The sequence below is a fragment of the Solimonas fluminis genome (assembly GCF_002930645.1).
In the GTDB taxonomy this organism is placed as follows: domain Bacteria; phylum Pseudomonadota; class Gammaproteobacteria; order Nevskiales; family Nevskiaceae; genus Solimonas_A; species Solimonas_A fluminis.
This window is the reverse complement of sequence record NZ_PSNW01000001.1, coordinates 675,714-788,466: the sequence shown is the minus strand read 5'-3', so window position 1 is coordinate 788,466 and position 112,753 is coordinate 675,714. Positions and strand designations below refer to the sequence as shown.

The 112,753-nt window shown below is 68.6% G+C and carries 107 protein-coding genes and 1 tRNA gene (2 of these 108 only partly in view); 61 read left to right on the top strand and 47 right to left on the bottom strand.

What is annotated here, in order from left to right; translation table 11 throughout:
- Positions 1-209, bottom strand: the 5' portion of a protein-coding gene (locus C3942_RS03665; RefSeq protein WP_104228955.1) for a DUF4339 domain-containing protein. The gene continues 652 nt to the left of window position 1, outside the view; 209 of the gene's 861 nt are visible here — the first part of the coding sequence; its start codon is at positions 207-209; its stop codon lies off the left edge, out of view.
- A gap of 12 nt (positions 210-221) precedes the next feature.
- On the bottom strand, positions 222-821 hold the full coding sequence (locus C3942_RS03660; protein WP_104228954.1) for a 2-hydroxychromene-2-carboxylate isomerase: 600 nt from the start codon (positions 819-821) through the stop codon (positions 222-224).
- A gap of 151 nt (positions 822-972) precedes the next feature.
- On the opposite strand from C3942_RS03660, the gene C3942_RS03655 reads away from it, so the two are divergent.
- Positions 973-1,749, top strand: coding sequence for a proteasome-type protease (locus C3942_RS03655; protein WP_104228953.1), 777 nt, complete (start codon positions 973-975; stop codon positions 1,747-1,749).
- 66 nt (positions 1,750-1,815) lie between these two features.
- Complete coding sequence (locus tag C3942_RS03650; RefSeq protein ID WP_104228952.1) at positions 1,816-3,138, top strand: adenylate/guanylate cyclase domain-containing protein; 1,323 nt, start codon at positions 1,816-1,818, stop codon at positions 3,136-3,138.
- Between the two features lie 6 nt (positions 3,139-3,144).
- Here C3942_RS03650 and C3942_RS03645 read toward each other — a convergent pair whose 3' ends face one another.
- Together C3942_RS03645 and C3942_RS03640 are read right to left on the bottom strand one after the other, a co-directional pair.
- Positions 3,145-4,080, bottom strand: coding sequence for an alpha-E domain-containing protein (locus tag C3942_RS03645; RefSeq protein ID WP_104228951.1), 936 nt, complete (start codon positions 4,078-4,080; stop codon positions 3,145-3,147).
- Positions 4,080-5,582 carry a circularly permuted type 2 ATP-grasp protein gene (locus tag C3942_RS03640; protein WP_104229021.1) on the bottom strand — a complete coding sequence of 501 codons (1,503 nt, stop codon included), beginning with the start codon at positions 5,580-5,582 and terminating at the stop codon, positions 4,080-4,082. The genes C3942_RS03645 and C3942_RS03640 overlap by 1 nt, the downstream gene beginning before the upstream one ends.
- 159 nt (positions 5,583-5,741) lie before the next feature.
- On the opposite strand from C3942_RS03640, the gene minC reads away from it, so the two are divergent.
- From minC to minE, 3 genes are all read left to right on the top strand, one after another.
- Complete coding sequence (gene minC / locus C3942_RS03635) at positions 5,742-6,497, top strand: septum site-determining protein MinC (protein WP_104228950.1); 756 nt, start codon at positions 5,742-5,744, stop codon at positions 6,495-6,497.
- A 91-nt stretch (positions 6,498-6,588) separates the two neighbouring features.
- The gene (gene minD, locus C3942_RS03630) at positions 6,589-7,398 is read left to right on the top strand and encodes a septum site-determining protein MinD (protein ID WP_104228949.1); all 810 of its coding nucleotides are present in this window, start codon (positions 6,589-6,591) and stop codon (positions 7,396-7,398) included.
- 3 nt (positions 7,399-7,401) lie between these two features.
- A complete protein-coding gene (minE, locus tag C3942_RS03625) occupies positions 7,402-7,665 on the top strand; it encodes a cell division topological specificity factor MinE (RefSeq protein ID WP_104228948.1) in 264 nt (87 codons plus the stop codon).
- A gap of 85 nt (positions 7,666-7,750) precedes the next feature.
- Here the strand turns inward: minE and C3942_RS03620 are convergent, their stop codons facing one another.
- Genes C3942_RS03620 through C3942_RS03610 form a run of 3 tightly spaced genes read right to left on the bottom strand, consistent with a single transcriptional unit; the run spans position 7,751 to position 11,632 of the window.
- Positions 7,751-8,578: an SDR family oxidoreductase gene (locus C3942_RS03620; protein ID WP_104228947.1), complete on the bottom strand. Its 828-nt coding sequence runs from the start codon at positions 8,576-8,578 to the stop codon at positions 7,751-7,753.
- Positions 8,575-10,263: an AMP-binding protein gene (locus C3942_RS03615; protein WP_104228946.1), complete on the bottom strand. Its 1,689-nt coding sequence runs from the start codon at positions 10,261-10,263 to the stop codon at positions 8,575-8,577. The genes C3942_RS03620 and C3942_RS03615 overlap by 4 nt, the downstream gene beginning before the upstream one ends.
- Before the next feature lie 58 nt (positions 10,264-10,321).
- Positions 10,322-11,632: a YihY/virulence factor BrkB family protein gene (locus tag C3942_RS03610; RefSeq protein ID WP_104228945.1), complete on the bottom strand. Its 1,311-nt coding sequence runs from the start codon at positions 11,630-11,632 to the stop codon at positions 10,322-10,324.
- Between the two features lie 225 nt (positions 11,633-11,857).
- Between C3942_RS03610 and C3942_RS03605 the strand changes: the two genes are divergently transcribed.
- Positions 11,858-12,325, top strand: a complete 468-nt coding sequence (locus tag C3942_RS03605) for a phasin family protein (protein WP_104228944.1) — start codon at positions 11,858-11,860, stop codon at positions 12,323-12,325.
- A 95-nt stretch (positions 12,326-12,420) separates the two neighbouring features.
- Positions 12,421-12,717, top strand: coding sequence for a hypothetical protein (locus C3942_RS03600; protein ID WP_133164224.1), 297 nt, complete (start codon positions 12,421-12,423; stop codon positions 12,715-12,717).
- Positions 12,718-12,932: 215 nt separating this feature from the next.
- On the opposite strand, the gene C3942_RS03595 is transcribed toward C3942_RS03600, so the two are convergent.
- From C3942_RS03595 to C3942_RS03585, 3 genes are read right to left on the bottom strand one after another with little or no spacing between them, the layout of a single operon-like run.
- Entirely contained in the window at positions 12,933-13,289 is a 357-nt protein-coding gene (locus C3942_RS03595) for a hypothetical protein (protein WP_104228942.1), read from the bottom strand.
- Positions 13,290-13,297: 8 nt separating this feature from the next.
- Positions 13,298-13,669 carry an MAPEG family protein gene (locus C3942_RS03590; protein WP_104228941.1) on the bottom strand — a complete coding sequence of 124 codons (372 nt, stop codon included), beginning with the start codon at positions 13,667-13,669 and terminating at the stop codon, positions 13,298-13,300.
- Between the two features lie 48 nt (positions 13,670-13,717).
- Complete coding sequence (locus C3942_RS03585) at positions 13,718-14,602, bottom strand: phosphoribosylaminoimidazolesuccinocarboxamide synthase (protein ID WP_104228940.1); 885 nt, start codon at positions 14,600-14,602, stop codon at positions 13,718-13,720.
- Between the two features lie 63 nt (positions 14,603-14,665).
- On the opposite strand from C3942_RS03585, the gene rpe reads away from it, so the two are divergent.
- Together rpe and trpE are read left to right on the top strand one after the other, a co-directional pair.
- Positions 14,666-15,358 carry a ribulose-phosphate 3-epimerase gene (gene rpe / locus C3942_RS03580; RefSeq protein WP_104228939.1) on the top strand — a complete coding sequence of 231 codons (693 nt, stop codon included), beginning with the start codon at positions 14,666-14,668 and terminating at the stop codon, positions 15,356-15,358.
- 160 nt (positions 15,359-15,518) lie between these two features.
- Positions 15,519-16,949, top strand: a complete 1,431-nt coding sequence (trpE, locus tag C3942_RS03575; RefSeq protein ID WP_104228938.1) for an anthranilate synthase component I — start codon at positions 15,519-15,521, stop codon at positions 16,947-16,949.
- An 84-nt stretch (positions 16,950-17,033) separates the two neighbouring features.
- Here trpE and C3942_RS03570 read toward each other — a convergent pair whose 3' ends face one another.
- Positions 17,034-17,813 (bottom strand): alpha/beta hydrolase, encoded by a 780-nt coding sequence (locus tag C3942_RS03570; protein ID WP_165797300.1) that lies wholly within the window; start codon positions 17,811-17,813, stop codon positions 17,034-17,036.
- Positions 17,814-17,820: 7 nt separating this feature from the next.
- Entirely contained in the window at positions 17,821-19,320 is a 1,500-nt protein-coding gene (locus tag C3942_RS03565; protein ID WP_104228936.1) for a flavin-containing monooxygenase, read from the bottom strand.
- Between the two features lie 102 nt (positions 19,321-19,422).
- On the opposite strand from C3942_RS03565, the gene C3942_RS03560 reads away from it, so the two are divergent.
- From C3942_RS03560 to trpC, 4 genes are all read left to right on the top strand, one after another.
- The gene (locus C3942_RS03560) at positions 19,423-20,442 is read left to right on the top strand and encodes an AraC family transcriptional regulator (RefSeq protein ID WP_104228935.1); all 1,020 of its coding nucleotides are present in this window, start codon (positions 19,423-19,425) and stop codon (positions 20,440-20,442) included.
- 208 nt (positions 20,443-20,650) lie between these two features.
- The gene (locus C3942_RS03555) at positions 20,651-21,238 is read left to right on the top strand and encodes an anthranilate synthase component II (protein ID WP_104228934.1); all 588 of its coding nucleotides are present in this window, start codon (positions 20,651-20,653) and stop codon (positions 21,236-21,238) included.
- Entirely contained in the window at positions 21,235-22,269 is a 1,035-nt protein-coding gene (gene trpD / locus C3942_RS03550) for an anthranilate phosphoribosyltransferase (protein ID WP_104228933.1), read from the top strand. Before C3942_RS03555 ends, trpD begins: the two co-directional genes overlap by 4 nt.
- Positions 22,270-22,340: 71 nt before the next feature.
- On the top strand, positions 22,341-23,138 hold the full coding sequence (gene trpC / locus C3942_RS03545; protein ID WP_104228932.1) for an indole-3-glycerol phosphate synthase TrpC: 798 nt from the start codon (positions 22,341-22,343) through the stop codon (positions 23,136-23,138).
- Between the two features lie 50 nt (positions 23,139-23,188).
- Here the strand turns inward: trpC and crp are convergent, their stop codons facing one another.
- A complete protein-coding gene (crp, locus tag C3942_RS03540) occupies positions 23,189-23,818 on the bottom strand; it encodes a cAMP-activated global transcriptional regulator CRP (RefSeq protein WP_104228931.1) in 630 nt (209 codons plus the stop codon).
- A gap of 98 nt (positions 23,819-23,916) precedes the next feature.
- Between crp and C3942_RS03535 the strand changes: the two genes are divergently transcribed.
- Positions 23,917-24,339 (top strand): OsmC family protein, encoded by a 423-nt coding sequence (locus tag C3942_RS03535; RefSeq protein ID WP_104228930.1) that lies wholly within the window; start codon positions 23,917-23,919, stop codon positions 24,337-24,339.
- A 113-nt stretch (positions 24,340-24,452) separates the two neighbouring features.
- The gene (speD, locus tag C3942_RS03530) at positions 24,453-25,271 is read left to right on the top strand and encodes an adenosylmethionine decarboxylase (protein WP_104228929.1); all 819 of its coding nucleotides are present in this window, start codon (positions 24,453-24,455) and stop codon (positions 25,269-25,271) included.
- 119 nt (positions 25,272-25,390) lie between these two features.
- Here the strand turns inward: speD and coq7 are convergent, their stop codons facing one another.
- Positions 25,391-26,026 carry a 2-polyprenyl-3-methyl-6-methoxy-1,4-benzoquinone monooxygenase gene (gene coq7 / locus C3942_RS03525; RefSeq protein WP_104228928.1) on the bottom strand — a complete coding sequence of 212 codons (636 nt, stop codon included), beginning with the start codon at positions 26,024-26,026 and terminating at the stop codon, positions 25,391-25,393.
- 100 nt (positions 26,027-26,126) lie between these two features.
- On the opposite strand from coq7, the gene holA reads away from it, so the two are divergent.
- The 14 genes from holA to ggt all read left to right on the top strand — a co-directional run bounded on the left by holA (position 26,127) and on the right by ggt (position 42,311).
- Positions 26,127-27,149, top strand: a complete 1,023-nt coding sequence (gene holA, locus C3942_RS03520) for a DNA polymerase III subunit delta (protein WP_104229020.1) — start codon at positions 26,127-26,129, stop codon at positions 27,147-27,149.
- Entirely contained in the window at positions 27,146-28,441 is a 1,296-nt protein-coding gene (locus tag C3942_RS03515) for a glutamate-5-semialdehyde dehydrogenase (RefSeq protein ID WP_104228927.1), read from the top strand. Before holA ends, C3942_RS03515 begins: the two co-directional genes overlap by 4 nt.
- A 15-nt stretch (positions 28,442-28,456) precedes the next feature.
- Positions 28,457-29,122: a nicotinate-nucleotide adenylyltransferase gene (gene nadD / locus C3942_RS03510; RefSeq protein ID WP_104228926.1), complete on the top strand. Its 666-nt coding sequence runs from the start codon at positions 28,457-28,459 to the stop codon at positions 29,120-29,122.
- A gap of 273 nt (positions 29,123-29,395) precedes the next feature.
- Positions 29,396-29,881 (top strand): ribosome silencing factor, encoded by a 486-nt coding sequence (gene rsfS, locus C3942_RS22910; RefSeq protein WP_366516579.1) that lies wholly within the window; start codon positions 29,396-29,398, stop codon positions 29,879-29,881.
- A gap of 6 nt (positions 29,882-29,887) precedes the next feature.
- A complete protein-coding gene (rlmH, locus tag C3942_RS03500; RefSeq protein WP_104228925.1) occupies positions 29,888-30,358 on the top strand; it encodes a 23S rRNA (pseudouridine(1915)-N(3))-methyltransferase RlmH in 471 nt (156 codons plus the stop codon).
- Positions 30,359-30,416: 58 nt separating this feature from the next.
- The gene (locus tag C3942_RS03495) at positions 30,417-30,998 is read left to right on the top strand and encodes a Maf family protein (protein WP_104228924.1); all 582 of its coding nucleotides are present in this window, start codon (positions 30,417-30,419) and stop codon (positions 30,996-30,998) included.
- 172 nt (positions 30,999-31,170) lie between these two features.
- Complete coding sequence (rng, locus tag C3942_RS03490; RefSeq protein WP_104228923.1) at positions 31,171-32,637, top strand: ribonuclease G; 1,467 nt, start codon at positions 31,171-31,173, stop codon at positions 32,635-32,637.
- 226 nt (positions 32,638-32,863) lie between these two features.
- Entirely contained in the window at positions 32,864-36,643 is a 3,780-nt protein-coding gene (locus C3942_RS03485) for a YhdP family protein (protein WP_104228922.1), read from the top strand.
- A gap of 22 nt (positions 36,644-36,665) precedes the next feature.
- Positions 36,666-37,484: a carbon-nitrogen hydrolase family protein gene (locus C3942_RS03480; RefSeq protein ID WP_104228921.1), complete on the top strand. Its 819-nt coding sequence runs from the start codon at positions 36,666-36,668 to the stop codon at positions 37,482-37,484.
- Positions 37,485-37,497: 13 nt separating this feature from the next.
- Positions 37,498-38,946, top strand: a complete 1,449-nt coding sequence (tldD, locus tag C3942_RS03475; RefSeq protein ID WP_104229018.1) for a metalloprotease TldD — start codon at positions 37,498-37,500, stop codon at positions 38,944-38,946.
- A gap of 94 nt (positions 38,947-39,040) precedes the next feature.
- The gene (rsmD, locus tag C3942_RS03470) at positions 39,041-39,592 is read left to right on the top strand and encodes a 16S rRNA (guanine(966)-N(2))-methyltransferase RsmD (protein ID WP_243393502.1); all 552 of its coding nucleotides are present in this window, start codon (positions 39,041-39,043) and stop codon (positions 39,590-39,592) included.
- A 49-nt stretch (positions 39,593-39,641) separates the two neighbouring features.
- Positions 39,642-40,136, top strand: a complete 495-nt coding sequence (gene coaD / locus C3942_RS03465; protein WP_104228919.1) for a pantetheine-phosphate adenylyltransferase — start codon at positions 39,642-39,644, stop codon at positions 40,134-40,136.
- Between the two features lie 250 nt (positions 40,137-40,386).
- On the top strand, positions 40,387-40,641 hold the full coding sequence (locus tag C3942_RS03460) for a YfhL family 4Fe-4S dicluster ferredoxin (RefSeq protein WP_104228918.1): 255 nt from the start codon (positions 40,387-40,389) through the stop codon (positions 40,639-40,641).
- Entirely contained in the window at positions 40,638-42,311 is a 1,674-nt protein-coding gene (gene ggt / locus C3942_RS03455; RefSeq protein ID WP_104228917.1) for a gamma-glutamyltransferase, read from the top strand. The genes C3942_RS03460 and ggt overlap by 4 nt, the downstream gene beginning before the upstream one ends.
- A 12-nt stretch (positions 42,312-42,323) precedes the next feature.
- Here ggt and C3942_RS03450 read toward each other — a convergent pair whose 3' ends face one another.
- The 6 genes from C3942_RS03450 to C3942_RS03425 all read right to left on the bottom strand — a co-directional run bounded on the left by C3942_RS03450 (position 42,324) and on the right by C3942_RS03425 (position 49,279).
- Positions 42,324-43,346 (bottom strand): hypothetical protein, encoded by a 1,023-nt coding sequence (locus tag C3942_RS03450; RefSeq protein ID WP_133164223.1) that lies wholly within the window; start codon positions 43,344-43,346, stop codon positions 42,324-42,326.
- An 82-nt stretch (positions 43,347-43,428) separates the two neighbouring features.
- Entirely contained in the window at positions 43,429-44,196 is a 768-nt protein-coding gene (gene xth / locus C3942_RS03445; RefSeq protein WP_104228915.1) for an exodeoxyribonuclease III, read from the bottom strand.
- A gap of 159 nt (positions 44,197-44,355) precedes the next feature.
- Entirely contained in the window at positions 44,356-46,407 is a 2,052-nt protein-coding gene (locus C3942_RS03440; protein WP_104228914.1) for a M3 family metallopeptidase, read from the bottom strand.
- 200 nt (positions 46,408-46,607) lie between these two features.
- Positions 46,608-47,555 carry a GIDE domain-containing protein gene (locus C3942_RS03435; protein ID WP_104228913.1) on the bottom strand — a complete coding sequence of 316 codons (948 nt, stop codon included), beginning with the start codon at positions 47,553-47,555 and terminating at the stop codon, positions 46,608-46,610.
- Positions 47,552-48,559 carry a hypothetical protein gene (locus C3942_RS03430; protein ID WP_104228912.1) on the bottom strand — a complete coding sequence of 336 codons (1,008 nt, stop codon included), beginning with the start codon at positions 48,557-48,559 and terminating at the stop codon, positions 47,552-47,554. The genes C3942_RS03435 and C3942_RS03430 overlap by 4 nt, the downstream gene beginning before the upstream one ends.
- A 144-nt stretch (positions 48,560-48,703) precedes the next feature.
- The gene (locus tag C3942_RS03425) at positions 48,704-49,279 is read right to left on the bottom strand and encodes a LemA family protein (protein WP_165797306.1); all 576 of its coding nucleotides are present in this window, start codon (positions 49,277-49,279) and stop codon (positions 48,704-48,706) included.
- 135 nt (positions 49,280-49,414) lie between these two features.
- On the opposite strand from C3942_RS03425, the gene C3942_RS03420 reads away from it, so the two are divergent.
- Genes C3942_RS03420 through C3942_RS03400 form a run of 5 tightly spaced genes read left to right on the top strand, consistent with a single transcriptional unit; the run spans position 49,415 to position 54,161 of the window.
- A complete protein-coding gene (locus C3942_RS03420) occupies positions 49,415-50,338 on the top strand; it encodes an alpha/beta hydrolase (protein WP_104228910.1) in 924 nt (307 codons plus the stop codon).
- The gene (locus C3942_RS03415; RefSeq protein WP_104228909.1) at positions 50,335-50,859 is read left to right on the top strand and encodes a gamma carbonic anhydrase family protein; all 525 of its coding nucleotides are present in this window, start codon (positions 50,335-50,337) and stop codon (positions 50,857-50,859) included. Before C3942_RS03420 ends, C3942_RS03415 begins: the two co-directional genes overlap by 4 nt.
- 43 nt (positions 50,860-50,902) lie before the next feature.
- The gene (locus tag C3942_RS03410) at positions 50,903-52,855 is read left to right on the top strand and encodes an acetoacetate--CoA ligase (RefSeq protein ID WP_104228908.1); all 1,953 of its coding nucleotides are present in this window, start codon (positions 50,903-50,905) and stop codon (positions 52,853-52,855) included.
- Positions 52,852-53,604 (top strand): 2,3-diphosphoglycerate-dependent phosphoglycerate mutase, encoded by a 753-nt coding sequence (gene gpmA, locus C3942_RS03405; RefSeq protein WP_104228907.1) that lies wholly within the window; start codon positions 52,852-52,854, stop codon positions 53,602-53,604. The genes C3942_RS03410 and gpmA overlap by 4 nt, the downstream gene beginning before the upstream one ends.
- Positions 53,601-54,161 carry an REP-associated tyrosine transposase gene (locus C3942_RS03400; protein ID WP_207765966.1) on the top strand — a complete coding sequence of 187 codons (561 nt, stop codon included), beginning with the start codon at positions 53,601-53,603 and terminating at the stop codon, positions 54,159-54,161. The genes gpmA and C3942_RS03400 overlap by 4 nt, the downstream gene beginning before the upstream one ends.
- Positions 54,162-54,216: 55 nt before the next feature.
- On the opposite strand, the gene C3942_RS03395 is transcribed toward C3942_RS03400, so the two are convergent.
- The 4 genes from C3942_RS03395 to C3942_RS03380 all read right to left on the bottom strand — a co-directional run bounded on the left by C3942_RS03395 (position 54,217) and on the right by C3942_RS03380 (position 57,662).
- Complete coding sequence (locus C3942_RS03395) at positions 54,217-56,283, bottom strand: TonB-dependent receptor (protein ID WP_104228905.1); 2,067 nt, start codon at positions 56,281-56,283, stop codon at positions 54,217-54,219.
- Between the two features lie 66 nt (positions 56,284-56,349).
- Positions 56,350-56,634 carry a hypothetical protein gene (locus tag C3942_RS03390; protein ID WP_104228904.1) on the bottom strand — a complete coding sequence of 95 codons (285 nt, stop codon included), beginning with the start codon at positions 56,632-56,634 and terminating at the stop codon, positions 56,350-56,352.
- Between the two features lie 47 nt (positions 56,635-56,681).
- On the bottom strand, positions 56,682-57,176 hold the full coding sequence (locus C3942_RS03385; RefSeq protein ID WP_207765952.1) for a hypothetical protein: 495 nt from the start codon (positions 57,174-57,176) through the stop codon (positions 56,682-56,684).
- Positions 57,177-57,287: 111 nt separating this feature from the next.
- Complete coding sequence (locus C3942_RS03380; protein ID WP_104228902.1) at positions 57,288-57,662, bottom strand: four-helix bundle copper-binding protein; 375 nt, start codon at positions 57,660-57,662, stop codon at positions 57,288-57,290.
- Between the two features lie 134 nt (positions 57,663-57,796).
- Here C3942_RS03380 and glk point away from each other — a divergent pair, with 134 nt between their 5' ends.
- Positions 57,797-58,777, top strand: a complete 981-nt coding sequence (gene glk, locus C3942_RS03375; protein ID WP_104228901.1) for a glucokinase — start codon at positions 57,797-57,799, stop codon at positions 58,775-58,777.
- Between the two features lie 51 nt (positions 58,778-58,828).
- Here glk and C3942_RS03370 read toward each other — a convergent pair whose 3' ends face one another.
- The 3 genes from C3942_RS03370 to C3942_RS03360 form a co-directional block, all read right to left on the bottom strand.
- On the bottom strand, positions 58,829-61,000 hold the full coding sequence (locus tag C3942_RS03370) for a DUF1302 domain-containing protein (RefSeq protein WP_104228900.1): 2,172 nt from the start codon (positions 60,998-61,000) through the stop codon (positions 58,829-58,831).
- A gap of 66 nt (positions 61,001-61,066) precedes the next feature.
- Positions 61,067-61,687 carry a carboxymuconolactone decarboxylase family protein gene (locus C3942_RS03365; RefSeq protein ID WP_104228899.1) on the bottom strand — a complete coding sequence of 207 codons (621 nt, stop codon included), beginning with the start codon at positions 61,685-61,687 and terminating at the stop codon, positions 61,067-61,069.
- Positions 61,684-62,733 carry an AraC family transcriptional regulator gene (locus C3942_RS03360; RefSeq protein WP_165797298.1) on the bottom strand — a complete coding sequence of 350 codons (1,050 nt, stop codon included), beginning with the start codon at positions 62,731-62,733 and terminating at the stop codon, positions 61,684-61,686. Before C3942_RS03360 ends, C3942_RS03365 begins: the two co-directional genes overlap by 4 nt.
- Before the next feature lie 176 nt (positions 62,734-62,909).
- Between C3942_RS03360 and C3942_RS03355 the strand changes: the two genes are divergently transcribed.
- Genes C3942_RS03355 through C3942_RS03345 form a run of 3 tightly spaced genes read left to right on the top strand, consistent with a single transcriptional unit; the run spans position 62,910 to position 66,552 of the window.
- A complete protein-coding gene (locus C3942_RS03355) occupies positions 62,910-63,794 on the top strand; it encodes an SDR family oxidoreductase (protein WP_104228897.1) in 885 nt (294 codons plus the stop codon).
- Complete coding sequence (locus C3942_RS03350; RefSeq protein ID WP_104228896.1) at positions 63,791-65,575, top strand: CocE/NonD family hydrolase; 1,785 nt, start codon at positions 63,791-63,793, stop codon at positions 65,573-65,575. Before C3942_RS03355 ends, C3942_RS03350 begins: the two co-directional genes overlap by 4 nt.
- A gap of 38 nt (positions 65,576-65,613) precedes the next feature.
- Positions 65,614-66,552, top strand: a complete 939-nt coding sequence (locus C3942_RS03345) for an ROK family protein (RefSeq protein ID WP_104228895.1) — start codon at positions 65,614-65,616, stop codon at positions 66,550-66,552.
- A gap of 124 nt (positions 66,553-66,676) precedes the next feature.
- On the opposite strand, the gene C3942_RS03340 is transcribed toward C3942_RS03345, so the two are convergent.
- From C3942_RS03340 to ppa, 3 genes are all read right to left on the bottom strand, one after another.
- Complete coding sequence (locus C3942_RS03340; RefSeq protein WP_104228894.1) at positions 66,677-67,030, bottom strand: DUF4870 family protein; 354 nt, start codon at positions 67,028-67,030, stop codon at positions 66,677-66,679.
- Positions 67,031-67,139: 109 nt separating this feature from the next.
- On the bottom strand, positions 67,140-68,036 hold the full coding sequence (locus tag C3942_RS03335) for an SPOR domain-containing protein (protein ID WP_104228893.1): 897 nt from the start codon (positions 68,034-68,036) through the stop codon (positions 67,140-67,142).
- Between the two features lie 115 nt (positions 68,037-68,151).
- The gene (gene ppa / locus C3942_RS03330; RefSeq protein WP_104228892.1) at positions 68,152-68,682 is read right to left on the bottom strand and encodes an inorganic diphosphatase; all 531 of its coding nucleotides are present in this window, start codon (positions 68,680-68,682) and stop codon (positions 68,152-68,154) included.
- Between the two features lie 230 nt (positions 68,683-68,912).
- On the opposite strand from ppa, the gene C3942_RS03325 reads away from it, so the two are divergent.
- The gene (locus C3942_RS03325) at positions 68,913-69,476 is read left to right on the top strand and encodes an adenylate kinase (RefSeq protein WP_104228891.1); all 564 of its coding nucleotides are present in this window, start codon (positions 68,913-68,915) and stop codon (positions 69,474-69,476) included.
- A gap of 174 nt (positions 69,477-69,650) precedes the next feature.
- Here C3942_RS03325 and rnd read toward each other — a convergent pair whose 3' ends face one another.
- Complete coding sequence (gene rnd / locus C3942_RS03320) at positions 69,651-70,739, bottom strand: ribonuclease D (RefSeq protein WP_104228890.1); 1,089 nt, start codon at positions 70,737-70,739, stop codon at positions 69,651-69,653.
- Between the two features lie 57 nt (positions 70,740-70,796).
- Here rnd and C3942_RS03315 point away from each other — a divergent pair, with 57 nt between their 5' ends.
- From C3942_RS03315 to C3942_RS03305, 3 genes are all read left to right on the top strand, one after another.
- Positions 70,797-71,354 carry a hypothetical protein gene (locus C3942_RS03315; RefSeq protein WP_104228889.1) on the top strand — a complete coding sequence of 186 codons (558 nt, stop codon included), beginning with the start codon at positions 70,797-70,799 and terminating at the stop codon, positions 71,352-71,354.
- Positions 71,355-71,362: 8 nt separating this feature from the next.
- Positions 71,363-72,706, top strand: a complete 1,344-nt coding sequence (gene mpl, locus C3942_RS03310; RefSeq protein ID WP_104228888.1) for a UDP-N-acetylmuramate:L-alanyl-gamma-D-glutamyl-meso-diaminopimelate ligase — start codon at positions 71,363-71,365, stop codon at positions 72,704-72,706.
- Between the two features lie 109 nt (positions 72,707-72,815).
- Positions 72,816-75,359, top strand: coding sequence for a DUF4394 domain-containing protein (locus tag C3942_RS03305; RefSeq protein ID WP_104228887.1), 2,544 nt, complete (start codon positions 72,816-72,818; stop codon positions 75,357-75,359).
- 73 nt (positions 75,360-75,432) lie between these two features.
- On the opposite strand, the gene C3942_RS03300 is transcribed toward C3942_RS03305, so the two are convergent.
- The 7 genes from C3942_RS03300 to rnt form a co-directional block, all read right to left on the bottom strand.
- On the bottom strand, positions 75,433-75,825 hold the full coding sequence (locus C3942_RS03300) for a hypothetical protein (protein ID WP_104228886.1): 393 nt from the start codon (positions 75,823-75,825) through the stop codon (positions 75,433-75,435).
- A gap of 11 nt (positions 75,826-75,836) precedes the next feature.
- A complete protein-coding gene (gene lipA / locus C3942_RS03295; protein ID WP_104228885.1) occupies positions 75,837-76,802 on the bottom strand; it encodes a lipoyl synthase in 966 nt (321 codons plus the stop codon).
- A gap of 80 nt (positions 76,803-76,882) precedes the next feature.
- The gene (locus tag C3942_RS03290; RefSeq protein ID WP_104228884.1) at positions 76,883-77,656 is read right to left on the bottom strand and encodes a lysophospholipid acyltransferase family protein; all 774 of its coding nucleotides are present in this window, start codon (positions 77,654-77,656) and stop codon (positions 76,883-76,885) included.
- A gap of 11 nt (positions 77,657-77,667) precedes the next feature.
- Positions 77,668-78,456 (bottom strand): GNAT family N-acetyltransferase, encoded by a 789-nt coding sequence (locus C3942_RS03285; protein WP_104228883.1) that lies wholly within the window; start codon positions 78,454-78,456, stop codon positions 77,668-77,670.
- A 69-nt stretch (positions 78,457-78,525) separates the two neighbouring features.
- Positions 78,526-81,045: a glucans biosynthesis glucosyltransferase MdoH gene (gene mdoH, locus C3942_RS03280; RefSeq protein WP_104228882.1), complete on the bottom strand. Its 2,520-nt coding sequence runs from the start codon at positions 81,043-81,045 to the stop codon at positions 78,526-78,528.
- Between the two features lie 15 nt (positions 81,046-81,060).
- Positions 81,061-82,578: a glucan biosynthesis protein G gene (locus C3942_RS03275; RefSeq protein ID WP_104228881.1), complete on the bottom strand. Its 1,518-nt coding sequence runs from the start codon at positions 82,576-82,578 to the stop codon at positions 81,061-81,063.
- A 113-nt stretch (positions 82,579-82,691) separates the two neighbouring features.
- Entirely contained in the window at positions 82,692-83,372 is a 681-nt protein-coding gene (gene rnt, locus C3942_RS03270) for a ribonuclease T (protein ID WP_104228880.1), read from the bottom strand.
- Between the two features lie 154 nt (positions 83,373-83,526).
- Here rnt and C3942_RS03265 point away from each other — a divergent pair, with 154 nt between their 5' ends.
- Complete coding sequence (locus tag C3942_RS03265) at positions 83,527-84,741, top strand: argininosuccinate synthase (RefSeq protein ID WP_104228879.1); 1,215 nt, start codon at positions 83,527-83,529, stop codon at positions 84,739-84,741.
- 1,006 nt (positions 84,742-85,747) lie between these two features.
- Here the strand turns inward: C3942_RS03265 and fdxA are convergent.
- From fdxA to C3942_RS03245, 4 genes are all read right to left on the bottom strand, one after another.
- Positions 85,748-86,071, bottom strand: a complete 324-nt coding sequence (gene fdxA / locus C3942_RS03260) for a ferredoxin FdxA (protein WP_104228878.1) — start codon at positions 86,069-86,071, stop codon at positions 85,748-85,750.
- 160 nt (positions 86,072-86,231) lie between these two features.
- A complete protein-coding gene (locus C3942_RS03255; RefSeq protein ID WP_104228877.1) occupies positions 86,232-87,359 on the bottom strand; it encodes a hypothetical protein in 1,128 nt (375 codons plus the stop codon).
- A gap of 137 nt (positions 87,360-87,496) precedes the next feature.
- Positions 87,497-88,087 carry an NUDIX hydrolase gene (locus tag C3942_RS03250; protein ID WP_243393501.1) on the bottom strand — a complete coding sequence of 197 codons (591 nt, stop codon included), beginning with the start codon at positions 88,085-88,087 and terminating at the stop codon, positions 87,497-87,499.
- Positions 88,087-88,992: a L,D-transpeptidase gene (locus C3942_RS03245; protein ID WP_104228876.1), complete on the bottom strand. Its 906-nt coding sequence runs from the start codon at positions 88,990-88,992 to the stop codon at positions 88,087-88,089. The genes C3942_RS03250 and C3942_RS03245 overlap by 1 nt, the downstream gene beginning before the upstream one ends.
- 190 nt (positions 88,993-89,182) lie before the next feature.
- Here C3942_RS03245 and C3942_RS03235 point away from each other — a divergent pair, with 190 nt between their 5' ends.
- Positions 89,183-90,073 carry a hypothetical protein gene (locus tag C3942_RS03235; protein WP_133164222.1) on the top strand — a complete coding sequence of 297 codons (891 nt, stop codon included), beginning with the start codon at positions 89,183-89,185 and terminating at the stop codon, positions 90,071-90,073.
- Between the two features lie 63 nt (positions 90,074-90,136).
- Here the strand turns inward: C3942_RS03235 and C3942_RS03230 are convergent, their stop codons facing one another.
- Complete coding sequence (locus C3942_RS03230) at positions 90,137-90,541, bottom strand: DUF4399 domain-containing protein (RefSeq protein ID WP_104229016.1); 405 nt, start codon at positions 90,539-90,541, stop codon at positions 90,137-90,139.
- Positions 90,542-90,853: 312 nt separating this feature from the next.
- Between C3942_RS03230 and C3942_RS03225 the strand changes: the two genes are divergently transcribed.
- Together C3942_RS03225 and C3942_RS03220 are read left to right on the top strand one after the other, a co-directional pair.
- Positions 90,854-92,191, top strand: a complete 1,338-nt coding sequence (locus C3942_RS03225; RefSeq protein WP_104228874.1) for a DEAD/DEAH box helicase — start codon at positions 90,854-90,856, stop codon at positions 92,189-92,191.
- Between the two features lie 143 nt (positions 92,192-92,334).
- Complete coding sequence (locus C3942_RS03220) at positions 92,335-92,601, top strand: RNA recognition motif domain-containing protein (RefSeq protein WP_104228873.1); 267 nt, start codon at positions 92,335-92,337, stop codon at positions 92,599-92,601.
- Between the two features lie 50 nt (positions 92,602-92,651).
- Here the strand turns inward: C3942_RS03220 and rpiA are convergent, their stop codons facing one another.
- Together rpiA and C3942_RS03210 are read right to left on the bottom strand one after the other, a co-directional pair.
- On the bottom strand, positions 92,652-93,314 hold the full coding sequence (rpiA, locus tag C3942_RS03215; RefSeq protein WP_104228872.1) for a ribose-5-phosphate isomerase RpiA: 663 nt from the start codon (positions 93,312-93,314) through the stop codon (positions 92,652-92,654).
- 23 nt (positions 93,315-93,337) lie between these two features.
- The gene (locus C3942_RS03210; protein WP_104228871.1) at positions 93,338-94,030 is read right to left on the bottom strand and encodes a YggS family pyridoxal phosphate-dependent enzyme; all 693 of its coding nucleotides are present in this window, start codon (positions 94,028-94,030) and stop codon (positions 93,338-93,340) included.
- Between the two features lie 71 nt (positions 94,031-94,101).
- Between C3942_RS03210 and C3942_RS03205 the strand changes: the two genes are divergently transcribed.
- Genes C3942_RS03205 through C3942_RS03195 form a run of 3 tightly spaced genes read left to right on the top strand, consistent with a single transcriptional unit; the run spans position 94,102 to position 97,442 of the window.
- Complete coding sequence (locus C3942_RS03205; protein WP_104228870.1) at positions 94,102-95,145, top strand: type IV pilus twitching motility protein PilT; 1,044 nt, start codon at positions 94,102-94,104, stop codon at positions 95,143-95,145.
- 31 nt (positions 95,146-95,176) lie between these two features.
- A complete protein-coding gene (locus C3942_RS03200) occupies positions 95,177-96,343 on the top strand; it encodes a PilT/PilU family type 4a pilus ATPase (RefSeq protein ID WP_104228869.1) in 1,167 nt (388 codons plus the stop codon).
- A gap of 37 nt (positions 96,344-96,380) precedes the next feature.
- Positions 96,381-97,442 (top strand): PilT/PilU family type 4a pilus ATPase, encoded by a 1,062-nt coding sequence (locus tag C3942_RS03195; protein ID WP_104228868.1) that lies wholly within the window; start codon positions 96,381-96,383, stop codon positions 97,440-97,442.
- Between the two features lie 480 nt (positions 97,443-97,922).
- Here the strand turns inward: C3942_RS03195 and C3942_RS03190 are convergent, their stop codons facing one another.
- Complete coding sequence (locus C3942_RS03190) at positions 97,923-98,441, bottom strand: hypothetical protein (protein ID WP_104228867.1); 519 nt, start codon at positions 98,439-98,441, stop codon at positions 97,923-97,925.
- A gap of 185 nt (positions 98,442-98,626) precedes the next feature.
- Here C3942_RS03190 and rplM point away from each other — a divergent pair, with 185 nt between their 5' ends.
- The 10 genes from rplM (at position 98,627) to C3942_RS03140 (ending at position 108,655) form a co-directional block, all read left to right on the top strand.
- Positions 98,627-99,055, top strand: a complete 429-nt coding sequence (gene rplM, locus C3942_RS03185) for a 50S ribosomal protein L13 (RefSeq protein WP_104228866.1) — start codon at positions 98,627-98,629, stop codon at positions 99,053-99,055.
- A gap of 11 nt (positions 99,056-99,066) precedes the next feature.
- Complete coding sequence (gene rpsI, locus C3942_RS03180; protein ID WP_104228865.1) at positions 99,067-99,465, top strand: 30S ribosomal protein S9; 399 nt, start codon at positions 99,067-99,069, stop codon at positions 99,463-99,465.
- A 63-nt stretch (positions 99,466-99,528) separates the two neighbouring features.
- Positions 99,529-99,602, top strand: a tRNA-Gln gene (locus C3942_RS03175).
- 60 nt (positions 99,603-99,662) lie between these two features.
- Positions 99,663-100,223: a DUF3228 family protein gene (locus tag C3942_RS03170; protein WP_104228864.1), complete on the top strand. Its 561-nt coding sequence runs from the start codon at positions 99,663-99,665 to the stop codon at positions 100,221-100,223.
- Positions 100,224-100,456: 233 nt separating this feature from the next.
- On the top strand, positions 100,457-101,143 hold the full coding sequence (locus tag C3942_RS03165) for a carbonic anhydrase (RefSeq protein ID WP_104228863.1): 687 nt from the start codon (positions 100,457-100,459) through the stop codon (positions 101,141-101,143).
- The gene (gene phbB, locus C3942_RS03160) at positions 101,143-101,889 is read left to right on the top strand and encodes an acetoacetyl-CoA reductase (protein WP_104228862.1); all 747 of its coding nucleotides are present in this window, start codon (positions 101,143-101,145) and stop codon (positions 101,887-101,889) included. Before C3942_RS03165 ends, phbB begins: the two co-directional genes overlap by 1 nt.
- Positions 101,890-102,100: 211 nt before the next feature.
- Positions 102,101-102,826, top strand: a complete 726-nt coding sequence (locus tag C3942_RS03155; RefSeq protein ID WP_104228861.1) for a TetR/AcrR family transcriptional regulator — start codon at positions 102,101-102,103, stop codon at positions 102,824-102,826.
- Positions 102,807-104,147 (top strand): TolC family outer membrane protein, encoded by a 1,341-nt coding sequence (locus tag C3942_RS03150; RefSeq protein ID WP_104228860.1) that lies wholly within the window; start codon positions 102,807-102,809, stop codon positions 104,145-104,147. The genes C3942_RS03155 and C3942_RS03150 overlap by 20 nt, the downstream gene beginning before the upstream one ends.
- A gap of 27 nt (positions 104,148-104,174) precedes the next feature.
- A complete protein-coding gene (locus C3942_RS03145; RefSeq protein ID WP_104228859.1) occupies positions 104,175-105,344 on the top strand; it encodes an efflux RND transporter periplasmic adaptor subunit in 1,170 nt (389 codons plus the stop codon).
- A gap of 203 nt (positions 105,345-105,547) precedes the next feature.
- The gene (locus C3942_RS03140) at positions 105,548-108,655 is read left to right on the top strand and encodes an efflux RND transporter permease subunit (protein ID WP_104228858.1); all 3,108 of its coding nucleotides are present in this window, start codon (positions 105,548-105,550) and stop codon (positions 108,653-108,655) included.
- A 64-nt stretch (positions 108,656-108,719) separates the two neighbouring features.
- Here C3942_RS03140 and C3942_RS03135 read toward each other — a convergent pair whose 3' ends face one another.
- Positions 108,720-109,379 carry a TetR/AcrR family transcriptional regulator gene (locus tag C3942_RS03135; protein WP_104228857.1) on the bottom strand — a complete coding sequence of 220 codons (660 nt, stop codon included), beginning with the start codon at positions 109,377-109,379 and terminating at the stop codon, positions 108,720-108,722.
- Positions 109,380-109,485: 106 nt separating this feature from the next.
- Here C3942_RS03135 and C3942_RS03130 point away from each other — a divergent pair, with 106 nt between their 5' ends.
- Positions 109,486-111,867 carry a c-type cytochrome gene (locus C3942_RS03130; protein ID WP_104228856.1) on the top strand — a complete coding sequence of 794 codons (2,382 nt, stop codon included), beginning with the start codon at positions 109,486-109,488 and terminating at the stop codon, positions 111,865-111,867.
- A 19-nt stretch (positions 111,868-111,886) separates the two neighbouring features.
- A protein-coding gene (gene roxB / locus C3942_RS03125) for a rubber dioxygenase RoxB (RefSeq protein ID WP_133164221.1) crosses the window boundary here: on the top strand, positions 111,887-112,753 show its 5' end (the start). 1,179 nt of this gene lie beyond the right edge of the window; the window shows 867 of its 2,046 coding nt (coding positions 1-867); its start codon is at positions 111,887-111,889; the stop codon falls past the right edge of the window.

Sequence of the window (112,753 nt, the reverse complement as noted above, 5' to 3'; positions counted from 1 at the left end):
GGAGCAGGGGGTGGCGTCTCCGGCATCAGGCCGCGCACCGAGGACGCCGCGATCCACTCGGCCATGCCCTCGCGCCAGACCAGGGCATCGGGCTGCAGGCCGCCCTCGGCGGCGATGCGCTTCAACTCATGGGCGCTGATCGGCCCATGCTGCTGCGTGCCGTTGGCATACCACCAGACCCGGGCGCCGCTGTCCTGGTTTTCCTGCATGGGCCGCTTGCCTCAGGCTGCCAGCTTGCCGTTGAGATAGTCCTCCAGCAGCACCAGGCGATCGTTGCCCCAGAACATCTGCTCGCCCACGAAGAAGGTCGGCGCGCCGAACACGCCGCGCTCCACCGCCTCCTCGGTATTGGCGCGCAGCAGGTCCTTGGCCGGCTGCTCCTGCGCCGCCGCCAGCAGGGCGGCGCCGTCGAAGCCGGCGGCGTCGGCCACGCCCTTGAGCACCTCGGCCTGGCTGATGTCGGCGTCGCGGGTCCAGTAGGCCGTCATCACCGCCTGGGCCCAGCGGCCCACCTGCTCCGGCGGCAGCGCGCAGCCGATGCGTCCGGCGGTCAGGCTGTTGACCGGGAACACGCGGGGGAAGAACAGCGGCACGCCGTAGTGCTTGGCCCAGAGGCGCAGGTCCTTGAACAGGTACTTGCCCTTGGCCGGGATCTGCGCCGGGGCGCGGTTGCCGGTGGCCTCGAAGGCCTTGCCCAGCACGAAGGGGCGCCATTGCAGGCTGCAGCCGCAGCGCTGCGCCAGCGCCTCGATCTGCGTGGCCGCCAGGTAGGTGTAGGGGCTGGCCGCATCCCAGAAGAATTCGATGGTCCGCTGCGTCATTGCTGGTTCTCCCAATATGAATGCCGCCATACTACCGGGGACCGGCATGGCATGGCGTGTGCATGACCAGCGGCGCGCCGGCCATTTGCGCCGCGCCGGGGCAGACCTACAATGCCGCCCCCGCCGGACCGACCAGCGAGATGAGAGGGCAATGACGTACTGCGTAGCGATCAAGGTGAACGACGGCCTCGTCTTCGCCGGAGACACCCGTACCACCGCGGGTGTGGACGACGTGCGCTCGCACCCCAAGCTGCACACCTTCGAGCTGCCGGGCGAGCGCGTGTTCGTCCTGCTGTCCGCCGGCAACCTCGCCACCACCCAGGCGGTGCTGAACCACGCCTGGCGTGACTGGAACGGCGACCCCGGCGGGGTCAGCCTGCGCAGCGTGCGCCACATGTACGACGCGGCCGAGTACATCGGCCAGCTGCTGGTGCGCTCGCAGCGCGATTTCTCCCAGGGCGGCCAGTACAGCAATGTCGATTTCCGCGCCACCCTGATCCTGGGCGGCCAGATCCTGGGCGAGGAGCCGGCCCTGTACCTGATCTATCCGGAAGGCAACTGCATCGCCACCTCGCCGGAAACGCCCTACCTGCAGATCGGCGAGAGCAAGTACGGCAAGCCGATCCTGGACCGCATGATCAAGATGAGCCAGACCTCGCTGGAGGACGCGGCCCGCTGCGCCCTGGTGTCGCTGGATTCCACGATGAAGTCCAACCTCACGGTGGGACCGCCGCTGGACATGGCGATCCTGCCGCGCGATGCCCTGGCCATCGCCCACCGCCTGCGCCTGGACCTGGACACCCCCTACTACGCCGCCCTGAAGAAGGCCTGGGGCGAGCAGCTGGAGAAGGTGTTCCGCGAGGCCCTGCCCAAGTTCGAGTGGGAGCCGGACCCCAACCAGCAGAACCTGCCGCTGCCGCCGCAGTAAAGGGCCCCATTTGCCCCAGGGCGCCTTCCGGCCGAAGATGGGCCGGAAACCGTTTCCGGGGAAGCCATGGACCTGCTGACGCTGTTGCCCAGTGGCCTGCTGGCCCTGCTCGCCATCGGCATGTCGCTGGCCTTCTGGAGTGCCGACCGCGGCTCCCCCACCACCCGTGCCCTGGCCCTGGCCCTGGTCGCCATGGGAGTGTCGGTGGGCCTGGGCATGCCGCTGCACGAGCTCAACGCCATGCCGGCCTGGGCGCGCTGGCTGGCCCTGGCCGATGCGCTGGCGATCTATGCCTTCCTCGAGTGGATCCTGCGGGTGCGCCACCAGACCTCGGCCGGCGATCTCGATCCGCGTTTCGCCGACCGCCTGCTGCGCGCCGGCCAGGCCGGCAGCTTGGTCTTCGCCGCCGCCGGCCTGCTGGCGCCGGGGTTGCGCGTCAACGTCTTCCTCAACGCCTTCGGCAGCGGCGGACTGGAAGCAGCCCATCGCCTCGGATTCTGGCTCTTTGCCGGCCCGCTGTTCCTGGCGATCCTGGCGGCGGTGGTCGGCAGCCTGCTGTTCCTGCGCCGCCGCCCCGACCGCCCCGAGTACATCCGGGCGCTGGGCTGCATCGCCGCCACTCCCTTCCTCGGCTTCGCCATGGTCATGCCGGAGGACATCGCCATCCTGAGCATGACGCTGGGCCTGCTGCTGATCCTGGCGGCGACCATGCACTACCTGGTGATCCAGGGACAGCGCGGCGAGTTCATGGCGCGCTTCCTGTCGCGCCGCGTGGCCGAGCTGGTGCGCCGGCGCGGGCTGCAGCAGGCCATGCGCGAGAGCAGCCTGGAGCTGAGCGTGGTCTGCGTGGATCTGCGCGGCTTCACCGCCTATTCGCAGGTCCAGAGCTCGGCGCAGGTGATCGGCGTGCTGCGCGAGTACTACCGCGTGGCCTGCGAGGTGGTGGCGCGCTACGACGGCACGATCAAGGACCTGGCCGGCGACGGCATCCTGGTGCTGGTGGGGGCGCCGCTGCCGGTGGCGGACCATGCCGCCCGGGCCCTGGAGATGGCCGACGGCATCCGCGCGGCGGTGAGCGCCGCCGCGCAGCGCTGGTCGGCGGGCGCGCCGCGCCTCGGCGTGGGGCTCGGCATTGCCAGCGGGCCGGTCACGGTGGGCGCCATCGACGCCGGCGACCGCTACGAGTACACCGCCGTGGGCTCGGCCGTGAACCTGGCCTCGCGGCTCTGCGAGGAGGCGGCCGACGGCGAGATCCTGGCGGCGGAACGGACGCTGGAACTGGCGGGTACGGCGGCACCGGCGCGGCTGGAGCCGCGGCCGCCGGTGCAGGTCAAGGGCTTCGCCGAGCCGGTGCCGCACCGCAACCTGCGCCACGCGCTGCCGGCGTAGCGGCGCTCAGGCGGCCTGGAACCAGGCCTTGCTGACTCCCGCGTGCACGTCGGCCAGGCCGAGCTGGATCTCGTCCATCACCTCGCTGATCCCGCCCAGCATCAGGCGGTCGACGTCGGCGTCCATCACCAGCGCGCGGCAGCGGTCCAGCGTGCGCTGCAGCGGGCGGTCCGGCGGCAGCCTGGGCAGGGTCTGGGAGATCGCGTTGAGGCAGTAGGTGACGCTGCGCGGGAATTCGCGGTTCTGCAGCAGGAAGCGCAGCACGTTGGGGCCGTTGACGCGGCCGCGCACGTGGCGGCGGAACATCTGGTAGGCCATCAGCGAGCGCAGCACGCCCATCCACTGGATGTTCTGGAACGGCGCCAGGTCCTCGGCGGCCTTGGGCTTGATCAGGCTGGACGAGCGCACGTCGATGATGCGCGTGGTCATGTCGGCCTGCTCGATCGACGCGCCGATGCGCAGGAAGTGGTAGCCCACGTCGGTGCTCATGTTGGCGCCGATCATGCCGTACATCAGCAGCGCGCCGTCGATGATCTGCTGCAGGAATTCCTGGCGCTTGGAGCGCGACAGCGCCTTGTCGCCCTTCTCCTGCAGCAGGTAGTGCAGATCGTTGAGGCGCTCCCAGACCTCGCGCGGCGCGCACTCGCGGATGGTGCGCAGGATCTCGCGGGCATGCTGCAGCGAGGAGATGATGGAGGCGGGATTCTGCTCGTCCAGCAGCAGGAAGCGCATGATCTGCGCTTCGCCGGAATCGCCGTTGTAGCGCTCGCGGAACTGCTCCTCCTGGCCGAGGATCTGCACCAGCGGCAGCCAGCCGAATTCCACCTGCCGCGGCAGGTCGAAGATCAGGTGGCCGTGGACGTTGACGATGCGGGCGGTGTTCTCGGCACGCTGCAGGTAGCGCCCGAACCAGTAGAGGTTGTCGGCGACGCGGGAGAGCATCAGACGGCCTCCGCGCCGGCGGCCTGCGATTGCGATTGGGACTGCGCCGATTCGGCCGCGCCTTCCATGTCGACGATCCAGGTGTCCTTGGCACCGCCGCCCTGCGAGCTGTTCACCACCAGCGAGCCCTTCACCATCGCCACGCGGGTGAGGCCGCCGGTGGTGACGTAGGTACTGTCGCCGCGCGACAGGATGAAGGGACGCAGGTCCAGGTGGCGCGGCTCGATGCCGCCTTCGGTCAGGGTCGGCGCGGTGGACAGCGCCAGCGTGGGCTGGGCCATGTAGTTGCGCGGGTTGGCCAGGATCAGCTCGCGGAACTGCTCGCGCTGGGCCTTGGTGGAATTGGGGCCGATCAGCATGCCGTAGCCGCCGGACTCGTTGGCCGGCTTCACCACCAGCTTGTCGAGATTGGCCAGCACGTAGTCGCGCTGCTTGGGATCCATGCAGAGATAGCTCGGAACGTTGGGCAGGATCGCCTCCTCGCCCAGGTAGTACTTGATCATCGCCGGCACGAAGGAATACACCACCTTGTCGTCGGCCACGCCGGCACCCGGCGCGTTGACCAGCGCGACCTTGCCCTTGAGCCAGGAGCGCATCACGCCCCTGACACCCAGCACCGAGTCCGCGCGGAAGGCTTCCGGGTCCAGGAACAGGTCGTCGATGCGGCGGTAGATCACGTCCACCCGCTGCGGGCCGTAGATCGTGCGCATGTAGACGCAGTCGTCGTCGCCCACCGACAGGTCCTGGCCCTCGACCAGCTCGATGCCCATCTGCTGGGCCAGCCAGCAGTGCTCGAAGTAGGCCGAGTTGTAGATGCCCGGGGTCAGCAGGACGATGTTCGGCATCTCGCCCGGCCGCGGCGACATCGCCGCCAGGGTGTCGTAGAGCTGCGCCGGATAGTCGTCCACCGGCAGGATGTTCATGTTCTCGAAGATTTCCGGGAACACGCGCTTGGTCACCAGGCGGTTTTCCACCATGTAGCTGACGCCGGAGGGCACCCGCAGGTTGTCCTCCAGCACGTAGAGCGTGCCGTCGGCGTGGCGCACCAGGTCGCTGCCGCAGATGTGCGCCCAGATGCCGTTCTTGGGACGCATGCCGACGCACTGCGGGCGGAAGTTGACCGATTCCTCCAGCAGGTCGGCGGGGAAGATTCCGTCCTTGACGATCTTCTGCCCGCCGTAGATGTCCTGGATGAAGTGGTTCAGGGCCTGTACGCGCTGCTTGAGCCCGGCCTCGGTACGCTGCCACTCCGAGCGCGGGATGGTGCGCGGGATGATGTCGAACGGCCAGGCCCGGTCGACGTTCTTGCCCTCGGTGTAGACCGTGAAGGTGATGCCCATGACCCGGATCGCCAGCTCGGCGGCCAGGCGGCGCTCCCCCAGTTCCGTTTCGGAGAGGTCATCCAGGTACTCGGCCAGATGCCGGGCCGCCGGCCGGGGCTTGCCCGGCGCCTCGAACAGCTCGTCATAGAACTTCTCGCAGCGATACTGCCGCCAGTCGATCCCGGTACCCATCGGTAGGCCGTCCAAGGCTGTGTGGTCCTGTGTTGTCGGTAAACTAGCACAGCCTTAGCAAAACATAGGCCAGTGTCGGCCGGTACAGGGCCCGCGAGCCGTCCGGGCGTCCGCAAGCTGTCACGGCCGTGTAAAATCCGCTCACCCATGACATCCACCAAAGCGCTTGAATTCAAGGGGCGCATGCTGTCGGTCAGCCGGCTGCGTGTGCTCGCCCACGATCCCCTCACGGTGGAGGAGCAGATTCGCGACTTCGCCAAGTCCATGCCGCCGGCCATGCAGGGCATGCCGGTGGTGATCGAGGCGGAGCAGGCGCTGGAGCTGGGCGGCATCCTGTCGGCCCTGCGCACCGCCGGCCTGCAGCCCCTGGGCGTCAGCGACGGTCCCCTGAACGAGTCGGCCCGCAACTGGGGCCTGGCGGTGCTGCCGCCGGAAGGACGCGGGGCCCGCCCGGCCGCGGCCAGCCGGCCCGAAGCTCCGGCCGCTCCGGCTCCGGCGCCTGCCGCCGCACCGGCCCCGGCACCCGCGGCGCCCCCCCCGGCCCCGGCCGCCCCCGCTCCCGCGCAGCGGGCGCCGACGAAGATCGTGACCGAGCCGGTGCGCTCCGGCCAGCAGATCTACGCTGCCGGCGCCGACCTGGTGGCCATGAACCTGGTCGGCGCCGGCGCCGAGGTGGTGGCCGACGGCTGCGTCCACGTCTACGGCGCGGCCCGCGGGCGGGTCATCGCCGGGGCCAGCGGCGACACCCAGGCGCGCATCTTCTGCCGCCGTTTCGAGGCAGAACTGGTGGCCATCGCCGGCGTCTATGCCGTGGCGGACCAGATGCAAGGCGACCTGCGCGGCAAGCCCGTGCAGGCCTGGCTTGCCGACGGCAAGCTTAAAATTGAAAGATTGGACTGGTAGCGGCCTGGCCGCTGCCCGACACCTCGGCTGCGGCCCTGGCCGCTACCCGAAACCTCGATGCATCCGGGACTGACTTTTTAAAGGGACTCCAGTGGCGAAAATCGTCGTAGTGACTTCCGGCAAGGGTGGAGTGGGCAAGACCACCACCAGCGCCTCCTTTGCCACGGGCCTCGCCATGCGCGGCAAGAAGACCGTGGTCATCGACTTCGACGTCGGCCTGCGCAACCTCGACCTGATCATGGGCTGCGAGCGCCGCGTGGTGTTCGACTTCGTCAACGTGATCCACGGCGAGGCCAACCTGCGCCAGGCGCTGATCAAGGACAAGCAGCTCGAGAACCTCTACGTACTGGCCGCCAGCCAGACCCGCGACAAGGACGCGCTCAACCCCGAGGGCGTCGAGAAAGTGCTCAAGGAGCTGGCGCAGGAGTTCGACTACATCATCTGCGACTCGCCGGCCGGCATCGAGAAGGGCGCCCACCTGGCGATGTACTTCGCCGACGAGGCCCTGGTGGTGACCAATCCCGAGGTGTCCTCGGTGCGCGACTCCGACCGCGTGCTGGGCCTGCTCGCCAGCAAGACCCAGAAGGTGGAGTCCGGCGCCGGGCGCGTGAAGGAGCACCTGGTGCTGACGCGCTACAACCCGGCCCGCGTCGAGAGGGGCGAGATGCTCTCGGTGGACGACGTCAAGGAGATCCTGGCGATCCCCCTGCTGGGCGTGATCCCGGAGTCCCCGGCCGTGCTGACCTCCTCCAATGCCGGCACGCCGGTCATCGCCTCGCGCGACACCGACGCGGGCCTGGCCTATGACGACCTGGTGGCGCGCTTCCTGGGCGAGGACCGCCCGCATCGTTTCCTGACCGCGGAGAAGAAGGGCTTCTTCAACAAGCTCTTCGGGAACTGATCCATGGACTGGCTCAAGTTCTTCAGGTCAGAACCCAAGAATACGGCGTCCATCGCCAAGGAGCGGCTCAAGGTCGTCGTCGCGCACCAGCGCGAGGGGCGTCCGGGCGGCGGCCCGGCCTACATCGGCCAGCTGCGCGAGGAGATCCTGGCGGTGGTGCGCAAGTACGTGCAGGTGCCCGACAGCGCGGTCAACGTGCAGCTGCAGCGCGAGGACGGGCTGGAAGTCCTCGAGATGAACATCGCGCTGCCGGACGCGCAGCGCTAGGCGGGGGTCCGAGCGGGAGCGGCTTCAGCCGCGATCCTTCCCGGAAGGGGATCGCGACTGAAGCCGCTCCCGCGTCCGTTCGGGCTCAGAGCGGCTGGTCCAGCCGGAATTTCCTGCGCAGCGCCCGGTCCAGCAGGCCGGTGGGAATCCAGCGCTGCAGTGCCGGCAGCGCGCGGCTGCCATGGCCGATGCGGATCAGGGCCGGCGGGCGGGGCGAGAGGATGGCGTCGGCCAGAACGCGCGAGAAATCCTCGGCGGAGGTCGAATCCTGCTGCGAGGCGCCGGCGCGCGCCATGATGGCGTCGGCCACGGCGGCGTAGGCGGAAGGGCCTGCCGCGCGTTCGCCGGCGCCGGCCGTCGCGGTGGCGCCGAACTGCGAGCGGATCGCGCCCGGCTGCACCGTCATCACGCGGATGCCGAAGGGCGCCAGTTCCATGCGCAGCGCGTCGCTCAGCGCGTGCACCGCCGCCTTGGTCGCGCAGTAGGCGCCGGAGAAGGGCGTGACGAGCACGCCGGAGACGCTGCCGATGTTGACCACCGTGCCGCTGCGCCGCCGCATCATCGGCGGCAGCAGGGCCTGGGTGACCGCCATCAGCGACAGCACGTTGGTGTCGAACTGGCGGCGCAATTCCTCCGCCGGCATCTCGGCCAGCGGGCCCATGGCGCCGTAGCCGGCGTTGTTGACCAGCACGTCGGGCACGATGCCTTCGGCCTGCAGCCGCGCCGCCAGGGCGGCGATGCTGGCGGCGTCGTCCACGTCCAGCGTGGCGGCGACGATGCCGCGGGCTTCAAGGTCCTGCAGGGTTTCCGGGCGGCGCGCGGTGGCCCAGACGGTATGTCCGCGCGCCCGCAGTTCCAGCGCCAGCGCGCGGCCGATGCCGCTGGAGCAGCCGGTGATCAGGATCGTCTTCATGCGGCGGCGTCGCGCAGGTCGCGGCGCAGGATCTTGCCGACGTTGGTCTTGGGCAGCGATTGGACGAAGACCACCTGCTTCGGCACCTTGTAGCCGGTCAGGTTCGCGCGGCAGAACTGCAGCAGGGCTTCCGCCGTCAGCGCCGGATCCTTGCGCACGACGTAGAGCCGGGGGACCTCGCCGGACTTGTCGTCGGGCACGCCGATGCAGGCGCATTCCAGCACGCCCGGGTGCAGCGCGGCCACCGCCTCGATCTCGTTGGGGTATACGTTGAAGCCGGACACCAGGATCATGTCCTTCTTGCGGTCCACGATCGTGAAGTAGCCCCGCTCGTCCATCACCGCGACGTCGCCGGTGCGCAGCCAGCCATCGGGGGTGAAGACCTTGTCGTTCTCCTCCGGCTTCTGCCAGTAGCCCTGCATCACCTGCGGGCCTTGCACGCAGAGTTCGCCGGCCTGGCCCTGCGGCAGAGGGCGGTTGTCGTCGTCGCGGATGCTCACGAGCGTGGAGGGCAGGGGCAGGCCGATGCTGCCGTTCCAGTCCGGCTTGTGCAGCGGGTTGAAGCAGACGCCGGGCGAGCACTCGGTGAGGCCGTAGGCCTCGGTCAGCGGCTTGCCGGTGACCTCGCGCCAGCGCTCGGCCACGGCCTGCTGCACGGCGGTGCCGCCGCCGAGGCTGAGCTTCAGCGCGGAGAAATCCAGCTCCGCGAAGCCCTGGGTGTTGAGCAGGCCGTTGAACAGGGTGTTGACGCCGGTCAGCGCGGTGAAGCGGTGGCGCGACAGTTCGCAGACGAAGCCGGGGAGGTCGCGCGGGTTGGTGATCAGCACGTTGCGGCCGCCCAGCGATATGAACACCAGGCCGTTCGCGACCAGGGCGAAGATGTGGTACAGCGGCAGCGCCGTGACCACGGTCTCCTCGCCCTCGCGCAGCAGCGGCGCCAGCCAGGCGCGGCATTGCAGCAGGTTGGCGACGATGTTGCCGTGCGTCAGCGTCGCGCCCTTGGACAGGCCGGTGGTGCCGCCGGTGTACTGCAGGAAGGCGATGTCCTGCCGCCCCAGCTCGATGCGCATGTAGGGCTGGGCCTTGCCGCGCGCCAGCGCGGCGCGCAGCGGCACCGCGCCATCGATCTGCCAGGCCGGCACCAGCTTCTTCAGGTACTTCGCGCCGGCGTTGACCAGAAGGCTGCGGGGGAAGGGCAGCAGGTCGCCGACCTGGGTGGTGATGACGCATTCCAGCGGCGTCTGCTTCAGCACCTTCTCCAGCGTGGCGCAGAAATTCTCCGCCACCACGATCGCGCGGGCGCCGCTGTCGCGCAGCTGGTGCTCCAGTTCGCGCGGCGTGTACAGCGGGTTGACGTTCACCACCGTCATGCCGGCGCGCAGGATGCCGAACAGGGCCACCGGGTACTGCAGCAGGTTGGGCATCATCACCGCGACGCGGTCGCCCTTGTGGAAGCCCAGCACGTTCTGCAGGTAGGAGGCGAAGTCCTGCGTCGAGCGGTCCAGCTCGTCGTAGCTCAGGCTGGCGCCCAGGCAGTCGAAGGCGACGCGGTCACGGAAGCGCGCGATGCTCTGCTCCAGCAGGTCCACCGCCGAGGCGTAGAGGCTGGGGTCGATGTCCGCGGGCACGCCTTCGCTGTATTCCTGCAGCCAGGGGCGCTCCAGCGGGTTTGCGGTGCTGCTCATGCGGGTGAATCCGTCTTCGGGGGCGCGAAGTGTAGCGTTTTGAGGCCTGGCGGGGGCTTCAGTTCCGCTGCCCGCTCAGCCATTGCTTGAGGCTGATGCCTTCACTGTGCTGCTCGAAGGCCCGCTCGGCGCCCTCCAGCAGTTCATGCGCCGGGGCCGACAGCGGGTCGCGGTTCTGCGGCATGACGTCGTTGCCGGCGCGGGCCAGGCGCCACAGGCGGGCCAGGGGGATGGAGTCCAGGTCCATGGCCGGCACCAGCCGGGTGCGGTCGGGGCCCGACTCGGTCAGCAGGCCGTGGTAGATCAGGTTGTCGGTGACCCGGGCCACGTGCTCCGGGGCGGCGTTCAGGGCCAGGCTCAGTTCTTCCTCGGTGTAGGCGGGCTCGCCGGCCAGGAAGCGGCGGCCGGTCATGCCCATCACCATCAGCGCCAGGTACTCGATCTGCTTGCCCGACAGCAGCGGCGGCACCTTGTGCGGCTGGATCTGCTCCGGATGCTGCACGTAGTAGGCCAGCTGGCAGCCGGTGAGCAGGATCAGCCAGCCGAGGTACAGCCAGATCAGCAGCAGGATCAGGATCGCGAAGCTGGAGTAGATCGCGTTGTAGTTGGTGGCATTGACCACGATCGAGGCAAACAGCGCGGCGCCGGTCTGCCACAGTACGCCCGCCAGGGCGCCGCCGCAGAACGCGGCGCGCAGCTGCACGCGGGTGTTCGGCATGAAGGCATACAGGAAGGTGAACAGGCCCACGATCAGCAGGTAGGGCAGCAGCTTGGTCAGCATGAACATCAGCAGGCCGAAGGGCTCGAAGCCGACGATCCAGGACATGAAGCCGCTGTTCATCACCGAGCCGGTCATCCCTAGGGCCAGCACGATCAGCAGCGGGCCTACCGTGATCACCGCCAGGTACTCGCCCAGCCGCTGCGACAATGGACGCGGCCGGTCGATGCGCCAGATGAAGTTGAAGCTCTCCTCGACCTTGCGGATCATCGAGATCACCGAGAAGAACAGCAGCGCGATGCCGGCGAAGCCCAGCACGCTGACATTCACCTTCTCGACGAAGCCGATGATGTTGCCGGTGATCACCGTGGCCTGGCTGCCCAGGGGGCGCAGGGCCTCCAGCAAGACCGGCTCCAGGGAGTTGTGCACGCCCAGGGCCTTGAGCATGGAGAAGGCCAGGGCCAGCAGCGGCACGATGGACAGCAGGGTGGTGTAGACCAGCCCCATGGCCCGCATGTTGAGCTGCCCTTCCACCAGGTCCCGGACCAGCACGAAGACATAGCGGGCCATCCGCACGAGGGTCTGCGGATAGCGGGCCACCTGGTCGAGGTCCCAGAGGCCGTGCAGCAATTGCTGGATGCGCTGTTTCATCCCGTCACCATACCTCATGCGAAGGTGAAAATCCTAGTGGAATCCGAGGCTTCCGGAATCTTCGCAAGACATTTCAGAGGCTTCCTGCCGTTCGTCGGCGCGGCGCTCCCGGCGCGTTGACATCACCGGGGGCGCTGAATATGATGCACTGCAACAATGTTGCATCGCAGCAATTGTTGGGGAAATGGTACTGGGAACTTGTTGCTGATCAGGAGTGAATTTTTCATGAGCGTTGAAACCATCATCACCGATGTCAAAGCCCGCGGCGAAGTCGTCGTGGCCCGTGGCCAGGACGTTGTCGAGTCCGGCTTCGAAACCCTGAAGGCCGCCAACGCGATCGTCGTTGAAGGCGTGAAGACGCTGGTCGACACGAACGTCGCCGCCGGCAAGGATCTGCTCGCCGTGGCGCAGACCAGCTTCACCAAGGCCAAGACGGACGGCGTGAAGGCCGTGGCCGCCAACCCGGTCGCCTACCTGCCGGAAGGCAAGGACCGCGTCCTGGCTGCCTACAACGACAGCGTCGCCGTCGTGACCAAGACCAGCGACGAGCTGGTGAAGACCTTCAAGGCTGGCTACGAGACCATCTCCGCCAAGATCGCCGGCGAAGAGACCGTGGTTGCCGAGGTTGCCGCCGAAGCCAAGAAGACCGTGAAGAAGACGGCTTCCAAGGCCAAGAAGGCTGTGAAGGCCTAAGGCCGGCTCGGGGAATGCGTTCCCTCGCCATCTGACGGATGGCGCCTGAGGGCCGGGGGAAACTCCGGCCCTTTTTTGTAGAAATGAGGTAACCGATGAGTCAGATAGTGAAGACCACGCAGGAGAAGGGCGGGATCTATCTCGACCGCGTTCTCGGCGGCGTCGCACTCATCGCGCTGCACGAGGCCGGCTCCCTTCAGGGCCACCTGGAAGGGGTCAACGAGCGCCTGCGCGTGGCGCGCCGGGCGCGCAGCCTGGGCGAACTGCTGCGCGACCAGATCGACCTGCTGCCGGAAACCCGCAACCGTTTCGTGCGCGACCATCACGTGCGCCGCGGACTGTGGAACGGGTTCGTCAGCGACCTGACGGCGCCGGTGAAGAAAGCGGCCTGAGGGCTGCCGCTGGAATGGGGCCGCAGGGTCCCTGCCATGGACGGCGCTACGGTTGCTGTAGGGGACCGGCGCAGGTTCCAGTACTTACCCCGCCTGCGCCGGTCTTTTTGCTACCTCTCCCGCAAGGGGAGAGGAGTGGGTGCGGCCCGGCCATCCATGGCCGGGCGTTCGGCGACACTGGCAGTGCCATTCAGGCATTGCCAAAGCGTGTTGCCTCACCCTCCGCCGATCTCGCTCTCGCTCGGCCCCGACTCGTTCTCGCCCACCTCGGTCTTCTTGGCGGCGCCCCGCCCGCCGGCCGCGCGCTTGCGCGCGGACTTGCGGGCCTTGGGCAGCGGCGCCTCGTCGTCGTCGCCCGGCATCACGCGCGCCACGATGTTCTTCCAGGGACCCCGTTTGCGCAGGTTGTCGAGGTTCTGCTTGACGAAGCCGGCGGCGTCGAACTCGCCGGCGGCCCCGACCTTGTCGCGCAGGAAGGCGACGATGTCGTCCTGCAGCCCCGACACGTCAGGCAGGCCCAGGAAACGGCGCAGTTCCTCGGGCTTCACGTCGATTTCGATCTTGATCTGCATGACGGCTCCTAGGCGGCGTTGACGAACAGTGCGACGACGCAGGCGATGCCTGCGGTCCAGACCAGCGAGCGGGCGGTGGGCTTGTCGGCAACGTAGAGCGCGGCATAGACCAGGCGCAAGCCGATGAAGGCCAGGGCCAGCGTGTCGGCGGCGGCGCTGGGGCCCTTGGCCAGGTGGTTGATGATCACCGCCGCGGCGAAGGGTCCGAAGGCCTCGAAGCTGTTCAGGTGGGCCCAGTGCGCGCGCAGGCGCCAGCCCTGGTTCTGCTCGATCGAACTGCGCGGGCGGGCATTGTCGTAGCGCCGGGTCCACTTGGCCCCCAGCGCGAACATGTAGGGCAGCAATGCCGCGACCAGCACGCACCAGAAGGCAATCGTCATCCCGTCACTCCCCGAATATTGGTCGTGACGGGTTTATAGCATGGGCGTTCAGGCGCCCGTGAGCCGCCGCTGGGCCTCGCGGTAGCGGGCGCCGGTGCGCTCGACGATCTCGTCCGGCAGGGCCGGCCCCGGGGCCTTCTTGTCCCAGTCCAGCGTCTCCAGGTAGTCACGCACGATCTGCTTGTCGAAGCTCGGCGGGCTGATGCCGGGGCGGTAGCCCTCGGCGTCCCAGAAGCGCGAGGAGTCCGGCGTCAGCACCTCGTCGATCAGGTGCAGGCGGCCATTCTCGTCCAGGCCGAACTCGAACTTGGTGTCGGCGATGATGATGCCGCGGCCGCGGGCGTACTCGGCGGCCTGGCGATAGATCGTCAGCGTCACGTCGCGCAGCTGCGCCGCCAGTTCCTTGCCGACCTTGGCCTCGACCTCGGCGAAGGAGATGTTCTCGTCGTGCTGGCCGGCCGGCGCCTTGTCGGCCGGGGTGAAGATCGGCTCGGGCAGCTGCTGCGCCAGCTGCAGGCCAGGGGGCAGGGGGATGCCGCAGACCGTGCCGCTGCGCTGGTAGTCCTTCCAGCCGCTGCCGATCAGGTAGCCGCGGGCGACGCATTCCACGGGGATGGCCCTGAGCTTCTTGACCACCACGGCGCGGCCCTCGCACTCGGCCAGTTCGGCCGGGGTCAGCCAGTCGGCGAGGTTGATCTCCGGGGCGGAGTGGTTGGGGATCAGCGAGGCGAAGCGCTGCATCCAGAACTCGGTCACGGCATTGAGCACTGCGCCCTTGCCCGGGATGGGACGGGGCATGATGACGTCGAAGGCCGAGAGGCGGTCGCTGGTGACGATCAGCATGTGCTTGTCGCCCAGGGCGAAGATGTCGCGCACCTTGCCTCCGTGGATGCGGGGCAGGCTGGTGATCGTCGATTCGTAGAGGGCGGACATGACTGCGCGTTGGCCGGCGGGAAATTTGCGCGGATAATACGCGCCCCATACCCGGTGCCGCCAATGTCCAAGAGCAAGCTGCCGCCCCTGATCGCGCCCTCCATCCTGTCCGCCGACCTGGCCCGCCTGGGCGAGGATGTGCAGCGCGTGCTGGCCGCCGGCGCCGACATCGTCCATTTCGACGTGATGGACAACCACTACGTGCCCAACCTGACCTTCGGGCCGACGATCTGCGAGGCCCTGCGCAAGTACGGCATCAAGGCACCGATCGACGTGCACCTGATGGTGGAGCCGGTGGATGCCCTGGCCCAGCTATTCTGCAAGGCCGGCGCGGACTACGTGACCTTCCACCCGGAAGCGACCCGGCACGTGGACCGCAGCCTGCAGGCGATCCGCGACGCCGGCTGCAAGTCCGGCCTGGTGTTCAACCCGGCGACGCCGCTGAGTTATCTCGACTACGTCATGGACAAGGTCGACATGGTGCTGCTGATGTCGGTCAACCCCGGCTTCGGCGGCCAGTCCTTCCTGCCCTCGGCCCTGACCAAGCTGGCCCAGGCCCGCGAGAAGATCGATGCCTATACCGCCGCCACCGGCCGCGAGGTGCGCCTGGAGATCGACGGCGGCGTGAAGGTGGACAACATCGGCGAGATCGCCGCCGCCGGTGCCGACACCTTCGTGGCCGGCTCGGCGATCTTCAATGCCAAGGCCTATGCCGGCACGATCCAGGCGATGCGCGCCGCCATCGCCTCCGCCTGAGGCCTGTTGCTAGAATGACCGCATGAAGACCTTCCGCAACTCCGCAGCGCAGACGCCGTCGGCACGATGGCGCTGGTGACGATTGATCGTTTGAAACTATAAAGTTCAATCAATAATCACACTTGCCGCGCTCGCGGCGAGCGCGTCACAAGGAAGTCTGATGTCTGCCAACTACAACCGCATCGCGCTGACGCGCGAACTGCCGGGCGATCTCGACACCGCTGTCGGGGTCTATCTCAAGCTCGCCCACAAGCCCTATTCCTACCTGCTGGAATCCGTCCATGGCGGCGACCAGTGGGGCCGCTACAGCTTCATCGGCCTGCCCTGCCGCGAGGTGCTGAAGGTGCGCGGCCACCATGTGACGGTGGAGCGTGACGGCCGCCCGGTGGAGGAGGCCGAGGTGGCCGACCCCATCGCCTTCGTGCGCCAGTACCAGGCCCGCGTGCGTCCGCGGCCGCAGCAGAAGCCGCTGCGCTTCAGCGGCGGCCTGGTGGGCTACTTCGGCTACGACTGCGTGCGCTACTTCGAGCCGCGCCTGGACCGGCCCAAGCCGGACCCGGTGGGCACGCCCGACATCCTGCTGATGCGGTCGGAAGAGGTCGTGGTGTTCGACAACCTGCGCGCCACCATGACCCTGGTCGTGCACGCCGACCCCTCCTCGAAGGAGGACCTGGAACGGGCCGAGCGGCGCCTGGACGAGATCGCCGGCAAGCTGGCCGAGCCGCTGGTGCTGCCGCGCGTGGCGCCCCATGCCGGCAAGCCGCTGGAGTTCCATTCCGGCTTCGGGGAGGAGCGCTTCTGCGCGGCGGTGGACCGCATCAAGGAATACATCGCGGCGGGCGACTGCATGCAGGTGGTGCCCTCGCAGCGGCTGTCGGCACCGTTCAAGGCCGATCCGGCGCGGCTGTACCGCGCGATCCGCCGCCTGAACCCCTCTCCCTACATGTACTGCATGGACCTGGGCGATCACCACGTGGTGGGTTCCAGCCCGGAGATCCTGGTGCGCGTGCAGGACGGCATGGCGACGGTGCGTCCCATCGCCGGTACCCGCAAGCGCGGGGCGACGCCGGAAGAGGACCATGCGCTGGAGCAGGAACTGCTGGCGGACCCCAAGGAGATCGCCGAGCACCTGATGCTGATCGACCTGGGCCGCAACGACGTGGGACGCGTCTCCGCCACCGGCAGCGTGAAGCTGACCGACAAGATGGTGATCGAGCGCTACAGCCACGTGATGCACATCGTCAGCAACGTCACCGGCCAGCTCAAGGCCGGCGTGGATGCGCTGGACGCGCTGGCGGCGACCTTCCCGGCGGGCACGCTGTCGGGAGCGCCGAAGGTGCGGGCGATGGAGATCATCCAGGAGCTGGAGCCGGTCAAGCGCGGCATCTACGGCGGCGCCGTCGGCTACCTGGGCTGGGACGGCAACATGGATACCGCCATCGCGATCCGCACCGCGGTGATCAAGGACGGGCAGGTGCACGTGCAGGCGGGTGCCGGCGTGGTGGCCGACTCGGTCCCGGCCTCCGAATGGACCGAGACCATGAACAAGGCGCGCGCGATGATGAACGCGGCCAACGAGGCCTCGTCCTGAGCCCTGCCCGCCCGTGGCGACCCACGGGCTGAAAACGCGAGGCCCGGTCCCGTGAAGGGCCGGGCCTCGTTGCTTCCGGTTTCCTCAGGCCGCCCGGCGGGCGGCGCCGCCGATGGAGCGGACCCAGTCCGAGAAGTCGGAGGCGACCTGCTCCCAGCCCTTGTCGAGCATCAGGTTGTGGGCCATGTCCGGGTACAGCTTGGCCTCGACGCCATAGGCCTTGGCCGTGCCGCGCACGATGTCGGGCGGGAAGATCACGTCCAGCTCGCCGCCGATCACCCACTTCGGCAAGGCCGGATCTGCGCGCCTGGGGCTCGGCAGATCGAGGAAGATCATGTCGAGGAAGGCGCGGAAGGACTCGTTGGTCATCGGCTTCCAGTACTCCTCCACGGTCTTCGCGTCGAGCCCGCTGCTGTAGAACAGCGCCTGGGCGAAGCGCGGCTCGCGGACGAGGTAGTAGAGGTCCATCGTCGCCACCGATCGCAGCAGCTCCAGGGGCCGGGTGCGCAGCAGGTGCAGCACCACGTTGATGACGCCCTGGTGGGGTGCGGCGGCGACCAGCACGGCGCCGGCCAGGTTCTTCGGCCGGCGCTCCATCAGCTTCTGTACCGTGAAGCCGCCCATGGAATGGCCCGCGACCACCACCGGCCGCGGGCTGCGGGCCACGGCGGCCTCCACGGCATCGGCGTACTCGCGGATCGACGGAAAGCCGATGCTCTGCGGTCCCGGCTTGCCGCCGTGCCGCGGCAGGTCCAGCGTCTCCACCGGGTGCCCCAGTTCGCGCAGCCGGGGTGCGAACTGCCGCTCCCAGCACCAGGCGCCGTGCCAGGCGCCGTGGACGAGCAGGATCGAGGGTGCGTCCACCGCCGCCTCAGGCCGCACGGCGCAGGGGCTCGGGCTGGGTGGTGGCGGGGCGCGGCGGCTGCATTTCCAGGTGCGCTGGATCGGCGATCGCCGTGCGCAGCATCATCTCGCGGTCTTCCTGGTAGTTGTGGCGCACGATCCAGGGCATCTTGCTGCCCTGGCGCGGCAGCAGGTGCTTGGCACGCTGCACGTAGCCGGCGCTGAGCTGGTCGAGCACGCTGGTCTCCAGGCGCGCATTCTCGCGGTCGCGCGGGATCACCACGGCCTGGCCCTGCTGGTCCATGTGCGCGAACAGGCGGCACAGGAACAGGCTGGACATGTCGGCCTTCATGGTCCACGACAGGTTGATGTAGCCGAAGATCCAGGCGAAGTTCGGCAGGTCCTGCAGCAGCACGCTCTTGTAGGCCATCTTCTCGGCGGTCTTGTAAGGCACGCCATCGACGTTCAACGCCATGCCGCCGAACATCTGCACCTGCAGCCCGGTCGCGGTGACGATGATGTCGGCCTGCAGCGTGCGGCCCGAGGCCAGGCGGATGCCGTTCTCGGTGAAGCGCTCGATGCCGTCGGTGACCACGTCGGCGCGGCCCTTGCGGATCGCGGTGAACAGGTTGGCGTCCGGTACCGCGCAGAGGCGCTGGTCCCAGGGCTCGTACTTGGGGTTGAAGTCCTTGTCGGTGTAGCGCTCGCCGAGATGGCGCTTGGCCTGGCCGACAAAGAAGCGGCGGGTGGCCTTGGGGAAGCGCTTGCAGAGCTTGTAGGTGGTCTGCCAGATCTCCAGGTTGCGCTTGCGGGCGATGGCGTAGCTCCAGCCGGTGGGCAGCAGCTTGTCGAGCGCCTGGGTCATGCGGTCCCAGCCCGGCAGCGAGAAGATGTAGGTGGGCGAGCGCTGCAGCATGGTGACCTTGGCGGCCTTCTCGGCCATCGACGGCACCAGGGTCACGGCAGTGGCGCCGCTGCCGATCACCACGACCTTCTTGCCGCTGTAGTCGAGGTTCTCCGGCCACTGCTGCGGGTGGACGATCTGGCCCTGGAACTGGTCCTCGCCGCGGAAGGTGGGGCGGTAGCCCTGGTCGTAGTTGTAGTAGCCCTGGGCACTGACGACGAAGCGGGCCTGGTAGCTGCGCTTCTCGCCGCTGGGCTCATGGGTGGCGCTGATGGTCCAGAGCTGCGCCTGGCTGTCCCAGTCCGCCGCCGTGCAGTGGATGCCGTATTCGATGCGGTCGGCCACGCCGAAATCCTGCGCGGCGTCGCCCAGGTAGTTGCGGATGCTGGCGCCGTCGGCCAGCGTGCGGTAGTCGCGCCAGGGCTTGAACTGGAAGCCGTAGGTGAACATGTCCGAGTCCGAGCGCACGCCGGGGTAGCGGAACAGGTCCCAGGTGCCGCCGACGCGCTGGCGGCGCTCCAGCACCAGGAAGGACTTGTGCGGCTGCTCGGTCTTCAGGCGGCAGGCCATGCCGATGCCGGAGACGCCGGCGCCAATGATCACCACATCCAGGATCTTGCTCATTTTGATCTCCTCACTGCGTGTTCGAGCTTTCGTGAGCGCATCTTCCCGGGACCGTGGCGAGTATGCTTGACTTTTGGAGACAGAGGTTTTGCAATTGGAGACATGTCGACCCTCGTCCGGGCCGCCGGCATGCGCGGGACCGTCGAGGCCCTGCGCGAGCGCGGCATGGCCATCGAACCCCTGATGGACCGCCTGCAGATCCCTCGCGCCGCGCTGGCCGACGAGGAGCTGCGCATTTCCCTGCCGGCCTACGGCCAGTTGCTGGAGCTGGCCAGCGAGGCGATCGATTGCCCCGACCTCGGCCTGCAGATCGCGGAGCGGCAGGACATCGGCATCCTGGGACCGCTGGCCATCGCGGCGCAGAACGCCTCGACCATGGGTGAGGCGATGAAGGTGCTGAGCGGCTTCCTGCACACGCATTCCAACGGCATCCGCGTGAGCCTGCACCCGGAGTGGCCGCTGCCGGGGCAGACCAGCCTGCGCCTGACCCTGATCACGCCGAGCTGGCAGTCGCGCCGCCAGCTGATGGATCTGTGCCTGGGCGACCTGCATCACTTCAGCGCCTTCCTGGCGCAGTCCGCGCTGCCGCTGCTCGGCGTGACCCTGCCGCATGCGCCCCTGGCAGCGCCGCAGCGCTATGCCGGATTCTTCGGCCACCCGGTGGAGTTCGGCCGCACGCATGCCGAACTGGTCGTGCCCAGCGGCTTCCTGCAGCAGAGCCTCAGCGGTGCCGTCGCCGCGCTGCACCGCCTCAGCCTCGAATACCTGGCGCTGGCCTTCGAGGGAGGCGGCAAGACCATGGCCGAGCAGGTGGAGGAAATCCTGCGCCGCGCGCTGTCCAGCACCCGCGGGCGCCGCGAAGTGGTGGCGCGCCTGCTGGGCCTGCATCCGCGTACCCTGCAGCGCCGGCTGGAGGCCGAGGGCACCGCCTTCTCCGACATCGTCGATGCCGTGCGCCGCGACCAGGCCCGGCGCTGGCTCACCGAATCGGAGGTGCCGCTGGCCCATGTCGCCGACATCCTCGGCCTGGCCGACCAGACCGTGCTCTGCCGCAACTGTGCGCGATGGTTCGGCCGTTCCCCCTCGGTGATCCGCGCCCGCGGCCTGTCTTCGGCGCCCTGAAGGGGCCGGCCTTTTCCGTTCGGAGACGGCATCCGGCTAGAATGTGCGCCCCAGACCCGCATACCGCAGATCATCAAATGAACCGTTGGCGTCGCTCCTGAGCAAGGCATCCCGGCCCGGCCTGCCGCCCGGCTGCCACCGACACAGGAGCTTCCCGGCCGCAACAGGCTTGGGAACCTAGAAGAAACAAGAAGTTAGGACGCTTAACATGTCAATTTTGATGATCGACAACTACGATTCCTTCACCTACAACCTCGTCCAGTATTTCGGCGAGCTGGGTGCGGAGGTCGTGGTCCACCGCAACGACCAGATCAGCGTGGACGAAGTGGCGGCGCTCAAGCCCAGCCATATCATCCTGTCGCCGGGCCCCTGCACGCCGAACGAGGCGGGCATCTGCCTGGAACTGATCGACCGGCTCAAGGGGCAGTTCCCGATCCTCGGCGTCTGCCTGGGCCACCAGTCCATCGGCCAGGCCTTCGGCGGCGTGGTCAAGCGCGCCCGCGAGGTCATGCACGGCAAGGTCAGCCCGGTCCACCACGCCGGCACCGGCGTGTTCCGCGGCCTGCCCAGCCCCTACACCGCCACGCGCTATCACTCGCTGATCGTCGAGGAGGCGACGCTGCCCGAGGAGCTGGAAGTCACCGCCTGGACGCAGAAGCCGGATGGCAGCCGCGACGAGATCATGGGCCTGAAGCACAAGACCCTGCCGATCGAGGGCGTGCAGTTCCATCCGGAATCGATCCTGACGGAACACGGCCACCAGCTGCTCAAGAATTTCCTGGAGGAACATCAGTGAGCATCACGCCGCAGGAAGCGCTCCAGCGCACCATCGAGCACCGCGAGATCTTCGCCGACGAGATGGTGGACCTGATGCGCCAGATCATGCGCGGCGAGGTCTCGCCGGTGATGATGGCGGCGATCCTCACCGGCCTGCGCGTGAAGAAGGAGACGGTGGGCGAAATCGCCGCCGCGGCACAGGTGATGCGCGAGTTCGCGCTCAAGGTGGAGGTGGCGCCGCACCCGCATTTCGTCGACATCGTCGGCACCGGCGGCGACGGCGCGCACACCTTCAACATCTCCACCGCCTCGATCTTCGTGGCGGCGGCGGCCGGTGCGCGCGTGGCCAAGCACGGCAACCGCAGCGTGTCCTCCAAGTCCGGCTCCGCCGACGTGCTGGAGGCGCTGGGCGCGGTGATCGAGCTGCAGCCGGCGCAGGTCGCCACCTGCATCGAGCGCTGCGGCATCGGCTTCATGTTCGCGCCCATCCACCATCCGGCGATGAAGGCCGTGGGCCCGGTGCGCAAGGAAATGGGCGTGCGCACGGTGTTCAACATCCTGGGCCCGCTGACCAATCCGGCCGGCGCGCCGAACATGCTGATGGGCGTGTTCCACCCGGACCTGGTCGGCATCCAGGTGCGGGCCCTGCAGAAGCTCGGCGTGCAGCGCGCGCTGGTGGTCTGGGGCAAGGACAACCTCGACGAGATCACGCTGGGCGCCGGCACCCTGGTGGGTGAGCTGGTGGACGGGCAGGTGCGCGAGTACGAGATCCACCCGGAGGACTTCGGCCTGGCCATGTCCTCCACCCGGCAGCTGCGCGTCGCCGATGCGCAGGAGTCGAAGGCCAGGGTGCTCGAAGCCCTGGACAACAAGGACGGCGTGGCCCGCGACATCGTGGCGCTCAATGCCGGCGCGGCGCTTTACGCCGCCAACCTGGTGACCGGCATCCACGACGGCATCGCCAAGGCCCGCCACGCCATGGCCAGCGGCGCCGCGCGCGCCAAGCTGGATGAATTCGTGGCGGCGACGCGCAGCATTTCCGGGAAATGATCAACCTGTAGGAGCCGGCTTGCTGGCGACGGGTCGCCAGCAAGCCGGCTCTTACAGTTCAGGAAACCACCATGGCCGACATCCTCGAACGAATTGTAGAAGTGAAGCGCGATGAGATTCGTGCCCTGAAAAGCCGCTACTCCCTCTCCGCGCTGGAGGAACTGGCCGGCGCCGCCGACCGCGTGCGTGGCTTCCAGGCCTCGCTGCGTTCGGCCGTGGCCGCGGGCCGCGCCGGCGTGATCGCCGAGATCAAGAAGGCCTCGCCCAGCAAGGGCGTGATCCGGGCGGACTTCGACCCGGCCTGGATCGCCGGCGAGTATGCCGCCCACGGCGCCGCCTGCCTGTCGGTGCTGACCGACGAGCGCTTCTTCCAGGGACATAACGACTATCTCGTCGCCGCCCGCAAGGCGGTGGCGCTGCCGGCGATCCGCAAGGACTTCCTGGTGGACCCGCTGCAGGTGATCGAGGCGCGCGCCATCGGCGCCGACTGCGTGCTGCTGATCGCGGCCTGCCTGTCGGTGGGGCAGCTGCGCGAGCTCTACGGCCTGGCGCAGTCCCTGGGCATGGACGTGCTGGTGGAGATCCACGACGGCATGGAGCTGGAGCAGGTGCTGTCCGCCCAGCTCGCCGGGCCGCTGCTGCTGGGCATCAACAACCGAAACCTGCGGACCTTCGAAACCCGCCTGGACACGACCCTGGACCTGCTGCCGCGGCTGCCGAAGGACTGCGAGGTGGTGACCGAGAGCGGCATCGCCGCGCCGGCCGACGTGAAGCGCATGCGCGACGCGGACGTGCACCGCTTCCTGATCGGCGAGTCCCTGATGCGCCAGCCCAGCCCGGGCCAGGCGCTGGCGAAGCTGGTCGCCTGAAACGACGGGAGCCGGCAAGCCGGCTCCCGTACCGCGAGCGGGCCGGGCCCCTAGGTCCCGGGCTTCTTGATCCCCAGCACCAGGATGCTGCGGCCCTGGGAGGCGACCATGCCGTCCTCCTCCAGCTTCTTGAGCACGCGGCCGGCCATCTCGCGCGAGCAGCCGACGATGCGCGCCAGCTCCTGGCGGCTGACCTTGACCAGCACGCCGCGGGGGTTGGGCAGGGCATCCGGCTTCTTGGCCAGGTCCAGCAGGGCATGGGCCAGGCGGCCCGCCACGTCCAGGAAGGCCAGGTCGCCCAGGCGGCGGCTGGTGTCGCGCAGGCGCGCCGACAGCTGGCCGGCGACCTCGAACATGATCTCCGGATACTGCCGCACGAAGCCGCGGAAGGCCTGGTAACCGATCTCCGCCACCAGCGTGGGGCTGCGGGTGCGGACGATGGCGGTGCGGGTCTGCTGCTCCGGGAACAGGCACATCTCGCCGAAGAAGTCGCCCGGGTTCAGGTAGGCCAGCACGATCTCCCGCCCGTTCTCGTCCTCCAGCAGAATGCTCACCGAGCCCTCGAGGATGTAGAAGAGGGACTGGGGCTCGTCCCCGGCATGGATCAGCGTGTGCTTCGGCGGATAGCTTTTCTTATGGGCCTGCGCCACGAAGGCCTGCACGGCCGGCTTGTCCAGCATTGAAAACTCCCCTTCCCAAAAGGTACTTCGCAGCTTGATTTCAGCGAAAATAGCACAATGATCCGTACCTTACCGTCAGACAAAAGCGCAGGAACCCCGTGAAAGCACGCATCAAGTGGGCCGAAAAAGCTTCGTTCATCGCCGAAAGCGGCAGCGGCCACGCCATCGTCATCGACGGTCCGCCGGACATCGGCGGGCGCAACCTGGGCCCCCGGCCGATGGAACTGCTGCTGATGGGCGTGGGCGCCTGCTCGGCGGTGGACGTGCTCTACATCCTGCAGAAGGCGCGCCAGACCGTGACCGACGTCTGGTGCGAGCTGGACAGCAAGCGGGCCGAGACCGACCCCAAGGTTTTCACCGACATTCACCTGCATTTCGTGGTGACGGGCCGGAACCTGGCCGAAAACCATGTCAAAAGGGCCGTGGAGCTGTCCGCCGAGAAGTATTGCTCGGCCTCCATCATGCTCAAGAAGGGTGGGGTCCACGTGACCTACGACTACGAGATCCGCGCGGCCGAATGAGCCGCCGCCGTAGGCTGTAGCGAAACTGACGCGAAATAGGTGATAAAATTACGCGTTACTACCCCTGCGGCGACCCCGCGGGGGTCCGTTTTTGTATTCCTGAGGACACCTCCTTGGCCAAGGCGCGCACCAAACCGACCAACAACCCGAAGCTCAAGCTGCTGGGCTTCAACAACCTGACCAAGTCGCTGTCGTTCAACATCTACGACATCTGCTATGCCCGTACCCGCGAGCACCAGCAGGAATACATCGAGTACATCGACGAGGCCTACAACGCCGAGCGCCTGACCGACATCCTGACGGAGGTCGCCAACATCATCGGCGCCAACATCCTCAACGTGGCCCGCCAGGACTACGACCCGCAGGGCGCCTCGGTGACCATGCTGATCTCGGAAGGCCATCTCGACGGCCTGCCGACCCCGGGCAAGAAGGACAAGGGCAAGAAGGACTCGGTGGTGGCGCACCTGGACAAGTCGCACATCACGGTCCACACCTACCCGGAAACCCACCCGGACAACGGCATCTCGACCTTCCGCGCCGACATCGACGTGTCGACCTGCGGCAAGATCTCGCCGCTGAAGGCCCTGAACTACCTGATCAAGTCCTTCGAGTCCGATATCGTGGTGATGGACTACCGCGTGCGCGGCTTCACCCGCAACGTGCGCGGCATGAAGCACTTCATCGACCACCAGGTCGACTCCATCCAGAACTTCATCGCGCCGGACCTGGGCGACAAGTACCAGATGGTGGACGTGAACGTGTACCAGGAGTACATCTTCCACACGAAGATGCGCCTGAAGGAAATGGACCTGGATACCTACCTGTTCGGCGAGGGCGTCTCCGAGCTGCCGCCCAAGGAAGCGCGCCGCATCCGCGAGCGCGTGAACCACGAGATCCAGGAAATCTTCTACGGCAAGAACATCCAGCGCTGAGTCCTGGCGCGGGACACGAAAAAGGCGGCCCTCGGGCCGCCTTTTTCGTGATGTAGGAGCGGCCGTTGGCCGCGAAGCCGGTGGCCATGAGCGCCGCCGCTCCTATGTTCGTCGCGGCATCAGAACTTGTACGCGCCCTTCTTCATCACCCCCGCCACGCGGCGCATCAGCTCGCGCACCGGATAGGGCAGGGGGCGGGCACCGGCCTCCTGGGCCTCGCTGGCGTGGCGGGCCTCGTCCTCGCGCATGGTCTTGAGGATGGCGCGGCTGCGCTGGTCGCCGTCGGGGAGCTCGCGCAGGTGTTCGTCCAGGTGCTCGGATACCTGCTTCTCGGTTTCCTCGACGAAGCCCAGGCTCCAGCGGTCGCCGGCGAGGCCGGCGGCGGCGCCGATGGCGAAGGAACCGGCATACCACAGCGGCTGCAGCCGGCTGGGGCCGGAGCCCAGTTCGCGCAGGCGCTCCTCGCACCATTGCAGGTGGTCCTGTTCCTCGTGGGCGGCTGCCAGCAGGTGGTCGCGGACCTTGCCGTCGCGGGCGACGAAGGCCTGGCCGTGGTACAGGGCCTGGGCGGCGATCTCGCCGGCATGGTTGATGCGCATCAGGCCGGCGGTGTGGCGGCGCTCGGGCTCGGCCAGCTCGGCCTCGGGCAGGCGGTCGGCGGGGTTGGCGCGGTGCGCCGGTTTGGGTGCCAGCAGGGCCAGGCCCTGGCCCAGGCGGCTCAGCAGGCGGTCGGCGGGGGTGTAATCGCGGCTCATGCGTTGATTCTAGAACGTTCGCCGCCATTTTTCGTCCGTGCCGCCGAACGGCGCCGGCCGGGTAGAATGGCCGATCCCAGCCTCCAACCGGACCGCCGCCGTGCGTCTCAACCTCAACCAGCTGTCCACGCATCTCGCCCAGGGGCTGGCACCCCTGTACGTCGTGGCCGGCGAGGAACCGCTGCTGATGCAGGAGGCGCTGGACGCGATCCGCGCCGCCGCCCGCAAGGCCGGGTTCTCGGAGCGCGAGGTGCTGGACGCGGAGCGCGGCTTCAACTGGCAGCAGCTGGCCGATTCCTGCGCCAGCATGTCGCTGTTCGCCACCCAGCGCATCGTCGAGCTGAACCTGCCTTCGGGAGCGCCGGGCGTGGAGGGCAGCAAGATGCTGCAGCAGCTGATCCCGCAGCTGTCGCGCGACACGCTGTTCATCCTGCAGTCCGGCCCCATCGAGTGGCGCTCGCGCCAGGGTGGCTGGTACCAGGCCCTGGAGAATGCCGGCGGGGCGCTGTACTTCGAGCCGATGAAGCCGGCCGAATTCCCGGGCTGGCTGGCCGGCCGCGCCAAGGCGGCGGGCCTGCAGATCGACGCCGACGCGATGAAGCTGCTGGTGGAACGCACCGAGGGCAACCTGCTGGCCGCGGCCCAGGACCTGGAAAAGCTCAAGCTGCTGTTCCCGGGCCAGGCCATCGGCCTGGAACAGCTGGAGCAGGCGGTGGCCGACTCCGCGCGCTACGAGGCCTTCGACCTCAACAGCCGTGCCCTGGCCGGCGACGGTGCCGGCGCCGTGCGCAGCCTGGAGCGCCTGCGCGAGGAGGGCGTGGCCGCCCTGGAAATCCTCGGCGCCCTGGTCTGGAGCCTGCGCCAGCTGTCCAAGGCCTCGCTGGCCTTCGCCCGTACGCGCGACGCCAATGCCGCCTGCTACGACGCCGGCATCCAGAAGGCGCGCATGGAGCCCTACATCAAGGCCCTGCCGCGCAGCCGGCCGGGCGAGATCATGGAGTGGCTGCGCCTCTGCGCCCGCATCGACCAGGGGGTCAAGACCGGCCAGGAAGCGGCGGCCTGGGAAGACTTGCTAACATTGGTGCTCAACATCAGCGGGTCCCGGAAAACCGAAGTCGTATGAGTCCCACCACCAATACCAAGGCAAAAGCGGCGAAAGCCGACGATATTGCTGCCTACATGCGCGAAAAGGGCGTCAAGGCGCGGGCGGCCAGCCGTGCGCTGGCACGTGCCGACACCGGCGCCAAGAACGCCTGCCTGTTCGCGCTGGCGGAAATCCTGCTGGCCGAGTCCAAGTCCATCCTCGAGGCCAACGCCGCCGACATGCGCGAGGGCCGTGCGCGCAAGCTGGACGACGCGCTGCTGGACCGCCTCGAGCTGAACCCGGACCGCATCGCCGCGATGGCCGACGGCGTGCGCCAGGTCGCCAACCTGCCGGATCCGGTGGGTGAACTGAGCGACCTCAAGCTGCGCCCCTCCGGCATCCAGGTGGGGCGCATGCGCGCACCGCTGGGCGTGGTCGGCATCATCTACGAGTCGCGTCCCAACGTGACGGCGGACGCCGCCGCGCTGTGCCTGAAGTCGGGCAATGCCGCGATCCTGCGCGGCGGTTCCGAGGCGCTGCAGTCCAACCTGGCGATCGCCCGCTGCATCGAGCGTGCGCTGACCGACACCGGCCTGCCGCGCGATGCGGTGCAGATCCTGGACATCACCGACCGCCGCACCGTCACCGAGATGGTGGCGATGCCGGAGTTCATCGACGTCATCATCCCGCGCGGCGGCAAGGGCCTGGTCGCGGCCGTGGCCGAGGCGGCGCGGGTGCCGGTGATCAAGCACCTGGACGGCATCTGCCACGTCTACATCGACGCGGACGCCGACCTGGAGAAGGCGGTGGCCGTGTCGGTGAACGCCAAGACCCAGCGCTACGGCACCTGCAACACGATGGAGACCCTGCTGGTCGACGTGGCGGTGGCCGAGAGCGTGCTGCCGATCCTGGGCGAGATCTACGCCGAAGCCGGCGTGGAGATCCGCGGCTGCGAGCGTACCCGCCGCATCCTCACCGATGCCCGGCCGGCCACCGAGGAGGACTGGCGCACCGAGTATCTGGCGCCGATCCTGGCGGTGCGCGTGGTCGACGACATCGACCAGGCCATCGACCACATCGAGACCTACGGTTCGCATCACACGGATGCGATCGTCACCGAGAACTACAGCAAGGTGCGCCGCTTCCTGCGCGAGGTGGATTCCAGCTCGGTGATGGTCAACGCCTCGACCCGCTTCGCCGACGGCTACGAGTACGGCCTGGGCGCGGAGATCGGCATCAGCACCGACAAGTTCCATGCCCGCGGCCCGGTGGGCCTGGAAGGCCTGACCTCCCTGAAGTGGGTGGTACTGGGTGACGGCAGTGTCCGCTGACGCAGGAATGCTCGCCTGAAAAGCCCGATCGGCATCTTCGGCGGCGCCTTCGCCCCGTTCCATCACGGCCACCTGCGCCTGGCGATCGAGGCGCGCGAGCGCCTGGGGCTGGGACAGGTGCGCCTGGTGCCCACGGCGCTGCCGGCGCATCGCTCGGCCTCCAAGGTGTCGCCGCAGCGGCGCCTGGAGTGGCTCAAGCTCGGCGTCCGCCGCGAGAAGGGGCTGGTGGCCGACGACTGCGAGATCCGCCGCGGCGGCGTGTCCTACACCGTGGACACACTGGCCGGCCTGCGCGCCGAGTTCCCGGAGACGCCGCTGGTGCTGCTGATGGGCGCGGACGCCTTTGCCCACCTGCACTGCTGGAACCGCTGGCCTCAACTGCTGGAGCTGGCGCACCTGGTGGTGATCGCCCGCGCCGAGTCGCGGCTGGAGCCGCCGACGGAAGCCGCCGCCGTGCTGGCCGGCCGCGAGGCTTCCGATCCCGCCGTGCTGCAGCAGGCCACGGCCGGCCGCTGGCTGCGCCTGGACGTTCCAGTGCTCGACATTTCCTCCACGCGCATCCGCCGCCTGCTCAAGCTGGGCCAGTCGGTGCGGGGCCTGGTGCCCGATGCCATACTCAACTCGCTGACCGCCGCGGACATCGCGGCGCTGACCCAGGATGACGATGCCAAAACCCATTGAGAGCCTACCCGCATACGGCACCCCCACGCGTTGCTGCCCGGAATCGCGCCAGGCAAGGCAGGCGGAGCGCGGTTTGGTGGTTCCAAATAAGCGACGCCTAACGCCGCATGGCGCGATTCCGGGCGCAACCCGGAGGGACGGCGGCGGATTCTCCGCCCAGCGTTGTTACTCGTCGCGAATGTACGTCCAGTACACCGCGCTCCTCGCGCCTGGCTGGACGGCGAATCCGCTGCCGTCGCGTGGGGGTGCCGTATGCGGGTAGGCTCTCGGCTGGTGCAGATCGCCAAGAACGCCCTCGAGGACCTCAAGGGCACCGACATCAAGGTGCTGGATGTCGCGCACCTGACCACGGTGACGGACTGGATGATCATCTGCACCGGCACGTCCACCCGCCACGTCAAGTCGCTGGCCGACAACGTCGCCGATGCCGCGCGCGAGTCGGGCAACCGGCCGCTGGGCACGGAAGGGGCAGACGGCAGCGAATGGGTGCTGGTGGACCTCGGCAGCGTAGTGGTGCACGTGATGCAGGCCCAGGCGCGCATCCATTACCAGCTGGAAAAGCTCTGGGACATCGCCCCGCCGGAGCCGCCGGCGGACGAGAAGCCGAAGAAGAAGGCGGCGGCCAAGCCCAAGGCCGAGCCCAAGCCCAAGGCGGCGAAGAAGCCCGCTGCAAAGAAGCCTGCCGCGAAGAAAGCACCGGCCGGCAAGACTGCGGCGAAGAAGCCGGCCGCGAAGAAGGCCCCGGCCAGGAAGAAGTAGGGCGGGATGAGGATCCACCTGATCGCCGTGGGCACCCGCATGCCCGGCTGGGTGGAGGCCGCCTACGAGGACTACGCCGGCCGCATGCCGCGCGAATGCCGCATCCAGCTGGTGGAGATTCCGGTGGCAGAGCGCGGCAAGAACGCCGACATCGCGCGGCTCAAGCAGGCCGAGGGCGACAGAATCCTCAAGGCGCTGCCGCGCGATTCGGCGATCATCGCGCTGGACGAGCACGGTGAATCCCTGGGCAGCAAGGAATGGTCCGGCGAGCTCAAACGCTGGATGGCCTCCGGCCGCGACACCTGCCTGCTGATCGGCGGGCCCGACGGCCATGCGCCGGAGGTGCTGCAGCGCGCCGACCGCCGCTGGTCGCTGTCGCGCCTGACGCTGCCGCACGGCATGGTGCGCGTGATGGTGGCGGAGCAGCTGTACCGGGCCTGGACGCTGCTGTCGAACCACCCGTATCACCGGGCCTGAGACCCCTTCGTCCGGCGGGCGGGAGATTTTCCCGGGCCGGCCGGGCAGAATCCCCTCCATGACCGACTTTTATCTTGCCTCCCGTTCGCCCCGGCGTCAGGAGCTGCTGAAGCAGCTCGGCCTCGATTTCGAGGTGCTGCCCGCCGACATTCCCGAGGAGCCCGGCCCGGCGGAAGCCCCCGCCGACTATGCCCTGCGCATGGCGCGCGGGAAGGCCCTGGCCGCGCAGGCCCTGGCGCCGCGGCCGCTGCCGGTGCTGGGTGCCGATACCGACGTGGTGCTGGATGGCCGCATCCTGGGCAAGCCGCGCGATCGTGCGCACGCGCTGGAACTGCTGGCGGCGCTGGCGGACCGCGAGCACGAGGTCTATTCGGCCGTGGCGCTGGCGCAGGGAGCCCGCGTGGAAACGCGGCTGTCGGTCACGCGGGTGCGCTTCGGCGCGGTGTCCGCGGCGGCCGCATCCGCTTACTGGGACAGCGGCGAGCCGGCGGACAAGGCCGGCGGCTACGGCATCCAGGGCCTGGGTGCGCAGTTCGTGCGCGAGATCCAGGGCAGCTACAGCGGCGTGGTCGGATTGCCGCTGTACGAGACGGTGGAGCTGCTGGGCGAGTTCGGGGTCGTGGCCGGAGCACGGGCATGAGGACTATGGAGCCAAGCCCTGCCTGCCTCGGTGTCGCCATCCATGGCGCGACTTCATCTCTCGACCTACCCCCGGGGCGGCCATCCGTGGCCTCCCGTCATCCGCAGCAGGCGATGGCATTGGGTCATCGCCAAGTCGCTGCGGATCACCCCTCCGCGCCGCTCGCACCGCTATGAGTACCGAAATCCTGGTCAACATCGGCCCGCAGGAAACCCGCGTGGCCCTGGTCGAAGGCGGCGCCACGCAGGAAGTGCACGTGCAGCGCGCCTCGCGCCACGGCCTTACCGGCAACATCTACAAGGGCGTGGTGCAGCGCGTGCTGCCCGGCATGCAGGCGGCCTTCGTCGAGATCGGCCTGGAGCGCACCGCATTCCTGCACGTGGCGGACATGGTTCCGTCGCCCAACGGCAGCGGCCATGCGCCGGAGCTGCCGCCGATCACGCAGCTGGTGCACGAAGGCCAGCAGGTGCTGGTGCAGATCGTCAAGGATCCGATCGGCAGCAAGGGCGCGCGCCTGACCAAGCTGCTGTCCGTGCCCTCGCGCTACCTGGTGCTGCTGCCGCACGAGCGCAATGTCGGCGTGTCGGCGCGCATCGAGGCGGAGTCCGAGCGCCTGCGCCTCAAGGGCATCCTCGAACAGGTGCAGCAGGAACTGGCGCCCAACTTCGGCGTGATCGCGCGCACCGCGGCGGAGAATGCGGAGGCGGAGGCCCTGGCCGACGACCTGCGCTTCCTGCTGCGGCTCTGGGCCTCGATCAGCGAGCTGTCGCTGACCGCCAAGCCGGGCACCATGGTGCATGGCGACCTGCCGCTGTCGATGCGCATCCTGCGCGACCTGATGGGCACCGACGTCGAGCGCATCCGCATCGACAACATGGGCGAGTTCCACCGCGTGCAGCAGTTCGCGCAGATCTTCGTGCCGCATGCGGCGCCCAAGATCGAGCTCTACCAGGGCGCGGCGCCGATCTTCGACCTCTACGGCGCCGAGGACGACATCAGCCGTGCGCTGGACCGCCGCGTGGAGCTGAAGTCCGGCGGGCATATCTTCATCGACCAGACCGAGGCGATGACGACGATCGACGTCAACACCGGGGCCTACACCGGCCACCGCAACCTCGAGGAGACGGTCCTCAAGACCAACCTCGAGGCGGCCCAGGCCATCGCGCGGCAGCTGCGGCTGCGCAACCTCGGCGGCATCATCATCCTGGACTTCATCGACATGCGCTCCGACGACCATCGCGCGCAGGTGTTGCGTGCGCTGGAGCGCGCCCTGGCCGGCGACCATGCCCGGACCCAGGTCTACCCGTTCTCGCCGCTGGGCCTGGTGGAGATGACGCGCAAGCGCACGCGCGACTCGCTGGGCCACATCCTCTGCGAGCCCTGCCCGACCTGCGAGGGGCGGGGCACCGTCAAGACGGTGGAGACGGTCTGCCACGAGATCGCCCGCGAGGTGCAGCGTGCGGCCCGGCAGTTCGAGGCCAAGGGCTTCCTGGTGCTGGCGGCGCCGGACGTGATCCAGCGCCTGATCGGCGAGGAGTCGCTGGGCCTGGCGGAACTCGAGGCCAGCCTCAACCGTCCCATTCGTCTGCAGTCCGAATCGGCCTACGGCCAGGAGAGCTTCGACGTCGTTCCGCTGTAGCGGTCCGGCGCCGCGGCCCGCCGTCCTTCCGAGGAGTGTCCGCTCCCCGGACGGACGGCGGCAGGAAGCTGTTTTCCAGCCGTTTGCCGCGCGGTGCATGCTCTACAATATGCACGCGCGGTATTTTATTTTGTTCGTATATCGCCGCATTTATATATAGAAAATCACACCCCCCGGTCCCCTGCGGTACTCACCAGCCCAGCTTCATGTCTGACGCAGTCTCCTGATGGAACGGGTAAGGCGCCGCTACTGGACCTGGGCCGTGACCCTGTTCGCCGGCACGGTGATCTTCGCCGCGGCCGTCAGCGGCGTGTTCCAGCTGGCCGTGCTGGCGCTGCCCAGCTACCGCGAGGAAATCTCCGCCTGGGTCACGCGCGTGGCCGACCGCCCGGTGGATATCGGCGGCATCAACCTGGTCTGGCGCGGCGTGTACCCGCGGCTGGACCTGACCGACATCACGCTCTACGACGAGGACGGCAGCGAGGCCCTGACCGCCGACCGCATCAGCCTGGGCTTCTCCAGCACGCGCCTGCTGCTGGGCGAACTGATGCCGACGCGCATCGAGCTCAACGGCCTGAGCATCGCCGCCGACGTGGACGAGGAGGGGCGCCTGAGCGTGGCCGGCTTCGATGCGCTGGGCGGTGAGGCCTTCCCGAAGAACGACCGGCTGATCAAGGAACTGCGCCGCTTCAAGCGGGTGCGCCTGAGCAACTGCGAGGTGCGCTTCACGCATGCCGGCCTGGGCCGCAGCCCGGCGGAGTTCACCCTGGTGGCCGGCGAGATCGATCGCACCCGTTCGGGCTTCGACGCCGAGGCCGACATCCGCCTGCCGCCGGCCTACGGCGAGCGCGTGGAACTGGCCGCGAGCATCGACGGCGACGTGGCCGACCCGCGCAGCTGGAGCGGCGATTTCAGCGCTGAACTGCTGCGCCTGGCGCCGCAGGCCTGGCTCAAGTCCTTCCTGCTGCCCGGGGCCCAGGTGCAGGCCACGGAACTGACGCTGCGCGCGGAAGGCGAGCTGGGCCAGGGCCGCTTGCAGAAGATGCTGCTGCGCGCCGAGAGCGATGCCTTCGTGGTGGCGCGTGCCGGCCGCGCCTGGCAGGGCAGGGAACTGGAGGCCGAGGCCACCGTCACCGCCGAGGAGCAGGGCTGGCGGCTGGACGTCGACCAGCTGGAGCAGGACGACCTGCCGCTGCTGCGCGGGCACCTGCGCTACCGTCCGCTGGCGGATCAGGGCTATGAGCTGGACGCCGATATCGATGACCTGCAGCTCGGGCGCTTCACCCCCTGGCTGGCCTACCTGCGGGCGCCGCCGCCCGGCCTGCGCCGTGCCGCCGGCCTCAGCGGTGAACTGGACGGCCTGGTGCTGCGCCTGCGCCAGGGGGGTGACGGCCTCCATTACTCGCTGAAATCGGACTTCCGCGATATCGCCCTGGCCGGCGATCCCGCGCTGGGTCTGAGGCACCTCGGTGGTCACTTCAGCGCCACCGAGACCGGGGGGCGGATGAAGCTGGCGGATGCTCCGGTGGAGCTACGCCTGCCGCGCGAGTTCACCGCGCCGCTGTCCTTCGACGCCCTGTCGGCGGACCTGCAATGGCAGCGCGCCGCCGCCGGCTGGACCCTGCGCGCGCCGGAGTTTGGCTGGCGTCTCGCCGGCAGCAAGGGCAGCGGCCGGCTGGAGCTGCAGCTGCCGGACGAGGAGGCCGCGGCGCCGGTGATCGACCTGGCGGCGCGCTTCAGCGCCGACAATGCCACCGCGCTCAAGGCGTACATGCCGCTGCACTGGGGCCAGCACCTGCGCGACTGGCTGCAGCAGTCGATCCGCAAGGGCCGGGTGCCGCGCGGCGACCTGCTGATCCGCGGCGCGCTGTCGGACTTCCCGTTCGACAAGGGGCGCCCCGGCGAATGGAAGCTGGACCTGGACATCAGCGGTGCCAACCTCGCCTTCGCACCCGACTGGCCGGTGGCGGAAGACATCGATGCGCGACTGGCCTTCCGCGGCAACGGCCTCCGCGTCGAGGCGGACTCCGGCCGTCTTTCCGGCAACCGCGTCAGCCAGGTCCGCGCCAGCATCGCGGATTTCCACGACAGCCTGCTGCACATCGATGGCGAGATCGCCGGAGAGACGGCGCGCTTCTACGATTTCCTGCGCAACTCGCCGCTGCGCAAGCCGCTGGCCGGGCTGGTCAACCACACGCGGGCCTCCGGCCCGGCGCGCGTGAGCCTGAGCGTGGATATCCCGCTGCATCATGTCGATGCCACCGAGGTGGCCGGCACGGTGGGCCTGGATGGCGTGCAGCTGTTCTATGAGGGCCTGGACTATCCGGTCGACGATATCCGCGGCGAGCTGAGCTTCACCGGCCACGGCGTCGAGTCGCAGCGGATCGACGCGCGCCTGGGCGAACTGGTGCTGGACGCCCATATCGAGCCGCGGCCCAAGACCGCCGGCGTGGTGGTGGTGGAGTTCCCGTTTGCGCCGAAACCCGCCGGCGGCGTCAGCAGCTACATCCCGGACATCGTGCGCGGCCGGCTGTCCGGCGAGTCGCAGTGGCGTGCCGAGCTGCCGCTGGATGCCGCCGACGCGGCGCTGGTGCTGACCAGCGACCTGCGCGGCACGGCGGTGCAGCTGCCCGCCCCGCTGGGCAAGGCGGCGGCGGAAAGCTCGCCGATCCGCCTCAGCTTCGGTGCCGACAGCGCGCCCCTGCGCATCCGGCTCGACTATGGCCAGCGCCTGGGCGCCGACATCGCCTATGCCCGCGAGGGACAGGCCCTGAAGCCGCGTGCCATGCACCTGCGGCTGGGCGGTGGGATGCCGCCGGCCGCCGAGGGACGCGGCATGGTGGTATCCGGCGACCTGCCGGAACTGGATGCCGGCCCCTGGGTCGGCATCCTGACCGCTCCATCCGCGGCGGCCGGCGGCGGCGCGGCAGCGGAGGGCCTGGCCCTGCGCGAGATCGATCTGTCCGCCAACCGCTGGATGTTCGAGGACCTCGTCCTCGGCGCCATGCGCCTGCGCTGGAATCCCTCGTCGGAAGGCTGGCGTGCGGAACTCGGCGGCGATGCCGCCGAGGGCGAGCTGCGCTACGCCCGCGCCGCCAGCGGCACCGTGACGGCGCGTCTCAAGCGGCTGAGCATGCAGACGCGGCCGCTGCCTCCGGCCCCATCGGCGCCGGCAGACGCGGCCCCCGCGCGCGATCCGCGGCAATGGCCGCTGTTCGACATCGATTGCCAGCGCCTGCTGGCGGCGGACCAGGAGCTGGGCCATCTGCAGCTGCGCAGCGCGCGCATCACCGATGGCCAGCGGCTGGAGACACTGTCGATCAACGGCGGCAAGCTGGACCTGACGGCGACCGGCAGCTGGCAGCGCAATGCCGCGGGCTCCAGCGCCGCGCTCAAGTTCGAGCTCGGCAGCTCCGATGCCGGGGCGGTGCTGCAGGCGCTGGGCTACACCCCGACGCTGACCGCCAAGTCCAGCCGCTTCACCGGCGAGCTGAACTGGAACGCGGCGCCGCGGCTGGACTGGCAGCAGGCCAGCGGCCGCGTCCGCATGGATGTCGAGAACGGCGCGCTCAAGGCGGTGGAGCCGGGCGCCGGCCGCGTGCTGGGCCTGCTCAACCTGTACGCCATCCCGCGCCGCCTGCTGCTGGATTTCCGCGACGTAGTCAGCTCGGGCCTGGGCTTCGACAAGCTCAGCGGCAGCTTCCAGCTCGGCGAAGGCCAGGCGCGCACCAGCGACATGGAGATCAGCAGCACCTCGCTGCGCATGGAAATCCGCGGCCGCATCGGCCTGGCGGCGCGCGACTTCGACCAGACGGTGAAGGTCTATCCGGACGTGTCCTCCGGCGTGACCCTGGGGGCGGCGCTGCTCGGCGGCCCCGCGGTGGGAGCCCTGGTGCTGCTGGCGCAGCAGGTGCTGGACAAGCCGATCGACCAGGTCACGCAGCTCAGCTACCGTGTGACCGGCGGCTGGGACAACCCGCGCGTCGAGCGCGGCTCGGGCAACTAGGCGGCTTCTACAGGAGACAGGCATGAATCCGGCGATCGCGGCGATCCAGATGAACAGCTCCGACCGCGTGCTGGACAACCTCTATGTGGCCGAACAGATGCTGCGCGAGGCGGCGCGGCGCGGCGCCTGGCTGGCGGTGCTGCCGGAGAACTTCGCCTTCATGGGCGCGCGCGAGCGCGACAAGCTGGCGCATGCCGAGCCGCCGGGGCAGGGCCCGATCCAGGAATTCCTTGCCACGATCTCGCGCGAGCTGCGCCTTTGGGTGGTGGCGGGCACCATTCCGCAGGCGGCGCCCGGGGATCCGGACCGCGTGCTGGCGGCCAATCCGGTGTATGGCGCCGATGGAAGCCTGGCGGCGCGCTACGACAAGATCCACCTGTTCGACGTGGAGGTGCCGGGCGGCGAGAGCTACCGCGAATCCAACAGCATCCGGCCTGGCGAGCCCAATGCCGTGGTGGCGGGGACGGCCGTCGGCAAGGTCGGCCTGTCGGTCTGCTACGACCTGCGCTTTCCCGAGCTCTACCGCCGCCTGGCGGCGGAGGGCGCGGAAATCCTCTGCGTGCCCTCGGCCTTCACCGCCAGGACCGGCGAGGCGCACTGGGAAACCCTGCTCCGCGCCCGGGCCATCGAGAACCAGTGCTACGTCGTGGCGTCCAACCAGTGGGGCGAGCATGCCGGCGGCCGCCGTACCTGGGGGCACAGCATGATCGTCGGGCCCTGGGGCGAGGTGCTGGCCTGCCAGGACGACGGTGCCGGCGTGGTGCTGGCGCGTCCCGACCGCGCGGCGCAGGCGAAGCTGCGCCAGGATTTCCCCGTGCTGTCGCACCGGCGGCTCGCGTGAGACGATGACGACCATGACCACTACACCGATCGCTGTTGCCCGCCAGACCCTGCTCGAACCCACCGGCATCGACGACACGGCGCTGATGCGCCTGCTCGACGGCCTGATGAAGCCGGGCATCGAGGAGGCCGACCTCTACTTCCAGCACTCGCTGACCGAAGCCTGGTCGCTGGAAGACGGCATCATCAAGAGCGGCTCGCACCATGTGGAGCAAGGAGTGGGCGTGCGCGCCGTGGCCGGCGACAAGCAGGGCCTGGCCTACTCCGACGAACTGCGCCTGGAAGCGCTGCGCGATGCCGCCGGTGCGGCCGGCGCCATCGTGCGCCAGGGCCAGCAGGGGGCGGTGCAGGCCTTCAGCCGGGGAGCCGGGCCCAAGCCCCTGTATCCGGCGATCAACCCGATCCAGTCGATGGCCACGCCGGAGAAGCTGGCGCTGCTGCGCCGTGCCGACGCCGCGGCGCGCGCGGCGGACAGCCGAGTGCAGCAGGTCAACGTCAATCTCGCGCTGAACCACGAGGCCGTGCTGATCGCCGCCACCGACGGCACCCTGGCGGGCGACGTCCGCCCGCTGGTGCGCATGGATGTCAGCGTCATCGTCGAGCACAACGGCCGGCGCGAGCAGGCCCATGCCGGTGCCGGCGGCCGCGGCGGCATTGCGGAGTTCCTCGGCGGCGAGCAGCCGGAAACGCTGGCGAGGCAGGCCGTGCGTCAGGCCCTGGTGCAACTCGACGCCGTGCCGGCCCCGGCCGGCAACATGACCGTGGTGCTGGGCCCCGGCTGGCCCGGCGTGCTGCTGCACGAGGCCGTGGGCCATGGCCTGGAGGGCGACTTCAACCGCAAGGGTACCTCCGCCTTCTCCGGCCGCATCGGGCAGCCGGTAGCCTCGGAGCTGTGCACCATCGTCGACGACGGCACGCTGCTGAACCGCCGCGGTTCGCTGAGCGTCGATGACGAGGGCACGCCCACCCAGTGCACCACGCTGATCGAGAAAGGCATCCTGCGCGGCTATATCCAGGACAAGCTCAACGCGCGCCTGATGGGCGTGCGCCCCACCGGCAACGGCCGCCGCGAGTCCTACGCGGCCTTGCCGATGCCGCGCATGACCAACACCTACATGCTGCCGGGCCCGCACGATCCGCAGGAGATCATCGCCTCGGTGAAGAAGGGCATCTATGCCGTCAACTTCGGCGGCGGCCAGGTCGACATCACCTCGGGCAACTTCGTGTTCTCGGCCAACGAGGCCTACCTGATCGAGGACGGCCGCGTGACCCGGCCGGTGAAGGGTGCGACGCTGATCGGCAACGGCCCCGAGGCGCTGACGCGCGTCAGCATGGTGGGCCATGACCTGAAGCTGGACACCGGCGTCGGCATCTGCGGCAAGGATGGCCAGAGCGTGCCGGTGGGCGTGGGGCAGCCGACGCTGAAGATCGACGGCCTCACCGTGGGCGGTACGCAGGGCTGATGCCTGCGGCGCCCGGCCGCCCGACTGAAGGCGGTTGACCGGGCCGGCGGTTCTTGCTTAATTGCCTCCCATGGCGAAACGGCCTCCAGGGAAATTGCGGATCATCGGCGGGGAGTGGCGCAGTCGCATCGTCGAATTCGACGGCGACAGCGGCGCCCGGCCCACGCCGGATCGCGTGCGCCAGACGGTGTTCGACTGGCTGGCTCCGACCATCGAGGGCACGCGTTGCCTCGATCTCTTCGCCGGCAGCGGCGCGATGGGCATGGAGGCACTGTCGCGCGGCGCCGCGCACTGCACCTTCGTGGAGAACGGCAGCCGCCAGGCCACGATGATCAAGGCCGCCCTGCTGCAGTTCAAGGCGCCCAGCACGCGCTGGGACGTCACCGGCATGGATGCGGTCTACTTCCTCGACCAGAGCTGGCACCGCTACCACCTGGTGTTCCTCGATCCGCCCTATGCCAGTCCCTTGCTGGACCGCGCGCTGCAGGAGCTGCCGCGCGTGCTGGTGCCGGAGCAGAACCGCATCTACCTGGAATGGCCCGAGGGCAAGCCGCCGGCCCTGCCGGCGGGCTACGAACTGATGCGGGAGAAGCAGGCCGGTCAGGTATGCTTCGGCCTGGCGCGGTACCAGCATCCCCCCAAGTAAATCCGTCATCGCCCTTCGGTGGCGCTGACGTCTGCACCCAAGGAAACGCATGTCCGTCATTGCAGCCTACAGCGGCACCTTCGACCCGATCACCCTGGGTCATCTCGACATCATCACGCGCGCTTCGAAGATGTTTCCGAAGCTGGTGGTCGCGGTGGGCTACAACATCGCCAAGAATCCCAAGTTCAGCCCCGACGAGCGCGTGGCGCTGATCCGCGAGGTGGTGAGCGACCTGCCCAACGTGGAGGTGAAGGCCTTCAGCGGGCTGGTGGTGGATTTCGCGCGCGAGAACGGCGTGACGGTGCTGGTGCGCGGCGTGCGCACGGTGGGCGACGTGGACTATGAGAAGCAGATGGCGGTGATGAACCGCGATCTCTACGCCAACCTCGACACGGTGATGCTGGCGCCCTCGCCGGAGTACGCGCACCTGTCGTCGTCGCTGGTGCGCGAGCTGGCGGGCCTGGGGGCGCCGGTGGAGAAGCTGGTGCCCAAGGCGGTGGTGCCGGTGCTGTTGCAGAGGTTTGGGCGCGATGGGAAAAAGTGATCTGCCTGCATGGCAGATCAGCCCATCGCGCGCCCGGCCAGGGATGGCCGGGCCGGGGGCAATGAGGTAGCTGAAGTCCCGCCATGGATGGCGCCGCGGCTTGCCTCCCTCTCCCCGCTTGCGGGGAGAGGGTTGGCGAGGGCATGGATGCCCGAGTTGGGGCAACGCAGGAGCAGTTGCCGAGAGGGGCTCGTGGCGTGCCCCGCCAGGGCCGGGAACTTCCCGCCTCCGGGAGCGGTAAAATACCCGTATGGCCCTCAAGATCACCCACGAGTGCATCAACTGCGACGTCTGCGAGCCGGTGTGTCCGAACCAGGCGATCTCGCAGGGCGTGGAGATCTACGAGATCGACCCTGGCCTGTGCACCGAATGCGTGGGGCACCACGACCGCCCGCAATGCGTGGACGTCTGCCCCGTGGCCTGCATCCCCCTGGACCCCGACCACGTCGAGACCCCGGAGCAGCTGATGGCCAAGTACCACAAGCTCACCCGACTGGTCTCATGAAACGCGCCGTCTTCCTGCTGCTCTGCGGTCTCGTGCTGCCTGCCCGCTCGGCGGAGCTGCCGGGCGATGCCTGCGCCACCGCCCACCCGCTGGCCACCGAGGCCTGCCTGGAAGTGCTGCGCGAGGGCGGCAATGCCTTCGACGCGGTGGTGGCGGCCAGCGCGGCGATCGCGGTGACGGAGCCCACCGGCTCGGGCCTGGGCGGCGGCGGCTTCTGGCTGCTGCACCGCGACGAGGACGGCGGCGAGACCTTCGTCGACGGCCGCGAGACGGCGCCGGCGGCGGCCACCGAGACGATGTTCCAGTCGGCGGACGGCAAGGCCGTGGCCGAGCGCTCGCGCGACGGCGCGCTGGGCGCCGGCATCCCCGGCGAGCCGGCGGCGCTGGTGCATATCGCCGACACCTACGGCCGGCTGCCGCTGGCGCAGTTGCTGGAGCCGGCGATCCGCTATGCCGCCGACGGTTTCGTGGTGGACGCCAAGCTGGCGGCCACCATCCAGGGCAATCTTTCGCGCCTGTCGCCGGCGGCCCGCGACATCCTGGCGCCCGACGGCAGGCCGCTGCAGGCGGGCGACACGCTGCGCCAGCCGGACCTGGCGCGCGTGCTCAAGGCGCTGGCCCGGCGCGGCATGGCGGGATTCTACGAGGGCGAAGTCGCCAGGAAGCTGGTTGCCGGCGTGCGCGCGGCCGGCGGCATCTGGACCGAGGAGGACCTGCGCCGCTACCGCGTGGTGGAGCGCGCGCCGCTGGTCACCTGGTTCCGCGAGTACCGCATCGTCACCGCGCCGCCGCCCTCGGCCGGCGGCATCGGCCTGGCGCAGATCTTCCAGCAACTGGAAGCGCTGGGCTGGAAGGACGACGGTTCCACCGCGTCGCGCCACCTGATGATCGAGGCGATGCGCCGCGCCTACCGCGACCGCGCCAGCTACCTGGGCGATCCCGACTTCGTGGATATCCCGGTGGGGCGCCTGAGTTCGCGCGACCACGCGCTGCAGCTCGCCGCCAGCATCCGGCCCGACCGCGCCACGCCCAGCGCCGCGCTGCCGCCGCCGTCGGAAGGCGGCAACACCACGCATATCTCGGTGATCGACCGCGAAGGCAACCGCGCGGCGGCAACGCTGTCGATCAACCTGCCGTTCGGCTCCGGCTTCGTGGTGCCGGGCACCGGCCTGTTCCTCAACGACGAGATGGATGACTTCTCCGCCGCCACCGCGGCGAGCAATGCCTATGGCCTGATCGGCTCGGTGCCCAACCGCGTCGCACCGGGCAAGCGTCCGCTGTCCTCGATGACGCCGACCTTCGTCGAAGGCCCGCGCGGCGCGCTGGTGATCGGCACGCCCGGCGGCAGCCGCATCATCACGATGGTGGCGCTGGGCATCCTCGGCTGGATCGACGGCCTGACGGCGGCGCAGGTCGCGGCGCTGCCGCGCTACCACCACCAGTACCTGCCGGACACGGTGCAGTTCGAGCCGGGTGCTCTGCCGGAGGCGCAGCAGGCGCAGCTCAGGGCCATGGGACATGTGCTGAAGCAGCTGGGGCCCGACAGCCTCAACCTGGTGCCGGGCAGCTACGGCAACCTGCAGCTGGTGAGTTGGGACCCGAAGGGCGGCAAGCTGGACGCCGCAGCCGATCCGCGCGCGGTGGGCGCCGGCACGGTACAGCCGAGGTAGGGAGGGGCGGCCTCAGGCCGCCCGGCGCATCTCGCCGCGCGGCTTCTTCGAGGAGGAGGAGCCGGCCGGGGGCGGGTTGAGCCCGGCGATCTCGCGCAGTTCCTGGGCGGCGATGGCCTGGGGCCTGCGTGCCAGCCGGTCGAAGCGGCCGGTCTTGCCCAGCCGCCGGATCAGGCGCAGGTGCGCCTCGATCTGCTCGACATAGGGATTGTGGCCGCCGAAGTGGTGGTCCATGTAGCGGTACGCGCCCTGGAAGTAGCCATCGAGGCGTTCCTCCCAGAGCTTCTTGTTGAAGTCCGGCGTGTTGCGCAGCAGGTCTTCCACCTGCGGGTACATGACCTTGGGCCCCCCCGGGATGCCGGCGCCGGCCATGCCGCAGATGACGAACTCGCGGAACAGGTAGGTCTTGCACTTCTCCAGGTAACAGCGGTCCGAGGTCTGCGCGATGATGTCGGCGGTGCCGAGCATGAAGCCGAGCATGCGGTCCTTCGGATGGCGCACGCGGATCTTGTCCAGCGCGATCTCGTAGCCGGTGAAATGCACCACCTGGCGCGTCAGCTCCACCGCATCGGCGAAGCCCACCGTCGGCAGGAAGTCGGACAGGAATTCGCCGCTGCGATGCACGTGGTTGAGCGTGAACTCGGCGCCGTTCCAGGCGGAGTCGCTGCTGCGGCGGATGTAGCCGGCGTCGTGGAACAGCGCGATCAGGATGCCGAGCTGCGTGCGCCGCTCGCCCAGCCGCTGTGCCGCCGGCACGCTGCGCTCATGTCCGTCCAGCAGGCGGGCCATGGCCAGGGCGCAGTCCAGGCTGTGCTGGGCGTCGTGGTACCAGGTATCGCAGCCCAGGTAGCCGGGCAGGGTGCCGGCATAGAGCCGGGTGAAGACCTCGAAGGCACGGTGCAGGGGCTTCAGGTCCATGCCGGGATAGAGCGAGCCCACGATGCCGCAGACGGCATCCTTCACCTCGTCCGGATGCGAAATCCGGACGGTGTCGGTGACGTCGTAGTGGTTGCGCCTCTTCCGCAAAAGGCTCATGAACTCCTCCCCCCTATTCAGGGGTTTCATGGCCCCATAATAGCCCTGTCCCCGGCCCCTGCAAATGTGACCGGGCTCACATTCAGACTGTGAATTCCGACACGACCGGAGCGTGGTCCGACGGGCGTTCCAGGCGGCGGGGTTCGAGGTGTACCCGGACTCCCGTGCAGGCTGCCGCCAGGGCGTCCGAGGCCAGGATATGGTCGATGCGCAGGCCCATGTTGCGGCGGAAGGCGGCCTGCCGGTAATCCCACCAGGTGAAGCTGGCCGCGGGCTGCTCGAACAGGCGGAAGCTGTCCTTCAGGCCCAGGTCCAGCAGGGCGCGGAAGGCGGCGCGCTCGGGCTCCGAGCAGAGGATCCCGCCCTCCCAGACCGCCGGGTCGTGGGTGTCCTCCGGGGCGGGGGCGATGTTGTAGTCGCCGGTCACGGCAAGCTTCGGATATTTCTGGAGTTCTTCTCCCAGGTACTGGCGCAGGCCGGCGAGCCAGCGCAGCTTGTAGTCGTACTTCTCGCTGCCCACGGCCTGGCCGTTGACCACGTAGACATTGACCACCCGGACCCCGCCGACCGTGGCGGCGATGACGCGGCGCTGCTCGTCGGCGAAGCATTCCATGTCGCGGCAGACCTCGGTCAGCGGCTGGCGCGCCAGCAGGGCCACGCCGTTGTAGGTCTTCTGGCCGTTGTGGGCGGCGAAGTAGCCGGCCGCTTCCAGTTCCGCGAAGGGGAACTGCTCGTCCACGCACTTGGTTTCCTGGATGCCGACCACATCGGGTTCGGCGGCTTTGAGCCAGTCCAGCAGATGAGGCAGGCGGACGCGCAGGCTGTTGACGTTCCAGGAGGCGATCTTCATGGGTTCGGCGGCGGAAGGCGGAGCGCGAAGTCTACCCAAAAGAGCAAAACCCCCTCTGCCGCGGGATCGGAGGAAATCCCTTGTTGCGGCAGAGGGGGCTAGCCCACTGCGAACCCTTGCCGCCCGGCTCCCGGAGGGGCGGGCGGTTACCGCGTTGACTCAAGCCGCTTCCAGCAGCCCCGTGTGCCGCAGCAGCGGCTCGATGCTCGGCTTGCGGCCGCGGAACTCCACGAACAGTTCCATCGCTTCCTTGGAGCCGCCCTGCGCCAGGATCGTGTCGCGGAACTTGTGCCCGGTCTCGGGCGCGAAGTTCGACTCCTCGAAGGCGGCGAAGGCGTCGGCCGACAGCACCTCGGCCCACTTGTAGCTGTAGTAGCCCGCGGCATAGCCGCCGGCGAAGATGTGGCTGAAGCTCCAGGGCATGCGGTTGAAGGACGGCGGGCGCATGACCGAGACGATGTCGCGCACCGCATCCAGCGTCGCCAGCACGCGGCCGCCCTGCGCCGGGTCGTAGTCGCGGTGCAGGCGCAGGTCGAACAGCGAGAATTCCAGTTGGCGGACGTTGGCCAGGCCGGTGAGGAAGGAGCGGCTGCCGCGCAGCTTGGCGATCATCTCCTCCGGCATCGGCTCGCCGGTCTGCCAGTGCCGCGCGAAGCCGCGCAGCGTGGCCGGGTCGTAGCACCAGTTCTCCATGAACTGGCTGGGCAGTTCCACCGCATCCCAGGCCACGCCGTGGATGCCGGCCACCGAGGCCTCGTCGACCTGCGTCAGCAGATGGTGCAGGCCGTGGCCGAATTCATGGAACAGCGTCAGCGCCTCGTCGTGGGTCAGCAGCGCCGGCTGGCCGGCCAGCGGCGGCGTGAAGTTGCAGACCAGGTAGGCCACCGGCTGCTGCAGGCCCGAGGCGGTGCGGCGGCGGTTGACGCACTCGTCCATCCAGGCGCCGCTGCGCTTTTCCGGGCGGGCGTAGGGATCCAGGTAGAACATGCCGAACTGGCGGCCTTCGGCGTTCTTCAGCGCGTAGGTGGTCACGTCGGCATGCCAGACCGGCACGCCGGCGGCCGGCTCCACGCGGATGCCGTAGATGCGCTCCACCAGGTCGAACATGCCCTGCACGACGCCGGGCAGCGGGAAGTAGGGGCGCAGCTCCTCTTCCGACAGGCCCAGCTTCTGCTCCTTGAGCTTCTCGGCGTAGTACGACGAGTCCCAGGGCTGGAAATCGGCCAGGCCGTCGAGCTGCCTGGCAAAGGCCTTGAGCTCGTCCAGCTCGCGCTGGGCGCGCGGCCGGGCGCGCTGCGCCAGGTCGAGCAGGAAGCGTTCGACCTCGTCCGGCGACTCGGCCATCTTGGTGGCCACCGACACCTCGGCGAAGTTGCGGTAGCCCAGCAACTGGGCCTGCTCGTGGCGCAGCCTGAGGATTTCTTCCATCAGCTCGCTGTTGTCGAACTGGCCGGCCAGGGGGCCCTGGTTGGAGGCACGCGTGGCGTAGGCCTCGTACAGCTCGCGGCGCAGCTCGCGGTTGCGGGCATAGGTGATGACGGCATCGTAGCTGGGGAAGTCCAGCGTCAGCAGCCAGCCCTCCAGGCCCTTGGCCTGCGCCTTGGCGGCGGCGGACTGCTTCGCCGCCTCGGTCATGCCGTCCAGCAGGGAGGCGTCCGTGACCTGCTTGCTCCAGGCCTGGATCGCGTCCATCAGGTTTTCTTCGAACTTGGTCTGCAGCTCCGACAGGCGCAGGCTGACGTCCTTGTAGCGGGCCTTCTGCTCCGGCGGCAGGGCGATGCCGGACAGCTTGAAGTCGCGCAGCGCGTCGTTGACCACCTTGCGGCGGGCAAAGCCGTAGGTCTTGAACTCGGCGCTGTCGGCCAGCGCCTGGTAGGCGCGGTACATCGGCTCGGACTGCGACAGCTCGATGCCGTACTCGGTGACCTTGGGCAGGCAGGCATTGAAGGCCGCGCGCCACTCGGCGGTACTGGTGACGCTGAACAGGTGCGATACCGGGCCCCAGGCGCGGTGCACGCGGTCTCCCATCTCTTCCAGCGGCTCGATCAGGCTGTCCCAGCTCGGCTGCCGGTTCTGGGCGAGCAATGCCTGCAGCTCTTCGCGGTTCTGCGCCAGCACGGCATCGATCGCCGGCTCGGCATGGGCCGGCAGGATCTGGTCGAAGACGGGGAGGGGCGTCAGGCCCGCGGCGGCAAGCAGGGGGTTGGTCATGGTTCTGATTGGTACAGGGGGAGCTTCTACTTGGGCGCTATTGTCTCCCCCTTCAACCCCGGGCACGAGGCGCCACCGCGGCCATTTCCGCAGAGGATTGTTTCGGGGGGGAATTTAGCGGGGCGCCGATACGGCCGTATCGGCGCTCATCGTTATTATATATATACAATAAAAATTATTGCATTCAATTAATCACAGTGTCAGCCGCCCCCCACGCCGCGGGCCTGCAGGGCGAAGACGGCGGCGCAGCCCAGGGACAGGAAGCCCAGGAGGCTAAAAAATGTCCACCAGCGCTGGCGCCGCAGCAACTGCTCGGCGCTGAGCGTGGACAGCAGGAAGGGGCGGCCGTCGCGGCTGCGGTCCAGCACGTGGATGTCGGGGTCCAGCGACTGCTCCAGCTGGCGTGCGCGCACCGCTTCCAGCGCGGCGCGGCGCACGGCCTCCCATTCCTGCGCGTCGATCTCGCCGTTGCGGTCGGCGTCGAAGCGGCCCAGCAGGGCGTCCCGGTCGCGCTTCCACTCGGCCAGCAGCTCGCGCAGCTCGGCGGCCTCGTCGAACTGCGGCGCGTGGCTTTGCGAGCGGAACTGCCCCAGCGCCAGCAGGTAGTCGCCGAACTGCAGAAGCTTTTCGCTGTAGCGGTAGTCGCCGCCGCCGAACCAGCGCCTGCCCAACGGGGGCCCCTCGGGGCGCTGCGTGCGGCCTCGCCATTGCCGTTCCAGGCTCGGGTACACGGTGGCGCCCGCCGGGTCCACGATGCAGTCGCCGGTCTCGTCGCTGAGCTGGAACAACTCGCCGCTGGTCTCCGCCTCCACCGTGACCCACTCGGTGCTGCGCTTGCCGTTGCGGTAGGTGGTTTCCTGCCGCTCGATGCGGTACCACCACCAGCAGCAGCGCGAGCCGCTCAGCGGCGAATGGATTTCAGGGCCCGGCAGCAGCCGGGCATGGCCCTGCAGCCGCACATAGCCCTGCGCCGCCGAGCGGATGCGCGACACCGGCGTGTCCTGGATCAGGCGCGACTGGCGCAGGTAGCGGAAGGCCAGCCCGAACAGGACCAGCGCGCCGGCGGCGGCGAACAGGGTCCAGAACCAGAACTGGCCGGCATCGGCCTGGCGGAGGTCGCCGGCGATCTGCTGCAGGAAGGCATTCATGAGAGGTAGAAGTATTCGACATGGCCCCAGGCGCCGGCCAGCGCGGCCAGGGCCAGCGGTGCCAGTACCAGGAACAGCAGCAGGCAGATGGCGGCGGCCCAGCGTTCGCCGCGGATCAGGCTGGCCTGGGGCTGGGTGGCCAGGATGAAGCGCCGGCCGTCGGCCGGCCGCGACAGGGTGTTGGCACCCGGCTCGCTGCCGCCCTCGGGGAAGCGCTGCGCCGCCATGCGCTCCACCTGCGGCAGCCAGGCTGCGGCGCGGTCAGGAACCCGGGTCCACGGGGCCCGGAAGGTGCGCAGGTCGCCCAGCAGGTAGAGATCGTCGCCGGCCTTGATGGTGCCCTCGACATGGCGGGTGGAGCTGTCGGGCTGCCAGGAGCGCCAGCGCACCGAGGCGGCGTCCGCGCCCTGGGGCAGCACCAGCGCCAGCCCGCTGCCGTCATCCACCAGGAAGGGTTCGGCGCTCTGCTCGTCGCGGGTCATGCGCCACTGCTTCTTGTCGCCGATGCCCTGCTCGCGGAACACCTGGCAGGCCCACCAGACGCAGCCCTCCCCGGACAGCGGCGCCCGCAGGTCCTTTTCCTGCGGCAGCGCGGCGGCGCGGCCGTGCAGCTCGACGTAGCCCTGGGCGGCGCCGCGCAGGCGCGAGGTGGGCAGGTCCTCGATCTGGCGCGCGGTGCGCAGGGCCAGCAGCATGCGCCACAGCGCCAGGACGGCCGGCGGCACGGTGCAGGCCAGCCAGACCAGCAGTTGCGGGATGGGCAGCTGCGCCGCCCAGCTGTCGATGCGCTCCGCCCAGGGTTCCAGATGCGGAGCGGGCGGCGGCTCGAAGCCCTGTTCGATCAGCAGGGCACTGTAGCTGGCATGGTCCGCCAGGATTTCCTGCTGCATGCGGCGCGAGTCCTCGCGCTGCTGGAAGTAGAGTTCCACGGCCTGGTAGCTGCAGAACAGGCCGAGCGCGGCCCAGAACAGCAGGCCGAGGCCGATGGAGTTCAGGGCGCGCACGAAGATGCCGGTCGCGTGGCGACGCTAGCTCCCCTCTCCCCTTGTGGGAGAGGGGAGGACCGGCTGCGGAGCAGTCGGCGGGGAGAGGGGTTGCGGGAAGGCATTGACCACAGGAAATCCCCGGTGCGGGGCCTGCCGGCGGGGTCAGGAGTTGAACAGGGCCTTCATGTCGACATCGCGCTTCTCCTCTTCGGAGAACTCCAGCAGCACGGCGGACTTGAAGCCGAGCAGGCGGGCGACGATGACGTCCGGGAACTGCTCGATGCGTACGTTGTTGACGTTGACCGTCTCGTTGTAGAACTCGCGGCGGTCGGAGATGGCGTTTTCCAGGCCGGTGATGCGGCCCAGCAGCTGCTGGATCGACTGGTTGGCCTTCAGTTCCGGGTAGGCCTCCACGGTGGCGACGATACCGCCCAGCCCGGCGCGCATCAGGCCCTCTGCCGCGCCCACGCCCTTGACATCGCCGGCCTCGCGCGCGGTCTGGGCGCCGGAGCGGGCCTTCATGACCTTTTCCAGGGTGTCGCGCTCGAACTGCATGTATTGCTTGCAGGTCTCGACCAGCTTGGGGAGTTCGTCGTGGCGCTGCTTGAGCAGCACGTCGATGTTGCTCCAGGCCTTGGTCACGCCATGCTTCAGGCTGACCAGGCCGTTGTAGATCACGATGCCGTACAGCAGTACCGCCGCCGCGACCGCCAGCCAGATGAAGCTGCTGATCATGATTCGTCCGCCCCCTTTGGAACCGGGCCCCTGCCTGCGGGGTCCCTATGTGGCCTAAAGGATGCGTGAAAATGCCCGGGCACGCTACCATGTCGCCCTTCGTTTTCAGCCCAAACCCGCCAACGAGAAGGTTTTTCCGTGCGCAAGCTGATCGTCCTGCTCTCCCTCGCGCTGCTGGCCGGCTGCACCGGCCCCGGCGTCCTCAATGCCTTCACGCCCTCCTCCGGCTACAACCAGGCCATGAACCTGCCGTATGACCCGGCGACCGGCCAGACACTGGACGTGTACACGCCGGAGGGCGCGCGCAACGCCCCGGTGGTGGTGTTCTTCTATGGCGGCCGCTGGAGCGAGGGCGACAAGCAGGAGTACCGCTTCGTCGGCCAGGCCCTGGCCTCGCGCGGCATCGTTGCCGTGGTCCCCAACTACCGGAAGTATCCGCAGGTCCGCTTCCCGTCCTTCGTCGAGGACGGTGCGCAGGCGGTGAAGTGGGCCCGCAGCAATGCCGCGGCCTATGGCGGCAACCCGGACCAGCTGTTCGTGATGGGACACTCCTCGGGCGCGCATATCGCCGCGATGCTGGCGCTCAACGAGTCCTACCTGAAGAAGGTCGGGGGCTCGCGCGGCTGGCTGCGCGGCATGATCGGCCTGGCCGGACCCTACAACTTCCTGCCGATCACCGACCCGGTGCTGCGCGACATCTTCGGCCCGCCGGAGCGCTTCGAGCAGTCGCAGCCGGTCTTCTTCGCCGACGGACTCAATCCGCCCTTGCTGCTGCTGCACGGCGAGAACGACGAGATCGTCTGGCCGGACAACACCCGCAGCCTGGCCAAGGCCGTCGCCAACGCCGGCGGCCCGGTGGAGACGGTGATCTATCCCAAGATGAGCCACACCTTCATCATCGGTGCTTTCGGCTCGGTGCTGCGCGGCTCCACCGACGTGGTCGACCACGTCGACGAATTCGTCAAGCGCATGGCGACCTACCAGCGCCCCTCCCCGCAGACGCCTTCCGACATCCAGGCCGTGCCGCTGGAGATCGAGTCCGTGCCGCTGTCCTCGCCATGATCCGGCCGTTCCAGGGCCTCTGGCCCAAGGTCGGCGAGCGTGTCTACATCGACCCCTCCGCCCAGGTCATCGGCGACGTAGTGCTGGGTGACGATGCCTCGGTCTGGCCGCTGGTGTCGATCCGCGGCGACGTCAACCGCATCCGCATCGGTGCCCGCAGCAACGTGCAGGACAACTCCGTGCTGCACGTCACCCACGACGGGCCCTATTCGCCCGGCGGCGCCGACCTGCAGATCGGCGACGACGTGACCATCGGCCACGGCGTGATCCTGCATGCCTGCCGCATCGGCAACCGCTGCCTGGTCGGCATGGGCGTGATCGTGATGGACAAGGTGGTGGTGGAGGACGATGTCCTGATCGCCGCCGGCAGCACCGTGCCGCCGGGCAAGACGCTGAAGAGCGGCTGGCTGTACCGCGGCGCCCCGGCGCAGGCGGCCCGCGAACTCACCGCGGAGGAGATCGCCTCGCTGAAGTACTCCGCCGACAACTACGTGAAGGTCAAGAACAAATACCTCGGCTAGGGCCACGGCCGCCGGGGACAGTGCTGCTTCAAGGAGATCAAGGATGTCCGAACCACTCTGGAGCCCGCGCCGCCTGCAGCGCGGCGCCACCACCCTGGGCGCCTTCGCCCACCACCTGCGTGACGCCGGCCTGTTCGACAGCGACGGCGAGAACTACCAGGCCCTGTGGCAGTGGTCGGTGGAGCATCCCGCGGTGTTCTGGGAAACGGTCTGGAAGTTCGCCGACGTGCGTGCCGGCAGCCCCTACACGCAGGTGCTGGATGACGCCACCCGCATGCCCGGCGCCCGCTGGTTCGAGGGCGCGCGCCTCAACTTTGCCGAGAACCTGCTGCGCTTCCACGACAGCACGGCGGCGCTGGTGGTGCTGGACGAGCGCGGCCGCCGCCGCGAAATCTCCTATGCGCAGCTGCAGGAGCAGGTGCGCGGCCTGGCCGCGGCGCTGAAGCGGGAGGGGGTGGTGCCGGGCGATCGCGTCGCCGCCTTCCTGCCGAACTGCGCGGAGGCGGTGATCGGCATGCTGGCCGCCACCAGCCTGGGCGCCACCTGGTCGTCCTGCTCGCCGGACTTCGGCTTCAACGGCGTGCTCGACCGCTTCGGCCAGATCGAGCCCAAGGTGCTGATCGCCTGCGACGGCTACAGCTACGGCGGCAAGGGCGTGGACACGATGGAGCGTGTCGCCCAGATCGAAGCGGCGCTGCCGAGCCTGCGCCGCGTCGTGGTGGTGCCTTACCTGAACGAGGCGCCACCGCTGTCGCCGCTGAAGCAGGGCGTGCTGTTCGGCGACTACCGGGCGGAGGGCGCGCTGGAGTTCGCGCAGCTGCCCTTCGACCACCCGCTGTACATCCTCTATTCCTCGGGCACCACCGGCAAGCCCAAGTGCATCGTCCACGGCGCCGGCGGCACGCTGCTGCAGCATCTCAAGGAGCACATGCTCCATGGCGACCTGCGTACCGGCGACCGCCTGTTCTTCTTCACCACCTGCGGCTGGATGATGTGGAACTGGCTGGTGTCGGGCCTGGCGGTGGGCGCCACGCTGGTGCTGTTCGACGGCTCGCCCTTCCATCCCGGCCCCGAGGCGCTGTTCTCCATGGCCGAGCGCGAACAGCTGACCCATTTCGGCACCAGCCCCAAGTACCTTTCCGCCCTGGAGAAGAGCGGCTGGGTGCCCAAGGACCATGTGAAGCTCGAAGCGCTGCGCGTGATCTTCTCCACCGGCTCGCCGCTGGCGCCGGAACAGTTCGACTACGTCTACGACTCGGTCAAGCGCGACCTGCAGCTGGCGTCGATCTCGGGCGGCACGGACATCGTGTCCTGCTTTGCGCTGGGCAATCCCTGGAGCCCGGTGTTCCGCGGCGAACTGCAGGGGCCGGGACTGGGCATGGCCCTGGAGGTCTACGACGAACTGGGCAAGCCGGTGCGCGGCCAGCCCGGCGAACTGGTCTGCACCAAGGCCTTCCCGTCGATGCCCGTGGCCTTCTGGAACGATCCGGACGGCAGCCGCTACCGCGCAGCCTATTTCGAGCGCTTCCCGGGCATCTGGTACCACGGCGACTACGCCGAGATGACCCCGCACGGCGGCCTGGTGATCACCGGCCGCTCGGACGCCACGCTGAACCCCGGCGGCGTGCGCATCGGCACCGCCGAGATCTACCGGGTGGTGGACGCCCAGCCGGAAGTGCTGGAGTCGGTGGTGGTGGGCCAGCGGGTGGACAACGACGACCGCGTGATCCTGTTCGTGCGCCTGCGCGAGGGGGTGGAGTGGAACGAAGCCCTGGGCGGCCGCATCGCCAGGGCCATCCGCGCCGGCCTGACCCCCCGTCACGTGCCGGCCAAGATCCTGGCCTGCCCGGAGGTGCCGCGCACGATCAGCGGTAAAATCACCGAAATCGCCGTCCGCGACCTGATCCACGGCCGGCCGGTCAAGAACACTGACGCGCTGGCCAACCCGCAGTCGCTGGACTACTTCAAGAATCTTTCACCTGAGGCACTTAGATGACCAAGAAACTCGTCCTCCTCCGCCACGGCCAGAGCCAGTGGAACCTCGACAACCGCTTCACCGGCTGGGTCGACGTGGACATCACCGAGCAGGGCGCGCGCGAAGCCAGGGCCGCCGGCGAGCTGATGAAGGCCGAGGGCTTCCATTTCGACGTAGCACACACCTCGGTCCTCAAGCGTGCCATCCGCACGCTGTACACCGCGCTGGACGCGATGGACCAGATGTGGATTCCGGTGAACAAGACCTGGCGCCTGAACGAGCGCCACTACGGCGCGCTGCAGGGCCTGGACAAGGCCGAGACCACCGCCAAGCATGGCGAGGAGCAGGTCAAGGTCTGGCGCCGTTCCTATGACATCCCGCCTCCGGCGATGGACATCAAGGATCCCGGCCACCCGGCCAACGATCCGCGTTACGCCAAGCTCGACGCCCAGGCGCTGCCGGGCACCGAGTCCCTGGCCACCACGCTGGATCGCGTGCTGCCCTACTGGCACGACGCCATCGCCCCGCAGCTCAAGGCCGGCCAGACCGTGCTGGTGACCGCGCACGGCAACTCGCTGCGCGCGCTCTACAAGTACCTCAACAACGTCTCGCCCAAGGAAATCCTGGAGCTGAACATCCCCACCGGCATTCCGCTGCTGTTCGAGCTGAACGACGACCTGACGGTGAAGTCGCACCGCTACCTCGGCGACCCCGAGGCGGCGAAGAAGGCCGCCGAGGCGGTGGCGAACCAGGCGAAGGCGAAGGGCTGAGATCAAGATCGCGACTTGCGTCGCTCCCACGGGGCTGCTTTTTTCCTTGTGGGAGCGGCTTCAGCCGCGATCTTTTCCCCCATGACCCACAACCCGCACTCGTCTGCACTGCGCCGAGGCGGGTTTCTCTTCCGCATCACGTTTATCACCTGCGCTTTGCCACGCAGGAACGCAAGCCGGTCTTTGATGATTTCTGGCGGGGGAGGGTGGTAGCCGCCTGTCTCCATGACCGTGAGGTCTCAGGAGATTCACGCACTCTTGCCTGGACCTGGATGCCGGATCATCTGCACTGGCTGGTCCAACTGGGTGAGCAGGCCGAGTTGGCGTCGCTCGTGCGTCGCTTCAAATCCGTCAGCGCTCTGCGTGTGAATCGCCGCTGCGGCGGGAACGGCCCGCTCTGGCAACCCGGCTACTACGACCACCTGATCCGGGACGACGATAATCTGCGCGATGCAGCGCGCTACATCGTCGCCAATCCGCTGCGGGCGGGCCTGGTCGGAAGAGTGGGCGACTATCCGCTTTGGGATGCGATCTGGCTCGAGGAAGATCGCGGCTGAAGCCGCTCCCACGTGAACATACGGCTGTGGGAGCAGCTTCAGCCGCGATGCTGGTCTACAGCGAGAAGCGCAGCCCCGCGTAGATCCCGCGTCCCGGTGCCGGCACCGCGTCCTTGATGAAGGACGTGGCGCGACGGATGTCCTCGTCGAGCAGGTTGCTGCCGCGCAGGTAAAGGGTGGTGCCGTGCTGCTCGTCGCCCTGCACGCGCCAGGACAGGCTGGCGTTGAGCAGGTCGTAGCCGGCGGTTTCCGTCTCCAGCGAGGCGATGCGGTCCTGGCGGTCCACGCGGATGTAGTCGAGGCTGGCGGCAAACTGCTGCCAGCGGCCGTCCAGGCCCAGGCCCCAGCGTTGCGGCGTGACGCGCGGCAGGTTGCCGCCGCCGTCGAGCTCGCCGCGCACCTGGTCGGTGAACAGCCGCAGGTCCAGGCGCAGCGGGCCCTGGTCCAGCAGCGCGTAGCCGGCGGAAGCCTCGTAGCCCCAGAACTTCGCGTCGGCCTGGCGATAGTCCACCAGCAGGAACTCGCCGGCGGGGTCGAGCACGCCTTCCTCGTCCACGCGGTCGGCCACGCCGTCGGCGTCCTGGTCGGACTCGGACAGGTAGAGGAATTCGGAGACGCGGTTGTAGTAGACGCTGGCCTGCAGGGTCCAGCGCTCGCGGTGGTAGTCGTAGCCCAGTTCCAGGTTCTGGGCTCTTTCCTTTCCGGCGTCGGCGTTGCCGCGCTCGTAGGTCGCGGTGGCGGCATGCGGACCGTCGGCATACAGCTCCTCCGGCGCGGGCGAGCGCTCGGAGCTGGTGGCATAGAGCTTCAGGTGCGCGTGCTCGCCGAGGTTGAACACCGAGCCCAGCGAGAAGCTCAGCGGCGTGAAGTCGCGCGACGGCAGGCCCTGCGGATCGTTGGTGTTGCGGTCCACGCGAGCGCCGATCTCCAGCTTGCCCAGGCGCCAGGGGCGCTCCTCGACGATGAACAGGCCGGCCTGCCGGCTCAGCACCGGCGGCACGTAGGCCTCCTCGCCGATGGCCTGGAAGTCGCGCCAGTTGATCTGCAGCCCGGCCACGCCGCGGAAGCCGGCGAGCGGCACGTGCACCGCTTCCAGGCGGCCCTGGTACTGGCGATTGTCGAAGCGCGTGCCGGCCACGCCGGGTTCCTCGAACTCGGTGTGCTCGTACTCGGAGCTGCCGAGCCGCAGCTTCAGTGACTCCAGGCCCGGCAGCGGATTGCGGAAGATGCCCTGGGCGTCGATGCGGGTCTGGTGCATGTCGATGAAGGCGCTCTCCTCCACCGGCAGGCCGTACTGCGATTCGAAGCGGCTCACCGCCAGGCCCAGCGTGCGGCTGTCCTCGATCCAGGAGTACGAGGCGCCGCCGGAGCGCGCCTCGACGTCGCTGTTCGGCAGGCGGCGGCGCGGGCCGCTGCCGTCGACGTTGGCCGGGCCGGCCAGGTCGTAGTCGCCGGCCTCGCGCCAGCCGAAGTCCGCGCGCAACTGGTGCTTGCCGCTGCCGTAGCCGGCCTCGCCGCTGAAGGCACCGGTGTCGCCGTTGCTGCCCCAGGAGGTGTCGAACCCGCCGTGCAGGCCTTCGGTCACTTCCTCGGGCAGGCGGGCGTCGCGCACGTTGACCACGCCGCCCGAGGCGCCGTTGCCGTAGAGCAGCGTCGCCGGACCCTTGAGCACCTCGACCTGCTGGGCATGGGCGGGGTCGATGGTCACCGCGTGGTCGGGGCTCAGCTCGGATACGTCCATGGTGGACAGTCCGTTCTGCAGGACTTCCACGCGCGGGCCGGCCTGGCCGCGGATCACCGGGCGCCCGGCGCCGGCGCCGAAGTCGGTGGTGGCGATGCCGGGTTCGTTCTCCAGCGTCTCGCCGAGGGTGCCGCGGCGCTTGCGCTGCAGTTCCTCGTCGGCGAGCACGGTGACCGGCTGCACCAGCTCGTCGGCGGTACGGCCCAGGGCACTGGCCTGGACCACGACCGGTGCGAGTTCGACCGCCGACGGCGGTTCCTCGGCGGCGGCCAGCAGGGGGAAGGAGGCAGCGGCTGCGGCCAGGGCGCGCAGGGTGAAGGAAAGCTGGAGGCGGGGCGCGGCGGGCAGGGCCTGCGCGCCGCGGACGGCGGATGCGTTCATGAAGCGGATTCCCGAAAAGAAGATCAGAAGGCGCGCGAAGGCGCGCCGGTACTCAGGCGGAAGGGATCAGGCCTGGGCTTCGGGAGGACCGCGGATGGGATGGAGGCGGCGCTGCGCCGCGACGACGGCGACCGGGGTGGCGGCGGCAGGCGATTCCTGCGTGTACTGCGCGAACGCCTGCGCAGCCGCGGCGGCCGGGGCCCCCGAGGCCAGGTTGTGCGCATGCACGCACAGCTGGCAGTCGACATCGGCGCCGAGGGCCGGGTGCTGCAGTTCGTGCGCGAACGCCAGCCACTGGCCCAGCAGCAGGGCCAGTGCGAGCAGCAGGGAATGGTGGGTCCGGACGCGCACGGGCCGGACCTTACGCGCAGGCGCGGTCCCAAGTCCAGTGCCGTGGTTCAGTCGCGGCGGCGTCCGCGGGGGCGCAGGGCCTGGTCGACCAGGCCATGGCGCTGCAGGAAGGCCAGCGCATCGGCGCTGTCGCGCTCGAACCAGGCGGCGGCGCTGCCGAGCACGAAGTTGTAGCCCCAGGCATCCATGTCGGCGAACAGGCGCGCGCGCGAGTAGCCCGGCAGTTCATCGGCCAGCAGGGCCTGCAGGTAGCAGACGCCCATCTCCTCGGTGTCGCAGCCCTTGGCGTCGGTATGCAGCGTGGCGCGGCGCGCGGAGTCCACGCAGATCCAGTGGCAGGCCTCGTGCAGGGCTGAGTGCACCGGCGTGTCGGCGCGCAGGTAGAGCGTGTCGCCCACCAGCCCGGCTTCGGTCTCGCCCCAGTAGCTGCCGGGGATAGGGGCGTCCGGCGGCAGCCAGCGCAGCTGCAGGCCATAGGGGCTCAGCAGCGCTTCCAGCGCCCCGCCGGCCAGCTCGCTCGAGCGCATGACATCTGAATTCATGGTGCATTTTAGGGCTTATGCTGGCCCTCAGCGACGAGCAAGAGGCCGCACGACAGAGGCGGCCGAGCGGGGAGAGCAGATGACCGTCCTTTGCCCGGTCGCTAGTCGGGGCTAGGCCGCTCCCGGTCTCAGGCCGGTGGAGGAAGACTGCAGCACCGGGACCGCCATCAGTTCGCAGGCCTGGGCGCAGTCCCGGCAGGCCACCGCGCAGGCCTGGCAATGCTCGTGCCGGTGCTGGGCGCATTCCTCCGCGCAGGCGTCGCAGGCGGCGGCGCAGGCGGCGCAGATGCCGGCGGCCAGTTCGCTGTCGCGCATCATCATCGCGCTGGCCAGCCGGCAAAGGGCGGCGCAGTCGATGTCGAGCCGGATACAGCGGGCCATGGGCGTGACATCCGCCTCGCGCAGGCAGGCCGCGGCGCAGTGATCGCAGGCGGCCGCGCAGGCATCACAGGCATCGATGCAAGCCGAGAATCGTTCGTTGGGCATGGTGAATCTCCATCCGTGGAGGGGAACTGCTGGCGCCCTGGCGGCGTCCATGCTGTGATCTTGGAACCTGCGCGGCCGCCGGAGTTCGGGCGCCGAGGCCTACAGGGCGAAATGCCCGGAGCGACGGATCGGACATGGAAGCTGCAAGCTTGCTGGTCGGCGACATCGGAGGCACCAACGTCCGCTTCGCGCTGGCCTCCGCGGGCGTGGAAAGGCCGCGGCTGGAGTCCGTGATGCAATTGCGCTGCGCCGAGTTTCCGGGCCTGGCGGAAGCGGCCCTGCATTTTCTCGAGCGCAGCGAGGCGCGGCGGCCGCAACAGGCCTTGCTGGCCGTGGCGGCGCCGGTGACGGGAGACCGGGTCCGCATCACCAACAATCCCTGGACCTTCTCCGTCGGCACCACGGCCGATGCGCTGGGCCTGTCGCTGCGCGTGGTCAACGACTTTGCCGCGGTGAGCCGCGCCCTGCCGCTGCTGCGCGGCGAGGAACTGGCGCCGATCGGTCCCTTGCCGTCCTCACGGTCCTCGCCGCGGCAGGTCTATGCCGTGCTCGGTCCCGGTACCGGCCTGGGCGTCAGCGGGCTGATTGCGGAGGGTGGCGGGATGACCGTCATCGAGTCCGAGGGCGGACACATGGACTTCGCGCCCATCGACGCCACCGAGGCCGAGGTACTGCGCCTGGTGGCGGAGCGCCATGGCCGGGTCTCCGCGGAGCGCCTGGTGTCCGGCATGGGCATCGTCAATGTCTACCACGCGCTCTGCGAGATCGCCGGGCGCCCGTCGCAGGCGGACAGCGCGGAGCAGGTGGCAGTGCTCGCGGAGCGCGATCCGGAAGGGTTGGCCGCGCAGGCGCTGGACCGCGTCTGCGCGATGCTCGGCAGCTTTGCCGGCGACATCGCGCTGGCCTTCGGTGCCTGGCAGGGCGTCTTCCTGCACGGCGGCGTTGCGCAGAAACTGCTGCCGCGGCTGCAGCGCGGTGCCTTCCGCCAGCGTTTCGAGACCAAGGGCCGCCATGCGCCGCTGATGCGTGCGGTGCCGACGCAGCTGATCCTGCACCCGCAGGCGGGCCTGCTGGGAGCGGCGGCGATGGGGCTGCAGGCCGCATCCTCCCGCTAGGGCCTGTTGACGCTATGGCCGTCGCTGCAATGCCCATAGCGTCAACGGGTCCTAGAACGTATAGGCGACGTAGGCCGTCAGGCTGTCGCGGTCGCGCAGGGTCTCGTTGCTGCCGCTGGAGCCCCGGTAGAACAGTCCCCCGGACCAGTCCTTGAGGAAGTAGAACTCGGAGCCGATCTGGAAGAATGTGCGGCCTTCCGCAAAGCCCTGGTAGCCCGACTTCGGCAGCGGCGAGATGCCCTGCACGTCATGCCCCCAGATCAGCCAGGGCTTCATGTTGAGCTGGCCGAGGACATCGTTGTACTCCATCATCACGCTGATGCGGTATCCCCAGGCGAAATCGTCCGCGAAGCCCTCGGTCTGCTGGGTCGGCGTCAGGCGCAGGCCGGGCACGCCGCCCGAGCCGGTGCCGTCGGCGCCGGGGCTGGCATGCGTGTTCTTGTGCAGGATGAAGCCCTCGAACTGGAGCTGTTCCCTGTCCGGCATGTCCAGGACATGGGTGATGCCGGATTCCAGCAGCACCAGGATCTGGTCGGTGCCCAGCGGGAAGGGCAGGTCCGAGGGCGACAGCGCCTTGATCGCGGAGAGGTTGAACTGGCCGACCTTCATGCGCTCGTAGCCACGGATGACCTGCCCGGCCTGGATCGAGCGCTCGGGGATGCTGTTGTCGTAGCCGCGGTAGACGCTGAGGAAGTCCGGGATGAAGGTCCGGGCGCCGGGGATGGTGGCGAGCTGCGGCAGCCCCACCACGATGTCCTGGCGCGGGAACAAAGGCTGCGCGGCCGTCATGATCACGTCGGTCAGGGCCACCTGCAGCGGCAGGTTCGGGCGGTAGGCGTACTCGCCCGACAGGGACCAGCTGCCGACCGTGGTGTTGAAGCTGATGCCGTACATCTGGATGTCCTCGGGGTAGTCCAGGAAGCCCTTCGGCGTGTCGAAGGGCAGGGCATCGTTGCCGTTGCTGAGGTCGATGTCGACCGGGGGAATGCCGCTGAGGTCGACCCCCAGGTAGTGGTAGAGCAGATCGGCCAGGTCGAGCGAGCCGCTGAGCAGCAGCGGACAATCGAGCACGGCGCCGACGATGGTGGTGGAGTCGCGGATGCAGGACTCGTCGCCGGCGATCATGCTCAGGTAAGGGACGCGGCTGTGGTAGTTGGCGGCGTAGAAGCTGAACTGCGTGCCGCCCAGGAGTTCGTCCACCCGCCAGTTCAGCCGCAGGCCGAACTGGCCGCCGTCCTCGGGATCGTTGCTGCCGATCATGCGCGCCGTGGCGGAACTGTCGGTCAGCAGCGTGGCCAGGCCCGAGATGTGATGCTCGCCGTCGGGGTCCTCCGGGGTCTGTCCCTGCGTCAGGATGAAGTGGTCGCGGCCGTTGGCGCTCTCGAACAGCGACATGAAGCCGCCCGCGGCGGCGGCCTTGGCGGGCCTCCAGCCGAACTGGTAGAACAACTCGGCGTCGACGGTGTCGGTCAGGTCGGCCGAGAGGATCGCCAGCGGCACGGCCTGGAAGGCGTCGGGCAATTGCGCGCCGGGCATCCAGAAGATGTTCTCGTCCGGCGGATTGATCTCGGCCAGGCTGTTGAGCGCGACCAGGTTGCTCTCGCCCCAGCGCAGCACCTGCTGGCCGACCGAGACGTTGACGGTGTGGTTCTCGAGCTCGAAGCTCCGCGCCACGTAGAGCTGCAGCAGGTCGATGTCGGTGCCGAGGTCGCGCTCCACCCGCTGCGAGCGTTTGGTATGCCGAGGCTGGTGCGTGGTGTCCGGGTGGTAGTCGTCGGCATCGACGTTCACGGCGTCGAAGAAGGCCACGCCCGAGAGCTTCAGCAGCGTCTCGCCCCAGGTCAGGACCGTGTCTGCCTTGAGCCGGGCGACCGCCGAGGTCATGTCGTACTGGTCGTAGTTGAGGTTGCCGTCGTCGAAGGCATGGCCGATGTAGGCGCCCTGCGCGTCCACCAGCCGCTGGTTGGGCTCGGAGTCCCCGCCCAGGTCGATGCAGTCGTCCCGCGAGCAGAGGCCCTGCTGGCCGGGCACGTTGAGCTTGCCGACCAGGCGGTTGTCGCGCTCTTCCATGCGCCACATGGCGCCGATGCTGGCGCGGCCGTTCAGCGAGATGTCGATGTCGCGCCATTCATAGTCGAGCGCCACCGCCTGTCCGCAGCTCAGCAGGCCCGCGATCAGTCCCGCGCTGCGGGCACGACCGCCCGTTGCAGCAGTGTGGTTCATTGCCGTCTCCTCCTGTTTTCGTGGTGCAGGCCGCCTCGGTGGGCGGCTCTTGTTGTCTGCGCGCCGCTAGCTCATGCCGATGCGCCGGTGGAAGTCCTGCACGACCTGCTCGATGGCCGGCTCCAGCGCGATGCCGCTGCTGTTCAGGAAGCCGGCCACCATCTGGTAGTGGCCGATCAGGATCGTGATCTCGATCAGCAGCGGCTCGCGGTAGTGCCCCGCCAGCGTCGCCCAGGTGGCGGCGGAGATGACCTGCTCGCGGGCCATGTCGTCGCAGGCCTGCAGCAGGGCGCGCTCGCGCTCGTCCAGCGCCTGCGACGGTCCGCGCGAGATGCGCAGGATGTCATCGTCGGACAGGCCCGCGCCCAGGCCGATCTCCAGGTGCTGGCCCCATTCGTAGCGGCAGCGGCAGTTCCAGCCGGTGCGCAGGATGACCTTCTCGCGCTCCTGGGCCTTGAGCCGGCCGCCGGGCATCAGGCGCGAGGCGAAGAACAGCCAGGGCCAGAACAGGCGGCGATTGATGTGGAATACCGGGAACAGGTCCGGCAGCTGCTTGCGGCCGAACATGCGGGCGCCGCCGGAGACCGCGCGGAACAGCAGCCCGCGCTGCGGCGGCGGCGGCGGCCGCAGGCGCGGCTCGGCGAGCTGGATCCAGCCGCCTTCGGGTTGGAGTTCGCGGATGCTCAAGCGGAATCTCCCTGCTGCTGCTTGCGATACTGGCCGGGCGTCTGGCCCCCGCTGGCCTGCTTGAACCAGCGCAGGAAGGCCTGGTGCGAGTTGAAGCCGAGGAAGTCGGCGATCACGGTGACCGAATCGCTGCTCTGGCTCAGGCGCTGCTGCGCCAACCCCAGTCTCACCTCGTCGAGCAGCTCGCGGTAACCGCTGCCGGCCTCGATCAGCTTGCGGTGCAGGCTGCGCCCGCTCATGCCGAGCTGCTCGGCGACGCGGTCGCGCATCGGCACGCCCTCGATGATCATCGCCTGGATCAGGTGGCGCACTTCGTCGGTCAGCGCGCGCGGCTGCTCGCGTTCCGCCAGCAGGGCCTGGGCGTGGCGCTCCAGCAGGTCCTTCAGCAGGGCGTCGCCATGGGGCAGGCGCATCTGCAGGACCTGGTCGGGGAAGTTCAGGCTGGACTCGGGGCGGTCGAAGTAGACCGGGCAGCCGAAATGCTGGAAGTACTCGCGCGCCGCCTCCGGGGCTTCGGCGCGGGAATGGCTGAAGTACACCGACTGCAGCATCTGCCGGCCGAGCAGCACGCCGGTGATCGCGGCGAAGGTGCCCAGCACGTATTCGGTAGCCTGGCGCCGCAGCGCGGGCCCGCCGACCAGGCATTCCCAGCAGACCTGCAGTTCGCCGGGCATGCGCCGTACCGAGGAGCGCCCGATGTTGCTGAGCAGCCCGCGGTAGCGGATCACCATGTCCAGGGCGTCGGAAAAGGTGGTGCAGGCCTCCAGGATCAGGCCCAGCGGACCGAAGGCCGCCGGCTTGATGTCCTGGGCCGCATGCAGGCCCAGCAGGGGGTCCGGGTAGCGCTCGGAAATGGCCGAAAGCACCGACTCGATGACCGACAAAGGTACACGGCCCTCGCCATCGACCAGTTTCTCCCGCGACAGCCCGGCTTCGCCCAGCAGGTCGTCGAAGCGCAGGCCGGCGGCCTCGCCGCGACCGATCATGTGCTGCAGATGGCGCGCGGAAATCCAGCCCGACAGGGGTTTGGCGGCGGTCGTCGACATGGTTGCGGCGGTGAAGTCCGGATGCAGGTGGCCTGGTGGCAAATCCTGCCATGCCCCCTGCGGAGGGGTGATCGTGGCCGATTTTGATCCATCCCATGACCGCTTTCGAGCCTGTCCGGCGGCAGGGGGGCTGCCTACCATGGATTCACGCGACGCCACCCCGGCGGGAAGACCCCATGAAAAGCTTCAAGAACAAGAAAACCTTCGTCACCGGCGCCGCCAGCGGTATCGGCCGTGCTACCGCCATCGCCCTCGGGCGCGAAGGGGCGGAACTGTTCCTCACCGACATCAATGCCGCCTCGCTGGAAGCGGTGGCCGGCGAAATCCGCAAGGGAGGCGGCACGGTGACCATGAGCCGCGCGCTCGATGTCTCCGACTACGAGGCGGTGCGCGACTACGCCCGCGACATCCATGCCGCGCATGGCAGCATGGACCTGGTGCTGAACATCGCCGGCATCGCGATCTGGGGCGCGGTGGAGAACATGGAGCACCGCCAGTGGCGTCAGGTGATCGACGTCAACCTGATGGGGCCGGTCCATGTCATCGAGTCCTTCCTGCCGCAGATGGTCCATGCCGGCCGTGGCGGGCACCTGGTCAACGTATCGTCCGCCGCCGGCCTCTTCGGCCTGCCCTGGCACGCAGCCTATAGCGGCAGCAAGTTCGGCCTGCGCGGCGTGTCCGAGGTGCTGCGCTTCGACCTGCGCCGCCACAACATCGACGTCAGCCTGGTCTGTCCGGGCGGCGTCGATACCGGTCTGGTGCAGACCGTGCAGATCGCCGGCGTGGATACCAGCGCGCCGTTCATGACCAAGCTGCGCGCGATGTTCCAGGCCCATGCCATCTCCCCGGAGAAAGCCGCCAAGGCGATCCTGTCCGGCATCCGCGCGCGCCGCTACCTGGTATTCACCTCCATGGACATCCGCCTGGGCTACTTCTTCCAGGGCAAGTTTCCGATCACCTACGACATCGTCATGCGTCTCATGAACCATGTGATGCACAAGGTGATGCAGCGGCAGGAGCGCGTGCGCGCCGATGCCGCCGCACGCGGAGGCGCGCGGTGAAGCACACGGCCCTGCTGCTGTCGGCGTTGCTGCTCGCCGCTTGCGGCGGCAGCTCGGACCCGGTGGGGCAGGGGGCGGAAGGCCCGGAGCCCGGCGGGGATGCGCCCAAGGTCACGGAGATCGTCGATTTCGAGACCAGCGACGGCGCGGACCTGCACGTCATGCTCACCGGCTACGGCGACCTGCGCGCGCGGCCGGTGATCGTCCAGTTCAGCCCCTACGGCGACCTGGGGCGCGACCTGCCGGACTTCGGCCCCGCCTACAACTATGCCTACGTCAACGTGCGCGGCACCGGCCAGAGCAGCGGCACCTGGTCCGCCATCGGCCTGCGCGATCAGCAGGACATCGCCGAATTCCTGTCCTGGGCCTGCAAGCAGCCCTGGAGCAGCGGCCGCCTGGGCCTCTACGGCTTCTCCGCCAGCGCCATCGCCGTCTACAACTCCCTGCACCAGAAGCTGGAGTGCGTGGAGGCCGCGGCGCTGATGGCCGGCACCGCCGATCTCTACCGCGACCTGCTGTATCCCGGCGGCATGTTCAACCTGGTGCCGGGCGCGGTCGTCAGCTTCGGCGTCGGCCTGCCGCTGATCGCCGGCGGCTTCATCGACTTCTTCCAGACCGGCCAGTTGCCGCTGGAAGCGATCTTCTCCGGCGTCGGCTTCCTCGGCACGATCCTGCAGGTGATCCTGAACGTCGACGAGAACGAGTTCTGGCAGGAGCGCACGCAGCGCTACGACACCAACCCCAATCGTTTCCCGGTGCTGGCCGACACCGGCTTCTACGACGTAGAATCCCGCGGGCCCTTCGAGAGCTACCAGCTGCTGCGCGACCAGGGCGTGCCGGTGCACCTGCGCGTGTTCGGTGCGCATGACGGCTACCCCAAGGGCACGCCGGGCCCCATGCCGGAGTACCAGCGCTGGTTCGACCGCTACCTGCTGGGCAGGAAGAACGGCATCGACCGCGAGCCGCGCGTGCAGCTGCTGATCGGCCACGGCAGCTACGAGGCGCAGATCGAGGGCGCCGTCACCAAGCTGGACGCCGCCGACTGGCCGGTGCCGGGCACGCGCTGGCAGAGCTTCTTCCTGGATCCGGAGCGCGGCCACGGAACCTTCTCGCTGAACGACGGCGGGCTGTCGCCGGTGAGTCCGGAGAGCCGGTCCACCCTGCCTTACCTGGCCCTCACCTCGCTGCCCACCGCCACCGATCCCAACACCACCGGCACGGTCGCGGCGGGCGGCGCGCTGACCCTGTTCAAGGTCTTCCCGATCCTCACGGAGCTGGCGCTGATGGAGCCCCTGTCCCTGAGCTGGACCACGCCGGCGTTCACCGAGGACGTGGACGTGGTGGGCCCCGCCGCGTTGACGGTGTTCGTCTCCGCCGCGCTGCCGGAAGCGGACCTGCATGCCGTGGTCGCCGACGTCTGGCCCGACGGCAGCGCCCACGCCGTAGGCCTGGGCCGCCTGCGCACCGGCTACCCGCATATCGTCGAGGAACGCAGCATTCGCGACAGCCGTGGCGAGATCGTGCAGCCCTACGCCGACTTCAGCGCCAAGGACCGGGCCTTGCCGGGGCAGACGCGCGAGTACCACGTGGAATTCTGGCCCATCGGCAACCGCTTCGCCGCCGGTCACCGGCTGCGCCTCTACCTGGTGGGCGCGGCGACCTACAGCATCCCCACGCCGAACCTGAACTTCGTCTCCATCGGCGGCGACACGCCTTCGCGCCTGCAGCTGCCGGTGCTGCCGGGCAGCGATGCCTGCCGGGCGGTGGGGGCGGGTTGCTGAGCGTTTAAGATGGCGCTCCTGCAGCGGGAGCGCATCGGATGTACAGGATCGGCATCGACCTCGGCGGCACCAAGATCGAGGGCGTCGTCATGGGCGCCGACTCGTCCATCGTCGCGCGCCGGCGCATCGCGACGCCGGCCGGCGACTACGCGGCCACGGTGGCGGCCTGTGCCGGACTCGTCGCCCGGCTCGAAGGGGAAGTGGGCCGGACCGGCCTGCGCGTCGGCTTCGGCACGCCGGGGGCGATCTCGCGCCGGACCGGCCGCATGAAGAACTGCAACTCCACCTGCCTCAATGGCCAGCCGCTGAAGCAGGACCTGGAACTTGCGCTGGCGCGCGAGGTACGCCTGGCCAACGATGCCGACTGCCTGGCCCTGTCCGAGGCCAGCGACGGCGCGGCGGCCGGTGCGGCCGTGGTGTTCGGCGTGATCCTGGGGACCGGCGTGGGCGGCGGCATCGTCGTCGACGGCAGCCTCCTGTCCGGGCCCAATGCCATTGCCGGCGAGTGGGGCCACAACCCCTTGCCCTGGCCGCGGCCGGAGTGGGACGAGGTTCCGGGGCCGCTGAATTTCGACGGGCGCCATGGCGCGATCGAGAACTGGCTGTCTGGCGTCGGCCTGGCCTGGGATCACGAGCGGGTCGGCGGCGAGCGCCTGTCCGGCGAGGACGTGGCGCGGCGCGCGGAGCAGGGCGATGCCGCCTGCGCTGCCACGCTGTCGCGCTACGAGGACCGGCTGGCGCGGGCCCTGGCGCACGTGATCAACCTGATCGATCCCGACGTGATCGTGCTGGGCGGCGGCGTGTCGAAGCTGGCGCGCCTCTACCGGCACGTGCCGGCGCTATGGGACCCATGGGTGTTCTCGGACCGCGTCGAGACGCGGCTGGTGCCGGCGAGGCATGGGGACAGCAGCGGAGTGCGCGGGGCAGCGTGGCTTTGGCCGGTGGAATCGTCAGGGTTCCATGGCCGTTCGCCCTGAGCTTGTCGAAGGGTGAACGGCGGGTAGCCGCCCCCGGGCCTTGCTTGCATCCGTTCGTGCTTCGACAGGCTCAGCACGAGCGGACGGGCGAGGGCGGTGTTGAATCGCAGCGGGTTGCTTTCCCTCAATCCACCGGCATCGGCCGCTTCTCCATGAAGCTGAGCACGCCGCGCACGACGCGGTACAGCCACCAGACGGCCACGACCAGGTAGACCACGAAGCCCACCAGCACCCACATCAGGATGGTGGCGACCACCAGCCACAGCAGGCCCCACCAGAAGGTGTGGATCAGCCAGCGGTGGTGGCTGCGGATGAATTCGTTCTGCGTCTCGCCGATCTTGAGGTGATCGATGATCACGCCGACGATGGCCGCGGTCCAGAAGGTGAAGGGCGCGACGATGTGCAGGACATAGGCAACCAGCAGGGTGGTGCGCTCCTGCTCGGGGATGGCGTTGTCGACGGGAAGCGGCTCGTTCATCGCAGGGTTCTCGCGTGAGGGGCGGGAAAAGGTAGCGGTCCCTAGCTGCATCGGGGCTGAATCGCGCCGTTCAAGGGCTCGCGTCAAAGGCTCGCGTCAAGGGCTCGCGTCAAGGGCGCATGACCCAGCTGCCGGTGATCTTGAGCCGGTCCGCGGCGATCCGGCGGTACTGCTGGGCGTCCTCGTAGCTGGCGAAGCCGCCGAGCAGCAAGCGGTATCGCGGCCCCGCCGGCGTTTCGCTGGCCAGCACGTCGGTGGCATAGCCCAGCGCGGCGAGCCGCGAGGCTTCACCGGCGGCCTGCTTTTCCGTGCCCACCGACAGCAGCACCAGGCGATAGCGCCCGCCGGACTGCAGCGCGGGAGCGTCGGCCATCTCGGTGAGCGGTACCCAGCCTTCCAGCTTGCCCGGCGGCGTGGCAGCGACGGGCCTGGGCGGCTGTCCGCGCGGCACCACGTAGAAGCTGCGCGGCTGGTCCATGGGCTGCTCGGGATAGCCGGGGCTGGAGACGCTGATGCTGCCTTCGATCAGGCACAGCAGTTCCTGGCTGCTTTCCGAGCGGCCCCAGATGTCGGTGCCGCGGATGCCGGCTGTGACGGTGGGGCCGATGCGGATATCCAGCTCGCGCTTGCGGAACTGCGACAGCGCGCCGGTGGTGAAGCGGAAGGCCCCCCTGGCCAGCTTCAGCACGCCCTTGAGCAGGCCGCTGTCGCTGCCGTCGTCGATCACCTGCAGCGCCGGCATCTCGAACTCGGCGTCCTCGCCGAGCTTGATCGTGCTGCTGTCCTCCAGTTCCAGGTGCAGGCGGCCGCCGGGCCCGGTGGAGAGGCGGTCGCCGGGGAAGACGGCGGCACCAGGGCGCAGCGGTTCGCGCGTGTCGCCGCGCTCGACCCAGACCGGCGGCTGCAGCGTCATGGCGCGAGCCAGTTCCGGTGCCTGCGCCGCGGCCAGGCCGCTGGCCAGCATCATCGTGCAGGCGAGCGCCTGCCATGTCCCCTGCAACCGCATGCGGATGTCCCCCGTCCCTGGTGCGGCCGAGTATAGGCAGGCGGTCGTGCAAAAAGGAAAAGGCAGGCGACGAGCCTGCCTTTTCCTGCAGCGGTACCGGAAATCGGGTCCGGAATCAGCCCTTGTAGGCCTTGATGCCGTTGGCGATTTCCTCGCGCGCGGCGGCGGCGTCGCGCCAGCCGGAGATCTTCACCCACTTGCCCTTCTCCAGCGCCTTGTAGGAGCTGTAGAAGTGGTGAATCTCGTTCTTCAGGCGCTCCGGCACGTCGGCCAGGTCCTTGAGGTGGTCGTAGGCGTTGTTGCTGACCTTGTCCACCGGCACGGCGAGCAGCTTGGCGTCGGTGCCCTTCTCGTCCTCGGTGTCCAGCACGCAGAGCGCGCGGCACTTGACCACGGAGCCGGCCACGATCGGGTGCGGGGTGAGCACCAGCACGTCCACCGGGTCGCCGTCGCCGGCCAGGGTCTTCGGCACGTAGCCGTAGTTGGCCGGGTAGGACATGGCCACGTTCATGAAGCGGTCCACCATCAGCAGGCCGGTGTCCTTGTCCACCTCGTACTTGACCGGCGGGCCATAGGCCGGGATTTCGATGACGACATAAAACTCGTTCGGGGCCTTGTCGCCCGGACCCAGTGCTTCGATGCCCATGTGCTTGATTAACCTCGTTAGTTGCCGGCTGGCGGGGGTGCGAACAAGCCAGGGGCCTGGGACTGCCGGCGCGCCGCCGGCAATCCCAGGCCCCTAGGCTAGAGCCCCATAGTTTAATAAACTGCCGGCAGCCACGCATTTCCACCGGGCAATGTCGCCGGTGGCCGTTTCAACCCCGGCGGGGGATTCCAAGGCGCCGCGGGTTCTACACACAAGAGGCTGAAAACAAGATGAGACTCGTACTGCTGGGTGCGCCCGGCTCGGGCAAGGGCACCCAGGGTGAGAAGCTGGTCGCCCATTTCGGGATTCCCAAGATCTCCACCGGCGATGCCCTGCGTGCTGCCGTCAAGGCCGGCACGGAGCTGGGCAAGAAGGCCAAGGCGACGATGGACGCCGGCGGCCTGGTGGCCAATGAGATCGTGATCGGCATCGTCGAGGAACGTCTCGGCCAGCCGGACGCGCAGAAGGGCTTCATCCTCGACGGCTTCCCGCGCAATACCGCGCAGGCCGAGGTGCTCGACGGCATGCTCAAGCGCCTGGGCCAGCCGGGCATCGACAAGGCCGTGCACCTGCACGTGACCGACGAGGAGATCGTCAAGCGCCTGCTGGATCGCGCGCAGAAGGAAGGCCGCGAGGACGACAAGGAAGACGTCATCCGCAAGCGCATCGAGGTGTACAACGCCGAGACGCGCCCGCTGCTGGACTACTACAGCAAGCAGGGCAAGGTCGTGACCGTGGAAGGCATCGGCAGCCTGGAAGAGATCTTCAACCGCATCCTCGCGGTTACGCGCTGATCGCTGGTTGAAAAAACGGGCCCGCAGATGCGGGCCCGTTCTGTTTTCCGGACCCCTCTCCCTCCGGGAGAGGGCAGGGCGAGGGAAGGCGGTTGGAGAGCGGCGCCCTCTGCTCGCGCGCCCCTCGCCCGCGCTGCGCGCGAGCTCTCCCGAGGGGAGAGGCAAGACGTGAAGCTACAGCTTCAGCAGTTCCTCGCCCGCCACCCGCCGCCGCCAGCCCTGCAGCAGCGGCACCTGGCCGCGGTCGCCTTCCAGCAGCAGCGCCAGCATGTCGGCGCGCGGCGCGATGAAGGTCGGCGGCAGCTTCAGGCCGGTGGCGATGTCCGCCAGCCTCGCCTGCAGGGCCTTGAGCCGTGCCTTCTGCTCCGGCGACAGCTGTTCGTCGGTGGCCAGCACTTCGGCCGGGGCGGCCAGGCCCTGTGCCACCAGCGCGAGCAGGCGCTCGCCATGGCGCTCCAGGGTCTTGGGCGGCAGGACCTGCAGGGCTTCCAGCTGCGCCAGGGTCTGGGGCTTGCGCTCGGCCAGGCGGTAGACCGGCTCGTCGTCCAGGATCCACTTGCGCGGGCGGTTGCGGGCCTGGGCCTCGGTTTCGCGCCAGGCGGTCAGCGCCGCCGCGACCTGCTGCTCGCGCGCCGGCAGGCGCGCCAGGCCCTTCAGGCGCTGCCAGGCTTCCTCCGGCGCGGTGCGGTAGCGCAGCGGGTCGCAGAGGCGAGCACAGTCCTCCTCCAGCCAGGCCAGGCGGCCGGAGGCCACCAGTTCCTCGCGCAGGCGCGGGTAGATCTCGGCCAGGTACTTCACGTCGGCGGCGGCGTAGGCCAGCTCGGCTTCGCTCAGCGGGCGCCGCGCCCAGTCGGTGCGCGACAGGCTCTTGTCCAGGGTCACGCCGCAGAGCTTCTCGATCAGCCCGGCATAGCCGATCTGGTCGCCGTAGCCCAGCAGGGTGGCGGCGATCTGGCTGTCGAACAGCGGGGCCGGCGCGGCACCGGTGAGCTGCACGAAGATCTCGTAGTCCTGGCTGGCGGAGTGCAGCACCTTGGTGATCCGGGGCTGCGCCAGCACGTCCAGCAGCGGCTTCAGGTCCTTGATCGCCAGGGGGTCCACGCAGACGGAGTCCGTCCCGTCGCCGACCTGGATCAGGCAGAGGCGGGCATGGTACGTGTCCACGCGGACGAACTCGGTGTCGATCGCCAGCCAGTCGCGGCCGGCCCAGCCCTGGGCCAGCGCGGCCAGCGGGGCGGGGGTATTGATGAAAGGGGTAGGCATGGGAGTCTTGGGGGATATTCCCATTAGAATACCGGCTTTACGCACCAGACCGCCGACATGCTCGCTTCTGTTTCCGCCGCGACCCTGAAGCTCCTGTTCTTCCGCGCAGGGCCGGAGGACTTTCCCTATGACCCGGGCCGCAGCCTGCTGCTGGGCTGCATCGCCTTCGCGGTGCTGTCCAATGCGGCCCTGCTGAGCTTCCTGCTGCCGCCCGCGGCAGCGCTGGCGGGCGCGGCGGTGAACACGGCCTTCCTGGCCCTGTTCACGCGCTTCAGCCTGGCCACGCGCAAGCTCGACAACCGCTTCCAGCAGACCTTCAACGCCCTGCTGGCCACCACCGCGGTACTGACGCTGTTCATGCTGCCCTTCTTCGCCAAGATCGCGCCGGTGCTGGCCCAGATCGCCGAAATGGTGCAGAAGGACCCTTCGCTGGCCAACAAGCCCGAGATGCTGCCGACGCCGCCGTCCTCGGCGATGAGCGCGCTGATGCTGCTGGGCATCTGGCAGATCGTGGTCATCTGCCGCATCTTCATGCTCGCCGCCGGCGTCTGGACGATGCTGGTATTCGTCGGAATCCTGTTCCTGATGGTCGGCCTGCAGCTCGGCGCCGCCTGATCCCCGCCATGCACATCCATATCCTCGGTATCTGCGGCACCTTCATGGCCGGCATCGCCGCGATTGCGCGCGAGGCGGGCCATACCGTCACCGGCTCCGACGCCAACGCCTGGCCGCCGATGTCCACGCAGCTGGAACAGCTCGGCATCGCCGTGATGCGCGGCTACGAGCCCGACCACCTGATGCCGCGCCCGGACATGGTGGTGGTGGGCAACGTCGTGACGCGCGGCAATCCGGCGATGGAGTACGTGCTCAACGAGGGCCTGCCCTACATCTCCGGCCCGCAGTGGCTGGCGGAGAACGTGCTGCAGGGCCGCCATGTGCTGGCCGTGGCCGGCACGCATGGCAAGACCACCACCACCAGCATCCTGGCCTGGCTGCTGGAGCACGCGGGCCTGGAGCCCGGCTTCCTGGTGGGCGGCGTGCCGATGAACTTCGGCCTGTCGGCGCGCCTGGGCAAGGGCAAGTATTTCGTCATCGAGGCCGACGAGTACGACACGGCCTTCTTCGACAAGCGCAGCAAGTTCGTCCACTACCGGCCGCGCACCTGCATCCTCAACAACCTGGAATTCGACCACGCCGACATCTTCCCGGACCTGGCCGCCATCGAGCGCCAGTTCCATCACCTGGTGCGCACCGTGCCGGGGCAGGGGCGTCTGGTGGTCAACGGGGCCGACGCGGTGCTGGCGCGGGTGCTGGAGCAGGGCTGCTGGAGCGAGCGCGACTGGTTCGACAGCGACCTGGGCTGGCGTGCCGAGCCTACGGCCGAGGGTTTCCGCCTGTTCGTCCGCGGCGCGGACCAGGGTCTGGTCGCCAGCCCGCTGGCCGGCACGCACAACCGTTCCAATACCCTGGCGGCCTTCGCGGCGGCGCACCATGTCGGCGTACCGGTGGCGACCCTGGCCGAGGGCCTGGCGAAGTTCCAGAGCGTCAAGCGGCGCCTGGAACTGGTGGGCGCGGCGCGCGGCGTGAAGGTCTACGATGATTTCGCGCATCACCCCACCGCCATCGCGGTCACGGTGGACGCGCTGCGCCAGCAGCCGGGCGAGGGCCGCATCCTGGCCGTGCTGGAGCCGCGCTCCAATACCATGCGCCTGGGCTCGCATTCCGGCGAACTGGCGCACAGCCTGCAGGCAGCGGACAAGGTCTTCGTCTATGCCCGCCCGGACCTGAAATGGGATGCGGCCGCCGCCTTGCAGGAGGTCGGGCCGCGCCTGAGCGTGCACCACGACCTGGCGCTGCTGATCGGGGCCATCGCCGGCGAAGCGCGGAAGGGCGACCGCGTGCTGGTGATGTCCAACGGCGATTTCGGCGGTATCCACGGCAAGCTGCTGAAAGAGCTGGCAAGCTGAGTTCTGTGCCGGTAGTGCATCCGGCGCCGCCGCCTGCGCGTACCCCCGGTATCCGACCCGCCTGTCCGCCCTGGGCAGCGCGGTTCCGTCGGGTTCACCGGAGGGAACTATGCAGAACAGCGGATTCACCTGGCGCGCCGGCTTGCTGCTGACGGCCATGACAGGCCTGGCGGCCTGCAGCAGCGACGATGAGTTCATTGGCGCGACGCCAGGCGACACCTTCGTGGTCACCTCCAGCGCCGCGGGCCAGCGTGTCCTCAGCTTCAATCGTGCGACACCGGGCTCCGTGCGTACCCAGAGAACCATCACCGGCCTGGCGGGCGGCGAACGCATCGTCGGCGCCGACTTCCGCCCTGCCGACGGAAACCTCTACGCGGTGACCAGCGCGAGCCGCGTCCTGCGCCTCGATCCGGAAACCGGCGTGGCCTCGGCACCCGTCACCCTCAGCGTGACCCTGGACGCCGCTGCCACCGACTTCGGCGTGGATTTCAACCCGGTACCGGACCGCCTGCGCGTGGTCAGCAACACGGGGCAGAATCTGCGCATCAATGTGGCGGACGGCACCACCACGGTCGACGGTACGCTGAAGCCGGATCGCCGCACGGCCACGACGGCAGATGTCTCCGGCATCACGGCCACCGCCTACACCATGAGCTTCAAGGAAGCCTGCCGCACGACGATCTACTACATCAACAGTTCCACCGGTACCTTGCTGACCTCGGCCGATCCCAATGCGGGCACGGTATTCACGGTGGGCAGCCTGGGCCTGGCTGCGCCGGGGGCGGTCAATGGCTTCGACGTGCTCACCGGCACGGCGGTCGATGGGCTTCCGGCCAACAGCGCCGTCGCGGTGCTCGGCATCGGCGGGGTTCCCACCTTCCATACCATCAATCTCGCCACCGGCGCGGCCACCGCCATCGGCCCGGTGGCCGTGAATGCCGGCGAGCAGATCGTGGCGCTGGCCAGCCCGGTGGCGGCTTCCCCGACCAGGCAGGCGCGCGGCGAACTGGTCGCTCTGACGGAGAGCAACAAGCTGGTGAGCTTCAACCGAGGTTCTCCGGCCAAGCTCTGCACCGCGCCGACCGCCGTGACCGGCCTGAACACCGCCGAGAGCGTCGTGGGGATCGACACGCGACCGGCCACCGGCGAGCTCTACGGCCTGACCGACGCGAGCCGCCTGGTGGTGATCGACCCGGATACCGGTGCCGCCACCGAGCGCGTGGTGCTCAGCACGGCCCTGCCGGCGGGCAGTTCCTTCGGCATGGACTTCAATCCGGTGCCGGATCGCCTGCGCGTGGTGGCCGCCAACGGCGTGAACCTGCGCATCGATCCGCGAGCGGGCATCACCCCCAACGTGACGACCGACGAGCCGTTGTCCGGCGCCAGCACGGCCGACGTCACCGCGGTGGCCTACAGCAACAGCCTGCGCAGCGCCGCCGAGAACCTGAACAGCGGCGCCAGCACCACGCTGTTCGGCGTGGACACCCGCCGTGGCCGGCTGGTGCGGATCGGCAGCGATCCCGCCAGCGGCGGCTCCTGCAGGCCGATGGCCCCGGCCGTGCCGGACGCCGGCAACCCGAACTGCGGCGTGGTATCCGACGTCGGGGGAGCGCTCGGCGTGGATCTGGAGGCGGTTTCCGCGATGGAGATCGACGGTGCCAATGGCGCAGCCTGGGTCGTGGGTTCCATCTCCGGCGCGGGCAGCTCCCAGCTCTACCCGGTGAATCTGGCCACCGGCGCGGCAGACCTGAGCGCGACGGCGGCATCCCGCACCATCGGCGGCGGTGAACGGGTGCGTGGCTTGGCCCTGGTGCCTGCGGCGTTGCCGGGGGCATCGGTCACCGTGTTCGCGCTGCTGGAGAACGGCACCGACCTGGTCAGTTTCCTGCCGTCTGCCGCGGGCACGCCCTCGGCACCGGTGGCGATCACCGGCCTGGCCGGCGGCGAGTCGCTGCTCGACATCGACTTCCGCGTGACGGGCAACGCCCAGCGCAACCGCCAGCTGGTCGGCGTCAGCAACCAGAACCGCCTGTACGACATCAACCCCGCGACGGGCGCGGCCAGCAATGGCCGCGTGCTGAAGACGGCGGCGGGCGCGGACGTGACGTTGAGCGGCGGCACGGCCCTGGACTTCAACCCGGTGCCGGACCTGCTGCGCCTGATCACCACCAGCGGCCAGAACCTGCGCATCAACGTGGATGCGGCCAATGGCGTGACGGTCGACAGCCCCATCAGCGGTGCGACCACGGGCTTGATGGCGGCGGCCTACACCAACAGCTTCGTGGGTACCACGGCGACGGCCCTGTACGGCATCGACGCGGCCAGCGGCGCACTGGTGCGGGTGGGCGCCGACCCGGCTACCGGCGGCGCCTGCATGCCGATGGCCCCGGCCATGCCGGACGCCGGCAACCCGAACTGCGGCGTGGTCACCACGGTGGGTCCGCTGGGCGTGGTCACGCCGCCGCTGAGCCAGCTGGGCGACATGGACATCGTCGGCGGGCGCAATGGCTACGCCCTGGCGGCGCTGCAGCCCTCGGGTGGTGGTCTGTCGACCCTGGTGCGCGTCAACCTCGGCACCGGCGCGGCAAGCTCGCTCGGCAACGTCGCCACCGGCGGCGCGGCGGTGCGCAGCATCGCTTTGCGGGTCCAGTAGGCGGAGCGGCAAGGACGAAGGGGCCGGCGGATGCCGGCCCCTTTTTTTCACCCCGGCGCCCGGCCGCGGACGATCAATCCTCGTCCGGTCCCGGCGAGCCTTCGTCCTGGTCTTCGTCCAGGTCCTGCTCCAGCTTGTCGAGCTTGGCCAGGAAGCGCTTGAGGATGCGTTCGCCCACGCCTTCCTCCACCAGCAGGTGGACGATGGCGTCGCGCAGGGCGTCGGCGTCGAAATGCTCGTGGTTCGGGTCGGTGATCTCGCCGATGTCGCCGATCTGGTCCCAGCCTTCCTCGATGCTGACCACCACGGGCAGGATCGGCGGGTCGAGCTCCACCGACAGGAAGTCGAAACGGTGCGAGTGGCCGTCCCAGGTGACCCACTGCGGTTCGCCGGAGTCCAGGTAGGTGAGGATCGCCTCGGCGCAGACGGCGGCAAACTTCTCGACGTGGCTGTCTTCGATATCCATGGAGAACCGCTTCAGATGACGCCGTGGGCCTGCTGGTCGGCGTGGTAGCTGCTGCGCACCATCGGGCCGCTGGCGACGTGCTTGAAACCCATCTGCTCGCCGATCACGCGCAGGCGCTCGAATTCGGTGGGGTGCACGTAGCGGGCCACCGGCAGGTGGTTGCGCGAGGGCTGCAGGTACTGGCCCAGGGTCAGCATGTCGACGTTGTGGGCGCGCAGGTCGCGCATGACCTGTTCGATCTCCTCGATCTCCTCGCCCAGGCCCAGCATCAGGCCGGACTTGGTCGGCACTTCGGGATGCAGGCCCTTGAAGCGTTCCAGCAGGTCCAGCGACCACTCGTAGTCGGAGCCGGGACGGGCCTGCTTGTAGAGGCGCGGCACGGTCTCGAGGTTGTGGTTGAAGACGTCCGGCGGCGTGTCCTTGAAGATCGCCAGGGCCGGGTCCATGCGGCCGCGGAAATCGGGCACCAGCACCTCGATCTGCAGCGTCGGCGACAGCGCGCGGCTCTCGCGGATGCAGGCGGCGAAGTGGGCGGCGCCGCCGTCCTTGAGGTCGTCGCGGTCGACGCTGGTGATGACCGCGTAGCGCAGGCGCATGTCGCGGATGGTCCGGGCCAGCTTCAGCGGCTCGTCCGGGTCCAGGGGGTTGGGGCGGCCGTGGGCGACATCGCAGAACGGGCAGCGCCGCGTGCAGATGGCGCCCATGATCATGAAGGTGGCCGTGCCCTTGCCGAAGCACTCGCCCAGGTTGGGGCAGCTGGCTTCCTCGCAGACCGTGTGCAGGTCATTGTCGCGCAGGGCCTTCTTGACCCGAGCCACTTCCTCGGACTCGCCCAGCTTGGCGCGGATCCATTCCGGCTTGCGCAGCAGGGTGGTGGAGGCCTCGATCTTGACCGGGATGCGCGCCATCTTGTCGGCGCCGCGCAGCTTCTCGCCCTGGACGATGGGTTTCACTGCGGGGGGAGGCGTGGTGCTCATGGGCGCTCGGGGACGGACCTGAGGCCTATTTTACAGTCCTTTGGGCCGGGGGCGGCCCATCCCGGCGATCCTGGCCCCTTTCAGGCTACGGCAGGTTCTTCCAGGGGCAGTTCCGCCAGCGGCAGGCCCGGGCTGACGCGGCCGCTCACCGCGGCCTGGGCGGCAGCGCAGAGGCTGTCGCGGTCCTGGCCCTGCGGCGCAATCGGCCGGCAGTAGGTCACCTCGGCCACCAGTTCCGGGGTGCGCAGGATGCGCAGGATGTGGCTCACCAGGTCGTCGTCGCCGATGAAGGGGGCGACGGCGGCCCCATCCGGGCCGAGGCCGTAGCGGATCGCCACCGGCTGCACCGGGCAGCCGGCTTCGATGGCGGCACCGAACAGCCGGGGGTGGAAGGGCAGCACGCCGCGGCCGTCGCTGGTGGTGCCCTCGGGGAAGACGGTGATGTTGCCGCCGGCCTGCAGGTGCGGCACCAGCTGGTTCAGCAAGGGGCGGGCGCCGCCCTTGCCGCGGCGGATGTAGAAGGTGCCGGAGGCATTGGCCAGCATGCCGGCGACCGGCCAGTCGCGGACCTCGGATTTGGACAGGAAGTGCGTGGGCTCGCAGGCGCCGATCAGCGGGATGTCGAGCCAGGAGACGTGGTTGGCCACGGTGAAGCGCGCGCCCGTGGCCGGCTGTCCGCTGACGAACAGGCGGATGTTGAGGATCTCCAGCAGCATCCCTGTCCACCAGTGCATCAGGCGCGGGCCGCTGAGGCGGCGCGTCAGGTCGATGCGCACGGCTGCCGCCAGCACCAGGCCCACCGCGAGGTGGATGACCAGGCGCAGGCCGCGCAGCCAGGCGATCGCCGCGTTCATGCGACGGCGCCTCAGGCGTGGCCCGCCGCGAGCGGCGCGGTCTCCTCGGCGCTCTTGCCGAGGAAGTGGCGCGCGTAGCGCGGGTGCAGGTCCGACACGTTCAGCAGCATGAACACGTCGGCGCAGTTGAAGTCCTGGTCCCAGTAGGGCTCGCCGCAAGCCTTGGCGCCCAGGCTGAGGTAGGCCTTGAGCAGCGGCGGCAGCTTCGGCTTCTCGGTGGGACGGGCGTCGGCGGCCGGCAGCGTGACGTAGGGGCGCACGTGCTGGCCGGCGGGGGCCAGGTACTTGCCGCGGATCTGGTCGAGGATCGCGTGCGCGGTGGCGCCGCCGTCCTCCAGGCCGATCGAGGCGCAGCCGAACAGGTAGTCGTAGCCCTCGTTGGTGATGTAGGCGGCGATGCCCTGCCACAGGGTCGCGATCACCGCGCCGCTGCGGTAGTCGGCATCCACGCAGGTGCGGCCGATCTCCATGACGCGGCCCGGCAGGCTGTTGATCATGTCCAGGTCGAACTCGCCGGCCGAGTAGAAGCCGCCGGCCAGGGCCGCGCGCTCGTCGGTGAGGATGCGGGTGCAGGCGATGATGCGGCCGGATTCCAGTTCGCGGACGTACAGATGACGGCAGTACGGATCGTACTGGTCACGGTCGACGCCTTCGGCGCCGCTGTCGATCTGCGCGCCGAGCTCGCCGGCGAAGATGCGATAGCGCAGCTGCTGGGTTTCCAGCACTTCCTCTGCGGTCTCCGCGAAGCCCAGCTCGAAGCGCGGCTTGCGCGGGAGGTCGCCTTCCATGATTGCGGACATTCCGTTCGCTCCTATTTTGACGGAGCGAACTCTATGAACCGCGCGTTGAAGCCGTATTACGGCGTCATGTCAGTTCGGTGACGCTGGAGTCCATTCCGGCGATGCCTCCGGCGCGGTCCATGCCAGACCGTGCAGGCGCGATAGAGAGACCGGGTCGGACAGCAACAAGTTGCGTTCGGCATCGTTCAGGCCGGACGGGCCGCGGGCCAGTGCTTTTTGCACGAGCAGGCCGCGGTGGCGCCGCATCTCCTCCGGCTGCATCTCGCGCGGCATGCCGAAGGCGCAGGACAGGGCGTTGACCAGCGGATCGGTCACCGCCAGGCGGAAATCCGGCGGCTCGGCGCCGTTGCGGCGCAGGCCCGCGCGCAGCCAGCGCAGTTCCCGCGGCGGGAAGGACTCTTCCGGGATCAGGAACAGGCGGCGCTGGCGGAACCAGCGGCCGATGCCGGAGCGCGAGCTCCAGACCGAGACCGGGATCGCGATCACCAGGCTGCCGACCACCGGCAGCAGCCACCACAGGAAGTCCTTGTCCAGGGTGTAGACGTAGGCGCCCCAGCCCAGGCCCAGCAGCGTGCCCAGGCCATGCCGCCTGATGGCCTCGCTCCAGGGCGTGGCGGCATCGTCGCGCGGCGGCGACTTCCACTGCACGGCGAAGCCCAGCAGGGCCCCCAGCACGTAGCGGGTGTGGAACAGCATGCGCACCGGCGCCAGCACGGCGGAGAACAGCATCTCCAGCAGCAGGCTGGCGCCGAGGCGGCCGGGGCCGCCGTGCAGCTTCAGGTCCTGGCGCCGGAACAGGATCAGCACGGCGCTGAGGATCTTGGGCAGGAACAGCAGGGTCATGGTGGCGCCGAACAGGCGCAGGGCCCATTCCGGATGCCATTCCGGCCAGTTGGGGAACAGCTGGTAGGGCTCGGTGAAGTACTGCGGCTCCACGTGCACGCTCATGGCCAATGCGGCGGTGGACAGGATCAGCAGCAGGAACCACAGCGGCGCCGACAGGTAGGCCATCACGCCGGTCATGAACACCGCGCGGTGCGCCGGGTGCAGGCCCGAGGTGAAGAACAGGCGGAAGTTCTGCAGGTTGCCCTGGCACCAGCGCTGGTCGCGCTTGAGTTCGTCGAGCAGGGCGGGGGGCATTTCCTCGAAGGAGCCCGGCAGGTCGTAGGCGATCCATACCGACCAGCCGGCGCGGCGCATCAGGGCCGCCTCGACGAAGTCGTGCGACATGATCGCGCCCGACAGGGCGCCCTTGCCCGGCAGGCTGCCGAGGGCGCAATGCTTCATGAACGGCGCCACGCGGATGATGGCGTTGTGGCCCCAGTAGTGGCTTTCGCCCAGCTGCCAGAAATGCAGGCCCGAGGTGAACAGCGGGCCGTAGACGCGGGTGGCGAACTGCTGGATGCGCGCATACAGCGTCTCGCGTCCGGCGGCGCGAGGCGCGGTCTGGATGATGCCGGCGCCGGGATTGGCTTCCATCAGCTGCACCAGGCGCCTGAGGCAGTCGCCGGACATCACGCTGTCGGCGTCCAGGATGACCATGTAGCGGTACAGGCTGCCCCAGCGGCGGCACCAGTCGGCGACGTTGCCCGCCTTCTTCTTGATGCGGTGGCGGCGCAGGCGGTAGAAGATGTGGCCGAAGCCGTCCACCTCGCGGCAGAGCCTGAGCCAGGCGTCCAGCTCGGCGACGCGCACGTCGGCCTTGGAGGTGTCGCTGAGGATGTAGAAGTCGAAGTGCTCGCGCACCCCGGCCCGGGCCAGCGAGTCATAGGTGGCGCGCAGGCCGGCGAAGACCCGCACCACGTCCTCGTTGCAGATCGGCACCAGGATCGCCGTGCGCGACTTGGGCGGCAGCGGTGCGTCCGGCGCGGCGCTGGCCGAGATCGCGTACTTGTCGCGGCCCCACAGCAGCACCCAGAAGCCCATCATCGCGGTCCAGAACCCGGCGGAGATCCAGGCGAACAGCACGGCGTAGACCGCCAGCAGCGCCATCTCCAGGTAATGGCGGCCGTGATAGGGCAGCACCGCCATCATGAAGTAGCTGGCGACATAGGTCTGGGCCAGCACCAGGGCCAGCAGCAGCAGGCGGCGGTTGCGGCCGGCATTGCGCCAGGGGGCCTGGGTCACCGGCGAATCCGGCACCAGCGGTTCATCGCGCGACTGCAGGTGCGGCCGCTCGCGGCCGAGGCGGTCGCCCAGCCAGTGCCAGAGGCGCCGCAGCGGGTTGCGGTCCCAGGGGCGCGGCACCATCGAGGCGCGCCGCATCGGCGGCGTCGACACCAGGCGCACGCGGCCCTGGCGGTCATGCTGGAAGGCGTGCTCCAGGGCTTCGTCGCCGCGCCGGGGATGGCCGGCGCCCAGGCGCTGCAGCCGCGCCTCCAGCGAGGCCAGCGACGGAGCGTCCTGCGGCGGGGTTTCGCCGCCCAGGGCCTCGTGCAGCTCGCTGAAGACCGCCGCGGCGTCCGGGGTGGGGTGGCGCCGCAGCAGGGCGTCGGCGCGGGTGCGCAGCAGTTCCGCCTGCGCCGGTTCCAGCGGCAGGCGGGCGAGGTAGTCGTCGACTCGGGCGCGCAGGGGCTCGGCGGAGCTCACGGATCGATCCCGTCCCTACTTCGGCTCGCCGGGCAGGATGTAGCTCCAGGTCTCGGAGAGCGTGTCCTTGTCGTTGCGCAGCACGGCCCGCATCTCCAGGGGTTTCTCCGGGTCCTGGCGCTTGACGCGCAGGCTGATGCGCCAGCCGCCGGTGACGCCGTTGCGGTAGGTCTGGCGCTCCAGCAGTTCGCCGTTGTCGCCCACCCAGATGCCGCCGACCAGCTTGGCGTCGTCCGGCAGGTCCGGCAGGGCACCCCCCTCGAAATCGATATGGAAGCGGACGCTGTCGTCGGGGCCGCGGGTCAGGCCGTGGCCGAAGCGCGATTGCACCACCCGGGCCAGGCCCTCCGGCCGGGTTTCCTTGTTCTTCTGCCAGTGCAGCGTGTACTCCAGGTCCAGCGGCTTGCCCGGCGAGGGCAGCTGTTCCGGCACCCAGTAGGCCACGATGTTGTCGTTGGTCTCGTCGGGCGTCGGAATCTGTACCAGTTCGACCCGTCCGGGCCCCCAGTTGCCCCGGGGTTCCACCCAGGCGCTGGGGCGCTGCTCGTAGTGTGCCTCCAGGTCCTCGTAGCGGCGGAAGTCGCGGTCGCGCTGCATCAGGCCGTAGCCCTTGGGACCGGAGGTGCTGAAGGAGGTGATGAGCAGGCGCCGCGGGTTGGACAGCGGCCGCCACAGCCACTCCTTGTCGGTCTGCACCAGCAGCCCGTCGGAGTCGTGGACCTCGGGGCGGTAGTCGGCGTTCTGGTTCGGCTGGTTCTCGCCGAACAGGTACATGCTGGTCAGGGGCGCCACGCCCAGCTTGCCGACCTCCTCGCGCAGGTAGACGCGGCTCTTCACCTCGATCTGGGTGGTGTCGCCGGGCTTGATGCGGAACTGGTAGGCACCGGACAGGCGCTTGGAATCCAGCAGGGCGTAGATCAGCAGTTCCTGGTCGCCGGCCTTCGGCGCCTGCACCCAGAATTCGTTGAAGTGGGGGAACTCCTCGCCCGACATCAGGCCGGTGTCGACCGCCAGCGCGCGGGCCGACAGGCCATAGCGCTGTCCCTTGCCCAGGGCGCGGAAGTAGCTGGCGCCGAGGAAGACGATCAGCTCGTCCTTGTAGGCCTTGGAGTTCAGCGCGAAGTGCGCGCGGAAGCCGGCGTAGCCCAGGTCCTTGAACTTTGCCCGGTCGACGTTGTTGCGGCCGTAGTCGAAATAGTCCGGGTTGAAGCGGAACGGCGTGACGCCCTGCGCCGTGATCAGGTTGATCTTCACTTCCTGGTTGTAATACAGGCCCGGATGGAAGAACTGCAGCTCGAAGGGCAGCTTGGCCTTGCGCCACAGCGACTGGTCCTGGCGGAAGCGGATGTCGCGGTACTGGTCGTAGCCGAGGTCGGCCAGCTCCTTGGGCAGCCGGGTGTCCGGCTTCTCGTAGGAGCGCTCGGACAGGGCCTGCGCGCGCCGGGTGACGTCATTGAAGCTGAAGGCCTGCGCCGGGCCGGCCAGCGCCAGGGCGAGGAGCATCGTCAGCAGGCAGCGGGACAGGGTCGGCATCAGGGCGGGCGGGCTGGAATGCGGGTTTTGCGCGCGATTCTAAAAGAACGCAGGAGCTTGCAGGGCAAGGCCTTGCTCCGGGCTGAACACGGCCCGGCACGGCAGGGAGCGGTTCACGCCGGCTCCCCGGCGTCCTCGGGGGCGCCGCCGTCGTCGGCGGGCATCAGGCCCTTGAGGCGGTTGACCAGCAGGCAGAACAGGTCGGCGGTCTTCTCGGCGTCGTAGATCGCCGAGTGCGCCTCGCTCTGGTCGTGGCCCAGGCCCGCCACCTGCAGCGAGCGCGCCAGCACGGTCTGGCCGAGCATGGCGCCGGCCAGGGTCACGGTGTCGAAGGCCGAGAAGGGGTGGAAGGGGCTGCGCTTGATGCCGGTGCGGGCGATGGCGGCGTTGAGGAAGCCCAGGTCGAAATGGGCGTTGTGGCCGACCAGGATGGCGCGGGTGCAGCCGTTCTCCGAGACCGCTTGGCGGATCGGCTTGAAGATATGGGCCAGGGCCTCGGCCTCCGGCCGCGCCAGGCGCAGCGGGTTGTCGACCTTGATGCCGTTGATCTCCATCGAGGCCTTTTCCAGGTTGGCTCCCGGGAAGGGGGTCACGTGCGAGAACACGGTCTGGCGGCGCACCAGGTCGCCGTTCTCGTCCACCCCCAGGATCACTGCGGCGATCTCCAGCAGGGCGTCGGTCTGGGCGTTGAATCCGCCGGTCTCCACGTCCACCACCACGGGCAGGAAGCCGCGGAAGCGGTGGCCGAGCTTGGGCGGCCGAGGGGCAGGGGCGGGGGCGGTCTGGTCGTTCAAGGCGGGTTCCGGATGGCGGCGTGCGCGGCCCCTTGGGGCGCGCGGCCCGGTATTTTCCCCGATTCCGGGCCTGCCGTGGGGCCGCGCATGCGGGCCGCCGGCGTTTCAGGCAAAATCCGCGCGCTTTTTCCTCTGACCCCGGTTCAAGAAAACCATGAGCAACGTGCGCAAAGTCGCGCTCGCCTATTCAGGCGGGCTGGATACCTCCGTCATCCTCAAGTGGCTGCAGGACACCTACAACTGCGAGGTGGTGACCTTCACCGCCGACATCGGCCAGGGCGAGGAACTGGACCACGTGCGCCCCAAGGCCAAGGCCCTCGGCGTCAAGGAAATCTTCATCGACGACCTGCGCGAGGAGTTCGTGCGGGACTTCGTGTTCCCGATGTTCCGCGCCAACGCGATCTACGAGGGCGAATACCTGCTCGGCACCTCCATCGCCCGTCCGCTGATCGCCAAGCGCCTGATGGAGATCGCCGAGAAGACCGGCTGCGACGCCATCGCCCACGGCGCCACGGGAAAGGGCAACGACCAGGTGCGCTTCGAGCTGGGCGCCTACCACTTCAATCCGAACATCAAGGTCATCGCGCCCTGGCGCGAGTGGGACCTGACCTCCCGCGAGACCCTGCTGGCCTACGCCGCCAAGCACAAGATCCCCATCACCAAGAAGAAGGGCGGCGGCTCGCCCTATTCGATGGACGCCAATGCCCTGCACATCTCCTACGAGGGCGGCGGCCTGGAAGATCCCTGGTGGGTGCCGGATGACTCCATCTGGCGCTGGACCAAGAACCCCGAGGACGCGCCGAACACCCCGGAGATCATCACCATCAAGTTCGAGAAGGGCGATGCGGTGGCCGTCAACGGCAAGCGCATGAAGGCCTACAAGATCCTGGCCACGCTCAACGAACTGGGCGGCAAGCACGGCATCGGCCGCCTCGACATCGTCGAGAACCGCTATGTCGGCATGAAGTCGCGCGGCTGCTACGAGACCCCGGGCGGCACGATCCTGCTCAAGGCCCACCGCGCCATCGAGAGCCTCTGCCTCGACCGCGAGCAGGCCCATCTGAAGGACGAGCTGATGCCGCGCTACGCCAAGCTGATCTACAACGGCTACTGGTTCAGCCCGGAGCGCCTGGCCCTGCAGGCCCTGATCGACAACACCCAGGAGAAGGTCAACGGCGAAGTGCGCCTGAAGCTGTACAAGGGCAACGTCTACAACGCCGGCCGCCGTTCCAAGGACTCCCTGTTCGACGCCCGCGTGGCCACGTTCGAGGACGACAAGGGGGCTTACAACCAGAAGGACGCCGAGGGCTTCATCCGCCTGAACGCGCTGCGTCTGCGTACCGGCGCCAAGCGCGACCGCAAGGCCTGAGGTTGTAAGCCGCGGTGACTCCGCGGCCGTCGATCCCCATGCCTGTTGGCATGGGGCCCCTCGCCGGGCTGCGCACCGCACAACCAGAAGGACGCCGAGGGCTTCATCCGCCTGAACGCGCTGCGTCTGCGTACCGGCGCCAAGCGCGACCGCAAGGCCTGAGGTTGTAAGCCGCGGTGACTCCGCGGCCGTCGATCCCCATGCCTGTTGGCATGGGGCCCCTCGCCGGGCTGCGCACCGCACAACCAGAAGGACGCCGAGGGCTTCATCCGCCTGAACGCGCTGCGTCTGCGTACCGGCGCCAAGCGCGACCGCAAGGCCTGAGGTTGTAAGCCGCGGTGACTCCGCGGCCGTCGATCCCCATGCCTGTTGGCATGGGGCCCCTCGCCGGGCTGCGCACCGCACAACCAGAAGGACGCCGAGGGCTTCATCCGCCTGAACGCGCTGCGTCTGCGTACCGGCGCCAAGCGCGACCGCAAGGCCTGAGGTTGTAAGCCGCGGTGACTCCGCGGCCGTCGATCCCCATGCCTGTTGGCATGGGGCCCCTCGCCGGGCTGCGCACCGCACAACCAGAGGGACGCCGAGGGCTTCAACTGCCTGAACGCGCTGCGTCTGCGTACCGGCGCCAAGCGCGACCGCAAGGCCTGAGGCGCTGCCTGGCTGCATGAAAAAGCCCGCCTTCCGGCGGGCTTTTTCCGTATCGGCGCCGGTGCAGGAGCCCGCTTGCCGGCGACAAGGTCGGCGTCGCCGGCAAGCGGGCTCCTACAGGCTCTTCGCCGGCCTGCCGGGTTTCCCTTGCCTTGCCCAACCCGTCTCCCGGAGGAAGAAGGGAACAGGGCCGATGCTTGCGGGGAATCGGAGAGGAATTTCCTCTTTGTCTGCGCCGGCTCCGATGAACGGGGCGTCCTTCAATTTCCGGGGGCGCCGGTCCAGGCGGGCATGGGGCAACAAAAAACGCGGCGGACCGGAGGCCCGCCGCGTTCGTCGGCCCGCGGGCCGGAATGGACTAGCGCTCGAGCTGGGCCAGCTTGCCCGGCTTGCCGTCCCATTCCTTGGCGTCGGGGGCCATGTCCTTCTTCTCGGTGATCACCGGCCAGATCTTGGTCAGCTCGGCGTTGATCTGCTTGAACTGGGCCTGGTCGGCGGGCAGGTCGTCCTCGGCAAAGATGGCTTCGGCCGGGCATTCCGGCTCGCACAGGGTGCAGTCGATGCACTCCTCGGGGTCGATCACCAGGAAATTGGGGCCTTCGTGGAAACAGTCGACCGGGCAGACTTCCACGCAGTCGGTGTATTTGCACTTGATGCAGTTTTCGGTAACGACGAAGGTCATGGCTTCTACTTCAGGGCGGCTGGGACAATCGGGGGGCGTATTTTAAACGAAACTGCAACGCCCGCGGGGTCGTCCGTCCGGACTGGTCGGCGCGGCCCCCGGGGCGGCCAAAAAAGGGAAGCCCCGCCGGGGGCGGGGCTTCCGGGCACGACGGTGGCGATCAGCGCGGCAGGTAGGCCAGCGCGGCGGCCGGGGTCAGCCCCAGGGCGCCGGCGCAGACGTTGGACGACGCGGCCTGGGCCGCTTCCTGGGCCGTGAAGACCTTCTGGTCGGCCTTGCCTTCGTTGTAGATCACGCTGCCGTTGTCGTAGCTGACGGTCACCGACTGACCGCCCGCGGTCAGCTTGAGGCGGCCGGCCGACAGGCCCGAGGGGGAGACCGTCAGGGGCTCTTCGGTGGCTACGGTGACTTCACCCGAGCAGGTGGTCAGGTCGTAGAAGTAGCTGCCGTTCATCGAGAAGCCTTCGGCGTTGCTGACGAACTTGAAGCGGTCGCTCAGGCTCTTGCCGTAGCGCACCAGTCCGGTCGCGCCGCCGGAGCCGGTCTGGCCGCCGGAGGAGCCGGTCGATTGGGCTTTGAACTTGAAGACGCTGAACAGCTGCTGCTCGGAGCCGCCGGTGATCGACTTGATGTCGAAGCGGTAGAACTGGCTCAGCGTGGCCTTGGAGGTGGCGTTGAAGGACTGGCCGCCTGCCGTGCCGCTGGACTTCACGTCGATGACGTAGTCGAGCGTCTTGCTGTCGGAGTCGCCGATCGAGACGAAGGCCAGACCGCTGGCCGAGCCGCTGGTGATCGGGCCGTTGATGAGCGTCTTGCTGTCGACCGTGATGCCGCCGTTGCTGCCCGAGGACGCCGCGATCACGCAGTTGCTGAAGTCGGCGCCGCCGAGGCTGAACTGGGTGGATGCGGCGCCTTCGAAGGGCACGTTCGGATTGGTGCCGTTGCTGCTGGCGCGATTGGTGAAGGAGCCGCCTTCGGTGCAGGGACCGTCCGTGGCCTTGGCCTCCGCCGCCGCTGCGGGCGCCGCGGGAGCAATGCTGCCGGCCACGGCCGCGGCCTGGGCCGCGAAGCTCGACAGCGACAGGGCCTGCGAGACGGCCGAGGCTGGACCGTTGGTGCCGGAGAAGCTGACCGCATCGCCGGAGCCGCCGGCACCGCCACCGCCGCCGCCACCCGAACCGCCGGGGCCGCCGTCATCGTCGTCGGTGCAGCCCGCCATCATCCCGCTCATCGCCACCATCGCGGCCAGCGCCGTCATGCGCAGCGTCGCCTTTGTCGTGTTGTTCATCAGGTTCTCCGGAAACTGGTCCACCCGGTCTGGGTGCGGGCAAATTTACGGAGACGGTGCCGATCTGTTTCCACCCATATCGGTGGCTCTCCCCCATATCGGGGGCATGCCCCCGATATGGGGGATGACGCGGGAGCCTAGATGTTGCCGCCGCTGATTTCGGCGCGCTGCGGCGGGCGCGGGCGGTACTTCAGATCGAGGCTGTGCGTTTCGTAGCGGCCGCGGCGGCGGTCCTCGAAGAAGAACTTCAGGCTGTGCCAGATCGTGGGAAAGGCGATGTCGTCCCAGGGGATCTCGCCCTCGCTCATCAGCCGTACCTCCGAGCTTTCGGCGGTGGGTCCGAAATGCGTGCCGCGCAGGCGGCCGCGGTGGATCAGGTAGACCTGGCTGACGTAGGGCACGTTGATGACGGCGATCAGTTCCAGCGGCTCGACCTCGGCCTGCGCTTCCTCGCGCGCCTCGCGTGCCGCGCCGTCGCCGCTGGTTTCGCCCAGTTCCATGAAGCCGGCGGGAAAGGTCCACAGGCCCAGGCGCGGTTCGATGTTGCGGCGGCACATCAGCACGCGGCCATCCTCGGCCTCCGGCACGATGCCGACGATGGCCTTGGGGTTGAGGTACTGGATGTTGCCGCAGTGGCCGCAGACGTGGCGCTCGAGATGATCGTCCGGCGGCACGCGCAGGTCCACGCCGTGGCCGCAGACGTTGCAGAACTTGATGACGGGCGTCATCACGGATGCGGGCTGCCGGTGTCGCGCAGGCTGACCTGCTGGCCGCTGGCGACCGGAGGCTCGCCGATGATCAGCACGCGGTCGCCGGGCCGCAGGCTGCGCGCCAGTTCTTCCAGGTCTCGCTCGTGCATGCGCACGCAGCCGTAGCTGCTGGCCTGGCCGATGGAGGAGGGCTCGTTGGTGCCGTGGATGCCGATGGAATCCTGCAGGCGCACGAACCAGGCTCCCAGCGGGTTGCCCGCTCCCGGCGGGACGGCGCTGGGCAGCTTGATGCCGCGCGCGGCATGGTCGCGGCGGATCGTGGCCGTGGGATACCAGGTGGGGCGGTGCGAGATCTGCTCGACGCGGTAGACACCCGGCGGCGTCGGCGTGCGCTCCGTGCCCACCGCCACGGTGTAGCTGACGATCTGCTTGCCGCGCTTGAGCCAGAGCCGGCGCTGGCTGGCGTCCACCAGCACGCGTGCCGGGGAGTGCAGCCAGCCGGCGTAGTCGCTCGCCAGGATCGGGGCCTCGCGCTTGCGTGCCCGCTTCTTCGGAGTCTCGGGTTCCGCCAGGGCCACCGGAGGTTCCGGCGGCGGCGGGGGCGGCTGGGCCTCGATCCGCAGGTGCAGTTCGTCCGGAGCGGCCTCGCTGTGCTGCACGGAGACCTGCACCTCGCGCCATTCCAGCCAGCCGTAGTAGTCCTGCACCAGGGCCCGGGCCTCCTCCAGCAGGGCCTCGTCCAGCGGGCGGCCCTGCAGGCCGGCCAGCGCCGCGTCGAGGTCGGCGCTCTGGATCGGACCCTCGGCGGCGACCCGGGTCAGCGCCGCGGGCGCCTCCTGCTGGGCCACGGCGGCACCGGCCGCGGCGAACAGCAAGGCGGCACCGGCAGACCAGCGTGCCAGGGTCGGTAGGATCGAGGACATGGCCGCAATGCTAGGGCCGTGGCGGCGGAACGTCGAGCCCGGCAGGTTCCGGTCCGGCTGCCCGAAGCTTCTCCGGGGGCGCATCGTCCGTCTGCATGACCCGCATCAATCGCTGGATTTGCAAAGAAAAATGCGGGAACATTCGGCGCACCTGACTAAAGTGTTCTAAATCATTCCTAAAGGGGGAGACATGAAAAGGTCCGCCAGCGCCGCTGCGGTATTGATGGGAATGCTGTTCTCGCTTCCGGCCCTGGCACAGGATCCGGTTGCCGAGGAGGCCCCGGCTGCCGAGTCCGCCGAGGCGGCTCCTGCCGAAGCGCCGGCCGAAGCCGGCGCGGATGCCGCCGCCACCGAGGAAGCCGCACCGGCTGAAGCCCCCGCGGACGCTTCCGCCGAAGCCGCCCCTGCCGATCCCTCCGCCGAAGCCGCTCCCGCGGACGCCAGCGCCGAGTCTGCCCCGGCTGACGCCGCGGCCGCGGACCTGAGCGCCGAAGCCGCCCCGGCCGAGGAAGCCCCGGTGGAAGCCGCCGCCGAGGAAGCCCCGGCGGAAGAGGCCCCGGCCGAGGAGACGGCCAGCGAGGATTCCGGCGAGCCGTTCCATTTCTACCTGGGCGTGGACAAGGCCGAGGTGACGCTGGCGCTGTCGGATGACGCGCTGGAAACCGCCTTCGGCAGCGACGAGCTGGACTCCAGCCTGTTCCGCATCCGCGCCGGCATGCGCCTGCTCGAGGCCGTGGGCCTGGAACTGCAGTACGGCATCGCCGACGACAAGGACGACGAGGCCAAGAAGTTCGAGGTCGGCGAGTACTACGGCATCTTCGTGGTGCCCACCGGCTCGCTGTTCGAGCTGGTGGAGATTTCCGTGCCCATCGGCTACTCCTCGATGAAGGCCGAGAAGGGCGGCGCCAGCGAAACCTTCGACGGCGTGTCCTACGGCGTCAACCTGGAAGTGCCGATCACGCTGAACTCCGAGTGGTTCCCCGATATCCGCGTCGGCGGCGGCGGCCTGGTCTACCGCGCCGACCGCGACTCGCGCGTGTATGGCTACCACTTCGGCGTGCGCCTGGACTTCAAGATCTGAGCGCGCCGCGAGGCGAAACAAAAAGGGCGGCCCTCGGGCCGCCCTTTTTCGTTGCAGCCGGGGTTACTTGGTGACGGTGATCGTGATCTTGGGCGAGGTCAGCGAGGGGTTGTGGGGCTGGTGCTTCCAGTCGCCCAGCACCATCTGCAGGGTGTGCTTGCCGGGCTTGAGGTCCAGCGTGGTCTCGGTCTGGCCGCCGCCGAAATGCTTGATCTGGTCGGTCATCGGCAGGGGCTTGGTCAGGTCCACCGCCGGATCGTCGATCAGCAGGTGGTGATGGCCGGTATTGGCCTGGTTGACGCCCGCCGGGGCCACGCCCATGCCGGCCAGGCCGAAGACGACCTTGACCGGCCCCTTCACCGTGGCGCCGTCCTTGGGTTCGATGAAGTACACCGAGGCACCGGCCGGCGCGGCCTGCGGCAGGCCCAGCTGCTCCTCCGCCTTCTGGCTGGCCTGCTGCTTGGCCATGCCCTTGAGGTCCTTCCAGGTGTCGGCCTGCGCGGGCAGGGCGGCTGCGGCGGTCAGTACGGCGGCGATACAGGCAAGACGCATCGGATTCTCCGTGTAGTGGGGGGATGACAGTGCGGGGATCATACGATGCGGCGGGGGCGATTAGGTGATCCCGGGGCGCCCTTGTATACTGCGCGCCTTTCGCGAGGCGCCCCCCGGTTGGCGCCGTGGGCCAGCGGCACCGCCAGCCCCTTCCGCCCCCTTTGATTTCCAGCAGCCTGAACCGGCTCGGACAGATTCCCCGCAGCAGGCGCGTTCAGGAGGTTTTACATGCCGTTTTCCGATCTGGGCCTTTCCGAAGGCCTGCTGCAAGCCGTTGCCCAGGAAGGCTACACCGACCCTACGCCGATCCAGGCCCAGGCCATCCCGGTGGTGCTGTCGGGCCGCGACCTGCTGGCCGCCGCCCAGACCGGCACCGGCAAGACCGCCGCCTTCACCCTGCCGCTGCTGCACAAGCTGGGCCTGACCCCGCCGGACCCCAACGGCACGCATCGCGTGCGGGCCCTGGTGCTGGTGCCGACCCGCGAACTGGCCGCCCAGGTGGCCGACAGCGTGCGCACCTACGGCAAGCAGCTGCGCCACCTGCGCACCGTGATGGTGGTGGGCGGCGTCAACATCAACCCGCAGATCGACAACCTCAAGCGCGGCTGCGACATCCTGGTCGCCACGCCGGGCCGCCTGCTGGACCTGGCCGGCCAGCGCGCCGTGCACCTGGGCAAGGTCGAGTTCCTGGTGCTGGACGAGGCCGACCGCATGCTCGACATGGGCTTCATCCACGACATCAAGCGCGTGCTGGCCCTGCTGCCCCAGACGCGCCAGAACCTGATGTTCTCGGCCACCTTCTCCAAGGAAATCCGCTCGCTGGCGGAGGGCCTGCTGAAGAATCCCGCGACCATCGACATCGCGCCGCGCAATTCGGCGGCGGAGACGGTGACGCAGCGCGTGGTTCATACCGACAAGACGCAGAAGGCGGACCTGCTGGCCTACATGATCAGCAGCGGCAACTGGCGCCAGACCCTGGTGTTCACGCGCACCAAGCATGCCGCCAACCGCCTGGCCGAGAAGCTGGCCAAGTGGGACATCACCACCGCGGCGCTGCACGGCAACAAGAGCCAGAACGCGCGTACCCGCGCGCTGGCCGACTTCAAGTCCGGCGCGGTGCGCGTGCTGGTGGCCACCGACATCGCCGCCCGCGGCCTGGACATCGACCAGCTGCCGCATGTGGTGAACTTCGAGCTGCCGAACGTTCCGGAGGACTACGTCCACCGCATCGGCCGCACCGGCCGTGCCGGTGCCGAGGGCGAGGCGGTCTCGCTGGTGTCGCCCGAAGAGCGCGGCGAACTCAAGGATATCGAGCGCCTGCTGAAGAAACCCGTGCCGGTCATGACGGTCGAAGGCTACACGCCGCGTCCGCAGGCGCCGGAACCGCCGCGCCCGCCGCGCCCGCCCCAGGGCCAGCGCCGCCAGAACACCGAGCGCGGCCGCGACAAGGGCTCCGACAAGCGTCCTCAGCAGGCGGGGCCGGGCGGCCGCAAGTCCTGGCAGACCAAGGGTTCGCCGCACAAGACCGCCGAGCATCTGGCGGGCAAGAGCCGCAAGGTTCACTGAGGTACTTGCAGGAGCGGCGGTTGGCCGCGAGGGGAGGTCGTCATGACCACCATCCTTGGCGGTTTGCGGCCGCTCCTGCGAGTTATCCGTGATGTCCCCCGCGGGCAGCCGCCCGCGGGTCATGATTCACCTGGAGTAACGACATGAAGCGCATCTTTGCCGGCAACCTGCCCAGCGACACCACCGAGGCGGAGCTGTCCGCCCTGTTCGCCGGTTTTGGCCGCGTGCGCTCGATCAAGCTGATGCAGGACGTGTTCAGCGGCCAGTGCAAGGGCTTCGGGTTCATCGAGATGGAGGGCCACGAGGCCCGCGCCGCGATCGCCGGCCTCAACGGCAAGGAACTGCGCGGCAAGCCGCTCAAGGTCAACGAGGAACAGCCGCGCGACAAGAACGGCCGGGGCCGCCGCTAAAAGGCGAACCCCTGCGGGAGCGGCCCTGGCCGCTCCCGCTACAAGACGGCCTAACCCGCCTTGATCTCCTTTACCCCGACCGGCGTGCCCAGCAGCAGCACGTCGGCCGGGCGGTGGGCGAACAGGCCCACGGTGACCACGCCGGCAATCTGGTTGATCTGGGCCTCCAGCTTCACCGGGTCCAGGATCTCCAGGCCGCGCACGTCGATGATGACGTTGCCGTTGTCGGTGATGACGCCGTCGCGCAGGTAGGGCTGGCCGCCCAGCTTGACGATCTCGCGGCCGACATAGCTCTGCGCCATCGGGATCACCTCGATCGGCAGCGGGAACTTGCCCAGCACGCCGACCAGCTTGGATTCGTCGGCGATGCAGATGAACTTGCGCGAAGCCCCCGCCACGATCTTCTCGCGCGTCAGCGCCGCGCCGCCGCCCTTGATCAGCTGGAGGTGCTTGTTGGCCTCGTCGGCACCGTCGACGTAGATCGACAGCGTGCCGGTCTTGTTCAGGTCCAGCACCGGGATGCCGATCTTCTTCAGGCGCTCGGTGGAGGCGTTGGATGAGGAGACGGCGCCGGGAATGTCGTCGCGGATCCTGGCCAGGGCGTCGATGAAGTAGTTGACGGTGGAGCCGGTGCCCACGCCGAGGACCTCGCCGGGTACGACGTACTTGAGTGCGGCTTCGGCGGCGGCCTTCTTGGCCTCGTCCTGGGTCATGACGGGTGCTCGGTTGGAATGGGTCAGGCTTTGGGCGGCCGCGAGCCGAACAGGGCGCTGCCCACCCGGACGAGCGTGGAGCCCTCCGCGATGGCGTCTTCCAGGTCGTCCGACATGCCGGCCGAAATTGTATCCACTTCCAGCCCGGACCGGCGCAGTTCGTCGAACAGTCCGCGCAATGCGCGGAACGGCGCACGGCGGTCGGCGGCGGCCGCGGCAGGAGCCGGAATCGCCATCAGGCCGCGCAGGCGCAGCCGCGGCAGCCGCGCCACGGCCCGGCACAGCTCCAGCGTCTCGGCCGGCGCGCAGCCCGATTTGCTGGCCTCGCCGGAGACGTTGACCTGCACGCAGACGTCCAGCGGCGGCAGGGCTGCCGGGCGCTGCTCGGACAGGCGCTGGGCGATCTTCAGGCGTTCCACGCCGTGGACCCAGTCGAAGCGCTCCGCCAGCGGGCGGGTCTTGTTGGACTGGACCGGGCCGATGAAATGCCATTCCAGCGCCAGGTCGGCCAGTTGGGCCTGCTTGTCCAGGGCTTCCTGCAGGTAGTTCTCGCCGAAGGCGCGCTGCCCGGCGGCTTGCGCCTGCCGGATTTCCGCCGGGCCGAAGGTCTTGGAAACCGCCAGCAGTTCGACGGCAGTTCCAGGCCGTCCGGCGGCCTTGCAGGCGGCGGCGATCCGCGTCCGGACCGAGGCCAGGTTGTAGGGAATGTCCGTCATGTTGCCTGCGCGCCTAAATGCCGATAACGTCTCGGGAATCAAAGCAAAGAGCATAGCTGGGGAGCTACCGAATGGACATCGCGCAGTTGCTGACCTTCAGCGTCAAACAGGGCGCGTCAGACCTGCACCTTTCCGCTGGGGTCGAGCCGATGATCCGTGTCGACGGCGATGTCAAGCGCATCAACCTGCCGCCGCTGGACCACAAGCAGGTCCACGACATGGTGTACGACATCATGAACGACAAGCAGCGCAAGGCCTGGGACGAGTTCCTGGAAACGGACTTCTCCTTCGAGATTCCCGGCCTGGCGCGCTTCCGCGTCAACGCCTTCACCCACTCGCGCGGCTCCGGCGCGGTGTTCCGTACCATTCCCTCCAAGATCCTGTCGCTGGAAGACCTCAAGTGTCCGTCCATCTTCAAGGACATCGCCGAGTATCCGCGCGGCGTCGTGCTGGTGACCGGCCCGACCGGCTCCGGCAAGTCGACGACCCTGGCCGGCATCATCAACCACATCAACGAGAACGAGTACGGCCACATCCTCACCATCGAGGACCCGATCGAATTCGTCCACCAGTCCAAGAAGTGCCTGATCAACCAGCGCGAAGTGCATCGCGATACCCTGGGCTTCAACGAGTCGCTGCGCTCGGCTCTGCGTGAAGACCCCGACGTCATCCTGGTGGGCGAAATGCGCGACCTGGAGACCATCCGCCTGGCGCTGACCGCCGCGGAAACCGGACACCTGGTGTTCGGCACCCTGCACACCTCGTCGGCCGCCAAGACCATCGACCGCATCATCGACGTGTTCCCGGCGGCGGAGAAGGAAATGGTGCGCGCGATGCTGTCCGAATCGCTGCGCGCGGTGATCTCGCAGACCCTGCTGAAGAAGAAGGGCGGCGGCCGCGTGGCGGCGCACGAGATCATGATCGGCACTCCCGCCATCCGCAACCTGATCCGCGAGGCCAAGGTCGCCCAGATGTACTCGGCGATCCAGACCGGCCAGAAGGAGGGCATGCAGACGCTGGACCAGTGCCTCAAGGAAATGGTCAAGAAGGGCGTCGTCGGGCTGGAAGAGGCCCGCATCAAGTCCGCGGATCCGCGCAACTTCACCGTCAATTGATTCGGGTCGGAAGAACCCAGGGAGGCCGGCGATGGAACGCGACCAGGCAATAAAACTCGTACAGCAGCTGCTCACGCTGATGAAGCAGAAGGGCGCATCGGACCTGTTCATCTCGGCGGGCTTCCCGCCGGCGATCAAGCTCGACGGCCAGATGACGCCGGTGATGGACAAGCCGCTGCAGCCCGAGCAGGCGGCCATCATCATGCGTTCGCTGATGAACGACCGCCAGATCAAGGAATTCGAAGCCACCAACGAGTGCAACTTCGCGATCAGCCCGCCGGGCATCGGACGCTTCCGCGTCAACGCCTTCGTGCAGCAGGGCCGCGTCGGCGGCGTGATGCGTACGATCAACACCACGATCCCGACCTTCGAGCAGCTGGGCCTGCCCCAGCAGCTGCAGAAGGTGGTGATGGAGAAGCGCGGCCTGGTGCTGATGGTGGGCGCCACCGGCTCGGGCAAGTCGACCTCGCTGGCCGCGATGGTGGGCTATCGCAACGCCAACTCGCGTGGCCACATCATCACCATCGAGGATCCGATCGAGTACGTGCACCCGCACAACGGCTGCATGGTGACGCAGCGCGAGGTCGGACAGGACACCTTTTCCTGGGAGAACGCCCTCAAGAACACGCTGCGCCAGGCACCGGACGTGATCCAGATCGGTGAAATCCGCACCCGCGAGACCATGGAGTACGCGGTCAATTTCGCGGAAACCGGCCACCTGGTGCTGTCCACGCTGCATGCCAACAGCGCCAACCAGGCGCTGGACCGCATCATCAACTTCTTCCCCGAGGAGAAGCGCGAACAGCTGCTGATGGACCTCTCGCTCAACCTCAAGGCCATCATCTCCCAGCGCCTGGTACGCAAGGAAGGCGGCGGCCGAGCCGCGGCGATGGAGATCATGATCAACTCGCCGCTGATCTCGGACATGATCTTCAAGGGCGAGGTGGCCGGCATCAAGGAGGTCATGGCCCGCTCCAACGAGCAGGGCATGATCACCTTCGACCAGTTCCTGTTCGAGCTGTTCGAGGACGGCGTCATCAACTACGACGAGGCGGTCCGCAATGCCGACTCGCAAAACGAGCTGCGCCTGCGCGTGAAGCTCGAATCCCGCCGTGCGCGCCAGAACCTGATGGACGACGACATGGTGCGCAAGATGCAGATGAAGGAAGAAGAGAAATCGCAGCTGATGCATCGCTGATCGTGCATCCGACTCGAACACAGGGAGTGGTACCCAGATGCTGAAGATCCTGCCGTACCTGAAACTGGCGGTGGAGAAGAACGCCTCCGACATCTTCTTCACGGCCAATGCGCCGGCGATGCTGAAAATCGAGGGCGAGATGCACGCCGTGGGCAAGACGCTGATGACCACCGAGTTCATCCGCGAACTGGCCTACAGCATCCTGACCCCGGAGCAGCAGAAGCACCTGGAGGAGCACTGGGAACTGGACCTGGCGACCCAGGCCGGCGGTCTGGGCCGCTTCCGCGTCAACATCTTCAACCAGCGCGGCACGCTGGCCATGGTGCTGCGCTACGTGAAGTCGCAGGTGCCGACCATCGCCGAACTGGGCGTGCCCGAGGTGCTGGGCGACCTGATCATGCTCAAGCGCGGCATGATCCTGATGGTGGGCGCCACCGGCTCGGGCAAGTCCACGACGCTGGCGGCGATGATCAACCACCGCAACGAGCTGGCCAGCGGCCATATCCTGACGATCGAGGACCCGGTGGAGTTCGTCCACCCCAACCGCCGCAGCATCGTCAACCAGCGCGAGGTCGGCACCGACACGGTGAGCTACGAGCGCGCGCTGAAGAGCTCGCTGCGCGAGGCGCCGGACATGATCCTGATCGGCGAGGTGCGCGTGCGCGAGACCATGGAGGCCTGCATCCAGCTGGCCAACACCGGCCACCTGGCGGTCTCCACGCTGCATGCCAACAACGCCTACCAGGCGCTGCAGCGCATCGTGAACCTGTACCCGCCGGACCTGCGCGACCAGCTCTACATGGACATGTCGCTGACGCTGCGCGCGATCATTTCGCAGCGCCTGGTGCGCCGCAAGGACGGCCGCCGCGTGCCGGCCTTCGAGGTCATGATCAACACGCCGTACGTGCAGGAACTGATCCTCCACAAGCGCATCGACGAGATCAAGGACGCCATGAACCAGTCCTCGGACAAGGGCATGCTGACCTTCGACGCCTCGCTCTACGGCCTCTACAAGCAGGGCATCATCGAACTCGACGAGGCCCTGAACAACGCCGACTCCCGCACCAACCTCGAAGCCAAGATCAACTTCGGGGGGTGAGGCCAAAAAATGTCCAAAGGACATTTTTTGGCCGAACGCCCGGCCATGGATGGCCGGGCCGGGGGGCCATCAGGCAACAGAAGTCGCGCCATGGATGGCCTCCATGATCTCCCCATCGGAACCCCAGGACATTTTTTGGCCGAACGCCCGGCCATGGAGTGATTGGCCTCGCTGAGGCATGACCTATGTCATGCCGAAGTAAGCCAATCACGGGCCGGGGGGCCATCAGGCAACAGCAGTCGCGCCATGGATGGCCTCCATGATCTCCCCATCGGAACCCCAGGACATTTTTTGGCCGAACGCCCGGCCATGGAGTGATTGGCCTCGCTGAGGCATGACCCATGTTATGCCGAAGTAAGCCAATCACGGGCCGGGGGTCCATCAGGCAACAGAAGTCCCGCCATGGATGGCCCCCCTGATCCCCCCTCAGAACCCCGGACTTTTTTTAGCCGAACGCCGCCACGGACGGCCCGCCCGGCGCTACTTCCGTCGCTTCTTCGGCTTCTTCGGGGACTTGCCCGCGTGGAGCTGGACGTAGCTTTCGGCCAGGAACTGCAGGTACTGCTCCATGCTCTCGGCACGCGCAATCTCGGGCTCTTCCAGGGGACGGTTGCGCAACTGGTCCAGCAGGTCGGCGGCGGCTCCCATGTGCTCCAGCAGCCGGTCCGGGCTCATGGACAGCAGTTCCTGCTCCACCAGCTTGATGCGCAGGGTCATGCGCAGGAACAGCAGCTTGGTGCCCTCGACCTCGCGCTCCCGCGCGGCGGCAGGGGCAGGGGGCTCGACGGCGGGGGCGGCTTCCGTCGGCGCATCCGCCGTGGCCGGGACCTCGGCGGCGGGGGGCTGCGGGCCGGCGGGCATCCCGTCCGGAGCCGGTTCCTGGACGGGGCCGGGCTCCGCGGCGGCGGGCGGCTCCGGGGCCGGGCTGGCGGGTTCGGCGGCCTGCAGGGGGCCGCAGGCGGCCAGGGCGATCAGGGCGGCGAGGAGGCGCGCGGACATGGGCAAGAACGGGGTAAGTGGCCCGCCAGCTTAGCAAAAACCGGTGCCGGCACGGCCCGGCACTTGCGCCGCGAGGCCTGAATCACTAAACTCCGCGACCTTTCTGGCCTCCCTCGGGGGCGCCAGGGCTGTACCGAGGTTGCCTCCGGGCAACTGAACTATAACTACCGATGTGGAATGGAACGATGAAGACCATCTTCGTGAATTCCGAAACCGTCAAGCGCGACTGGTACGTGATTGACGCAACGGACAAGACGCTGGGCCGCCTGGCCACCGAGTGCGCGCGCCGCCTGCGCGGCAAGCACAAGCCCGAGTACACCCCGAACTGCGATACCGGCGACTACATCGTCGTGATCAACGCGGAGAAGGTGCGTACCACCGGCAACAAGGTCCAGGACAAGGTCTACTACCGTCACACCGAGTACCCGGGCGGCATCCGCTCGACCACGCTCGGCAAGATGCTGCAGGAGCACCCGACCCGCGTCATCGAGAAGGCGGTCAAGGGCATGCTGCCGACCGGCCCCCTGGGCTTCGCCCAGTTCCGCAAGCTGAAGGTCTATGCCGGTGCCGAGCACCCGCACACCGCCCAGCAGCCGAAGCCGCTCAACTTCTAAGGTTCCGATCCATGGCCAAGAACATCGAATACAAGTACGGCACGGGCCGTCGCAAGACTGCCGCGGCGCGCGTGTTCCTCAAGCCGGGCTCCGGCGCGATCACCATCAACAGCAAGACGGTCGAGGAGTACTTCGGCCGTGAGACCTCCCGCATGCTGGTTCGCCAGCCGCTGGAACTGGTCGACGCGCTGACCCGCTTCGACATCAAGGTCACCGTCGTCGGCGGTGGCCCCTCGGGCCAGGCCGGTGCCGTGCGCCACGGCATCACCCGCGCGCTGATGCAGTACGACGAGAGCTTCCGCCCGGCGCTGCGCGCCGCCGGCCTCGTCACCCGCGACGCCCGCGAGGTCGAGCGCAAGAAGGTCGGCCTGCACAAGGCCCGTCGCGGCACGCAGTACTCCAAGCGCTAAAAAATCGCTTGGCTTTTGGGGCGGCGGGGTTATACTCGCCGCCCTGCGATTTCCGGTTCCGGATGGGAGATCGTCTAATGGTAGGACAACAGATTCTGACTCTGTTTATCTAGGTTCGAGTCCTAGTCTCCCAACCATCCGAATCAACACGACAGCCCGCGCAAGCGGGCTTTCTTGTGTCTGGAGCCCAGAGAACCATGACGAAGATCATCCTCACCCCGTTTGCGCGCACGCGCCTGTTCCCGTCCTCCGGCCGCCGCAACGCCATCGTCGGTGCCACGCCCGCGGACTGGGAGCGCTACCTCAACGAGCATGAGCCGCTGAAGGTTCTCGACGGCTACGCGCCGTTCTGCAAGCTGCACGTGCACGCCAACTGGACCCAGACGCGCTGCCTGACGGTACCCATCACTCCCGAAAACCAGCACCTGCTGCGCAGCGGCTACGAGGCGCGCTCGCGCGAGGAGCTGCCGGTGCTGGTGCGCTGGTTCGAGGGCGTGGAACCGCCGGTGGCGAGCTACCTCGTGGTGATCCTGTACAGCCGCGAGCAGATGCAGAAGGAAGGCACGCCGGTGGACGCCGACTGGGGCGTGGTCGGCTGCCTGGCCACGGCCGAGCCGGAAGAGATCCCGATGGCGCCGATCACCATGATGCGCAACGCGCTCGGCGTGGACGAGGGCGGTTCCGGCGTGCCGCTGGACCGCGACGCCTACCGCCGCAGCGTCGAATTCTGGGAGCGCAACGCCAACTGGCGCGTCTAGGATCCTGCACCGGATCCAAAAAAAGAGGCCCGCTCGGGGCGGGCCATGGGGATTCCAAGGGAGTCGCCTTCAGCATGCGCCGGAAATCCGGCGCCGGGTGAGCCGTTTCGCCGCCGGAAAACCCCCTTCTGTCGGTGCCGCCGGGGCTCCGGGCTTGTCGAGGGCGGGGGCGGGAAGCCGGAATTGCCTTAGAATCCCGGCCGTTATCCCTCACCCGTTGCCCGGAGTTCCCCTTGGACGATTTACAGGACCTGCTCGACCGCAATGAACGCTGGGCCGAGCGTGTGGTGGCCGAAGATCCCGAGTTCTTCAAGCGCCTGGTTGGCCAGCAAACCCCGAAGTACCTCTGGATAGGCTGCTCGGATTCACGCGTGCCGGCCAACGAGATCGTCGACCTGCAACCGGGCGAACTGTTCGTCCACCGCAACATCGCCAACGTGGTGCCGCTGTCGGACGTCAATGCGCAGTCGGTGATCCAGTTCGCCGTGGAGGTGCTCAAGGTGGAGCACATCATGGTGGTGGGCCATTACCGCTGCTCCGGCGTGCATGCGGCCCTGCATGCCAAGGAACTGGGCGGCGTCTCGGACTTCTGGCTGAGCCAGGTACGATCGGTGGCGGCGCGTCATGCCTCGGTGCTGGGCGAGCAGGACAACGACCATCGCCGCGAATCCTTCCTCTGCGAACTGAACGTGCTGGAGCAGGCCTTCAACGTCTGCTCCTCGGTGCCGGTGCGCAATGCCTGGGGCCGCGGGCAGAAGCTGGCCGTGCACGGCTGGATCTACCGCCTGGGTGACGGCCGCCTGCGCCACCTGGACTTCAGCGTGGACGGCGAGACCGACCTGGAACTGCTGCGGGCCGAGGCCGTCGCCAAGATTGGCGCGGCCCGGCGCGAACACTACTCGGGCCGCCGGGAAGCCTGATGCGCATCGACCTCGCCGGCCGTCGCGCCCTGGTAACCGGGGGCACCGGCGCGATCGGTTCGCGCATCTGTGCCGCGCTGGCCCGGGCCGGCGCGCAGGTTACGGCCAACTGCGCCGAGTCCGACCTGCCGGCGGCGCAGGAACAGCAGGCGCGCTGGCGCAAGGAGAGCCTGGAAATCGCCCTGGAGCCCTTCGACGTGGCCCGCTTCGAGGCCTGTGCCGGCGCGCTGGCACGCATCGGCACGGTCGATATCCTGGTCAACTGCGCCGGCATCACCCGCGACGCGCCGTTGCGGCGCATGCAGCCGCAGCAGTGGCAGGACGTGCTGCGCGTGAACCTCGACAGTGTCTTCAACGTCAGCCGGCATGTCATCGAAGGCATGTGCGAGCGCGGCTGGGGACGCATCGTCAACATCTCCTCGGTCAACGGCCAGAAGGGGCAGTTCGGCCAGACCAACTACTCCGCGGCCAAGGCCGGGGTACACGGCTTCACCATGGCGCTCGCCGCGGAAACCGCGCGCAAGGGCGTGACCGTCAATACGGTCTCTCCGGGCTACATCGACAGCCCCATGATCCGTGCCGTGCCCGAGGACATCCGCGCCCGCATCCTCGAAGGCATTCCCGCTGGCCGCTTCGGCCAGCCCCAGGATATCGCCGACGCGGTGACCTTCCTTTGCGCGGAGCAGGCGGCCTTCATCACCGGTGCCAACCTGCCCGTCAACGGCGGGCAGTTCATGTCGGCCTAGCCTGCACATGCAGGAATCGCCTGGCCATTGCGCGCCAAGTCAATTCACCGATTGTCCTGATTTCAGGGAAGGCCATTTAAAACAATGGCTTGATCGCAATCTTGTGTCCTGACATTAGTAAAATTCGATCACTTCTTGTATTTGACACAATTCGTGAATAAGATTCACGGCACATAATCGCATTACATTCTTACTGCCTCTCCGGTCTCGCATGGGTACCAAGGAACGTCGCCAGCGTGAGTTCGAGGACCGGGAAAAGGTCTTCCTCGACTGTGCGCGCGACCTGATCCGCGACGAGGGGCTGCTGAACCTGCAGATGTCGCGCATCGCCGAAAAGAGCGAGTACGCGGTCGGAACCCTCTACAAGCATTTCGCCTCCAAGGAAGACCTGCTGCTGGCCCTGGCCGCGGTGGATACCGAAAAGCACGTATCGATGTTCCAGCGCGCGACGCAATGGAAGGCGAGCCCGCGCGACCGCATGGTCGCGATCGCGGTGGCCGACATGATCTTCGTGCGCCGCAACCCGGATTTCTTCCGGCTCGGGCAGTACGTCTTCACCGAGGTGGTGTGGAAGGCGGCATCCCCCGAGCGGCGGCAGGCCATGCTCGCCGCCAGCGACCCGATCGCCGACGTGGTGGTGGGCATCGTCAATGACGCGGTCGCGGCCGGTGAGCTGGAGCTCCGAGACATGTCGGCCGAGGAGATCTGCACCGGGCTTTGGGCGCTGTCGGCGGGGACGCACAACCTGGTCCATGCCGAGGGCGTGCTTGAGGATTTCAACGTGCGCGACCCTTACCGGCTGATGTGCCGACATACGCAGGTCATGCTCAATGGCTACGGCTGGCATCCGCTGGTGGACGTCAGCGACGGCGCGGCCCTGGACGCGCTGATCAAGAGAATTTGCAACGAGGTGTTCGATGACCTGTGCAGCGAATAAGACGCGGCCGCTGGCCCTGCTGCTGATCGGCATGCTCGGCGGCGCTGCCGCCCCTGCCTCGGCGATGACGCTCGGCGATGCCTACCAGCGTGCCGTGCAGCACGACCCGGCGATCGCGAGTTCCCTGGCCCAGTACGAGGCCGACCGCGAGGCCAGCGAACTGGAGCGCGCCACCCTGCGGCCGGTGGTTTCGGCCAGCGGCAAGTACGAGTACGCGCGCACCGATGCCAAGGGTGTGTTCGGCAGCGCCGACGATCCCTATCCGTCCTGGTCGGCTGCCCTCTCGGCCCGCCAGCCGCTGTTCCGCCTGGACTGGTTCGCCCGCGGCGATCGCGCCAGCGCGCTGGATGAACTGAGCGACATCTCCGTGGTGGATCGCCGCCAGAAGCTGCTGCTGCGCGTGGCGGAGCGCTATTTCGGCGTGCTCAATGCCCAGGACGCCGTGTCCCAGGCCGGGGCCGAGGCCGAGGCGGTGCGCGAATCGCTGGAGGATACGCGCAAGCGCTACGAGGTGGAGCTGGTGCCGGGTACCGATCTCAAGGAAGCCCAGGCGCGCGACGACCTGGCGCAGGCGCGCCTGCTGTCGGCGCGGCGCTCGCTGGAGAACGCCCGCGATGCACTGGACGAGGTGACCGGCAATGGCCGCGTCGACCTGCCGCAGATCGGGGAGAACACCGTGTTCCCGCCGCTGCAGCCGGCCCAGGTGGACGATTGGGTCAAGGCGGCGCGCGATCACAACCCGGGCATCCTGCAGGCACGGCAGAACCTGGTGATCGCCGGTGCCGACCGCCGCAGCCGCGTGGCCGAGGCGGCGCCGTCGCTGGACCTGGTGGGCAAGGTGGCGCGCAGCGACGACAGCGAGTTCGATTTTGGCCAGAGGATGGACGACTCGCGCGTCGGCGTGGAGCTGACCGTGCCGCTGTACGCCGGCGGCGCCGTCAGCGCCGCCAAGCGCCAGGCCGCCGCCAAGGAGCGCTTCGCCGCCGCCGAACTCAGCCGCACCACGCTGGAGACCGAGCGCCAGACGCGCCAGCTCTTCAACCAGGTGCAGACGGCCTATGCCGAGACCGAGGCCTACCACAAGGCGCTGATCTCGGCCCAGGCGGCGGAGAAGGCGACGCGCGCCGGCTACGAGGCCGGCACCCGCACCATCACCGACGTGCTCGATGCGCAGTCGCGCACGGTGCAGGCGCGCCTCAACTACGACTCCACCCGCTACTCGCTGCTGCTGAACCTGCTGCAGCTCAAGCAGGCCGCCGGCAGCCTGACCGAGCGGGACTTCGCCCAGATCGACCAATTGCTGTCCCCCCAAGCGCAGTAAGACACGGATTGCCCTGAAGGACCTGTTATGACCAAGAGAATGATCATCATGCTGGTGCTGGTCACCGTCGTCTTCGGCGGTGTGTTCGGCATGAAGTACATGGGCAACGTAATGATGAACAAGTACGTTGACGCCATGCCGGTCCCGGCGGCGACGATCACGGCCGGCGCGGTGAAGAAGATGAGCTGGGACAACCGTCTCGAGGCCATCGGCAGCTTCGTGCCGGTCAACGGCACCGACGTCACCACCGAGGCCGGCGGCATCGTCACCGCGATCCACTTCGAGTCGGGCCAGCGCGTGCAGAAGGGCGACCGCCTGGTGACGCTGGACGCCGCCAACGAGCGCGGCGAATACAAGCGCCTGCAGGCCCAGGCCGAACTGGCCGAGCTCAACCGCGCCCGCCGCGAGAAGCTCTACAAGCTCGAGGCGATCTCCAAGTCCGACTACGACGCCGCGGTCAGCGAGGCCAATGCCGCCAAGGCCGCCGTCGAGGCGCAGGGCGCCAAGCTGGCGCAGAAGGAAATCCGTGCCCCCTTCGCCGGCGAACTGGGCATCCGCCGCGTCAACGTCGGCCAGTTCATCAATCCGGGCTCGCCGATCGTCAACCTGCAGTCGCTGGACCCGATCGACATCGACCTGACCCTGCCGGAGCAGTACATCGCCTCGGTGAAGCCGGGCTTCAAGGTGGCGGTCAGGGTCGAGGCCTATCCGGAGCTGGAGTTCGCCGGCCAGATCCTGGCGGTGGAGCCGAAGATCGACGAGGCCACCCGCAACTTCAAGCTGCGCGCCCGCCTGCCGAACCCGGACCACCAGTTGCGCGCGGGCCAGTTCGGCCGCGTGCGCCTGGAACTGCCGGGTTCGCGCGAGATCCTGGCGATCCCGCGTACCGCGATCAACTACGACTCCTACGGCACCTCGGTTTTCGTGGTGCAGAAGAAGAAGGTCGATCCCAATGCGCCCAAGCCGGAGCCCATGCCGGGCATGCCGCCGGCGCCGCAGGTCGACTTCGAGGTGGCGCAGCGCTTCATCAAGGTCGGAGACGCCCGCGGCGACTTCGTGGCCGTGATCGACGGCATCAAGGAAGGCGAACAGGTGGCGACCTCCGGCCTGCTGAAGCTGCGCAACCAGCAGCCGGTGATCATCACCCAGGAAGGCGAGCTGAAGAACACCCTGACGCCGAAGCCGGCGGAGGGCTGAAACCGCCGGAGCCGGCGGATGCCCGCTGGGCATCCGCCCGGCGGTTTCGGGCCTGGCCCGGATGACCGGGCGGGGAGTGTCTTGCCGTGGCTGGCGATGACCGTGACAGGCCCGGCCTGTAGAGGCTGCAAAGCAGTACGAGCAGTACAAGCTGTAGCTGCCGTTCCCCCGAACGCCGGCGAACCCAGAAGCAGGTGCGACACATGAACTTCACCGACATCTTCATCAAGCGGCCGGTCCTGGCGACGGTCATCAGCCTGGTCATCCTGCTGCTGGGCGTGCGCGCCTTCTTCAACCTGACCGTGCGCGAGTACCCCTTCCTGCAGAACGCGCAGCTGCTGGTCACGGTGGCCTATCCGGGTGCCGATCCGGCCCTGGTGGAAGGCTTCATCACCACGCCGCTGGAGCGCGAGATCGCCACGGCGGACGGCATCGACTTCCTGACGTCCACCAGCGCGCAGGGCCTGAGCACCATCACCGCCAACCTGCGCATGGACAAGAGCCCGGCCGAGGCGATGACCGACATCTCGGCCAAGGTCGCCAAACTGCGCAGCCAGATGCCAGAGGGCTCCGAGGACCCGATCATCACGGTGGCCGAGGGCGGCGGCACCGCGGCGATGTACCTGACCTATTCGTCCCTGGTGCTGGACAAGAGCCAGATCACCGACTACCTGACCCGCGTGGTGGAGCCGCAGCTGGCCGCTATCCCGGGCATCGAGCGCGCCGAACTGCAGGGTGCGCGCACCTACGCCATGCGCATCTGGCTCAAGCCCGACCGCCTGGCGGCGCACAACCTCACCGCGGGGGAGGTCTTCTCCCGCATCCGCCAGCAGAACGTGCTGTCGGCGGTGGGCGAGACCAAGGGCAACTTCGTCAAGATCGGCCTCTCGGCGCAGACCGACCTGCGCACCACCGACGAATTCCGGCAGCTGGTGGTCAAGTCCGACGGCAATACCGTAGTGCGCCTGGGCGACGTCGCCAACGTCATCCTCGGCTCCGAGACCTATGAGGGCGGCGCCGGCTGGGACGGCGACCCGGCGCTGTTCGTGGCGATCAAGATCCGCCCTGACGGCAACGTGCTCGACGTGACCAAGGCGGTCAACGACATGTGGCCGTCCATGCTCAAGGCGCTGCCGGAGGGCCTCAAGGCGGAGATCGGCTACGACTCGACGATCTACATCAAGGAAGCGATCAACGAGGTGGTCAAGACCCTGATCGAGGCCGTGCTGATCGTCATCGTGGTGATCTTCCTGTTCCTGGGGTCGATGCGCAACTCGCTGATCCCGGCGATCACCGTGCCGCTGTCGCTGGTGGGCGGCCTGTTCATCATGCTGATCATGGGCTTCACCATCAACCTGCTGACGCTGCTGGCGATGGTGCTGGCAATCGGCATGGTGGTGGACGACGCCATCATCGTGATGGAGAACATCCACCGCCACATCGAAGAGGGCATGAAGCCCTTCGACGCCTCCATCAAGGGCGCGCGCGAGCTGGTCGGCCCGGTCATCTCCATGACCATCACGCTGATGGCGGTGTACGCGCCGATCGCCTTCCTGGGCGGCATCACCGGCAAGCTGTTCACGGAGTTCGCCTTCACGCTGGCGGGCAGCGTACTGGTGTCGGGCGTCATCGCGCTGACTCTCACGCCGATGATGTGTGCACGTATCCTCAAGCCCACCCATGGCGAGGGGGCCGAGGAGAACCGCCTGGCGACCTGGCTCGACACGAAGTTCGAACAGTGGCGCAACGCCTTCAAGCGGCGCCTGCACAGCGCGCTGGAAACGCGCCTGGTGATCATGGTGTTCGGCGCGCTGATGTTCGCGTCCTGCATCGCGCTGTTCCGTTCCACGGCCGCCGAGCTGGCGCCGGAGGAGGACCTGGGCTTCGCCTTCTCCATCAGCGAGACCGACGGCTACGCTACCCAGGAGTACATGGACGAGTACTTCGCGGCGGTGCAGAAGGTCGCGCTGAAGCATCCGGAGCTGGATCACATCTTCACCTTCGTGATCGACACCAACCAGGCCTTCATGGGCATGGTGATGAAGCCCTGGACCGAGCGCCAGACTTCCACCAAGAACATCCTGGCGGAACTGCAGCCCGACATGGAAAAGGTCAGCGGCATCCGCTGGGCGGGCATCCAGCCGCCGCCGCTGCCGACGCCGGGCCAGGGCTATCCGGTGGAGTTCGTGCTCAAGTCCACCACCGACCCCATCACCATGGCACGCATCGGCGACGAGATCATCCAGCGTACCATGGCGACCAAGAAGTTCTTCTACGCCGCGCCGCGCCTGCGCGTCGACCGCCCCGAGGCGGTGATCGAGATCGACCGCGACAAGGCGGCGCTGCTGGGCGTGGACATGGCGCAGCTGTCGGGCGACCTGTCGGCCCTGCTGGCCGGCGGCGAGGTCAACCGCTTCTCCTACGACGCCCGGTCCTACAAGGTGATCCAGCAGGTGGAACGCGGCGAGCGCCTCAACCCGGCGCAGCTCGAGGGCTACTACACGCGCGCCTCCAACGGCGAGCTGATCCCGATCTCGACGCTGGTGAAGATCAGCTCCCGCATCGTGCCGCGCTCGATCGAACATGCCCAGCAGCTCAACTCCAACACCATCGTCGCGGTGCCGCGTCCCGACGTGACCCAGGGCGAGGCCCTGAAGATCCTGGAGGACATCTCCGCCGAGGTGATGCCGGCCGGCTTCCAGGTCGACTACGCCGGTCCTTCGCGCCAGTTCAAGACGGAAGGCTCGGCGCTGCTGGTGACCTTCGCCTTCGCGTTGATCATCATCTACCTGGTGCTGGCGGCCCAGTTCGAGTCCTTCCGCGACCCGCTGGTGATCCTGGTGACGGTGCCGATGGCCATCTGCGGTGCCTTGCTGGTGCTGAACATCTTCGGCATTACCAACGGCATGCAGCTGACGGCCTTGCCCGGCATGACGCTGAACATCTACACGCAGGTCGGCCTGATCACCCTGATCGGCGTGATCTCCAAGCACGGCATCCTGATCGTGGAGTTCGCCAACAAGCTGCAGGAGCAGGGCCTGAACAAGCGCGAGGCGATCGAGGAAGCGACGTCGGTGCGACTGCGCCCGGTGCTGATGACCACCGCGGCCCTGGTGATCGGCATGGTGCCGCTGCTGCTGTCCTCGGGCCCCGGCACCGCCGCCCGCTTCTCGATGGGCCTGGTGATCGCCGCGGGCATGTCGATCGGCACGCTGTTCACGCTGTACGTGGTGCCGGCCATGTACCTGTACCTGGGCCACGACCTGTCGAAATCGCATGCGCCGGCGGCGCAGCCGCAGCTCAATCACTGATTTTTTTCCGCTCTCAGCCCATTCGGCCCGCGCAAGCGGGCCTTTTTTTGCCCGTCGTCCGGGCTCAGCCGGCCTTGCGGCGCGCCCGGGCGGCCGGCTTCACCGCCGCCTCCATGTAGGGCCCCAGGAAGCCGGCCATCGCCGCCACCGCGGCGTCGCGGTAGGCCGGCGTGATCTCGCCGTGCTCGAAGAACGAGCGGCGGAAGCAGGCGGTGCCGATGTCCGCGGCCAGGGTCGTCAGGTCCGGCGGACCTTCGGGCAGCAGGCCGCCCTGGTACCAGACCATGCGTCCCAGTTCACCCAGGCGCTGGTTGGTCCGCTCCTGCGCGCGGTAGCTGTCGTCGGTGACGGCACCGCCCAGGATCAGCAGGCGTGCCGCGGGGTGGGCATTGTGGAAGGCGACCGCATGGTCGACCACCGCGGCGGTGCCGTCGCGCCAGCCCAGGTTGCGCAGCTCCTCGGCGCGGGAGAAGAACACCGCCTCCAGTTCCACCAGGTAGCGCCCCACCAGCTCGTTGAGGATCGCGTAGGGCGTGGGGAAGTAGGCGTAGACGCTGCCGCGCGTGTAGCCCAGGCGCTCGGCCAGGGCCGGGATCGAGAAGCCCGAGAGCCCCTGCTCGGTCAGCAGCGTCTCGGCCGCCTGCAGGATGCGGTCGAAGCGGTCCTTCGCGCGCCGCTGCGTGGGCTGCCGCGCTACGGCCGAGGGGTCCAGGGCGTCGTTCATGAGGGCGAAGCATAGTGGCCGCTCATCTAATTGACAAATGTCAATATTGGAATATATTGACAAAAGTCATAACAAACCCAGGTCATGGACTGTTGGAGGAGACAGCATGAACCACGGCATATCCCGATCAGGCCTGCTGCTGGCAGGCGTCCTTTGTACCGCGCTGCTGTCCGCCTGCGCGCCCAGTCGCAGCAGCCCCGTCGGCGCCGGCGGCGAGGGCGGGGCGCGCAGCCTGGACGAACACTTCGGCAGCCGCGTGCAGCCCAACCTCGACTTTTGCCGCAGCTGTCATGTCCCTGGCGGCGTGGCCGACGTGGAGGACGGCCGCGACTTCATGCTGTCCGCGGGCAAATCCCAGGACATGCAGGATCTGCGGGCCAACTGGGAGCGCCTGGGCGGCAACAACCCCACCTCGCGCATCCTGCTGATGGCTTCCGGGCAGGAGACGCCGCATACCGGCGGCGCCCCTTGGCCCGTGGACAGCGCGCCGTACCGGAACATGGAAATCCTGCTGAAGTGCTTCGGGGATCCCTCGACCTGCAGCCTCGGGGGCGGCATCGACGTGGGCGAACTGCTGCCGCTGCTGGGAAGCTCCCGCGGCGGGCATCGCTGGTTCGACTTCTGCGAGGGCAAGGACGACGAGGCCGCACTGCCCGCGGACCCGCGCTCGCTGGTGCAGCCCGGGTTCAATGACGGCAAGGCGGTCTACTACAACGCCTGGTGGAAAGACTGCCACGCCGAGCCGGAGAAGGTGAACGAGCGCCCGCACCCGAAGACCTGCGGCGAACTGCGCGCCAGCCATGACCGCGGCGCGATCCTGATGGAGGGCCTGGGGCGGGTCGGCGCGGGCAACTTCTTCGCGGCCACCGGCGAGGGCGGACTGTTCTCGACCACCGCCGACGGCTACAACAAGCTCTGGCGCATCTGGGGCCTGAGCGAGCGTCCCGACAACTTCGACGACCTGGTGGCGGAGCGTTTCGGCCTGCCGCGCACGCCGGAGCGCAATCCCTATCCGCTGCCGGGCGAAGACCCCAACGACCCGGCGGTGGATGGCGGCAGCGGCCAGTTGCCCGCCAGCCTCACGCAGACTCGTACGGCTGACGGCCGCTGGACCGGCCGCATCGGCCTGAACTGCCACGGCTGCCACAGTGGCCAGATCGGCACGCCGGCGGACGGCCCTGGACTGGGCCTGGCCTACGGCTCGGGCAATCCCAACGGCGACGTCTCGGTCATTGCCCGCGACCTGGGCCTGACCGGCGCGCCTGCCATCTCGGCCTTCGCGCTGTTCAGCACGCAGCGCGGCACCAACAACGCGGCCTTCTTCAACATCGCCGCTCTGGGCGGCGTGCGGCCCGACCTGTCGCTGCTCGACACGCTGCGCTCGGGATCCAACGCCTCTGGCGACAATCCGGCGTGGTGGAACATGGGCCATCGTCCGCTGAAGTTCTGGAACGGCTCCTTCCCGGCCGATGCGGTACGCGTGGACCTGGCCTTCTTCACGCCGCTGGGTGGCGGTGACTCGGCGGCGTTCGTCAGCGAGCATGCGCAGGATGCCGACCACTGGGTGCTGGCGCGCAAGGCGCCGGCCTATCCGCTGCCGGTCGACACGGCGCTAGCGGAGCAGGGCGCCATCCTGTTCCACAGCAAGAACCTCTGGGCCGAGGGCCTGGAAAATCCCGCGCAGCGTCCGGCCGGCGGCAACGGTTCCTGCGCCAGCTGCCACGGTGCCTATTCGCCGCGCTTCGTGCATGACAAGGCTTATCTCGCCGACCCGGCGCTGGAAGGCGTCGCCAGCTACGTGGCGCCCAAGGCGGTGATCCGCACCGACTTCGCCCGCGCCATGACCGACAACGAGGGTGTGTCGCAGGCCCTGTCGCGCACCTCCATCGGCTATCCCGAGACGGCCGACGCCGGTCCGCAGAAGGATTGCGGAGCACAGACCCGCGCCGACACGCGTGGCGACGACCGCGAGATCGGCTATCTCGCGCCGCCGCTGTACGGCGTCTGGGCCACTGCTCCGTACCTGCACAACGGCTCGGTGCCCGATGCCTGGACCCTGCTGAAGCCGTCCGAGCGCCCGCGCCTGTGGCGCCGGGTCTCCACGCCGCCGCGTCCCGACCAGGACGGCAAGGTGGTGATGGGCTTCGACACGGATATCGGTCGTGCCTACGACGCCGCGAAGCTCGGCTGGAAGTACGACGTCATGGCCTGCGGCGCCGGCACCGTTCCCTTCCTCGACTGCAATCCGGCGAACCCGGACGAGGATCCCCTGGTGCGGGCATTGATCAACGCGCTCTACGGCAACCTGCTGGCGGCCTGGAACATCGGCAATGTCACCTCGCTGCTGCAGTTCACGCCGCAGCAGATCGAGGATCGCAAGATCTACAACAGCAATCTCTTCAGCCAGGGCAACGAGGGTCACGACTTCACGGCGGTGCTGACCGACACAGAGCGCCGCGCGCTGATCGAGTACCTGAAAACGCTGTAGTCCCTGGAGCAAGATGGACATGACGACGATGATCGGAAAGCTGGGCTGCGGCTTGCTGCTGTCGGCAGCCTTGCTGTCGGGCTGCGGCCGCAGCGATACGACGGTGGCGCCGGTGCCGCAGAACAGCGGCGAAACGCAGACCCCGCAGGAACAGTACCCGCTGCTCGGCGGGGCCCGCGGGGGAAATGCCTGGGCGAACTTCTGCAAGGACAAGGACGATGCCGCGGCACTGCCGCGCGACCCGCGCGAGCTGCTGGTGCCTGGCGTCAACCAGGGCAAGGCCGTGGCCTTCAACGCGTACTGGCGCGACTGCGGCAACGCCGTCGCGCGCCCGAAGACCTGCGGGGAACTGCGCCGGCAGGCGGAGCTCGGCCGCTTCGTCGCGCACGGGCAGGGCGAGCCCGGCACGCCGCTGAGCTTCGCCGGCGGCCAGCAGGACCCCGCCGGCGTCGAGGCCGAAGCCTACAACCGGCTCTGGGAGGTCTGGGGGCTGCCGGGCCGGCCGGACAATTTCGACGAACTGGTGGCGCAGCGCCACGGCTCGCCGCTGTCGCCCTACCGCAACCCGTATCCGCTGCCGGGCGAGGATCCGAACCAGACCGACGGCGGCTCCGGCCAGTTGCCCCTGGCCTATACGCAGATCCGCAAGGCCGATGGTACCTGGACGGGCAAGATCGGCACCAAGGTCTGCGTGGCCTGCCACAACGGCCAGATCGACAGCGACAAGGGCGGGGCGGACCTCGGCCCGCAGCTGGCCGGCGCCGGCAGCATCGGCGATTTCGCGGTGGGCGGATACGACCTGGGCCAGGCCAGCGGCGGCTTCTCGCTCAACAGCGCCATCAACCTGATCACCATCTCGACCAATCGCGGCAGCGGCGCCATCGAC

Coding starts and splice junctions, on each gene's coding strand:
- C3942_RS03660 (WP_104228954.1), bottom strand. CDS start 821: ATGACGCAGCGGACCATCGAATTCTTCTGGGATGCGGCCAGCCCCTAC.
- C3942_RS03655 (WP_104228953.1), top strand. CDS start 973: ATGACGTACTGCGTAGCGATCAAGGTGAACGACGGCCTCGTCTTCGCC.
- C3942_RS03650 (WP_104228952.1), top strand. CDS start 1,816: ATGGACCTGCTGACGCTGTTGCCCAGTGGCCTGCTGGCCCTGCTCGCC.
- C3942_RS03645 (WP_104228951.1), bottom strand. CDS start 4,080: ATGCTCTCCCGCGTCGCCGACAACCTCTACTGGTTCGGGCGCTACCTG.
- minC (WP_104228950.1), top strand. CDS start 5,742: ATGACATCCACCAAAGCGCTTGAATTCAAGGGGCGCATGCTGTCGGTC.
- minE (WP_104228948.1), top strand. CDS start 7,402: ATGGACTGGCTCAAGTTCTTCAGGTCAGAACCCAAGAATACGGCGTCC.
- C3942_RS03620 (WP_104228947.1), bottom strand. CDS start 8,578: ATGAAGACGATCCTGATCACCGGCTGCTCCAGCGGCATCGGCCGCGCG.
- C3942_RS03615 (WP_104228946.1), bottom strand. CDS start 10,263: ATGAGCAGCACCGCAAACCCGCTGGAGCGCCCCTGGCTGCAGGAATAC.
- C3942_RS03610 (WP_104228945.1), bottom strand. CDS start 11,632: ATGAAACAGCGCATCCAGCAATTGCTGCACGGCCTCTGGGACCTCGAC.
- C3942_RS03605 (WP_104228944.1), top strand. CDS start 11,858: ATGAGCGTTGAAACCATCATCACCGATGTCAAAGCCCGCGGCGAAGTC.
- C3942_RS03600 (WP_133164224.1), top strand. CDS start 12,421: ATGAGTCAGATAGTGAAGACCACGCAGGAGAAGGGCGGGATCTATCTC.
- C3942_RS03595 (WP_104228942.1), bottom strand. CDS start 13,289: ATGCAGATCAAGATCGAAATCGACGTGAAGCCCGAGGAACTGCGCCGT.
- C3942_RS03590 (WP_104228941.1), bottom strand. CDS start 13,669: ATGACGATTGCCTTCTGGTGCGTGCTGGTCGCGGCATTGCTGCCCTAC.
- C3942_RS03585 (WP_104228940.1), bottom strand. CDS start 14,602: ATGTCCGCCCTCTACGAATCGACGATCACCAGCCTGCCCCGCATCCAC.
- rpe (WP_104228939.1), top strand. CDS start 14,666: ATGTCCAAGAGCAAGCTGCCGCCCCTGATCGCGCCCTCCATCCTGTCC.
- trpE (WP_104228938.1), top strand. CDS start 15,519: ATGTCTGCCAACTACAACCGCATCGCGCTGACGCGCGAACTGCCGGGC.
- C3942_RS03565 (WP_104228936.1), bottom strand. CDS start 19,320: ATGAGCAAGATCCTGGATGTGGTGATCATTGGCGCCGGCGTCTCCGGC.
- C3942_RS03560 (WP_104228935.1), top strand. CDS start 19,423: ATGTCGACCCTCGTCCGGGCCGCCGGCATGCGCGGGACCGTCGAGGCC.
- C3942_RS03555 (WP_104228934.1), top strand. CDS start 20,651: ATGTCAATTTTGATGATCGACAACTACGATTCCTTCACCTACAACCTC.
- trpC (WP_104228932.1), top strand. CDS start 22,341: ATGGCCGACATCCTCGAACGAATTGTAGAAGTGAAGCGCGATGAGATT.
- crp (WP_104228931.1), bottom strand. CDS start 23,818: ATGCTGGACAAGCCGGCCGTGCAGGCCTTCGTGGCGCAGGCCCATAAG.
- coq7 (WP_104228928.1), bottom strand. CDS start 26,026: ATGAGCCGCGATTACACCCCCGCCGACCGCCTGCTGAGCCGCCTGGGC.
- C3942_RS03515 (WP_104228927.1), top strand. CDS start 27,146: ATGAGTCCCACCACCAATACCAAGGCAAAAGCGGCGAAAGCCGACGAT.
- rlmH (WP_104228925.1), top strand. CDS start 29,888: ATGAGGATCCACCTGATCGCCGTGGGCACCCGCATGCCCGGCTGGGTG.
- C3942_RS03495 (WP_104228924.1), top strand. CDS start 30,417: ATGACCGACTTTTATCTTGCCTCCCGTTCGCCCCGGCGTCAGGAGCTG.
- rng (WP_104228923.1), top strand. CDS start 31,171: ATGAGTACCGAAATCCTGGTCAACATCGGCCCGCAGGAAACCCGCGTG.
- C3942_RS03485 (WP_104228922.1), top strand. CDS start 32,864: ATGGAACGGGTAAGGCGCCGCTACTGGACCTGGGCCGTGACCCTGTTC.
- C3942_RS03480 (WP_104228921.1), top strand. CDS start 36,666: ATGAATCCGGCGATCGCGGCGATCCAGATGAACAGCTCCGACCGCGTG.
- tldD (WP_104229018.1), top strand. CDS start 37,498: ATGACCACTACACCGATCGCTGTTGCCCGCCAGACCCTGCTCGAACCC.
- coaD (WP_104228919.1), top strand. CDS start 39,642: ATGTCCGTCATTGCAGCCTACAGCGGCACCTTCGACCCGATCACCCTG.
- C3942_RS03460 (WP_104228918.1), top strand. CDS start 40,387: ATGGCCCTCAAGATCACCCACGAGTGCATCAACTGCGACGTCTGCGAG.
- ggt (WP_104228917.1), top strand. CDS start 40,638: ATGAAACGCGCCGTCTTCCTGCTGCTCTGCGGTCTCGTGCTGCCTGCC.
- C3942_RS03450 (WP_133164223.1), bottom strand. CDS start 43,346: ATGAGCCTTTTGCGGAAGAGGCGCAACCACTACGACGTCACCGACACC.
- xth (WP_104228915.1), bottom strand. CDS start 44,196: ATGAAGATCGCCTCCTGGAACGTCAACAGCCTGCGCGTCCGCCTGCCT.
- C3942_RS03440 (WP_104228914.1), bottom strand. CDS start 46,407: ATGACCAACCCCCTGCTTGCCGCCGCGGGCCTGACGCCCCTCCCCGTC.
- C3942_RS03435 (WP_104228913.1), bottom strand. CDS start 47,555: ATGAATGCCTTCCTGCAGCAGATCGCCGGCGACCTCCGCCAGGCCGAT.
- C3942_RS03415 (WP_104228909.1), top strand. CDS start 50,335: ATGATCCGGCCGTTCCAGGGCCTCTGGCCCAAGGTCGGCGAGCGTGTC.
- C3942_RS03410 (WP_104228908.1), top strand. CDS start 50,903: ATGTCCGAACCACTCTGGAGCCCGCGCCGCCTGCAGCGCGGCGCCACC.
- gpmA (WP_104228907.1), top strand. CDS start 52,852: ATGACCAAGAAACTCGTCCTCCTCCGCCACGGCCAGAGCCAGTGGAAC.
- C3942_RS03395 (WP_104228905.1), bottom strand. CDS start 56,283: ATGAACGCATCCGCCGTCCGCGGCGCGCAGGCCCTGCCCGCCGCGCCC.
- C3942_RS03385 (WP_207765952.1), bottom strand. CDS start 57,176: ATGAATTCAGATGTCATGCGCTCGAGCGAGCTGGCCGGCGGGGCGCTG.
- C3942_RS03380 (WP_104228902.1), bottom strand. CDS start 57,662: ATGCCCAACGAACGATTCTCGGCTTGCATCGATGCCTGTGATGCCTGC.
- glk (WP_104228901.1), top strand. CDS start 57,797: ATGGAAGCTGCAAGCTTGCTGGTCGGCGACATCGGAGGCACCAACGTC.
- C3942_RS03370 (WP_104228900.1), bottom strand. CDS start 61,000: ATGAACCACACTGCTGCAACGGGCGGTCGTGCCCGCAGCGCGGGACTG.
- C3942_RS03360 (WP_165797298.1), bottom strand. CDS start 62,733: ATGTCGACGACCGCCGCCAAACCCCTGTCGGGCTGGATTTCCGCGCGC.
- C3942_RS03355 (WP_104228897.1), top strand. CDS start 62,910: ATGAAAAGCTTCAAGAACAAGAAAACCTTCGTCACCGGCGCCGCCAGC.
- C3942_RS03345 (WP_104228895.1), top strand. CDS start 65,614: ATGTACAGGATCGGCATCGACCTCGGCGGCACCAAGATCGAGGGCGTC.
- C3942_RS03340 (WP_104228894.1), bottom strand. CDS start 67,030: ATGAACGAGCCGCTTCCCGTCGACAACGCCATCCCCGAGCAGGAGCGC.
- C3942_RS03335 (WP_104228893.1), bottom strand. CDS start 68,036: ATGCGGTTGCAGGGGACATGGCAGGCGCTCGCCTGCACGATGATGCTG.
- ppa (WP_104228892.1), bottom strand. CDS start 68,682: ATGGGCATCGAAGCACTGGGTCCGGGCGACAAGGCCCCGAACGAGTTT.
- C3942_RS03325 (WP_104228891.1), top strand. CDS start 68,913: ATGAGACTCGTACTGCTGGGTGCGCCCGGCTCGGGCAAGGGCACCCAG.
- rnd (WP_104228890.1), bottom strand. CDS start 70,739: ATGCCTACCCCTTTCATCAATACCCCCGCCCCGCTGGCCGCGCTGGCC.
- C3942_RS03315 (WP_104228889.1), top strand. CDS start 70,797: ATGCTCGCTTCTGTTTCCGCCGCGACCCTGAAGCTCCTGTTCTTCCGC.
- mpl (WP_104228888.1), top strand. CDS start 71,363: ATGCACATCCATATCCTCGGTATCTGCGGCACCTTCATGGCCGGCATC.
- C3942_RS03305 (WP_104228887.1), top strand. CDS start 72,816: ATGCAGAACAGCGGATTCACCTGGCGCGCCGGCTTGCTGCTGACGGCC.
- C3942_RS03300 (WP_104228886.1), bottom strand. CDS start 75,825: ATGGATATCGAAGACAGCCACGTCGAGAAGTTTGCCGCCGTCTGCGCC.
- lipA (WP_104228885.1), bottom strand. CDS start 76,802: ATGAGCACCACGCCTCCCCCCGCAGTGAAACCCATCGTCCAGGGCGAG.
- C3942_RS03290 (WP_104228884.1), bottom strand. CDS start 77,656: ATGAACGCGGCGATCGCCTGGCTGCGCGGCCTGCGCCTGGTCATCCAC.
- C3942_RS03285 (WP_104228883.1), bottom strand. CDS start 78,456: ATGTCCGCAATCATGGAAGGCGACCTCCCGCGCAAGCCGCGCTTCGAG.
- C3942_RS03275 (WP_104228881.1), bottom strand. CDS start 82,578: ATGCCGACCCTGTCCCGCTGCCTGCTGACGATGCTCCTCGCCCTGGCG.
- C3942_RS03265 (WP_104228879.1), top strand. CDS start 83,527: ATGAGCAACGTGCGCAAAGTCGCGCTCGCCTATTCAGGCGGGCTGGAT.
- fdxA (WP_104228878.1), bottom strand. CDS start 86,071: ATGACCTTCGTCGTTACCGAAAACTGCATCAAGTGCAAATACACCGAC.
- C3942_RS03255 (WP_104228877.1), bottom strand. CDS start 87,359: ATGAACAACACGACAAAGGCGACGCTGCGCATGACGGCGCTGGCCGCG.
- C3942_RS03250 (WP_243393501.1), bottom strand. CDS start 88,087: ATGACGCCCGTCATCAAGTTCTGCAACGTCTGCGGCCACGGCGTGGAC.
- C3942_RS03245 (WP_104228876.1), bottom strand. CDS start 88,992: ATGTCCTCGATCCTACCGACCCTGGCACGCTGGTCTGCCGGTGCCGCC.
- C3942_RS03235 (WP_133164222.1), top strand. CDS start 89,183: ATGAAAAGGTCCGCCAGCGCCGCTGCGGTATTGATGGGAATGCTGTTC.
- C3942_RS03230 (WP_104229016.1), bottom strand. CDS start 90,541: ATGGCCAAGCAGCAGGCCAGCCAGAAGGCGGAGGAGCAGCTGGGCCTG.
- C3942_RS03225 (WP_104228874.1), top strand. CDS start 90,854: ATGCCGTTTTCCGATCTGGGCCTTTCCGAAGGCCTGCTGCAAGCCGTT.
- C3942_RS03220 (WP_104228873.1), top strand. CDS start 92,335: ATGAAGCGCATCTTTGCCGGCAACCTGCCCAGCGACACCACCGAGGCG.
- rpiA (WP_104228872.1), bottom strand. CDS start 93,314: ATGACCCAGGACGAGGCCAAGAAGGCCGCCGCCGAAGCCGCACTCAAG.
- C3942_RS03210 (WP_104228871.1), bottom strand. CDS start 94,030: ATGACGGACATTCCCTACAACCTGGCCTCGGTCCGGACGCGGATCGCC.
- C3942_RS03205 (WP_104228870.1), top strand. CDS start 94,102: ATGGACATCGCGCAGTTGCTGACCTTCAGCGTCAAACAGGGCGCGTCA.
- C3942_RS03200 (WP_104228869.1), top strand. CDS start 95,177: ATGGAACGCGACCAGGCAATAAAACTCGTACAGCAGCTGCTCACGCTG.
- C3942_RS03195 (WP_104228868.1), top strand. CDS start 96,381: ATGCTGAAGATCCTGCCGTACCTGAAACTGGCGGTGGAGAAGAACGCC.
- C3942_RS03190 (WP_104228867.1), bottom strand. CDS start 98,441: ATGTCCGCGCGCCTCCTCGCCGCCCTGATCGCCCTGGCCGCCTGCGGC.
- rplM (WP_104228866.1), top strand. CDS start 98,627: ATGAAGACCATCTTCGTGAATTCCGAAACCGTCAAGCGCGACTGGTAC.
- rpsI (WP_104228865.1), top strand. CDS start 99,067: ATGGCCAAGAACATCGAATACAAGTACGGCACGGGCCGTCGCAAGACT.
- C3942_RS03170 (WP_104228864.1), top strand. CDS start 99,663: ATGACGAAGATCATCCTCACCCCGTTTGCGCGCACGCGCCTGTTCCCG.
- phbB (WP_104228862.1), top strand. CDS start 101,143: ATGCGCATCGACCTCGCCGGCCGTCGCGCCCTGGTAACCGGGGGCACC.
- C3942_RS03155 (WP_104228861.1), top strand. CDS start 102,101: ATGGGTACCAAGGAACGTCGCCAGCGTGAGTTCGAGGACCGGGAAAAG.
- C3942_RS03150 (WP_104228860.1), top strand. CDS start 102,807: ATGACCTGTGCAGCGAATAAGACGCGGCCGCTGGCCCTGCTGCTGATC.
- C3942_RS03145 (WP_104228859.1), top strand. CDS start 104,175: ATGACCAAGAGAATGATCATCATGCTGGTGCTGGTCACCGTCGTCTTC.
- C3942_RS03140 (WP_104228858.1), top strand. CDS start 105,548: ATGAACTTCACCGACATCTTCATCAAGCGGCCGGTCCTGGCGACGGTC.
- C3942_RS03135 (WP_104228857.1), bottom strand. CDS start 109,379: ATGAACGACGCCCTGGACCCCTCGGCCGTAGCGCGGCAGCCCACGCAG.
- C3942_RS03130 (WP_104228856.1), top strand. CDS start 109,486: ATGAACCACGGCATATCCCGATCAGGCCTGCTGCTGGCAGGCGTCCTT.